Source organism: Mesorhizobium montanum (assembly GCF_033977145.1).
Taxonomy (GTDB): domain Bacteria; phylum Pseudomonadota; class Alphaproteobacteria; order Rhizobiales; family Rhizobiaceae; genus Mesorhizobium; species Mesorhizobium montanum.
This window is the reverse complement of sequence record NZ_JAVIJF010000026.1, coordinates 1-98,621: the sequence shown is the minus strand read 5'-3', so window position 1 is coordinate 98,621 and position 98,621 is coordinate 1. Positions and strand designations below refer to the sequence as shown.

Below are 98,621 nucleotides of genomic sequence, written 5' to 3'. Positions count from 1 at the left end.
AACGCGATATGCAGCGCTTCTTCGCCGTCACCGCGCCTTCCGTCCATCAGATGGTGATCACCCTCGAGCGCGCTGGATGGATCCGCAGGCAGCCCGGCGTCGCGCGCAGCATTGAACTGCTCCTCGATCCCGACAGCCTGCCCAAGCTACAACCCATCGAAACCGTCAAATCCTCTGTGCACAGGTACTAGGTTTCCGAGCGACGGTCATCCGCTCTCCGGCAGACGCTTGCCGGATTCTAATCAACGCAAGGTTGATATGACGGAGTAGTATGGGATCGCTGCCCGCGAAGTCCCTAGCCAGGCTGTCCAATTGCCGATCCTGAATCCTGCCACTGATTTGGCTCTGGTGGTTCTTTGCAAGCCATGCGCTGAACTTACGCAGCGCCGCTAAGTCGGTCTTCACCGCGCTTACGTTGCCGGCTGTGGCCTTTGTATGGTAGTCGGCGAAGACTTGGTCATCCTGCGTGTTTGGTCGAGCGCCCCGAGCAACGGTCACCCGCTTTCCGGCAGATGCTTGCCGGAGTCTAGTCAACGCAAAGTTGATTTGACGCAGTAGTATGGGATCGTTGCCCGCGTAGTCCCTAGCCAGGCTGTCCAATTGCTGATCCTGAATCCTGCCGCGGATTTGGCTCTGGTGGTTCTTTGCGAGCCATGCGCTGAACTTACGCAGCGTCGCCAAGTCGGTCTTCACCGTGGTTTCGCTCACTTTGTCGGCTGTGGCTTTTGTGTGGTAGTCAGCGAAGACCTCGCCATCCTCAGTGCTAGGTCGATTCCGGCCAACTATCACCTGCCCTTCGGCCTGGGCCTGTCGGAGCCTACCCAATGCTGAGTTGATTTGACCAAGTAATTTGGTATCGCCGGCCGCGCAGAGCTTCGCTAGGCTGTCCAGTTGCCGATCGTGAATCCGGCCGGCGATTTGGCTCTGGTGGTCCTTGGCAAGGCGCACACTAAACTTCCGCAACGCCGCTATGTCTTTCGAAATCCTGTTCTGGCTGATTCGATTTCCCTTGGCCGTAGCCAGCCTGCGGTACGTGTTAAAAAGCAGCTCGTCTGGGTGGCGGCGTTCTCGCTTACGCAGCAGTGCAGTTCGCTGCAGGAGGACAGCTTGGTAGCGCGCCTCGGTCGGCTCTGTGGGAGGTGCGCTGATTGGACCGCCCGGTTGATTGGCCGGAGGCTGCCCTAAACCTGCCCCGGCGCGAGGTAGGGGGGTGTGGGGAGCGCTTCTCAAAGGGACGCCTGGGAGGTTGACCGGCGGTGGCAGGGAAGCCAAATCTTGCAGGCAAGCGCCTCCAATCGCTGGGTCGCTTGCAGATACCGACATAGCATGGCCGCCGAACTGCGGAAGCTCCTCCTGATCGACGTTTGGGGTAGGCGAGTTGGTCACGCCATCAATTCCCTGCCAAAACTTCGCCGAAGCGAAACTTTCAGCCGGTAAGCGGGCACCGCGATCGGCGGCTGCAAGAATCTCGTCGTGGTAGACACCTGGCGCAGGCGAGTGGGGCGGTGGACCCGGGGTTGGATTGACCGGCCAAGGCACGCTTCCTTGTAGCTCGTTCAGTCGCTGCTCAAAACTCCTCTGCTCGACCTGGTGCTGTTGCAACCCTGCTTCATCTCTTCGGGCGGGATCTGAGGCGGGGGACGCACCGATATTGTCGAAGAGATCCATCCTACTTCCTTGCAAGTTCCGAGCACTTTAAGCGGTTCTATCTCTACGGTGCTTGGCTTTCGACAATCTGACGGAGGCAGCAATGCAGTGGAAGCCATCGTCATTCGGGCGCACGAGTTTTGAGATGGACCGTGGTGGGATTTTTCATGAAACGAGAGGAGTCAATTTCTCATTTCGCCCGACACCTCTGGTTCGATCGGAGACATTTGCGCATGTTGGTTTTGGAGACAATTGCAAGATGCGCCGGCTGTCGCTGGCCCACGGAGGTCGATCGGTCGATCATGGCGATCTGCCGACGGCAGCTACGCCAGGAACCAGCGCTGTGCAATTTGTACCGCAACTGTCTCGGCCTCTGCCCAGAGTACCGCGTTCCGTAACGGCTCGCCATCTCCGCATAGGTTCTGTTGAGACCGGGGTCGCAGCGATCGGAGTTGGTTACGGCGGCCTTGAGATTGTCGCGCTTTTATGTCCCGAACGGTTATGTGCCCTGAGAGGCATAATATAACCAGGGACCAGGAACTTCGGCACGCCACCCAGAAGAGGTTCGTGTGCACGCCGATCCGGTCGGGCAGGCTCTCGCTCGGGCAACGGTTCGGAAGACAGTGTAGTTTGAGGCGTCCATCGCTGCCACGAGCAGCGAGAGGCGGTGGCGCGGTGGAGCTTGAGGTGACCGAGCATGCGCTCGATCCGGTTACACTGTTTGGCCGGATCGATTTTTCCGCAGGTAGACAGGTGATCAGAAAGCAGCGAATGGCGCCTATCAACACACACGCAAGGCAAGTGGCACATGACTTGTGACGGCGGACCGAGCGCGCTGAGTAGTAACGGTAGTCCCGATGGTAGCGAACATTGCGATAATTCTCCAAAACATGCGAGGTCGGCCGGACACATAGACGGTTCTGGATTGCCCATGGTCCATAGCGGCACAGTAGCCTGCGCAATAACAGAAACCGATTTTGTATACTCGTCTAGACTAACCCAGCGGCATGGAGTGCTCTAGCAACTGGCTCAAAATACTGCATAGGAACAGGTTTTCCTAACTTGGTTGTTTGGATGAGCTGACGCGCTAGGCCATCATCGTCGACAATACTTAGACGTAGCGCCTGCGCCGCTCCGAAGATAGGTGAAACGGCCTCGCCCTCGCCGCGGCAAACCAAGACCGGCACCCCAGTCTCGCCCCTCACGTAACGCAGACCGACCAATATCGCCCGCCCTCTCAAGATCAATGTGGCGTGATGCACGCCAAGCGGAGGTTCGCTAGCCATCTCTTGACGTAGGCGACGTTGTTCATGCTTCAACTCTGGCGTACCTTCTTGTTCCTTCCTTTCGCGCTTGACCTCGGTCTCAGTCATTCGCATGTCGCGCAAAAACAACCAGCGTTGGAGCAGGAGATCGATCAAGCCGCCGACCAGAAGTGCACCGGCACCAATCCCGACCAGCAGTTTCACCTCCGTAAAGACGAAGCCGAGGCACGAAATGCCGCAGACCGGCAGATAGACCATCGTTTTCCACATGCCCAGAATAGAAAAAAGAAAGATAGCGCCGAGGACTAATAGCTTCACCAGCGCCTTGCCAAGGTCGGTTAAGGAGCGCACCGTCACAATGCGCTTCAGTCCCTGAAAAGGATTGATTTTTTCAAACTTGGGCGCCATCGGCTCGAACGAGAAGAGTAGTCCACCGTTAGAGATGAATGCGGCCGAGACCGCCGCGGCGGCTACAGTTCCAAGCAGCGGGCCGACTGTCGTCACGGTGAGTTCGGTCAAGAGAATTAGCGCTTGCCCGACAGCGATATTGAAAGGCAGATCCTGCAGCTTGTCGGTCAATAATACCGCTTCGATGCATTTGTCTTCGATCGCGCTAGCTCTTAACCACAGATAGCCGAGACCGGCGCAGGTGCCGACGGCGCGGACGAAATCGGTGTTGCGCGCAATCTGCCCCTTCTTGCGTGCTTCGCTTAGCTTCTTGTGAGTGCCCGGGTGTTTCTTCTCTTCGCTCGCGCTCATTTCAGCATCTTTTCGAACGCCTCGAGCCCGCCTTTGGCCTGTGCGATATCTGACGCCATGGCGTCGATGAGATACGCAGTGTACGTGACCATAATGATCGGAAAGCCGATATTTTTGATTGTCGGGGAAAGACGGTTCGACTTGAGTTGCGGGGCAAAGCGGGTAAGGATCATTATCGAAATGTCAACTAGCAACAGAAAGGCCACGACAGGCCCGGAGACTAGTAAACTCGTCACCATAATCCGGTCGAGGAGGGCGATTAATTCCATTGCCCCTTGTGAGGTCAGCGTGGGGTAAAATTGATATACGGGCCAGATTGAGTAGCTGCCATAAAGGCCGCCGATCATGATCTCCAGACCTTCCGATGCGACGAAGATCGTGATCGCTGTGATTCCGAGAAAAAGTCCCATCGCGGATGCCTGAGTGTTCGTCGTGGGGTCTACCGGACCGACTTGGCTGGTGATGCCGCGCTGGGTGTCGACAAGCTCACCGGCCGCCTGGAGGCTCCATATCGGGATTCCGAGCGGAATCCCAAGTAGCAGCCCGACAAAAATCTCCTTCAAACCGAGCAGTGTCACTTGGATGAAACGGGTATCAGTATCGAGCAGCTGTAACCCGTCTCTGATGGGTGCCAAGCACGGTAGCCCGAACGCGACAGCAAGGCATGTTCTGATCAGCCCGCCAATTTGAGACCGCGTAAATACTGGCAGGACCAGCATAATGCCGACAGCGCGAGCCGCAGCAAGACCGGCGGCGATGATGAGTTCGATGGCCGCATGGATGAGCATTTGGGCGTCGGTGGGTGACCAACCAGACATCATGAAGGCTAGTAACTCGGTATAATCGCGGGAAACTGGGAGAACACGTAATCGGCTTGCTCGATGAGCGGAGCGCTTAGCACAGGAGCAAACAGAACAATGATCGCAACAACGACCAATAGTTTCACTGTCAGGTGCAAGGTTTCGTCCTGAATCTGTGTTGCCGCCTGGATAATGCCGATGCCCAGGCCGACAACCACAGCGGCAATGAGTGGCGGCAGAACCCAAATCATGAAAACGATTAAGGTTTGGCTCATTTGGGCTACAATGCTGGCCTCATCCATGCTCAACCTCCCGGTGTTGTATAACTCAACACAAGCCCGTGCATTAGTCGGGACCAACCATCAATAGTAACAAATAGAAATAGTTTGAAAGGGACAGCTATCATTGTGGGTGATACCATTGACATGCCCATCGCCATCAAAATCGTGGTTACGATGAGATCGATGCAGATAAACGGAAGATAAAGAAGAAAGCCAATTTCGAAGGCACGCTTGAGTTCTGAAATTAGAAAGGATGGTACGAGAATGGCGAAATCATCAGGTGTCGTCCTGGCGCGCATTTCCTCTGGCCAGACTTGTTTGGTCGACGATAGGAAAAATCGACGCTGCTCTTCGCTTGTGAACTTCTTGAGATAGCCACGCAAAGGCTCTCGTCCCTCTTCAGCAGCGGTAACCCAGTCGTCGAAGGTCTGATAGTGGAGTTTCGGGTCCGTGACGCGCGCATAGGTCTGCTCGATAACAGGCGCGCTAACGAAAACGGTGAGAATTAATGCCGTCGCGTAAAGAACTATATTGGGGGGTATCGTCTGCGTCCCGAGCGCGTTGCGGACGAGGAAGAGAACCACAGATATCTTTATAAAGGCCGTGGTTGTGACGACTGTGAGCAGCAGCAGACCCAGCCCAGCCGTAACCGCAAGAAGCGCCAGAATCCCGGGTTGGATCTCACTCATTGCATGCCAACCCGCCACGTAGCCTGATGCCAAGCTCGTCGCCGATGCGCACGATGTCGCCACGGCCGATACGCCGGCCGTTGGCAACTATATCGATCGGACCGTCGACCGGCCGACCAAGTTCGAAGATATGCCCTTCGCCGGCACTCCTCAGTTCCCCTAGCGGCATCAGCCAGCGGCCGCATTCAAAAACCAGAGTGATTTCGATATCGTCGAGCTCGGCATCCGATGGCCCTTGCTGCAATTCCGGTTCTGTCATGATGTGCGCACTCTCCAAGGGGCATGGTTGCGGGCGGAAAGGCCCCCGCTGGATCAGGCGGTCGTCCGCAACATCTGCCACGGCCCAGAGCCGGCCCGCAGAGAGGATGATCTGATCGCGGTGGAACGGTAATACGTCTGGTATCAAAGCATCACCGGCAGATGTTTTGCGAATAAGCGCCGCCGGAACGCAAAGCGAGCCGATCTTTCCTGCAACCAGGACCGGGAGCTCTGCGGGTAATTCGCACGGTTGTCGCGGCAACTGTCGAAGCAGATCTCCCAGGGCGTGGAACGCGAACGGCACCGGGCCATCGAGAGGCGAGAATAGGCACAGACGAGCTTTGCCGTTGATCGGGCCGCAGGCGACGTCATATTCGAGATAGGGAGGTGGCATGGTGGTTTCGCGCAGCTGAGCCAGTTGCACGTCCTGCCGTGTCTGAGCCTCGAGTCGAGCGAGAAGCGGCTCAAGTGCGAGTTCGAGAACCATTGAACCGGTTGGCTCGGAAGGCAAGCCAATGCCGCTCTGCACGGTCGAGATGAGCCTCTCTATCAGTGCACGGGAGATCGACAAGACGATCGTCTCATCTCCGAGCCGCCAAATGCACTCGAGCATCGGAATGGGAAGCGATTCCGGCTGCCAGACAAGCCGTCCTATTCGCACCGATAGCGGCTCGTCGCCAAGTCGGCACTGAAAAGGCGTGCGGGGGTGTGCGCACTCGTTGAGCCACGAGACGACGTCGTGGGACAGACTTAGCTTTGGCTTCAGTGAATCGTGTGTGCTCAAAGTGTTTTCGGCTCTACAAGACGGCACCATTGCGACACGACAAGAATGCTAGCGGTCATCAGATTGACTTGCCCGCCACATCGGTGAGCGAGACACTCGCGTACCGAAGCAGGATCTCATCCTCGGCCTCCGTCTCGGCTGCGGTCTGAGAGTGGATATCGACGCCGCGCCGGACGTCGTCCTCAATTTGTTGCCACTTGTGCCTTGCCGCCGAACAGCTGATCCAGTGCGACCTTGCCTCAGACGCCGCTGTCTCGGTCTGTTCCTGAGCGATGCAGGCGTTATCAAGCGTCTTGCGCCTCGAGGCGACCTCAGCCTCAAGGCGCTCTATGTGGAGATGGCCTTGGTCGAGCGTCTGGATGGACAAGGCATCAAGCGATGCAAACCGTTGGTAAAGCTCCATTTCCGCCCTTGCGCAGTGTTGTTGTGCGATTGCAAGCTCGCGGGAAGCATGCTGTGCGGCCTCGGCCGCTAGGTGGGCCTTAGCTTCCTTTTTGGACAGCTCACGAAGGGCGCTACGCTCTCGCATATCCTTCAAAAGCCGCAAGCTCGTAGCGTGGAGACAATTCATGCGGTCAGCTGCAACATCCATGCGAAGGTTTCCTCAAAGTCGCTCGCCTCGTCTTCTCCCTGACGCAAAAATTCCTGCAGGTCGCCGATCGAGTCGATAGCCCTGTCAGTAAGCGGATCGTTGCCTTGCTTGTATTCGCCGACCTTGACCAAAAACTCGGACTCGGCATAGCGCGAGAGGAGATCACGGAACGTCGATGCCGCCTTGCGATGTGCCATAGACACGACCGCATCCATTACGCGGCTGCGACTTTGCAGCACATCGATCGCGGGGAAATGGGATCGCGCAGCGATCGTGCGTGAGAGGACGACATGGCCATCGAGAATGCCGCGCGATTCTTCTGCGATGGGATCCCCCACGCCGTCACCTTCGACAAGCACTGTATAGAAGGCCGTAATTGAGCCACGCTCGCCCATGCCCGCGCGCTCCAGCAGGCCTGGCAGCATGGCAAACACGGAAGGCGGAAAGCCTCGCCGGGTCGGCGGCTCGCCCGCAGCAAGTCCGATTTCGCGCATGGCCCGGCAAAAGCGCGTCAAGGAATCCATCATCAGAACGACGCGTTGGCCTTGTTCGCGAAAATGTTCGGCAAGTGCGCTTGCCATGTGAGCACATTGCGCCCGCTCCATTGCCGAGCGGTCGGATGTTTCGACCACAACGATCGTACGACGAAGAGCCGCTTCCCCAAGGTGTCGCTCAACGAATTCGCGCACTTCCCGCCCGCGCTCGCCAATGAGGGCAACTATGTTAACGTCGGCGGCCGCGCCCTTTATGATCTGCGATAGTAATGTTGACTTGCCGCAACCAGGCTCTCCATAGATCCCGATCCGCTGGCCTTCGCCGCATGTCAGGAGACCATCCAAGGCGCGGATGCCAAGTGGGAATGGTCGCTCGATCATGCGCCTTGTCATGGGGTTGGGCGCCTTGCCCCGAAGCGGGCGCGTTTGGCCGGCTTTGAGAGCGCCTTTGCCGTCGAGGGGACGGCCAAAGCTGTCGATCACGCGGCCAAGCAAATCGGGGCCGACTGGCACTTCATGCATTCGACCGCTAGCAACCACTTCTGCGCGACTGGACAGGCCCACCATGTCACCGATCGGGGTGAGCAGCACGCCATTTTGAAGGAAACCGATCACCTCGGCTTCGAGAGAGCGTCCGGTGCGCGGATCCTGCAACAGACAAAGTTCCCCAATTCGAGCATCCGGCAACACGGCATGGAGCACCGTACCGACGGCCCTAGTTAGGCGTCCGCGCACGACACGCGTGTCGATATGCTTTGCGGTCGATCTCAGAGACGAGAGCGCCGCATCCATTGTCCTGTCTACAGCCGGACTGCCGCGTTGTGGTAGCAGTTCGGTCATAGCTCGCCTTGTTCAGCATGCAATCCAAAGCCGAGGCGCAGCGCCCGCAATTGCGCATCAAGTCCAAGATCGACATTGCCATAGTCGCTCCACAGCACGCATTGCTGTGGCGACAGCGCCGGATCCGGATCAACTCGAACTTTCGGCCGGCCTTCCCGTCCATCGTACGCAGCGAACTCGCCTGCGACGGCATCGGCTTGCGTGGGACACACCTTAAGGCGGACTTCCGCGCCGCCTTTCCGTTCGATCGCGTGGCGAACGGCGCTCACCAACAGCTCACCGGGGTCAAAAGCGCCCAGCAGGTCGCTTACGATCTGCATGACGAGTTGTGGCAATTGCTGCTCCAGGGCTGCCCTTTGGCGTGCCGCTTCAGAGACGGACTGCGCAATCAGCCGTGCCATTTCCTCAGCGCCACGATTCATCCCCTCACTACGTCCGCGCTCCCGTTCCCGCTGATAAGCTATGCGGGCCCAGCGGCGAACCCGCAGCAGATACCGTTCCGCCGCCGCGCGCGCCTCAAAGGCATTGTGCCAGATTTCGAGCTCACTGGCCGGGACCAGCGGCCCGACGGGGCGCATCCGCGGAGCGACCGGCGCTACGATATCGTCGAGCGTCATATCGCCGGGACCTCCGTCCTCAGATACGACAGCACAAGCGAAAACAATTGGTCTGCGGCATCGCGGTGTTCGGTCGCAGGATTCTCGGCCGCGGTCCCGACGGGCAAGCGTAGGAACACCCGGTGGCGGTCGAGCAAAGAATGCTCATCGAGCCAAACCCCAAGACAGGCTAATCCATCGTGTTCAATCCGTTGGGCGAGTTTTTCCGGATCCGCGATCAAGCTGGTTGAGATCGCCTGCGCCTGGTGTCGGATGCCAAACGTATGCGCTTCAGCGCCGATACGTTCGATCAGAACGGCAAGTTCAGACTTGGAAACCAGCTTCAGCAGCGAACGGGCATGCCAGATACTACCGGCAAACATAGCAGCTTGGCGCGGATCATGCCCATGCAGAAGGTCCGGCCCCCAGCCGCTTCCATTCAGGTCCATTCCATCGTCGAGGAGTAATTTTGCCAGTCTTGGCTGCAGTCTTTGGTTGTTCTGCAACCGCACCAACGTCGCAGCCGACAAAGCCGGGTCAAGGCGTGCAGCAAGGCGGGTCGGATGAGTTGAAGCGGCAAGCTCGCCCAGGACCGTAAAAGGCAATTTGAAGGAGTCATCGTGTTTGAAGGTTTGCATCCGTATTTGCACTGGGAATACCTCCTATGTGGCATCGCCGATGGTGTTTTTACGAGCGGCCCCGATTGCTGAAACACCCGAGCGCCCCTCGATCCTGGCTCGTTGCGATGGCTGCCTCCGCCCATAGACAAGAGAACTGGCCAAGTAGGACAGCACCGCGAATACTGCCACGGCGAGACCCACAATGACCGCCAGAAGTGGCACCGGAATTGATTTAGCTGCCTGGGTCAAGGCAGGCCGTTGCTCAACTGCCGGCCGTTCCGCCGGCACGAATACGACCTCTACCTTGTCGTAGGATAAGCCTTGGATGCTGTTTGCAACGAGCATCTTTATCTGCGGCAGCAGAGCCGAGACATTTATGTTGGCATCGTGGCGGACGAATACCGAGGCCGAGGATGGTGTGGCGCGCTCCCGCAACAGGTCGTTGTCAGGCAAAACAACATGGACACGTGCTGAGAAAACGCCATCGATTTCGCTAATGGTATGCGACAATTCTTCGTTTAACGCATAGACGTAACGGGCGCGCTCCTCGGTCGGCGAGGCAATCAGGCCCGATCCTTGGAATATTTCGCCGAGATTCTTGAAAACCTGACGCGGCAGCCCCTTCGCATTCAACAGGTTGATTGAGAAGGCAACCTGCTCATTTTCGACCTGGATCGTGCTGGTCCCATCCTTGGCGGCGACGCGGACCGCATCCACGCCGTTGTCAAGCAAAAGCGCGAGCATCTCATTGGCATCGCGTTCCTGCAATTTTGTGTAGAGATCGTCCTTGCAACCGCTCAGAACCAAGAGCAGCGGCAAAACATAATGACACGATCGCCGACCAGCCGGGCGGCGATCAATGCCTTCGCCGTGCGGTGACGCGATCATGCGCCTCGTTCATCCTTGTTTTATTAGCGTATTCACGGATGACGTAGCGCCGCTGATACTCTTGGTGACAAGGGAAACCTCAGTGACGGCGCTGTATACTTCCCGCAGACCGGCAATCATCGCTTCGAAATTCTCCCTTCCTGGCGGAGCGCCTGACATGCGCATTCCCGACCCTGCTTGGGAAGGAGACTGCTCCACCGGCCCGAGTAGGACGTCCTTCACAAGGGGTACCTCTTGGTCGGGCGTGGCAGGTGCCACGGCGTTGTCCCTATACAGCGATGAAAGGGTCTGGAGCACGCGGTCGCCCAATGGGCTCGTCTCGCTTGTCGCGCGCGGAACCTCCAAGACTGGAGCAACAGGCCCCGCCCCCGCCGTCGCCGACGGGCCATCGTTTTTAATCGAGGCGACCGCCTCTACAAGTGCGCACTCAAACTGGGCCTGCTCGCCGCATGCTGACGTTGGCCCTACCCTAGACAGGTTGTCCGCAAAATTGGCAGAGATGGACGTAACACCAATTGTCATGCAAAGACTCAGTTGTTCTGTTTGAAGTGTGATGAGTTGATCGCTCATCACCCGCTATCGAGCTTCTCTCCTAGGGAGGCGAACTGACGACAAGCTGACGAACTGGCCACGAAGCGTCATTTAAAGGCCACGTTCGGCGTCCAGGTCAGCACGAATTTCAGCCTTCGATTGGGGACAAGATGCCGGGAAAGTTGATCCAGTCTACCATTCTCCACATTGGGATGAGAGTTCTCTTTCTCGGTGTTCTTCTCTCTACCGGCATTCATGCGACGCTGGCGGCCCCGCTGTCGCTGCCGTCAACGCCTTATAGGTATACAGTTCTGGATCAGGACCTGTCTGCCGCTTTGCGAGAATTCGGCAACAACCTCAATGTCGACGTCGACGTCAGCTCCGAGGTAAAGGGGCGCATCCGCGGGCGTATGCCGAGTATGTCGCCGCGCGCGTTTCTGGACCGCTTGACCGACCTCTACGATCTCCAATGGTATTATGATGGGCTTGTGCTCCACGTAACTGCTGCGAAAGAAGCGCAGACTCGTATGCTGGTTTTGACTTCGGTCCGCTTCGAGGTGTTCAAGGCGGCCCTTGATGAGCTTGGAATTTCCGACGAGCGCTACGTTGTGAGACCGGCACCGGGAAAGGGCCTGGTCATGGTTTCCGGCCCACCCCGCTTCATTGTGCTTGTGGAGCAGACATACAACGGTCTCGTAGCCGAGGCACAGGCGGGACCTCACGACAGCGGGACGCCTCCAAAGAAGACGGAACTGATGTTGTTTCGTGGCTCCTCGACCGTGGTCGTTCGCGATGGGCGACCGGAAGGCCCGTTCTCTTCCGAAGTGCCGCATCAGGACAGCGTCGTCCGTGAGCCTGCACAGAGCCAGAGATGACAATTGAGGATACACCGCAGCTTCCCGCACGAAGCAACACGGCCGCCATACCCTAGCAATCGCGCTTCCTTCCGCACTCGTCAGCTGTTCGACAGCTGAACCTTGTAACCGGTGTTGTCGCTGACGAGGAACTAAGAATCGGCAGCATTGATAGCCGCGCGTTAGTCATGCGGCCGTCGTTCGTCGGGAACGACAGTGGCACCAGGTGACGCAATTGTGGCGGCTTTTAATCTCAACTGTGAGGATGCACGATGTCGCTTAACCTTTTGACAGCAAATAGCTCCACCCCCGCCCCCTCCCCCCAGGCCTGGTCGGGCCCGGAACCTTCTCCACAAATTGTCGCCCAGACCGGGCAAGGCGCGTTTCTGCCCTTCCAGGCGATGCTGTCCAGTTGCTCGCCGCAGGAAAACGCTCCCGATTCCTTCGCGCAACTGGGCCTGCCGCCAGCGAATTTGAAGTCGGCCATGGACGAACTCCAGCAGCACCCGCTTGACGAACTGTCGCCAGATGTGAAGTCATCGCTGCAAGCCTTGCGACAGCACCCGCTCGAGCTCATGCCACCCGCTCTGAGGGAGGCATTGAAATCAATGGATCAAGCCCTCCCTGCAGTCGCTTCGCCTCCCATCGCGCCACCTCCCATCGCGCCGGCGCCGATAGCGGGCACGCGGATCACGTGGTGTGGCGGCAAGCTGACTGAGCCAGAGCTGCAGATTGTAGCGGTGCTGAACCGCCATAAGGACAAATGCCCGCTCAGTTGGGATTCGCTGAGCGAGCTAGCCAATGATCCGTCCACGCCGCCGGATCTTAAGGCTGCAATCGAAAGCTTGCAGCAGGACCCGGAGCTCTTTTATGCCATCGGCTCGCAGGGTGATGGCCGCTGCGGCGGCAAGATCAAGGCAAAGGATTTGTCCGGGTTCTCAGACCTTCACCCACAAGTCGCCGCCTTCCAGGACCAGCAGGCACGAAGCTACGAGCAGAACTACATCCCATCCGACGGATCTGGAAATGGTCAGCCGACGGTCATGACCTTGAACGATGCAGTGCGCGAGCTTTACCGGTACTCCGACAACCTACCCGAGAACCTGAGCTTGGCTGATTTCCGGCAGATCGTTGACGGCACAGCAAAAACCGGCAAATGCCCGCCCCAAGTCACTGCGGCCGCCCAATACTTCCTCACCCACCCGGATTCCTGGAAGCAGTTATACGGTGGCTCGATCGATAAGGTCCACAAATACGACTTCCTGCAAGTCGCTTCATCGTCGATGAGCCTCACGCAACCCGAGCTGAACACGCTCGATATGATTAACCGCAATCAGCAAGCCTTTTTTGGTAGCGGTGTCCTGACCCGGGACAAACTGGCGAAGATGGCGGACGACAAGAGTCTCAGTCCAAAGGTACAACAAGCGGCGTCGCAGCTACTGTCAGATCCCTTATTGTTCGGTTTGCTGAACAATTCAATTACGGGCTATAAGACGCATCATCGGTTCTTCGATTTTGGCGGCGGACATACTGTCGATTCTGGCAACATCAGCAACCGGGACTTCGCCAAATTTTATAACGATATGACCGTTGCGAACCGCACGGTTCAGCAGGCGAAGGCCCATGTTCCCAAGACCGCGGCAGATCAGGACGCGGTCGCGGATATGAAGATGGGTGTGGCGGACCAGCCCGACACCAAGTCTGCCAAGAAGAATGGCGGGGCTTTTATGCACACCATCGACGGCGTGCTCAAGGTGGGTTCCAAAGTTTTTGATTGGGCCGCGACGGCTGTAGGCCTCCTCAGCTTCGTTCCGGGCCTGGGCCAAATCGCCGATGCCGTTTCAATGGCGCTCGAGGGGGCGTCGCAAGCAGGGAAACTCATTCATACCGCTATTAGTGGAGGCAACATTAAGAAGGCATTGGCCGAGGCAGGGCTGGATCTCGCTGCTCAGGCTGTAGGCCTTGTCGCTGGCCCCGAGGTCAAACTCGCGATTCGCAACGGGCTCGCGAAGGCGGCGCTGGAAGAGGCCTTTACGGCCGGCGTCAACCTACCGGTCGAAGCCGCCAAATCCTACGCGGAGAATTATCTAGCCGATCTGAAGGCAAGCCTTGAGGCTGGCCCCATGCAAGCGGCAGGCGTTCCCGACTTTGTAGGTATGGCGACGCTGGCTCAACGCGTGGCCTGACAAAGCAATCCGCGTCTCCTTCGGCGCGGATTGGCCTATCCTGCCAATCAGCGGCTGTACAAACTTTGTCGCTTGATTGGTGGGCTAGGTGGCGACAGGGTTAACCCTTGGACGTGACAGATCGTGCATTGCATCGTCGGCGCGCCATCCAAAAACGATTTTCGTGAATCCTTCGGACAACAGTTCCGCGGGTCGATCGCCGACGCAGAGCGTAGCTCTACTCGATCCGGTGCCTGAGAGTGGCCTGGCAGGAAGGCGAAGTCTGTCCGACTGCGATAGCGCCCCCCAATGAATGCGCGGCTGTCTTTAGACTGATCTTCCCACGACCATTGCCATTTGCAGGCGTGGGTTGACGAGGAGGAGTTGTCGAACAACGCGCGAACTCCTCGAGCGTCAGAGCCGGAGCACCATAGTTATCCCGATCACCTTCTGCACGTGGTACAGGCGGATCGAAAATGTGACACAGGACAGGAGGTATTTCACGGCGGCGGCGTGAGAAGTCGATCAGTAATTCCAACGAATGCTTCATCCCAGGGCAACCCAGGCAACATTCTGACAACGCTCTGAAGGGCTTTTGGGGAGAGGTTCCTCAAGTCCGATCGCCTAAATTTAATCGCCGCCCGGCATAGCCCGTTGCGTAATGCCTCCATCGATACCGTTGGCACCCAGCGACCATTCCTGCCCTTGCGCAACCGCCGTCATGCGTTGCCTGGCGGCGTATGTGCCATGGCCCCAATTGCTGTTACTTTCCCTGTTCTGCGCTGCTGGTCTTGCCCGTCTCGAAGGTCCTGTATTTGGCAACCGGGATAGCCGCGCGATCACCGAGACTTGGCCTGACAGCGTTGTTGTCGATCAAGTCGCGCGGATCGTTGACCATGACCGCCAAATTGCGGCGAGTCGAACAGCCAAGCGTCCGGTCGAAGGAACTGTCATTGGCTAAAGGGCCGGAAAATGGCGGACAGTCAGGAGGGAGGCTGTCGTAGACAATCGCCTCTATTCGCGCTGCAGAACGGTGGTGCTGTTCAAAGAGGCGGATGTTGTAGCCGTCAACTCCCATCTCCATCACCTGACTGGCGATCTGTGCGCCGAGCCAGGGCGGGCCGCTGATAAAAAGATGGACGGCATCGCTCCGGCCACGGCTGGCACTCGCAATGAAATTACGCAAACGCTGCCGTTCGACAGCGCGAAGGCTATGCAAGAACAAGACCTTGTTCTCCTGCCGGACAATGATTTCGGTCGATGACTCAACCGGCGAGGAGCTTGTGCAGCCACTCACGCTTGCGCTCAGAGCGACCAGGAGGCTTGTGATCCGCATCATCATGGGCGTTACTATTCGATGATGAAGCCGTCCAAGGCGCCTGAGCCGCCGGTAGCGTGGTCTTGCGGCGGATTTTCCGATGAATTCATCGGAGTGGCCTCCACGTCGGAAGCTGAGCCGAGGCGATCGGTGGGTGCGCTCATCTGCTTGGGATTTGATCCAGGCCTCACGATGTAAGGTGTGACTATGATAACCAGTTCCGTCTCCTCCTTTTGAAATGATGACGAACGGAACAGCGCGCCGAGGATCGGCAAGTCGCCCAGCCAAGGGAAGGCGCGAATATCAGTATTGACGCTACGCCTGATCAGCCCACCGATTGCAAAGCTTTGACCGCTGCCGAGCTCAACGGCGGTCTCGGCACGCCGGGTGGAGATGGCAGGCACGGAAATACCGTTGATTTGGACGGCACCTTGTGTCGACAGCTCACTGGCTTCCGACTTCACGCGAATATTGATCTGCTCGTTATTGAGAACGGTTGGCACGAACTCCAAGCCGACGCCGAAGTGACGGAATTCAACCGAGACTTGCCCACTCCCCTGCACGACCGGAATGGGAAATTCACCGCCGGCCAGGAAGTTGGCGGATTCACCGGACATCGCGGTGAGATTCGGCTCAGCTAAGACAGAAGCGACATGCTCCTTTGCAAGCGCGTCGAGAACCGCGCCAAGGCTGACATTGCCATCATTGTACGCGACGCCGGCCGTACCGCCGCCGCTCGCCGCACCAGAACCGGCACCTTTGCCGCTGGCCAAACCCACTGTCAGATTGCCGATTTTGCCGAAAGCGGACAGGTTGATACCGAGTTCCTTCATGGCGCTACGGGAGACTTCAGCTACGCGCACACTCAGATTGACCTGCAACGACCCAGCGACTTGAATCTCATTGACGACCTGCGCACCGTCACCGAGAAATTGCTCAGTGACTTTCGTTGCGGTGTCGACGACTTGGGCATTGGGCGCTGTCCCGCTAAGGATCGCGCCGCGCGGCGTATAGCTGACGTGGATTGGATAGTCGCCGACCCGAGTCCTCAACATGGCGCGCAGATCCTCGATGGGTTCAGTGACAACAATATGCAATTGCGCGAGAGCCTCCCCGTTGGCGTCCAAAGCGAATAGGCTGGTCCGCCCGGATTTCTTGCCAAAGACGAAGACAGTCTTATTCGAGGGTGCCTGAAAATCTGCGATCGTCGGATCGGCAATAAAGATGCTGGCGGCTGGTGCGGACAAATGAATTGTCTTGCCAAGCGAAGAGGAAAGATTCAGCGTGCCGTTGATGCTATTGGCAGTGGCACGCGGTGCGCCTTCGTACCGCTTGTTTTGGGCCGTAGCAGAAAATGGGAAAAACAGAATGAGCGCGCAAAGTAGATAGGCCGAGCAAGGAGAAGCCATAGTTCTCAAACCGCCAATTACGGTCGACCGACGATTGGTGGCAGGATGGCCAATAGGAACGACTTTCAAGGCAATCTTCGCTTTCAAATGCGACCAGCTTAGGCAGATGGTGCGTCAGTCAATTCAAGGATGTAGCCAATGCCACGCGCTGTGTTGATTCGCAGCGTTGCCCCTGACTGACTCAGATTTTTGCGCAAGCGATAGATGCCGACTTCGAGCGCGTTGGCCGAAACTTCATCGTCGAACGCATAGAGGCTATCTTCTAGCTGCGCGCGTGGAACAGTGCGGCCTGCGCGGTTGAGTAGATGCTCGAGAATACACAGTTCGCGGCGTGCTATCTTTACTGCCTGGCCCTCAACGAAAACTTGTCGGCCGATCGGATCGAATTGCAGGTTGCCAAATGCAAGGGTGGGGTCGGTAATTTGTGTTGAACGCCGCAGAATGGCTCGCATTCTGGCGATGAGCTCTTCGGTGCAGAAGGGCTTACGCAGGAAATCGTCCGCACCACCGTTGAAAATCGCGATACGTTTTTCGAGATCGTCGACACTGCTCATGATGAGGGCAGGAACCGAATGCCCGTTGCTCCTTAACTGTGCCAGCCAGGGCAAGCTATCACCGTCCGGCATGACCAACTCCAACAGGAGAATGTGATAGCTCGCGCAACAAAATGCAGTGGATGCCTCGTCCAGGGTACGAGCCACATCAACGGCGAAACCGCAATCCTCGAGCGCCCCCTGTATTGTGCGTGTAAGGTGGGCATGATGATCAATGAGCAGCGTTCGCATTTCATCACCAATCAAGCACGTCAAAACATGGGTCCCGAATAGTGCGCGGTTTGTCGTGGCCATCGGGTAGAGGGTAGTCAACGCCCTCTTGTCCGAAGATCTGGTCTCTCCTTGCGCCGTAAATGACCTCACCGGACGGGATGGACTCGTGGCCGCCGCGACCGTCGATCCAGTCAACGCCCTGAGGCTGCTCGATCAGATCGTCGCTCTCACTGCTGAAGAAGGTATCGGGTCCGGTCATGCCGCGAAGAGCGTTTGCCATCGGACATACTCCTGATGATGGCCCCCATGGCACTTTTAACCTTTACTTTGGATTCTTGAAAATCGATTGCTTGGATATTGTTCATCCACGTTTCGGATGGATCACATTTCGCCCTTCCACTTTGCACTTTGTGTGATCTCATGAATTCCATGTAGCTATAACTTCGAATTTTGAGGCTAACCAGGGCAGACGCGACCTGTGAAGCACTGGATCAAAATAAGCCTGCCGCCAGTCCCCTTTCAATCGGCGAGTCCCTGCCGGGTTCGCGGATTGACACGCATTTGTAACCGGCCATATTGACGGCCCAATTCTCGATCGGGGGTTCGGGTCCTGAAGGCCGAAGAATCTGCGACCGAGCAGTAGCTTCATGAGGTGGTCCTGGCCACGAGCCGGTTGAGTTTCTCAGCGCAAGAGTCACCCGAACGCGAACTCGGCCTACCTGAACGCGCTGCGCGCCTTCGAGGCCAGACAGAGACTATATTGTCGTGTTCGAGGTGTGGCGCCAAAGGTGGACGCTTCGGATTGGCAGCGCCGACGCAGTCGGTGATCGGCGACCGCTGATATGGCTGCAAGGGGCCAAAATTCCCGGCGGGTTTCGGCTGGGATTCGCGATAGACGGAACCAGCGCCCGCGACCAGGAGGGATTAGTTGAAGGCGGGGGATGGTGGTGACGATCTCCTCCAGAACCTTCGCCTTAATCTCGTCGGGTGTGAGGTCGGGGCCGCACGGAATCAGATCGTGCCTCTTGAGCCACCAGATCGGTAGCTGCTCGGCGTCGCAGTAAGCCAGGTTCGCCTTGATCTGCGATCCCAACCGTGTCGTCTGCGGTGTGATCGCTCACCGGATGTTGGTGAACGCTGCCGCTCCCCAGTTTGCCGATGCGGTGCTCGTCATAACTGCCGCCATCGACGTCGAGCGTCGCACCGTTGACCGAGGCCTGCGATGGGCTCATCACGAGGCGACAAGTTCGAAAACCTCGGCCGGCAAGGCCATCTCGCCGATCGGAATGTCCGCCACCGCGGTTTGCTTGCCGTGCGCCGCGACAAAATCGTCAGCCATGTCGGTTCGCACCCAGCCGGCGCGATTGCAACGGCCGTTACGCCATCAGTGCCGAAGGAGCAGCAATGGACTTCGTCAGATTGAAGGGCGCTGCCTTGCTCGCGCCGTAGGGCATTGGCATCCCCGAGACGGACGGCGCGGCTCGCCATATTGACGGTGCGTCGCCCGCCGTTGTCTTGAAGTGCTGGATTGCTTCCTTCCGAGATCGGCGGCGGCAAAAAAGCTGAAACTCCTTGTGCCAAGCCGACTGTCAGCGGCGCCAATGCGCCGGCCGCGCTTCGGCGCTTGGCTTGTGCGACCTTCGTAAGACCTTATGTCCTTTCTGGTTGCCGGCTGTGAGGTGGTTCGCCCTACACTGGCAGTGTTGAAACGAGGGTTGCTCGTCGAGCCTATCCTCATGCCAGGAGGACGAACCGTGGAAGAATATAGCGAAGTTTTCGTAGGATTGGATGTTGCGAAGGATCGGCATGCTGTTGCTCTCGCCGAGAGCGGCCGTACGGGCGAGGTTCGATATGTCGGAGAGATATCGTCCGATAGTGCGTCAGTACGCCGTCTCGTCCGCAAGCTCGGACGTCCAGGTGTACGATTGAGATTTTGCTATGAGGCTGGACCCACCGGATACGGTCTGAAGCGGGAGATCGAAGCGCTTGGCCACGAGTGCGCCGTGATCGCTCCATCTCTGATCCCGCGCAAGCCTGGCGATCGGGTCAAGACGAACCGCCGCGATGCCGAGAAACTTGCCCGGCTGTTCCGTGCCGGTGAACTGACGGAGATCTGGACACCGGACGCTGCTCATGAGGCTATGCGGGACCTGATCCGCGCCCGCGAGGCTGCGGTGAAGGATCGAACCCGCAAGCGGCAGGAGATTCGATCCTTCCTGTTGCGACACGGCAAGATTTACCCGGGCTTGAAGACCTGGGGGACGAGGTATCTCAGGTGGCTGCATGGACAGAGCTTCTCATACCGCAGTCAGGAAGCTGTCCTGCAGGAGTTGATCCTCGCAGAGTCGCAGTGCCGGGAAAGAGTAGCGCGCCTGGAAAAAGCAATCGAGGACGGCCTGCTCGACTGGCCACTCGCGCCGGTAGTCGAACGCTTGCAGGCTTTGCGTGGGGTCAAGCTCATTTGTGCGGCTACCTTCATGGTCGAAATCGGCGATGTACGCCGCTTTGCCAACCCGCGACAACTGATGGCTTATCTCGGACTTGTCCCCTCGGAGCGCTCGACCGGGGACGCCGTGCGACGGGGCGGTATCACCAAGACTGGGAATGCCCGAGTGCGCCGCGTCTTGGCCGAGAGCGCCTGGACCTACCGCTATCCGGCCAAACTGGGGAAAACAAAATACTTCGAAAGCCGCCACCTGCCTGAAGTCGTGCGAGACATAGCGTGGAACGCACAGGCACGCTTGACCAAGCGCTACAGGGCCCTGGTCGCGCGTGGCAAGCGCAGCACCGTGGCTGTGACCGCAATAGCTCGGGAGCTCGCTGCTTTCATGTGGGCCATCGCCCGGGCGGATGAGCAGCAGGCAGGAACCTGATCCTCGGTCGCGACGAGAATAATCATCGCGCCTATCGGCGGGGACGTGGCATTGAATGGGGAATTCCCGGCAACGCTTTGTGGCCGGCAATGCCGACGCCCGTTGTAAGAGAGGACCAGCCCCGGACGAATACATGGACATGCGGTAGCCAACCCGCGCATCAGAGCTTGTTCACCCGCGTCCCAGGCCACGTCTCCACCGATAGGCGCTCCGTCAATGAGAAACCCGACCGAAGAAATCGGTGTCGGGTGGATTATTGCGCAGATCGCACTTGCAAAAGGACATCAGAGCGATGGGACGGGCTCCTTCCGCGGCAAATTTTCGACGATTACCGCGCCGATATCGCCGGATTCCGCCATAACGAGAACAGTCTGGGTCGCCAATCAGCTTGCCCATCCTTGTCTCACTTACGTCAACTGATCGACCTGGGGTCCCCAAGTGTCGGAGAGCACAAAGCCAACAGGGAATGGTTCGTCGTCCGCAATCCGCAACTCCGAACGGCCGAAGACATAACCACGACCTGTGACGCGCGGCAGCACGGCCTTGCGGCCGCCGATTTCCGCTTCGCCTATCGCCTCGGCCGTGAACTCGCCGCCGATGATGGACCGTGAGATGCGGGCATCGCCGACTTTCACCAGGCCGCGTGCAAAAAGCGCCGCGAGGTTGGCGGAACTTCCGGTGCCGCATGGCGAGCGGTCCACCCGGCCCGGCGGCAGCGTCGTGCAGGTACGCACCGCGCCATCGGGCTCGTGATCGCGGAACATGACGTAGGCAATCTCGTCGACACCCGAGAGCGTGGGATGGCTCACCGTCACCTGCTCCGCGAGCAGGCGCTTGAGCTCGATACCGGCTTCGGCGAGCCCGCGCGCGTTGGATGGCTTGATGGCAAGCCCGATCTGGCCCACGTCAACCAGAGCATAGTAGACGCCGCCGAACGCGACATCGACCTTGACCTTGCCCCATTGCGGCGTGTCGATTGCTTGGTCAAGCAGCTCCGCGAAGCTCGGAACGTTGTCGAGGCTGACGGACAGACAGCGTCCGTTATCGCAGCGCGCCCGCGCCACGATGAGGCCAGCAGGCGTGTCCAGCCGCACGACCGTCTCGGGCTCGTGCATGGCGACGCATCCGCTTTCGAGAATCGCCGTGACGACGCAAATGCAGTTGCTGCCAGACATGGGATGAGCCTTGTCTGCCTGCAACACGATGAAGCCGGCATCCGCATCGGCTCGAGTCGGCGCGACCAGTAGGTTCACCGACATGGCCACATTCGCGCGCGGTTCTCTGGTGACGATGCGACGCAGGCTGTCATCCACGGCGTTGATGTGGTTCATCTTGTCGAGCATGGTACTGCCCGGGATTTCTGGCGCGCCGCCGGTCAGCACATGACCAAGCTCGCCCTGGCAATGGACGAGCAAAAGTTCGAGGGATTTTTCGAAGCGCATGTGCCGGCTCCTACCAGGCCCAGGGGTCAGTGACGTATTTCGTGATGAGCTGAGTGCTGCCGCCCTTCACGGGCTGAACCCATTTGCATCGATATAGAGTTGGCTTCGCATGGTCCGTCCCTTCCTGTCGAGCATCGCGGCGCTTTCTAGAAGCGGTCGACGCGATAGGGATTCATATCGATGGGCGGCTTGGCGCCTGTCACGAGATCGGCCATCAGCCGGCCGGTGGTCGCCGCATACGTCAGTCCCAAATGCCCGTGCCCGGTTGCATAGAAAACATTGTGATGCTTCGCGGAAGGTCCCATGACTGGTACCGTGTCGGGCAAAGCAGGGCGGTGCCCCATCCATTCGCTGGCCTCGTCGACCGTCAGGTCCGGCAAGGCTTCCTTCGCCCGCTTCACCAGCACCTTGGCACGGCGATAGTCTGGCGGAGCTTCGAGGCCCGCCATTTCCACCGTGCCGCCGACGCGTATGCCACCGGCCGTAGGCGTCACCATGAAGGCTCGGGCTGGCCAGATGATCGAGTGGCGCATCGAAATGCCAGGGGCCATGATCTGCGTGGAATAGCCGCGCTCGGTCTCGAGGGGAATCGGTTCGCCCAGCTTGGTGGAGAAGCCGGCAGTATAGGCCCCGGCGGCAAGCACGACGCGATCGGCCTCGAGGCGTCGTCCGTCCTTGAGCCGCAGCGCGGAAATCCCTGTCTCACTTTGCTCGAAGGCCACCACATCGCCTCGCACGATCGTGCCGCCGAGCGCCTGGAACGCCTCGAGCAGCGCTACGACGAGCTTGTACGGATCCGATATCGAACGGTTGTCGGGGAAAAGGACTGCCTTGCCGATCTTGCTCGCAAGTGCCGGTTCCAGTTCGCGGATTGCATAGCCATGGAGCACCTGGTGGCGCAAACCGAAGCGCTCGAGGATCTTAATATGCTCGCGGTCGGCGCGAAATTCCGCCTCGTCGGCATAAAGGCTAAGGCAACCCTCGGCACTCAGCATGTGCTGCAGCCCGGTCTCGCTCAGAAGCGCTGCCAGGTCTTCGTGTACGCGCCCGCAGAGCGCGGCACCGGCGGCTTCCAGTTCGCGCAGCTTCGACGGCCAGCTGGCTGCGAGAAAGCGCAGGAACCACGGTACCAGCCTCGGCATGTAGGCGGGGCGGATTCGCATCGGGCCTTCCCGATCGAGCAGCCATTTCGGCATTTGCGCCCAGACGCTGGGTCGCGATGCCGGCATGAACTCGGTCACCGCGATGCTCGCCATGTTGCCGAAGGATGCACCCCTGCCCGGCTGATTTCGATCAATCAGAACGACGGTCTCGCCGCGTCGCTGCAACGTGTAGGCTATCGTGGTGCCGATTATGCCGGCGCCAACGACCACGGTCTTTGAGTTCGGTTGTTGCGATCGAGCCATGCTAGATCAACCCAGGACGGGAGCCATGGCCTTCGCGAAGGCCACCTTTTCTTCCTCGTTCAATGGCAGCAGCGGTCCGCGACCATTACCGACCGGGGTTCCGGCCAACTCACAACCATACTTCACCTTTTGCACGAACTTGCCGCTCTCCAGGCTCGACATGGCTCCGTAGATCACCTGCATCTTGTCGCGAGCACCGATCCAGTCACCGGACTCGATCGTCTTCACGAGGTCCACACAGGCCTTGGCCATGCAATTCGCGGGGCCGCAAATCCAGGAGGTTGCGCCCCAGAGATAGAAGTCCAGCGTCTGGTCGTCCGAACCGTTGGTGACCTGGTAGCGGTCGCCAAAGCGCGAGCGGATGTCGATGGCGCGCAGCAAGTTGCCGCTGGACTCCTTGATGCCGATGATGCGCGGCTCGTCGACGAATGCGTCCAGCACCTCAAGCCCTACTTCGACGCCCACCTTGGGCGGATAATTGTAGACTACGATTTCAACGTCTACGGCATCCAGCACCGCGCGATAGTGCGAGATGAGCTCGTTCGGCGCCGGCGTTGCATAGTATGGCGCCGAAAGCAGCACGGTGCCGTAGCCAAGCGCGCGCGCGCGTATGGTGTGCTCGATTACTTCCCAGGTTGACCCAGCATTCGTTCCGGCAATCAGAAGTTCGTCCTTGTTGGCGAACTCGGCCACGAACTTCAGGACTGAAGCACGCTCGTCCGCCGTCATTGCGTTGTATTCGCCTGTCGATCCACAGGGCACCCAACCCGATACTCCGTCGGCGCGCAGCTTGGTCAGAAGCTTCTCGAACGCCTTGAAATCGATCTTTCCTGCGGCATCAAATGGCGTCACCAGGGCCGGCATCACACCTTTTAGCTTCATAATCTTCTCCTTTGTCTTTGTGGATCGCGCGGTTCAGACCGCTAGTTTCTGGAGGATGCGCCTCTCGATCACAGTCACCGCCCTGGTCAGTGGGAACGCGATGACGAAGTAGATCAGAGCGACGACCGTCAGGACCTCGACCGGACGCGCCGTGTTGTTGGAAATGTTCGAGCCGATGAACATCAGGTCGGCCATGCCAACCGCCGACACGAGTGCGCTTTCCTTGAAGAGGCTCACGCAATTCGACAGCAAGGTGGGGATGGCGCGCAGCAAGGCCTGGGGAAGCACGACACTCGTGATCTGCGTCCACCGTGGCAAGCCGAGTGCCACGCAAGCATCGTACTGCTCCCGTCCGATCGATTTAAGGGACGCCCGGAATGTCTCGCTGGTGATTGCCCCCATATAGAGCGTGAGAGCGATGACCCCGGACGCGAAATTCGAGAGTTCGATGCCGAGCAGCAACGGCAGGCAGAAGAAAATCCAGAAAAGCTGAATCAGGACCGGAGTGCCTCGGAAGAACTCGACATAGACACTCGACAAATTGCGAAGCACAAGATTTGTGGATGTCCTCGCCAGCCCGACCGCAAATCCGATTGAGCAGCCCAGGACGACGCAGATCAAAGTGAGTTCCAGCGTGGTGGAGAGGCCTTGCAGGAGGGCATCGCGGAACCGAAGGACGACAGTGAAATCGAGAGAGTCCATGGCCATCTCCTATCCGGCAACCGCCAAGCGGCGACGCTCGAGATAGTCGACGAGCTGGGTCACCGGGAACGAGACGGCGAAATAAATCAGCGCCGCCACTGAGAAGGTCTCGATTGGACGATATGTTTGGGTCGCGAGAGATTTTGCCTGATACATCAGGTCCTGGACGGCCACGATCGCCACTAGCGCGCTCTGCTGGAAGATCACTATGCCGTTGGTCAGCAAAACGGGGATCGAGGCACGAAAGGCAGTCGGCAGGACGATGTAGAGGATGCGCTGAACAGGGTTCAGCCCAAGCGCGATGCCAGCGTCGAGCTGTTCGCGCGGAACGGCCTGGATGGAAGCACGGTAGGCTTCCGCGTTGAACGCGGCGAGGTTGAACCCCAAAGCCAATATGCCCATGGTGATGGAGCCCAGAAACACGTTGAACAGCATTGGCACGCAGTAAAAGAACCAGATGATCTGGACGAGCGCAGGCGTGCAGCGGAAAAACTCCACGAAAAGGGTCACGGGCAGCCGCATCAAACGCCAGGGGCTCATCAAGAGCAACGCGAGCACAAAGCCTAGGGTGAGGCCGATCGCATTCGCGGCTACCGTAAGCTGGAGAGTCACCGCGAGACCGTCGAAAAGTGGACCAAGATTGCGCGTGACGGACTGGAAATCGAAACTGTAATTCATCGCGCTGCCTCACTGCCGAATGTGGAAGACGCGGTCGATGAAGTCCCGGGTTCTCTCCTCTTTGGGCGAGCCGAGCACCTGCTCGGGCGGACCGTCCTCGACGATTACGCCACCCGCACAGAACAACACCCGCGAGGCGATGTTTTTGGCAAACCACATGTCGTGCGTGACAATCATCATCGGCATGTCTTGCTTGGCGAGCTGAAGAATGACCTGCTCGACCTCGCCGACGAGTTCCGGATCAAGGGCCGAAGTCACCTCGTCGAAAAGCATCAGCTTGGGATCAAGCATGAGCGCGCGAGCAATGGCGACACGCTGCTTCTGGCCCCCCGACAGCTGGGAGGGATAGGCGGCCAGTTTTTCGCCAAGACCGAACCGGGAAAGCAGAGCGGCCGCTCTTTCGGATGCCTTGGCCTTCTTCTCGCCGCGGACCTTGCACGGGGCAAGGATCAGGTTCTGCATCACGTTCAGATGAGGGAACAGCGTGTAGTGCTGGAAGACCATTCCGATCGAGCGTCGCACCGCGATATCGATAACGGTGCGCGCCGGGGTCGCACCCGCCCGAATGTATGGCTTGCCGGCTAGAGTGACCGATCCGCCGTTGATGGTTTCCAAGCCCATCATGACCCTGAGCAGCGTGCTTTTGCCGCCGCCGCTGGGACCGATCACGACCAGCCTCTCGCCCGGTTTCATGGTTAGATCGATGCCCTTGAGAACTTTGAGGGCTCCATAGCTCTTTTGGAGCCCGCTCGCGCTGACAAGTGGAGCTGCCGGCTGATCGCGCATGGCGGACACCCTCATTCGTTTCGAGTTTCGTGAATAGCAATGAGGGCCGGACAATCCGTCGCAGCCCTCTTCGCGAAGCCTATTTCGCGCCCCTGAGCACTTCGTCGTTTGCTTTCTTGATCAGTTCGTCCACCTGGCCCGTCGCGACCCTCTCTTCGAGGAAGATGTTGACAACGTCCACATCGGAGAACGACAGGCTGTGCGGGAGGCCGAAGGCAACGCCTTGCTTCGCCAGCGCCGGCGTCGGATTCAGTGCGACAGCCCAATCCGGATTGGCCTGCGTGAACAGCGCGTTCGTATCTGAAGCGTCCACGAGGATGTCCGCACGGTGCGATTTCAACGCCAGGCGGGTCTCATCGTTTCCTGGAAGCCGTAGCACTTGAGCCTGCTTGATCGCCGCAGAGATAGCCTTGTCCTGCGCAGTACCGGACATGACTGCCAGCGTGATGCCGGGCTTGTCTATATCGGCGACCGACTTGGCGTCCGCAGCGATCTTGGAGTTGCTCTTATTGTAGACCAACGAGATCTGGTACTCCATCGCGGGAATGGAGAAGTTCACGGCCATGGCACGCGGCGGCGTGCGATTGAGCGCCAACGAGAGGTCCCACTTCCCCGCCTGAAGTCCGGCGACGATGTTGTCCCAGGTTGTGTCGACGAACTGGGGCTTGACCTTAAGGACGTCGGCGAACTCGCGGCAGAGTTCGGCAAAGAACCCCGAATACTCGCCAGTTGCCGGATCGCGCATGACGTAAGGAGGCGCCACGGCAGCTCCGCATCGCAGCACGCCCGCCTTTTGAACGCCCTCCCAATATCCCTCGGCTGATTGAGCACGGACCGTGGTCGAGATCGTCACGGCGATCGCAACCGCCGACAGCACCTTCAGGCTGGCGGCAAGAAATCTAGGCAGCATTGAATTCTCCTCTCTTCGAGCGCCCTCAGGCGCGTTCTCCGCGCAAGTCGGCTTCGGCCGATCATTTTTATGTCGGCAGCGTGCCGACAAGATTTATATTGTCGGCACCATGCCGACATGTCAACGGAAAAGTACAACGTGTCGACATGACCCCAGATTTGGGGCAATATGAATCGCGGCGCATGTCCGAGCCGGCGCACAAGGCGCGTGCTCTAATGCATAAGGAGGGCGAGATGGACGCGGGAACGGAGCCAAAACGGACTAAGGGGACGGGTTGGAAGAGCGTCTACGACACGCTTCGCGGGGAAATCCTATCGCTGGAGCTTCAACCGGGTACGCTGCTGGACGAGACGACGCTGTCGGAGCGGTTCGACATGTCCCGCTCACCCGTGCGCGAAGCGCTCATCCGGCTCGCGGGCGAAGAGCTTGTCGTGACGCTGCCAAACAGAAGCACCATTGTCGCCCCTATCGAGATCGCAAGCTTCCCGAAATACGTTGAGGCGCTCGACGTCGCGCAGCGGATGAACACTCGTCTCGCCGCTGAGCTTCGCACTGAAGGTGACCTCAAGAACATCGCTCGCCGCGAGCGCGAGTTCGAGGCAGCAGTCAAATCCGGCAATCATCTGGCCATGTCCGAAACCAACAAACAGTTTCACATGGCTATCGCGCATGCCGGCCGGAACCCCTACTTAGCCTCGTTCTACGAACGATTGCTCGATCAAGGTAGGCGTATGCTCCATTTGCATTTTGAGTTCCTGGAGCGAACCCACGATGGATATCTGCTTACCGATGAGCACCATCTCATGTTCACCGCGATCAAAGCGAAGGACGTGGAACAGGCAGACATTTTGGCGCACGCCCACACGCGCCAGTTCCAGGCCAACTTCATCAACTTCATGCTCGAGAACTATACGACCGATGTCACTCTTGGGCCTCCCTAATGGCGGCCAAATAGGGATGATTGCCCACAGCGTCGGTTTCATGGGAACGGGCCGCGGTGGGAAGATCATGCCGAAGGCATAGGCGGCCGCCTATGCCGCGCACCAGCGCCCGGTGCGGCGCGAGCCGCGAGCCCAGCGAAGCTGGTCGGTCACTCACAGGATGCCTGCGTCCAAGTGAACGGCCGGAATGAGGCGCGAAGCAGCCATTCATGGTTTAGCTGAGCGACTCTTGACAGTCTCGGATACGCTGCCTTGAGGGATCGGGGGTAGCGAACCCTCTGGCTCGATCACGCGCGCCATCTAAGAGACAGTGGCAAGGGACTGACAGGTCCTATTCGGGAACCGAACCTATCCACAGAAATATTTTGTTGGTATTTTTGTTGGAAGTAGCTGCGATTGAGCTTCCCCTAAGCATCTGAAAGCAAAATAGGATTTTCTTTACTTGGATTCCGCCTCTGGGCACCATCCCCTCTTCTCCCGACATACAGTTTCGCCGAAGCTCCTACGCTTCTGTTCGTGCAAATCAGTGAAATTGTTGATTCTTTCGGCGCGCAAGGCGCATTTGGGCGCGTTTCAAGGACTTTCAGCGTATTTGGTCCAACAGGTCGGCGGGTTGGTATTTTCAGTTGGTATCGGACATCCTGTTGGTGTCGAAGCAGCCAAAAGGAGGCCCAGAAATGGCCCTTCCCGATGTGAATGTCGAAACGCCCGAACCGCTTCTAAGCTCTTGAAATTGTCAGACGGTGCAACCGACCGGAACCCGCCTATGGCGCCTCGCCTATCGGTTCGACGGCAAGCAGAAGCTTTTGGCGCTGGGCAGCTATCCTCTCATTTCGCTTGGCGAGGCCCGCCAGGCGCGTGTGTTTCGATCGCGTGCGGCGCCTTGCCAAGTTCGCTAAGGCCATGCCCCCGCTTGTCGCAAGATACGAAGCCGTTGTCGGCTGCGAGCAGGTGTTCGACTTCGTTCCAGATGCGCAAATCCGTGGCCAGCGAATTCATGAAGACGATCGTCGGCCGGCCGGCTAGCGGCCGGCGTCGGTGGTGGAGCGTCGCTCCGTTGATGCGAGCAAATTCCATGCGGATCAGACCTTCGGCATTCCACCAGGCCGCATCATGCGCTTTTGCGCTGCGATGCGGAACGGCGCATTCGGCCCGCCATAACCTGCATAGGCGCCGCGCCGCTCGACGATTTCGAAAATGAATCCTTCGCCAAAGGTCGGCGCGTAGAGCTGGAAGAACTCGCCCTTCTCATCGCGGTCGTAGAGGATATTCGACGCGCGCAGCCGGTCGGCAAGATCGGGGTCGAGGCCGAAGCGCGCCTCGACGTCGTCATAGTAGTTCATCGAGATTTGCAGCGGCTCGAAGCCATTGGCCCCGAGCCTTTCGGCGGTTAGGAAAATGTCGTCTGTCGCCATTGCGAGATGCTGGATGCCCGAGCCAAAGGTCTCGGCGATGAAGTGGCCGGCAAGCGTGCGGCGGCTCTCGGCGCCGTTGAGGGTAAGGCGGAGGCGCTTGTCGAGACCCTCGATCACCTGGCTACGAACGAGGCCGGCCGGATCGACGATGTCGACCATCGGCGTCTTCGTAGTCCTGAAGAGCGAGACGTAGAAAAGCAGCCAGCTCGGCATCTCTTCGTGAAACATGGTCTGGCCGACATGATCGATGCGGGTGAGGCCGACGCCGCTGCCTATGTTCGCAGCAGCGACAGGCTTGAACTCGATGTCCCAGACCTTGGCCAGATCTGTCTTGCCATCGAGGAAATAGATCAGCCCGCCGCCGACGCCGCGGATCGCCGGGATGGACAGCTCGCCGGGGCCGACCCGCTGTTGGAAGATTTCGGCGCCCAGCGTCTCGGCGCGAGCGACGGTCGCCGCCGCATCCTCGACCTTCAATCCGATCGCATAAGCGGACGTCCCGTGAACGACGAAGGAGGAGTGCGCAAAACCCTGCCGCTCGGTGTTGACGACGATGTTGATCTCTCCCTGCCGGTAGAGGGTGACATCCTTGGAGATATGACGCCCGGCCTCGGAGAATTCCAGCGTGGCGAGCAGGCTACCGAGCGATACCGCTCCTTCCGGATTCGCGGCGAATTCCACAAACTCGACTCCTTCGACGCCGATGCGGTCTGGCATCGCCGGCGCCGAAACCTCGAGCGCCGGCTCCTCCCGCCGCACCTGGTCCATCAGCCAGACGAGCGAGCGCTTGCCGTCGACGGAGATGGCCTTGGCCGAGCCGCCGCGGAACTGGTCGTTGAAAATTTCGAGCGATATGTAGCCGTCGTAGCCAGTTGCCGCGACGGCCTGCATGAACGCGCGCACCGGCAAGTCACCCTCGCCCGGCATGTTGCGGAAATGCCGGCTCCAGTAGAGCAGGTCCATGCCGATCAGCGGCGCGTCGGCGAGTTGGACGATGAAGATCCTGTCCGAGGGGATCGAGCGGATCGAGGACAGGTCTATCTTGCGGGCAAGCGTGTGGAAGGAATCCAGGATCAGCCCGATGTTGGGATGCGCCGCGCGGCGCACGACCTCCCAGGCGTCGCGATGGTCATTGACATGCCGGCCCCAGGCGAGTGCCTCGTAGCCTACGCGCAAGCTCCGCTTTGCAGCGCGCTCGCCGAGCTCATGAAAGTCCGCGGCGGCGCGGTCGATGCCGCCGAGCGACACCGGGGAGACCGACGAGCAGACGAGCATCAGGTCGGTGCCGAGGTCCTGCATCACGTCGAACTTGCGCTCGGCACGGTCGAGGGCGCGGCTGCGCTGCGGCTCGGGCAGGCCCTCGAAATCACGAAACGGCTGGAACAGGGTAATCTCCAGTCCGTGGTCGCGTACCATGCGGCCGACCTCGGCGGGCGTGCCGTCGAAGGCCAGGAAATCGTTCTCGAATATCTCCACGCCATCGAATCCGGCAGCGGCGATCGCAGCGAGTTTTTCCCGCAGGTCGCCGCTGATGGAAACGGTGGCGATGGAGGTTTTCATTGCTTCTGCCTAGATGTCACAGAAGCGCGATTGCGCGGGTGGGACCGCCGGTCGCGCCCTTCACCTTGGGGATGCCAAGGAACAGACGCGCTCCGGACTCGGGAATTGCATCGAGGTTCGCCAGGCACTCGATGCCCCAGCGGCCGCTGCCCAGCCATTCGTAGTGGACCGGAAACGCCCCGCTCGAGTTGAGCCCGGTGTCGAGCGAAAGCGTGTCGACGCCGATGCCCTTCACGTTGCGCTCGCCGATCAGGAACTGCGCAGCCTCCACGTGAAAGCCAGGCGTATGGTTTCTCTTCTCCTTGTCGTTGCCGGTGAACTTCGGGTCGCCAACCAGCTTGTGCCATCCGGAATTCATCACCACGCAGCAGCCGTCCGGCAGCCTGCCGTTCTTCGCCTCCCAGGCCTTGATGTCGTCCGGCGTCAGGCTTGTGTCCGCATTGTCAGCGGCGTGCGCGGCGATGTTGATGATGGCGACGGGAACGATCAGGTCCGAGATCGGGATCAGATCGGCCGTCAGGCCATCGGCCGAAAAGTGGATCGGTGCATCCATGTGCGTGCCGCTGTGCTCGACGATCGTCCACCGATTCAGGTTCACCTTGTCCTTGGCGAAGGTGACGAGGTGTTCGACCGTGAACCACTTCTCGCCGCTGAAGGTCGGAAAGCCCTCATAGAGCGCATGTGAGAGGTCGATCGTCTCGGTGAAATTGACCGGTGCCGCCTGGGCCGGAGGCACAGGTGCAAGTGCAGCCGTCGCCGCGGCGCCGATTCCAAGCGTAAATCCGGCTTTCAGCAAACCCCTGCGGGTCGCCTTCTCACAGATCGAATGCAAGCATCCTGGTGGGCACATTTTGTTTTTCCTCCCTTTTGGTTTGGCGTTCCGCAGGCACTGTACTAACCAGTTCGTTCGTTCTCCTGATGCATAGGTCCGCCCGACAGCACCTGTCGGTCCGGCTTACTGCCCGATCAGTTCAATCAGCGATTTCACCGCGGTCGGATATCCGCGCGGGCCGAGACCGGCGATGACGGCCGTCGCGACGGTCGAAACCAATGAATGGTGGTAGATCGCCTCGCGGCGGTGGATGTTCGAGATGTGCAGCTCGACGATCGGTCCGGGAAACATCTTCAGCGCGTCGAGGACCGGGATAGACCTGAAGCTGAGGCCGGCGGGGTTGATGAGGATGCCCGCTCCGTCGTCGATCGCTCCGTGGATCCAATCGACGATTTCATGCTCCGCATTGGACTGATGGAAGCGGATCGGCCACGCCCCTGCGGCTTCCCGGCACATCGCCTCGATCTCGTCCAGCGTCGTCGTGCCATAGATTTCCGGCTCGCGCTTTCCGAGGCGGTTGAGGTTCGGACCGTTGATCACGTAGATGGGTTTCATCGATCTCCTCCTGTCGATCAGCCCTGATAGCCGAGCAGGCGCGGCAGCCAGAGCACGAGCCCCGGAAAGAAGGTGATCAGCACCAGCGAACCGATCATCGCCCATAGGAACGGCAGCACATTGCGCACAAGGTCCCTGAACGGCACCTCGGCGATCCTGCTCATGATGAAGAGCAGCAGGCCGTATGGCGGCGTCACGAGACCGAGCATGATGTTGACCACGACCACCACGCCGAAATGCACCAGATCGATGCCCAGGGCTCTCGCGGTCGGGATGAGCACCGGCACGATCACCAGCAGGATGGTCGTTCCCTCCAGCACGCAGCCCAGCAGCAATAGCAGGATGTTGACGAGGATCAGGAAGCCGGTAGGCGACAGCTGCCACGTCTGCAGCAGCGCGCTCACCGACTGCGGGATGTTTTCGACGGTGACCACATAGTTGAACACCAGCGCGCCGCCGATCAGCATGCCGATCGAGGCGCTGGTGCGGGCGCTGACCAGCACCGAGCGGTAGAAATCGGCGAAGCTGACGCTGCGGTAGAGAACGACCGAAACCAGCAGCGCGTAGGCGCCGGCGACGGCAGCCGCCTCGGTCGGCGTCGTTGCGCCGCTATAGATGCCGCCCAGCAGCACCACGGGCATCATCAGCGAGGGCAGCGCCTGCCAGGTGATGCGCGGCAGTTTGCGCAGCGGCGTCGGCGGCTCGACAGGAAAGCCGCGGACGCGGGCATGATAGGCGACGATGATCATCTGGCAGCCCGCCATCAGCAGGCCCGGCACGACGCCGCCGAGGAAGAGATAGCCGATCGATGCGTCTGAGACGAGCGCGTAGACAACCATCGGGATTGAAGGGGGGATAATCGGGCCGATCACCGCAGTCGCGGCCGAGAGCGCGGCGGCGTAGCTCGGCGGATATTTTCCGTCCTTGGTCATCATCTTCTGCATGAGTTTGCCGGGGCCGGCGGCGTCGGCGATGGCCGAGCCCGACATGCCGGCAAAGATGATCGCCTGGGCGATGTTGACAAAGGCGAGGCCGCCGCGGAAGCGGCCGACGAAGGCGTTGCAGAAGCGCAGCAGGCGCTCCGTCATGAAGCCGATATTCATCAGCTCGGCGGCCAACACGAACAGGGGGACGGCTAGGATGATGTAGTTGGCGTACATGCCGTTCAGGAGCTGCTCGGCGACGGTGCCCATGTCGAGCCCGGCGAGCAGCAGGTAAAGGATCGAGCCGGCGAGCATGGCGTGACCGATCGGCAGGCCAAGAAAGGCGAGTGCGGTGATCGCGATGACCGACAGAGAGAAGGGGCTGGCGAGGTTCACGTGCCGGATCCCATCTCTGTCGGATCGGGCCTCTTCGGAGCCGGGCCGAAGGCGGTCCGCCAGGAAAGCCAAAGATAGCGAACCAGCGTGGCAACGACGAAGACCAAATAGATGGAGAAGACCCAATCGAAGCGGAACTTCAAGTAGGCGGTGTGCTCCACCTTCATGAAGGTCACGTAATCGAAGACCGCTGGGAGAGAAATCGTGTAGAGCACGATAAGCGCTGCGGCCGCGGCCAGGAACATGACACGGCGGACCCTTGGCCCGGCCGATGCATAGAAGAGATCGAAGCGTATCTCCTCCTCTTCGCGGATCACGAAGGCGGCCCCCCAAAGCACCAGCCAGATCCAGAGTATCACGCTGACCTCATTGGTCCAGCCAATCGGCAGGTTGAGCAGATAGCGGAAGGCGATCTGCAGGATGAATACGGCAAACATCAGCGCCATCATGGCCGCGAGCACGGCCTCCGCAACGCGATAAAGTCTGCCGGCGATCAAGCGCGAGTTGGCGTTCAAGACAGGTGTCCCTCACGATATTAGACGTGGCAGCAACCGGCTTCGGCGGGTTCTTGACCGCTGGAGCCGAGGCGGCTCAGAGGGCGTTGATCTTTTCCAGCATGCCCACTGACCAGTCTTTCGCCAAATCGGAAGCCAGATACTGCTCCTGGACATGTTTGCGGAAGGCCGCAACGTCGGGTTCATAAAGCTTTAATCCCTTGCCTTTGAAGAACTCGACCAGCTCTTTTTCCCGTGCCAGGTGCTTGTCGGTCGAGAATTCGATGGCCGTATCGGCCGCCGCCTGGAACCTTGCCTGCTTCTCGGCGCCCATTTCGTCCCAAATCTTCTTCGACACCGCGAGAAGATCGAAGCCGACGAGGTGCGAGGTGAGCACGATCTGCGACATCACCTCGTAAAACTTCATGTTCTCGACATTCGGCAGCGGATTGTCCTGACCATCGATCGCACCCGTCTGCAGGCCGGTGTAGACCTCCGCATAGGCCATCGGGGTCGGGTTGGCGCCGAGCGCCGAGCCGAGGAACTGCCATGCATCGCCGCCCGGCATCCTGAGCTTGATGCCGGCAAGATCGGCGGGTGTCCTGATCTCCTTGGCAGGCTTGAGGCCCAGCTGGCGCACGCCGAAATAGGTGGGGCCGAGCACCTTTATGCCGAGCTGGTCCTCGGTCATCTTCTTCAGTTCCGCGCCCGGTTCGCTCGCGAAGAATTTCCGCATATGGGCGGCGTCGCGGAAGAGATAGCCCGCAGTGACGATCGACCATGCCGGGATTTGCTTGGAGACGTCCTGCGGCGCGATGTTGCCCATTTCCAGGTTGCCGCGCTGGATAGCGACGAGCTCGGTTCCCTGCTTGAAGAGATTGCCGCCGTAGTAGCCTTCGAAGGTGAAGTCGTCCTTGATGGCGTCGGCGAATTTTTTCATCATCTCGGCGCGGATATCCTGCTCCGAAAACACGGCGGAGAAGCGCAGCTTGGGCTTCTCTTGCGCAAAGGCCGGAAACGCCATGGCGGCCGTAGCGAGACCGGTGCCGACCAGAAATTCGCGGCGGGTTGTTTTCAACATCATGTCTTCCTCCCTGTTTTATTCTCTTGCACTTGATGAGGGCTTCGCCCGTTTCCGGCGGGCGCGTCGCCGAAGGCGGCGAAAGCCGCCCTCATCCGATCAACATCCGGCGCAATGCCGGTGAAAAGCTCGAAGGCTCGCGCCGCCTGATGGACGGCCATGCCCTCGCCGTCGAGCGTACGACAGCCACGCTGTCTCGCAGCCGCGAGCAGTTCGGTCTCCAGCGGGAAATAAACAATGTCGGCGACCCAGCATTCGGGCCTGAGCAGCGCCGGATCGAGCGGGATGCCCGGCAGCTTGGCCATGCCGACCGGCGTCGCGTTGACGATACCGTCGGCCTGCATCATCGCCGCCGCGACATCCGAGACAACGCTTGCCCGGTCGGAACCGAACCGCGATGAGAGCCGCCGGGCGAGCGTGGCCGCCCTGACTTGGGCGATGTCGCCAACGTGCAGATGGCTGACGCCGAGCTCGAGCAGAGCATGAGCCACTGCCGCGCCCGCCCCTCCGGCTCCGAGCAGCAGCACGCTATCGCGCGGCGCTCCCGCCATGCCGCGCCGGAAACTCTCCATGAAACCCCACAAGTCGGTGTTGTGGCCGATCCGGCGGCCGCCGCGCAGCACCACCGTGTTGACCGAGCCGACTGCCTCCGCCGCCTCAGACAATTCGTCGAGCAGCGGAATGATCTCCTGCTTGTAGGGGAAGGTGACGTTCAGCCCGTCGAAGCCGAAATGCCCGGCGAAAGCGAGAATGTCGTCCAGCCGCGGCGGGCCCTTACCCATGCGGTCGGCATCAAGTAGACGGTAGATGTAGGCGATGCCGCGCGCGCTGCCCTCGGCCTGATGCATCGCCGGCGTGCGCGACAGCTGGATGCCGCGGCCGACCAGGCCGACCAGCACGCGCCGCTGATCGGGAGCCGTTTTCCCTTCATCCGCCGTCGCGCGAGCAGCAAACGATGTCAATCATACCTCCCGGATAACCGGACTTGCCAAGTGATCGGCAAGCTCCTCCCGATATCCGTCTGCACTTTGTACCATTTGGTTAATTTCGTCAATCACGTTGTACGATCCGGTTAATTTGCTAAAGACTCGTTCCGATGTAACCGTTCGGACCGAGAGGCAATCGATCATGGACGACAAACCGGCGAATGGACGAAGCGGCGGCTGGAAGCAGGATCCCGCGGGCGTCCGCAACAACATCCTTGCGGTGGCGATGGCGGAGTTTGCCGCCAACGGTCTCTCCGGGGCACGCATCGACGATATCTCAGCCAAGACGAGTACCTCGAAGCGCATGATCTACTATTATTTCGGCGACAAGGAGGGGCTGTACGGCCGGGTCCTGGAAGAAGCCTATCGAGAGGTGCGGGCGGGCGAACAGCAACTGGAGCTCGACCACCTGCCGCCGGTCGAGGCTTTGAAATTGCTCGCCGAATTCACCTTCGACCACCACAGCCGCCACCCGGACTTCATCCGGATCGTCATGATCGAGAACATCCATCACGGGGCTTATCTGGAACGATCCGAACTGATCCGTCTGCTGAATGCCGGCGCCATACAAAAGCTGGAGGCAATCTGCCGACGCGGCCGCGAGGCGGGTCTGTTTCGCGACGACGTGACGCCGCTTCAGTTACACTGGCACATCAGCGCAATGAGCTTTTTCAATGTCTCCAACCGCGCCACCTTCTCGCGCATCTTCGGCACGAACCTTTTCGCTGCTGACGGGCAGGAGGCACTCAAGAAACAGATGGTGGAAATGGTGGTCGGCCTCGCGCTGAAGCCGGAACGGCGCTTAGGTCGCTAATCGTTTCTGGATCGTAGACATATCAATGGCTGGCAGCCTCATCGACTCTCCAGACTGGCGGTAGATATTTCGCCGGTCTGCTATGCGGGGGCAACGAACAATTGTTAGAAGGTCGCTCAGTCCCCGCGGACATCACGCAATAAGGCAGCACTTCGGAACGACACCGGATCGTCTGAGCTCCTAGAAGGAATGGGGTCAAAAGGGTTACAGCCTGGTGATCCCGGGTTGTCCAGCAATGATGCTGCGCTCTTCGCCGATCCAAATTGGCGACGGCGCTGAGTCAATGAACCGTCGCTCATCTTCGGGCAGTTTGCGGCTGGCAGCGCGCGCATCAGGATTGTGCCCCAACGTCTCGAGGGCTTCCCGGCTCTCGTACCAGATGTCCGCAACGCCGTCATAAGGCTCGGGCGAGCCGCGAAAGGCACGCAGTTTCTCCAGGAACGGCCCGTAGCCGGTGTGGACCTGAACATATCGTGAGATGCGCAACACTCGCTGGTGAGCCCGCACTAGAGACCATGCACCCCAAACCAATGGTGCCGAAATTCCTCATGCGACAGCGAAAATTCGAAACCTCAGATTCTTTGTCGCGGTGGCTGCTTGGGCGGCATTTATTTCTCGGCGTAAGTCGGCTTGCCGTCGGTGCCCTTCTTCCATTCGTAGATGATGTAGTCGGGACGCGTGATGTCACCTTTCTGGTCATAGCCGATGTCGCCGATCGCCGTCTTCCACGGGCCGCTTGCCTTGACGGTCGCGGCGACCTTCTGCGCATCGTCGGCCGAGTCGGTCTTGTCGATAGCGGCAGCGACGATCTGGACCGCCGCGTAGGAATAGAGCGTGTAGGCTTCCGGCTCGAAACCCGAGGCGCGGAACTTTTCGACGATATCCTTGGCGGCGGGGTTCTTCCGCGGGTCCGGCGAGAAGGTATTCAAGGTGCCGATAACCGAATCGCCTGCGATCGAGGCCAGCTCGTTCGAGACCATTCCGTCGCCCGAGAACAGCGTCGCCTTCAGACCCTGATCCGCCGACTGGCGCATGATCAGGCCCGCCTCGGTGTGGAGACCGCCGAAATAGATCAGCGCGACGCCGGCCGCCTTCATCTTGGCGATGAGCGCTGAGAAGTCCTTGTCGCCGACATTGATGCCTTCATACATCACTTCAGTGATGCCGTTGGCGTTCAGGTCCTTCCTGGCGACATCGACGAGGCCCTGACCGTAGGGTGTCTTGTCATGGACGATGGCGATCCTGGCGTCCTTGAAATTCGCGGCGATATAGTCGCCGGCCACCTTGCCCTGCTGGTCGTCGCGACCGCAGGTACGGAACGTGTTCCAGAGGCCCCGCTCGGTGTATTGCGGATTGGTCGATGCCGGCGAGACCTCGAGCACGCCGTTTTCAGCATAGACCTCCGAGGCCGGGATCGACACGCCCGAATTGAAGTGGCCGATCACATATTTCACACCGTCCGCAACGAACTTGTTGGCGACCGAAATACCTTGCTTGGGATCGGAGACATCGTCGCCGATCTCGATCTTGATCTTCTGGCCGAGCACGCCGCCAGCCGCGTTGATGTCGGCGGCCGCCTGTTCCGCTCCCTTCTGAAACTGCGCGCCAAAGGCGGCGTTCGGACCGGTTATCGGCCCGGCCACACCGATGAGGATGTCCGCCCACGCGTTGCCCGCGAGGGCGACAAGCGCGGCGGCTGCGACCGCCGACAAGAGATATTTCTTCATATTAGGCTCCCATTTTCGTGGTTGGCACTGGTTGAAGCTTCGATGCGATGCGCGAGCCCGGCGCGGCTGCGCTTTCAGGGCATATTGGCTGCAAGCCAAGTGGCATACGATGACCGTAGGACCCAGATTTGGTGATCGATTTTGCAATGTTTTGGAATGCGCCGATTGCCTTGCTAGTTCGCCGACGCGTTGTCCCGTGCATCGATGTCGGACGACGCCTCGCGGCGGAACAAGGCCGGGCTCTTGCCGGTCCATTTGTGGAATGCGCGATGGAACGCGCTCGGCTCGGAAAAGCCTATGTCGGCGGCAAGGTCGGCGACGCTGCGGCTGCCGTTGAGCAGCGCCTCCATCGCGAGTGCCCTGCGCATCTCGTCCTTGATCGAGCGATAGCTCTGGCCTTCAGACTGAAGCCTGCGACGCAAGGTCGGCGCCTGCATGCGCATGCCGGCCGCAAGCCTCTCGAAGCTCGGCCATGCCGCGGGCGCGGTGGTGTGCAGGCGTCCGCGTATGGCCGCCGAGAGCCCGTCGTCATGGCGGTAGCGCACGAGAATATTGGCTGGAGCCCCGCGCAGGAATTCCCGCAACGCGCAGGCGTCGCGGATGACCGGCAGCTTCAGGAAGTCGGCATCGAAGACAAGGCGGCTTTCGGGCTGATCGAACCGTACCGGCGCGCCGAAAAACAGCCGGTAGTCGCTACCCGCCGACGGGATGCCGCACTTGAAATCCACCCAGCGGATGGGAAGGCGCCGGCCCACCAGCCAGCAATTCACGCCATGGACGATGATCCAGAAGGTGCGGTAGGCGAAAGCGGACCTTAGCGGGCCGGAATCGCTCAACCTGATTTCGGCGAGCCCGTCCCTGGCGATCAGTTCGCCATGCGGATCGTCGAGCACCGCGCGCAGGAAGCGCAAGCCCCTGCGCAGGGCATGCTCCAGCGTCTCGGTGGAAAGCAGCGCCTGGCAGAGCAGCGCGAAGCTGCCGGCCCGCATCGGCCGGGCGCCTTCGCCGAAGAACTCGTCGTCCATGGTCTGCGCAACGGCATGCCAGAGCGCGCCATATTGTTCGGTCGAGATCGGCTCGGAAATCACCGGCGGCAGCCCGACGCGAGCCAACAGGGGCCCCACCTCGACATTATGGCGGCGAAGGCATTCGAGCGTGTCGTCCATGAAACAGGGAGCGATCATCCGGCGCTGCATCGCGTGGGCTCCGTCCTCCTTTTGCCTGCGTTCAACCTTGTTAGCGCTCGCCCCGATCGAATGTGGCGGCGCCGACACCCTGCTGCCGCAGGGCGGTCCTGGCGATCTTCTCCGTCGGCGTTCGCGGCAGCGGCGTGTCGGTGATTTCGATGTAGCGCGGCACCATGTGGCGCGGCGCCGATGCCCTGAAATGCGCAAGCAGCTCGGCCGCCTCCAGCGTCGAACCCGGCCGCCGCTGGGCCACGACCATGATGTCTTCCTCGGTGAATTCGGAGGGAATCCCGAACGCGGCGCTTTCGACGATGTCGGGGTGCTTCTCGGCGACGGTCTCGACCTCGTAGGCGGAGATGTTCTCGCCCCGGCGCCGGATTGCCTCGTTCAGACGGTGCTTGAAATAGAGCCAGCCGTCCTCATCGAGGCAGCCGGCGTCGCCGGAGTGATACCAGAGGTTTCTGAGCGTCCGCACCGTCTTGGCGTCTGCCCGGTAATAGCCGGAAAACATGCTCCAGTTCCTGCGCGGGCGCGACACGATCTCGCCGATGGACCCGTGCGGCAGGGGCCGATCCCTCTCATCCACGATCGCGACTTCCCAATCCGGATGTGGCCGGCCGCAGGAGCCCGCTCTCGTATCTCCCACGGTGTCGAGGGTGACGAAACCCGTCTCCGTCTGACCGTAGCCCGTGACGAGCCGCATGCCGAAGCGCCGCTCGAATGCTTCCTTGTCCGGCACCATGGGGATGCACTGGCATATACGCACCGGATTGGCGCCGTCGGCATCGGACAGCGGCTGACGCGAAAGGATGACCGCCATGGCGCCGAGCAGGTTCGTCGCCGTGGCGCGGCTTTCGCGCACCTGATCCCAGAACCGCGACGCGCTGAAGCCGTCGACCAGCGTCGCGCGGGTTCCGTAGATCAGCGGCAAGTAGACGCCGAACATCTGCGCGTCGGTGTGGAACAGCGGCAACGCCGAGAAATAGCTGTCGCCGGTGGTGTAGCCGAGATTGAGGGCCATCGCCGCCGCCCAGGAATAGCAGTGATGATGGGACATCAATGCGCCCTTGGCCGGACCGGTGGTGCCCGAGGTGTAGAGGATCGCCATCGGGTCGCAATAATGGATGCCGGCGAGGTCGAAATCCGGCTGCCCAGCCATGCATTCCTCGAAGCCGACGATCCGGCCGATCCTGATGCCGGCCGCCCGAGCTTCGCCCGGATCGACGCCGACCAGGATGAGGGTGCGCAGATCCGGCAGGCGGTCCTGAACCCTGGCGATCTCGTCAAGCGCATTGGCGTCCGCGACGAGGACCTCGGCGCCGCAATTGTTCAGGTTGTGACAAAGCAGGTCGCCCTTGAGGCCCGGATTGGCAGGCACCTCGATCGCGCCGAGGCTCGATACGGCGAACCACATGGCGACCAGTTCGAAACAATTGGGCAGAAGCATCGCCACGCGGTCGGACTTGCCGATGCTCAAGCCACGCAGGCCCCGCGCCAGCCGCCCTGAAACGATCTGCATCTCCTCGAAGCTGGCGGAACGTCCGCAGATATCGATGAACGGGCTGCCGCCCAGGCGCTCGGCCTGCTGCAGCAGGATTTTCGGCAGCACCCGGTTCTCCAGATCGCCGTCATGCTGGCCAGGGATGTAGATGGACGGGGCGACTTCAAGCATGGTCATGGATCAAAAAATCTTTGCCCGTGCCTGCGCATCGGGAGACAGGAAACCGCTCACCGTGGCCCTGGTCTCGAGCGCCATTGCATCGGCGAGCGAAGAGTGGAAGCCGTTGTTGATGGCGTGCTTGATGTCGGCCACCGCGCTTTGCGGACGCTCCGCTATCGCCAAAGCGAGTTTTCTCGCCTCGTCCAGCAGTTGCGCCTCGGGAAAAAGCTTCCACGCGATGCCGACCTCGAGCGCCTTCCTGGCGTCATGCTTTTCGCCCAGGATCATCAGCTCCTTGGCGACCTGCGGACCGGCCTGCTTGGTCAACAGCGCGGTGACGCCGCCGGTGACGAACAGCCCGTAGGTGACTTCGGGGAAGAACCAGCGCGCGTTGTCGGCGAACAGGGTGAAGTCGCAGTTCACCGCCCATTCCAGCGCGCCGCCCACGCACCAGCCATGCACCGCGGCGATCACGATCTTGCGTGACTGCATGATCTGCAGGGTGATGTTCTGGATGGCGTCCACCCAGGCCTGGGTCGCCGCCTCGGACGAGGTCTGGGAGTCGAGGTCCTTGAGGTCGTCGCCAGAGCAGAAGGCGCGTCCTTCGCCGTGCAGGATGACGACGCGGATCGACGGGTCCGCTTCGGCTCGCGCCAGCGCCTCGGACAGATCGTCGACGAGCTGCCTGTTCATGGCGTTGAGCCGTTCGGGGCGGTTGAGCTTGACCCAGGCGATAGCGCCGTCGTGCCTGGAAATGACTGCGCCTGCCTTGGTGTCCCCCGTCTTGGTGTCGCCCATCTTGGCGTCCCCTGTCATGGCGGCCTCCTCAAACGATCATCGGTTCGGCATAGGGGCCCCAGACCTCGCGCAGCGCGGCGCAGATCTCGCCAAGCGTCGCCTTCGCCTTCACGGCTTCGATGGTCTTGGGCAAAAGATTGGTCTCGTCGGATCCTGCCTGTTCGGCGAGTTCCTTGAGCAGTTCCCGGACCCGGGCGTGGTCACGGCTTGCGCGCGCCGCGCTGAGGCGGTCGATCTGCAGCTGCGTGCACTGCTCGTCATAGGGATGGATGTGCACCTCGGCCGAGCGGCTGGTCTCATCGGCATAGCGGTTGACGCCGACCGATATCTTTTCCCCGGCATCGATCTTGCGGAATGTCGCATAGGCGGAGTCCGCGAGCTTCTGCTGGAACCAGCCTTCCTCGACCAGTTTCACGGCGCCGCCGCGCTCGTCGACTTCGTCCAGCAGCTTCCAGATCTCGGTCTCCATGTCGCGGGTGAGCCGCTCAATGAAATAGGAGCCGCCGAGCGGGTCGATCACGGAGGTCACGTTGATCTCGTCGCGGATAATCTGCTGGGTGCGGATGGCCAGCTTCATGGCCTCTTCGGTCGGGATGGCGAAGGCCTCGTCGAGGCCGTTGGTGTGCATGCTCTGGCAACCGCCAAGAACGGCGCCGAGCGCCTGGATGGCCGTGCGCATGAGGTTGTTGTGATGCTCGACCTTGGTCAGGCTCATCGCCGCGGTCTGCACATGCACCCGCAGCCGCATGGACTCCGGCTTTCGGGCCTTGAAGCGCTGCGCCATGATCTTGGCGTAGACCCGCCTTGCCGCCCTGAACTTGCAGATCTGCTCGAAGAAATCCTGATGGCTGATGAAGAAGAACGACAGCCGGGGCGCGAAGTCGTCTATGTCCATGCCGGCGCCGGTAACCTCCTCGCAATAGGCGATGGCGAAGGCCATGATGAAGGCGATCTCCTGGAGGGCGTTGCCGCCGACATCCGAGAGATGATAGCCGCTGAGGCTGATCGGATTGATCTTCGGCGTCGCTTTGGCGCTGTACATGATGAGGTCGCGCAGCAGCCTTACCGCGGGGCGCACCGGATAGATCCACTCCTTCTGCGCGACATACTCCTTCAGTGGATCGGCCTGCAGCGTTCCCGCCAGCTTGTGAAGGTCGTAGCCGCGCCTCTCCGCGACGGCGACATACATGGCATAAACCACCCAGGCCGACGGGTTGATGGTGAGCGAGACCGAGATCTTTTCCAGATCGATGCCGTCGAACAACCGGTCGACGTCGTCGACCGTGTCGATGGCGACGCCGACGCGCCCGACTTCGCCGAACGCCCTCGGATCATCCGAGTCCAGGCCGAGCAGCGTCGGCAGGTCGAAATCGGTGGAGAGCCCGGTCTGGCCGGTCTGGATCATGTATTTGTAGCGCTGGTTCGTGGCCTCGGGGTTGCCGAAGCCGGCGACCTGCCTGATGGTCCAGGGCCGGCCGCGATACATCGTCGGATAGGCGCCGCGCGTAAAAGGATAAGCGCCGGGAAAACCCAGCTCGTCGGCCGGAATGTCGGCGACGTCGGCGGCCGTGTAGACGCGCTTCAGCGGAATGCCGCATTCCGTCTCGTAGGCCGGCTTTTCCTCCGGCCTGCTGCTGAGCGCAGCGGCGAGTTCCTTTTCCTCCCACGAAGCCTGTTTTTCGCGAATGTCCTCGATCGCGGTTTCGCAAAACAGGTTCACGTCGCCCGCCCCTCGTTCGCCCAGCCGAGCAGAAGGCAAGCCGCGCCGGCGGGGTCCATGTCCCTGTTCACGACGGCCTGGATGTGCTCGCCGATCCCGTCGGCCCGTTCATCGAATTTGTTCTGGAAAAGATGTCTGGCCGCGCCGAGGATCCGCGTCCGGCAAATGCCCCGCTGCCGCTCGGCCAGTTCGCCGCTTTCGCGCAGATGCGACCAATGCCTGGAAATGGCATCCTTCAGCTCGCCGATCCGCTCGCCCGAGACCGCGCTGACCGGAAGCACCGGCGGCGTCCATTTCGACCCCGTCCTTTCCGAGCCGAGGGTCATCATGCCACGCAGGGCCGAAACGGTCGCCGCCGCCTCCGCCTTGTCGGATTTGCTGACCGCATGGATATCCGCGATCTCCAGGATGCCGGCCTTGATCGCCTGTATGTCGTCGCCGAGCCCGGGCGCCGACAGAACGACGATGCTGTGCGCGGCCGTCACCACTTCCACCTCGTCCTGGCCGACGCCGACGGTCTCGATGATGATGGGCGAATAGCCGGCGGCATCGAGGACGTCGACCGCCTGCAGCGTCGAACGGGCAAGGCCGCCGAGATGGCCGCGCGTCGCCATGCTGCGGACGAAGGCCTGGGAGGATGAGGCCGCCTCGCTCATGCGCACCCTGTCACCGAGGATCGCGCCGCCGGAGAATGGGCTGCTCGGATCAACGGCGACAACGCCGACCTTATGCCCCTCCGATGCAAATGCCATGATGAGGGAAGACACCAGGGTGGACTTGCCCGCGCCCGGAACGCCGGTGATGCCGACGACATGTGCCTTGCCGGTGTGCTTGTAGATCTCGGCCAAGGCAGGCGCGGCTTCCGGGTAACCGGCCTCGGCGCGCGTGATCATACGGGCTATGGCCGCAACGTTGCCCGCGAGGATTTCGGGCACCAGTTCGGCCGAGGGCCTGTATGGCGCGCGCCGCACCGGCCTCGATGGCATGAAAACGATCATACGCGACCGCGAGCGGCGATCAGGTTCCTGATCGTGGTCACGATCAGTTCGGCCCGCGCCTCCTGCGGCACGATCGCGTCGACGCCGCTGTCCCACAGAGCGGCATAGTCCTGCTCGGGAATGACCCCGCCGGCGACGACGACGATGTGATCGGCCTTCGCTTCGCGCAGGCAGCGCCCCAGCTCCCGAAACAGCGGAACATGGGAACCGGAAAGCAGGCTGACGCCGATGACGTCCACGTCCTCCTGGACCGCCGCCGCCACGACTTCGTTCGGCGACTTGTAGAGCCCGGTGTAGACGACTTCCATGCCGGCATCGCGCAGGATCCGCGCAACCACCTTGGCGCCACGATCATGCCCGTCCAACCCCAGCTTGGCGACAAGCACGCGGATGGTGCCGGTCGTCGCGTCCTGGTCCGGCACGTCGCCCGAGTTCTGGCTGGTCATGCTCGCTTGGTTCATCGGCTCCTGCCCGTCATTCGGCAGCCATGCCGACGCGGCCGGCGCCGGTGGACAACACCGCTTCGATAGCGTCGGAGATGGTGCGCAATCCGAGGTCGAGCTCTTGCTCGGAAATCGTCAGCGGCGGCGCGATGCGGAACACGCCGCCCATGCCGGGAAGCTTGACGATGTTCATGCTCAGCCCGCGCCTGAACGCCTCGGCTGCGATTTTTGCGCCGAGCTCGTGATCGGGCTCACGACCCAGGCCGCTCTTGACGATCTCGACCCCCAGCATCAGGCCGCGGCCGCGCACGTCGCCGATGCATTCATAGCGCTGCTTCAGGCCGGACAGGCCGTCGAAAAGCTTGTCCCCGAGATGGCGCGCGCGCTCGACGAGGTGCTCTTCTTCCACGACATCGAGCACGGTCAGGCCAACGGCAGCCGGCAGCGGATCTGAGACATGGGTGGTGTAGAACAGGAAGCCTCGCTCATGCGCGGTTTCCTCGATCTCGGCCGTCGTCATGACGGCGGCCAGCGGAAGGCCGGCGCCGATGGTCTTCGACAAAGTAAGGATGTCCGGCGTGATGCCGTCGCGCTGGAAGGCGAACATGTCGCCGGTGCGGCCGACGCCGGTCTGCGCCTCGTCCAGGATGAGCAGCATGCTGCGTTCGCGGCATTTCTGCTTCAGCGCCGCGAGGTAGCCCGGCGGCAGTTCCAGCATGCCGCCGCTCGACAGGATCGGCTCGGCGATGAAGGCCGCCAGGCTGCCGGTCGACTGGCTGTCGACCAGGGCGAAGGCGTCATCGAGCTCGGCTGCCCAGTCAAGCGAGCCGTCGGCTTTCTTGAAGCGCGGACGAAAACTGTTCGGCGTCGGGATCGCGATCGAGCCGACCGCGGCGGGCCCGTAGCCCTTGCGGCCGGCGCTATAGGTGGCGGCAGCGGCAACTCCGGTCATGCCGTGCCAGCTTTTGGAGAAGGCGACGATCTCGTGCTTGCCGGTCACCAGCTTCGCCATCCGGATCGCCGCCTCGTTCGACTCGGCACCTGTCGAAAGCAGGAGCGCCCTGTCGAGGCCGGGCGCGAGCGCGGCGAGGCGCTCGGCAAGCTCGACGACCGGACGGGAGAGCATGCCGCTGAAGAGATGCGCGACCGTTTCGACCTGGCGCCGCACCGTCGCGACGATCCTTGGATGCCCGTGCCCGAGCAGTGCGCTCATCTGGCCGGAGGTGAAGTCGAGTATGCGCCGGGAATCGGCGTCGTAGACGAACGACCCTTCGGCTCGCTCGATGATGGCGGGCTCGAACGCGCCGCCATAGCGGATGAGGTGCTTTCGCGCCGCCGACCAGAAGGCATTATCCAGGTTTCTTGACATCTCGCAGCCTCGCCAAAAACGCAGGTTTCAAGATTAGCGGCTGGCGTTTCAGCAGTAAAATTGATAGATATCGGGTTCCGATATCAATGGAATTGATATGGCTGCACCGCTCGATCTCAGATTGCTGGCGACCTTCGTCCGCGCGGCGCATTCGGGAACGCTCAGCGCGACGGCCGTGCAGGTCGGGCGCACGCAATCGGCGGTGACGATGCAGATACAGCGGCTCGAAGAAGCGCTCGGCGGCCAGAGCCTGTTCCACCGAAGCGGCAGCGGCGTCCGCCTCACCGGCAGCGGCGAGCGCTTCCTTGCCTACGCCGAGCGCATCCTCAAAATCCATGATGAAGCGGTTTCTGCTTTCTCCGGCAAAGGCCTGCGGGGTTCGATCATCTTCGGCAGCCCCGAAGATTACCTCAGCGCCTTCTTTCCAACGCTGCTGAGAAGCTTCGGCAGCCTCTATCCGGACATCGAGATCAAGGTCGTTTCGGCGCCGACGGTCGAACTGCACAATCTGCTGCATGCGCGCCAGGTCGATCTGGCGCTCGTCTCCATTCCGGACGCGAGCGCCTCCAGGGAGGTTGTGCGCACGGAAGCGATGGTCTGGGTCGGCAGCAAGCCGACATTTGAGCTGCATGAGTTCGGCGAGACCGTGCCGCTGGCCCTGCCGGCATCGAATGCCATGGACCACAAGGCGGCCTGCGATGCCATGTCCCGCGCCGGACTGCGCTACAAGATATCCTATGCCAGCAACAGCCTCACCGGCCTGATAGCGGTGGCGCGCTCCGGCCTTGCGATAAGCGTGATGACGCAGAGGGCCGTCCCGTCGGATCTGTTCATCCTCAACGCGCCGCTTCCGAGATTATCCCGGCTCGGCGTTCTGATCGCCTTCGCCGAGACGACGAGATCGCCGGCCGTAGAGGCGTTTGCCAGTCACATCCGGAGCGTCTTGCCGTCGCTGTAAAAAATCCACCCGCCAGAGGTCCGACCATCGATTAAAGCGTCGCGATGAAACGTATTCAGGCGACGCGCTTTAAGTCTTTGTTTTGATGCATGTCGTTATCCCAAAACCGCTGCGCACTTTTGGGCGACATGCATCATGCCCTCCACAGAGACAACCAATCCCCGCTAGATGTTGGGGCGCATCGGACGAGTTATCGGGAGCAAAAATGATCTTACTGACGAGAGCTGTGGTTCAGCCCTGGAATTGCGACATGATGGGCCACATGACGACGCGGTTCTACGTCGCGTTTTTCGACGACGCCATCAACATCCTGCTGGGACAGGCGACCGGCTGGGCGCCGACGACGCCCGAATGGGCCGACAGGGGGTGGGCGGACGTCCGGCACGAGATCGACTTCGTGGGCGAGGTGGCGTCCGGGGTCATCTTGGGAATCTACGGCGCGGTCCGCAATGTCGGCCGCACGTCCATCCAGACGGACTACGAGATGCGCCGGCTCCACGGCGGCGAGCTCGCGGCCAAATTGGCCGCCAAGACGGTCTTCTTCAACCTTGCGGAACGAAAATCCACCCCGCTGACGGAGCCTATGCTCGAGCGCCTGAAATCTTCCATGAACGCCACTGCTGCGCCGAGCCACGGCGGCCCTGCCTGAAGCCGGGTCGAGTGCCCTCGTCAGACAGCGAGCCTGCCAAGCCGAGACTAATCGATACCGCCGCTCCACATCGCGTCCGGCACGACCACCAGCTTGCCAACGAAGTCCTTGGCCATGAAGTCGGTCTGGGCGCGGTGGAAATCCGACAGTTTGTAGACGCCACCGACCACCGGCCGGATCTTCTTCTCCTCGATGTAGCGCACGATGCGGCGGAAGTCCGCGCGCGTGCCCTGGCTCGAGCCATGCAGTTGGAGCTGCTTCAGATACATGGTGCGCAGATCGAGCTGAACGACCGGCCCGGCGATGGCTCCCGCCGTGGTGTAGCGGCCCTCGGGCCGCAGGATGCGTAAGAGGTCGTTGAAGATAACGCCGCCCACCAGATCGGCGACCACATCGATGGGCTGGCCGCCCGTCGCCTCGTTCACGGCGTTGAGCAGGTCGGCGACGCCGCGCGTGATTACCTGCTCGGCGCCGATATCGAGCACGGCCTGCTCCTTGCCCTTGCCGACGACGGCATAGGGAATGGCGCCGCGCGCCCGTGCCAACTGGACGATGCCCGAGCCGACGCCGCCGGACGCACCGGTGACCAGCACCCGCTCGCCGGACTTTAGCGCCGCACGTTCCAGCATCTGTTCGCCGGTGAGGTAGGCGCAGCAGAAGGTGGCGAGCTCGACATCGCTCAAGTCGGTATCGACGACATGCGCGTTCTCGGCAGGCAGCGCTTGGTATTCGGCATAGCCGCCGTCGCGGCCGTGGCCCATATAGTCGATGTCGGCCAGCGAATCGTCGTCGCGGTTGTAGATCGAGAAGTCGACCATGACGCGTTCGCCGATGCGATCCGTAGACACGCCATCACCAACGGCGACGATGGTGCCCACCGTGTCGGTGCCCTGGATACGCGGGAAAACAAGCGTGTTACCTTGTCGGCGCCAGCTCGAGACCGCGGCCGCGTCTTCCTCCGTGCCATAGGCGCCCTGGCGTACCCAGACATCGGTGTTGTTCATGCCGCAGGCGCTGACCTTGACCAGCACCTCGCCGGCGGCCGGCGCGGGTACTTTCACATCGGTGCGGTAGACGAGCTTATCCAGGCCGCCATGGCCGGTAAGCTGCATGGCGGCCATCGTTGCGGGGACGGTTCTGGTCATTGCATTCATGTCGCTCAGTTACTTTGCTTTCACGCAATTCCGGACGGAAAACCGTTTCACACTTTTCCTGGAATTGCTTCAGAGGCTTGCAAACACGCCGTTCACCGCGTCGGCGGTCTTGGCGACGATCGTGTCGGCCTCCTCGCGCGTCAGGCAGAGCGGCGGCGCGAAGCCGAGGATATCGCCCTGCGGCATGGCGCGGCCGATGACGCCGCTTGCCGCGAGCGCCGTGGCGATCTGCGGCCCGACCTTGAGCGAAGGATCAAAGAAGACGCGGTCGTCCTTGTCGGCAACGAACTCAACCGCCGCCAGCATGCCGTCGCCGCGCACCTCGCCGACATTTCTGTGGCCGCCGACGGCCTTGGCGAGCTCGGCGCGGAAATAGGCGCCCGTCTCGCCGGCATTCCTGACAAGGTCCATCTCGTCGATCAGCTCGAGATTGGCGACGCCCGCGGCAACGCAGATCGGATGCGCCGAATAGGTCCAGCCATGGCCGAGCGAACCGAGCTTGTCGGAGCCTTGCACCAGCACCTGCCACATCTTGTCGGCGACAATGACGCCCGACAGCGGCGCATAGGCCGAGGTCAGGCCCTTGGCGATCGTGATCAGGTCCGGCTTGATGCCGTAATGGTCGGAACCGAACATCGTGCCGAGACGGCCGAAGCCGGTCACCACCTCGTCGGCCACGAGCAGCACGTCGTATTTGTTCAGCACGGCCTGGATCTTTTCCCAATAGAAGGCCGGTGGCGGCACGATGCCGCCGGTGCCGAGGATCGGCTCGCCGATGAAGGCCGCGACCGTCTCCGGGCCTTCGGCAAGGATCATCTCCTCGAGCTTGTCGGCGCAATGTTGCGAGAACTGCTCCTCGCTCATCGAGCGGTCGGCGCGGCGGAAGTAATAGGGCGCCTCGGTATGCAGGATCGGCGCGCGCGGCAGGTCGAAGGCGTTGTGGAACAGGTCGAGCCCGGTCAGCGATCCGGTCATGACGCCCGAGCCGTGATAGCCGCGCCAGCGCGAGATGATCTTCTTCTTCTCGGGCCGGCCGAGAACGTTGTTGTAATACCAGATCAGCTTGATGTTGGTCTCGTTGGCATCGGAGCCGGAGAGGCCGAAATAGACCCTCGACATGCCCCTCGGAGCGCGGTCGATGATCATCTTGGCGAGTGTGATCGACGCTTCCGTGCCATGGCCGACATAGGCATGGTAGTAGGCGAGGTTCTTCGCTTGGGCGCCGATGGCATCGGCGATCTTCTGGCGGCCATAGCCGACATTGACGCAATAGAGGCCGGCGAAGGCGTCGATGCTCTTCCTGCCGGTGTTGTCCCAGACGGTGACGCCTTCACCGCCGGCCATGATGCGCGTCGGGGACTCGCCACGCGCGTGAGTGCCCATATGCGTCGAGGGATGGAACAAGTGGTCGCGATCCCAGGCGGCGAGTTCGTTGGATTGTTCGAGCATCTTTTTTCTCCTGAAAATTCCGGGATGGCCTAAGCCACATCCAGGCAAAGGTATTTGAGATCGGTGAAGGCCTCCAGCCCGTGGCGCGAGCCTTCGCGGCCGATGCCGGATTGCTTGACGCCGCCGAAGGGGATCGGCGCGCCGGTGATCTTGACCCGGTTGATCGCGACCATGCCGTACTCCAGGGCCCGACCCATGCGCGCCTGGCGGGCGCCGTTCTCAGTGACGACATAGGCGACGAGGCCATATTCGGTGGCGTTGGCGCGGGCGACCACCTCGGCCTCATCGTCGAACGGCGTCACGGCGGCGACCGGGCCAAACGTTTCTTCGCGCATGATCAGTGCTTCGTCCGGCACATCGACGAGCAGCGTCGGCTGGTAGAACAGCGGGCCGGCAACGTCGCGCTTGCCGCCGGTCAGGCAGCGCGCGCCGCGGGTAAGCGCATCGGCTACCTGCTCCTCCACCTTCTTGACGGCGCGTTGATGCATCAGCGGCCCGATATCGGCGTCGCCGGAAAGCCCGTTGCCGGTGCGGAGCTGCTCGATGCGGAGCGCGAACGCGGCGCAGAACCGCTCGTAGACCGGCCGCTGCACATAGATGCGGTTAGCGGCGAGGCAGTCCTGGCCGGAGGTGGCGAATTTGGCGTCGAGCGCGATCGTGACAGCCTTTTCGATGTCGGCGTCGTCGAACACGATCAGCGGGGCATGGCCGCCGAGTTCCATGACCAGCCGTTTCATCGTCGCAGCGCTCTGCGCGGCGATCAGCCGACCGACTTCGGTCGAGCCGGTGAAGCTCATGGCGCGGACGCGCGCATCGGCGCACATCGCACCGACAATGGTGCGCGCGTCGCCGGTGACGACGTTGAAGACGCCTGCCGGCAGGCCGGCGCGCTCGCCGAGCTCAGCCAGAGCCAGTGCCGACAGCGGCGTTTCCGAGGACGGATGCGCCACCACCGTGCAGCCGGCGGCAAGCGCAGCCGCCGCCTTGCGGGTGAGCATGGCGGACGGAAAATTCCAGGGCGTGACGACACCGACCACGCCGAGCGGCTCGCGGCGCACCGTCATCTGAGCATTCGGCAGATGGCTGGTGACGCTTTCGGCGTTGAGGCGTTTTGCTTCCTCGGCATACCACTCGACGAAGGAGGCGGCGTAGTCGATCTCGCCGAGCGATTCCTTGAGCGGCTTGCCCTGTTCCAGCGTCATCAGCAGCGCCAGATCGTCCTTGGCGGCGATGATCAGCTCAAACCATTTTCGCAGGACCTTTGACCGCTCCTGCGGCAACAGCACCCACCAGCCGGGAAACGCGCGGGACGCAGCGTTGATCGCCTTCGTCGTCTGCACGGCATCGAGCGCGGCCACGAAGGCCACGGTGGCTCCGGTCGCCGGATCGGTCACCTCAAAACTTTCCGCCGCTTCGCTCGCTGTCCAGTGGCCGTCGACATAAGCGAGCGCGCGCAACAGCCGACGGTCGGTGAGGCGGTCGAGCGCTTCATGGTGGTTGGTGCGGGCAAAATGCGCGGACATGAGTCGGGTCTCCCGGTGCCGAGGCGATGAGGAGAGACTAGTCACGCAGCCGAGACAGAGAGACTGTTTCGGGCCGCTGACAGAGAGAGAGTGTCTGTATTGGCGCGTGGAAGTAGACGATCTCTCTAGCTCGACAGCTGGTGGATAACGCCGAACCGCGAAAATTAGCTGAGCTTCCTCAAAGTCGTCATTATAGGGCGAAGCAAGGAGCGAAGCGACGCGGCGTAGACCCTAGAATCCATGCCGTTACATCTGAGCGATGCTAACGGCGCAGAATTCTGCTCCGCTGCACTTTCGATTAAGGTCACGGCATGGATCCTCGGGTCTGCGCGCGTCGCTACGCTCCTTGCTTCGCCCGTGGATGACGATGGCGTTCATTGCTCCGGCAACAGATCGGCCACCGGCAGCACGGTCTCGTCCTTGACCGTCTTGGTGACGATGTAGGTGAAGTAGCGGTCGATGCCGATCTCGCGTTCGAGCAGGGCGTCCACCAGCCGCTGATAGGCGTCGATGTCGCGCGCCATGACTTTCAGCACGTAGTCGACGCCGCCGCCCACCGACCAGCAGGCGACGATCTCGGAAACATCGCGAACGACCCGCTCGAAACGGTCGAAGTCCGCCTGGCGGTGGTTGGCCAGGGTCACCTCCATCAGCACCGTTGCCACAGGCGCGATAACGCGCATGGCGATCGCGGCGTGGTAGCCGGACACGATGCCGGCCTTTTCCAGCTTGCGCAGCCGCATCCAGCACGGCGTCGGCGACAGGCCGACCTTCTCGGCCAGCGCCAGCTTGGTGATGCGCCCGTCGCGCTGGATTGCGTCGAGAATCCTGAGGTCGATCGGGTCGAGTTTCGCTGCGGCCATGCGGGATCCGCCTTTCGTTGCGGACACCATGACGATGCATTATTTCGATTGTCAATTGCACTGATTTCGATCTCTAATAAGTCATGACATTGTGGCAGCCAGATCCTGTTCTCATCCGCCGGCCGGCCTACCTCTCGCTGGCCGACCAGTTTGCGCGCGCCATCCATGACGGAAGGCTGGCCAATGGCGTAAGGCTGCCGACGCATCGACGGCTGGCGGACGATCTGAAGCTTTCGGTGCAGACAGTCAGCCGCGCCTATGAGGAGTTGATCCGCCGCGGCCTGATCTCCGGCGAGGTCGGGCGCGGCAGCTTCGTGCAGACGCAGCGCCGCGAGCCGGAGCCGCCCTATTTGCCGGAGCGGCTGGGCGAAGTCATCGATCTTTCGATCCTGAAGCCGGTCTGCGAGCCAATGCATCTGGAGAAATTGAAGCAGGCGCTGGGCTGGCTGGCCGAGAACCTGCCGTCAAGCTCGGCGCTGTCGTTTCGGCCGAACATGGTTTTCCCGCGCCACCGCGCTGTGGCGGTCGAATGGCTGAAGCTCTGCGGCCTCGAAGCCTCGCCGCAGAATATCAGCCTGACCAACGGCGCCACCGCCGGCATGACGGTGGCGCTGATGAGCGTGGCACCGCCCGGTTCGACGGTCGCCACCGAGGCGATCGGCCACCACACGCTGATCCCGCTCGCCCGCTATCTCGGCTTCAACCTCGAAGGCCTGCCGATCGACGGCAACGGGCTGATCCCCGAGGCACTCGACGAGGCCTGCCGGCTTTCCAACATTCGGGCCGTCTTCGTCCAGCCGTCGGTGATCAACCCGACGGCGACCTTGATGGACGCCACAAGGCGCGAGCAGATTGCGGCGGTTGCCCGCAAGCACGACATAGCGATCATCGAAAATGATGTGCTCGGGCCGCTGGTCGAGGGCCGGCCGCCGGCGGTCGCAGCCTTCGCGCCCGAGCGAACCCTCTATGTCACTTCGTTCACAAAGATCGTCGTGCCGGGCCTGCGCATCGGCTATCTTGCGGTGCCGGACCGCTATGTGGCCGCCGTCGCCAATCGCCACCTCGTCTCGAACTGGATGGCGACGCCGATGGTGGCGGAGATCGCCACCCGCTGGGTGACCGACGGCACGGCGATCGAACTGGTCAACTGGCAGCGCGGAGCGTTGAAGCGGCGCCAGGAGATTGCCGCCGAAATGCTGGCTGGCGTCGACTACCGCGCCCACCGCGACGGGCTGCATCTGTGGCTCGAGCTGCCGGGCGACCGCTCGGAGGAGAGTTTTGTCGCACAGGCGCGCCTGCGCGGGGTGGCGATCGCGCCGGGTACCTCGTTCCGCATCGCCGACACGCCCTGGCATCCAGCCGTGCGTATCTCGCTCGGATCAACCACCGAGGGGGAACTGCGCGCCGGCTTGAGCGTTGTCGCCAAACTGCTGCTCGGCGATCCGGAACATCTCCTGCTCGCCATCTGATGCCGTAAATTGCCCTGGAATTGTGCCGCGCTTGAAATATTGTCATGATATTATTTTCCTAATTGACATGATTTGGCGCGTTTCGCATCGTTAAGGGCATAGGCTTCTCCAGAAGGGGAAATGGATTGCCCGCACCCATCATCAAGGTTGATGCGATTTCGAAGAGCTTCGGCACTTTCAAGGTGCTGGACGGCCTGTCGATGCAGGTCATGCCGGGCGAGAAGCTGGCGCTGATCGGCCCGTCCGGCTCCGGCAAGACGACGATCCTGCGCATCCTCATGACGCTGGAGAAGATCGACGGCGGCCACATCCAGGTCGATGGCGAACAACTCTACCACGTGGAGCGCAACGGCCAACTGCTGCCGGCCAATGAGCGGCACCTGGCCAAGATGCGACAGAAGATCGGCATGGTCTTCCAGCTCTTCAATCTGTTTCCGCACAAATGCGTCATGGACAACGTGACGCTGGCGCCGATGCTGACCAAGGGTGTCGCCCGCGCCGCCGCCGAAAAGCGGGCGATGGAACTGCTCGAAATGGTGGGCCTGGCCGACAAGGCGAAGGCGATGCCGGCGCAGCTTTCCGGCGGCCAGAAGCAGCGCGTGGCGATCGCCCGGGCTCTCGCCCTGTCGCCCAAGATCATGCTGTTCGACGAGGTCACCTCGGCGCTCGATCCCGAGCTGGTCGAGGAAGTGCTCAACGTCATGCGCAAGCTTGCCGCCGAAACCGACATGACGATGCTGCTCGTCACCCATGAAATGGGCTTCGCCCACGACTTCGCCGACCGCGTGCTGTTCTTCGATCGCGGCAGGATCGTCGAGGAAGGCAAACCCGATGAGATTTTCCGCCATCCCAAACAGGAAAGAACGCAGAGCTTCCTGAAGAAGATCATCGCGGCCGGACATCGCGTCTGACCGCAATGCAAACGGGCGGCCAAGGCCGTCCCGAACCAGGCAAACCAAGAAGAGAAACAAGGAGTTGGGAACAATGAAGAAACTTGGCATTCTGGCTGGCGTCGCCGGCCTCGCAGTGAGCACGATGCTGCTCGCCTCCGGTGCGCGTTCGGCCGACGATGCAAAGCTGGAGCAGCTCAAGCAACAGGGCTTTGCCCGCGTCGCCATCGCCAACGAGCCGCCCTATACGGCGGTGGCCGCCGACGGCAAGGTTTCGGGCGCCGCACCCGACGTGGCGCGCGAGATCTTCAAGCGCCTCGGCGTCAACGACATCGTCGCCTCCATCTCCGAATACGGCGCCATGATCCCCGGCCTGCAGGCCGGCCGCTTCGATGTCGTCACCGCCGGCCTGTTCATGAAACCGGAGCGTTGCGCGGCGGTTGCCTATTCAGAGCCGGTACTGTGCGATGCGGAAGCGATGCTGGTGAAGAAGGGCAATCCGAAAGGCTTCAAGAGCTATGAGGACATCGCCAAGGACACCTCCGCCACCGTCGGCGCGCCGGGTGGCGGCACCGAGGAGAAGCTGGCGCTCAATGCCGGTGTGCCGCGTGAACGCGTCATCGTCGTGCCGGATGGCCAGAGCGGCCTGAAGATGGTGCAGGACGGCCGCATCGATGCGTACTCGCTGCCTGTCCTGTCGATCAATGATCTCGTCAAGAAGGCTAACGATCCGAACCTCGCGGTGATCGCACCGGTGGTCGGCGCGCCGGTCTATTGCGATGGTGCTGCCTTCAAGAAGGGCGACGAGGCGCTGCGCGATGCCTATGACGTCGAGCTCGCCAAGCTGAAGAAGTCCGGCGAATTCGCCAAGATCATCGAGCCCTACGGCTTCTCCGCCGCGGCCGCGATGTCGACGACGCGCGAGAAGCTCTGCGCGGCGAAGTAGAACGTCCTTAGCCTTCTCCCCGCTTGCGGGGAGAAGGTGGCCCGAAGGGTCGGATGAGGGGCGGCGCCAGCATTTCAAGGTTAGCACTGCCCCTCATCCGCCTGCCGGCATCTTCTCCCCGTTCAACGGGGAGAAGGGCTGTCGCGGCTGCCCTGCATAACCGCAAACGACGGGAAATTTTGAAACGCAAATGACCCAGTGGTCCGGCTATCTCGGCCTGATATTGCAGGGAGCGCTTGTCACCATCGAGCTGACGCTGATGGGATCGGTGCTCGCTGTGATCATGGCCTTCCTTGCCGGCATGGGGCGGCTGTCGCGCTACTTCATCGTGCGGGCGCTCGCCACGACCTACATCGAGTTCTTCCGCGGCACGTCGATCTTCGTGCAGCTGTTCTGGGCTTATTTCGTGCTGCCTTTTGCCGGCCTGTCATTGACGCCGCTGCAAGCCGGTGTGCTGGCGTTGGGCCTGAATGTCGGCGCCTATGCCGCGGAAGTGGTGCGCGGCGCCATCCTGTCGGTCGGCCGCGAGCAATATGAGGCCTGCACGGCGCTGAACCTCGGCCGCTGGCAAGGCATGCGCCACGTGATCCTGCCGCAGGCGCTGCTCGTCATGCTGCCGACCTTCGGCAACAACGCTATCGAACTGCTCAAGGCGACATCGGTCGTGTCGCTGATCTCGCTCGCCGACCTCACCTTCCAGGCGCAGGTGGTGCGCTCGCAAACCGGCAGCACGCTGATGCCCTTCCTCTCCGTGCTCGTCATCTATTTCGCGCTTGCGCTGATCATCTCCTGGGGCGTGCGAACGCTGGAGCGCCGCATGGCGCGCGGCCTCGACGGAGTGCGTGTCTGATGGACTGGGCCAAATAATGGACTGGGATTGGAACTTCGTCCGGGAGATCATGCCAACCCTGATCCAGGGCGTGAAAATCACCATCCTGGCAACGGTGCTCGGCTCGATCCTGGCGGCGATTGTGGGCCTCGCCATCGCATTGGCGCGGCGCTCGGAGAACAGGCTCGTATCGCGCAGCGTCGGCTGGTTCGCCGAGTTCATCCGCGGCACACCGCTTCTGGTGCAGCTCTATTTCATCTTCTACGTGCTGCCCGATATCGGCATCCTGCTGCCGCCGCTGGTGGCGGGCGTCATCGGGCTTGGCCTGCACTACGGCACCTATACGGCCGAAGTCTACCGCGCCGGCATCGACAATGTGCCGCGCGGCCAGTGGGAGGCCGCCAAGGCCTGCAATCTGAGCGGCCACCATACCTGGACGCATATCATCCTGCCGCAGGCGATCCCGCCGATGATCCCGGCTTTGGCCAACTACTTCATCGCCATGTTCAAAGAGACGCCGCTGCTCTCGGCGATCACCGTGCTGGAACTGATGAACCAGGCCAAGAGCGTCGCCAACACCTACTACCGCTACATCGAACCGATGACGCTGGTCGGCGCCTTCTTCCTCGTCATCAGCCTCTGCTCCGTCGTACTGTTGCGCTGGCTGGAGCACCGCTACGGCAGGATCGAAAGATGAAAGTCATGAAACCGTTGCCCGAGATCCGCCTCGAAACCCGGCGTCCTGCACTCGACCAACGTCCGCTGGAAAAGCGCGTCGGGCTGATAACGCTTGCGACCGACCACACCAGCGAGGTGGACTTCCGCCGCATGGTGGCGAGCGAGCGCATCGGTGTCTATGTCGCGCGCATCCCCTACGCCAATCCGACGACGCCGGAGAATCTGCGCAAGATGCAGCCGTCGCTTTCGGCGGGTGCGGCACTCATCCTGCCCGACGAGCCGCTCGATGCCGTCTGTTATTCCTGCACCTCCGCTTCGGTGGTGATCGGCGACGCCGAGATCGAGCAGGCGATCCAGGCGGCCAAGCCCGGCGTCCCCGTGGTCACGCCGCCGATGGCCGGCGTGCGCGGCCTGAACGCCTTCGGCGTGCAGCGCATCAGCATTCTGACCCCGTATACCATCGAGACCAGCCGGCCGATGGCCACCTATTTCGCGGCGCACGGCTTCGACATCGAGAGCTTCACCTGCCTCGGCTTCGAAGACGACCGCGAGATGGCGCGCATCACGCCGGCTTCCCTGGTCGAGCTGGCGCGCAAGGTCACGCATCCCCAGGCCGATGCGCTGTTCGTCTCGTGCACCGCGTTGCGCGCCGCGCTCGCGGTTCCCGGCATGGAAGAGGCGATCGGACGCCCTGTCGTCACCAGCAACCAGGCGAGCGCCTGGAACTGCCTGCGGCTCTGCGGCGACGACGCATCGCGCCCAGAGTTCGGCCGGCTGATGACGAAGCCGCTGCCCCGGTGATCGAAATGCCCGTGATCGAAATGACTGTCGAGCTTCAGCATATTCGCGCCGCGCGCGAACGCATTACCGGCAAGGTCGAGCGGACGCCCGCCGTGGTGTCGCAAAGCCTCTCGGATCGCGCGGGCCATCCCGTCCACCTCAAGCTGGAGCATCACCAGACCACCGGCGCGTTCAAGCTACGCGGCGCGTCCAACGCCATCGCCGCATTGAGCCCGCAGGAGAAATCGCGCGGCGTCGTTGCCGCCTCGACCGGCAATCACGGCCGTGCGCTGTCGCATGCGGCGAAGCTCGAAGGCATGCGCGCGGTGATCTGCATGTCGAGGCTGGTGCCGCAAAACAAGCTCGACGCCATCCGCCGCCTCGGCGCGGATGTCCGGATTGTCGGCAACAGCCAGGACGACGCCCAGCAGGAAGTGGACAGGCTGGTGGCGGAGGAAGGGTTGATCATGCTGCCGCCCTTCGACCATCCCGACATCGTCGCCGGGCAAGGCACGCTCGGGCTGGAGATCATGGAGCAGGTTCCAGATGCCGCGGCCGTGCTGGTGCCGCTCTCCGGCGGCGGGCTGGCGTCCGGTGTGGCGGCGGCGGTCAAAGGCTTGAGCCCGAGCACCAAAGTCATCGGGATCTCGATGGCGCGTGGCGCGGCGATGAAAGCCAGCCTCGATGCCGGCCGGCCCGTGCCGGTCGAGGAATTGCCGACGCTGGCGGACTCGCTCGGCGGCGGCATCGGCCTCGACAACCGGCTGACCTTTGCCATGTGCCGGGACCTGCTCGACGACGTCATCCTGCTTGACGAGGACGAGATCGCCGCCGGAATCCGCCATGCTTACGAACAGGAGCGCGAGATCATCGAAGGCGCCGGCGCCGTCGGCATCGGTGCGCTGCTTGCCGGCAAGGCCAGCGTAAGCGGCCCGACTGTTTTGGTCCTCTCCGGCCGCAACATCGATATGGGCCTGCACCGCCGCATCGTCTGCGGCGAGGCTATCACGGAGCGCGTTGCATGAGCCGCATGACCATCCTCACCGAAGCGGAACTGCGCAAGATCGTGACGCTCGATCTGGACGCCGTTGCCTGCGTCGAGAACGCCTTTCGTGCCTTGGCCACGCTGCCGGTGGCGATGCCGCCGATCTTGAGGCTCGACATTCACGAGCATCGCGGCGAGGTCGACGTGAAATCCGCCTATGTTCCCGGCATCGACGGTTTCGCCGTCAAGATTAGTTCCGGCTTCTTCGACAATCCGGCGCTCGGCCTGCCGAGCGGCGGCGGCATGATGGTGCTGCTTTCGGCGAAGACCGGCGTGGTCGAAGCACTGCTGCTCGACAATGGCTATCTGACCGACGTCCGCACCGCCGCCGCCGGCGCGGTCGCGGCCAAGCATTTGTCGCGCGAAGATTCCGCGATAGCGGCGATCTTCGGCGCCGGCGTGCAGGCCGGGCTGCAGCTCGAAGCCCTGCGTCTCGTCAGGCCGATCGAGGAAGCGCGGATCTGGGCGCGCGACGCCGCCAAGGCCGAGGCAACGGCCGCACGCTTGCGTGACAAGCTGGGCATCATGGTGCGGGCCGAAACGGATGCGGCAAACGCTGCCGCCGGCGCCGATATCATCGTCACCACCACGCCTTCGACCGAGCCGCTGATCAAGCCCGGTTTCGTTTCGGCCGGACAGCACATCACCGCCATGGGTTCGGATGCCGAGCACAAGAACGAGATCGCGCCGGCGATCCTTCGCATGGCCGACCTTTATGTCGCCGACAGCGCGAAGCAGACACGGCGCCTCGGCGAGCTCCATCACGCCATCGAGGCAGCAATTTTTGCCGCCGACGCCGAGGTCACGGAACTCGGTGAGATCATTGCCGGCAGCAAGCCCGGCCGGCGCTCGGCAAGCGACATCACCCTTGCCGACCTCACCGGCACAGGCGTGCAGGACACCGCAATCGCCACTTTAGCCCGCGACCGTGCGCGGGCGGCGAATGCCGGAACCATTTTCGAAAGCTGATGCCTGGCCAAGCGTGATCCGGAAAACCGGGAACCGGTTTCCAAAAAAAGATCACGCTCAAACAAGACATAGACGACGAGCCGGATTCAACGAAGTTGAAACAGGCTCCAGGCCCAACAAACGAGGACTAAGAACAATGCAGCCAAACCTCAAATTCTCGCGGAGCGAATTTGCCGATCGCCTCGCCAAGACGCGGAAAGCCATGGAGGCCAAGGGGGTCGATCTGTTGATCGTCAGCGATCCCTCGAACATGGCGTGGCTGACGGGCTATGACGGCTGGTCCTTCTATGTGCATCAGGCGGTCATCGTGCCGCCCTCGGGCGAGCCGGTCTGGTACGGCCGCGGCCAGGACGCCAACGGCGCCAAGCGCACCGCCTATCTCGCGCATGACAACATCGTCGGCTACGCCGATCACTATGTGCAGTCGACCGAGCGGCATCCGATGGACTATCTCGCCGGCGTGCTTGCCGCCCGCGGCTGGGATAAACTGACCGTCGGCGTCGAGATGGACAATTACTGGTTCTCGGCCGCGGCCTTCGCATCGCTGCAGAAGCACCTGCCCAATGCTCGGTTCGTCGACGCCACGGCCCTGGTCAACTGGCAGCGCGCCGTGAAGAGTGCGACCGAGATCGACTACATGCGCAAGGCCGCCCGCATCGTCGAGGCTATGCACAAGCGCATCGTCGACAAAATAGAGGTCGGCATGCGCAAATGCGATCTGGTCGCCGAGATCTACGATGCCGGCACGCGCGGCGTTGACGGCATCGGCGGCGATTATCCGGCGATCGTGCCGCTGCTGCCGTCGGGAGCGGATGCCTCGGCGCCGCATCTGACCTGGGACGACAAGCCGATGAAGGTGAATGAAGGCACGTTCTTCGAGATCGCCGGCTGCTACAACCGTTACCACTGTCCGCTGTCGCGCACGGTCTTCCTCGGCAAGCCGACACAGGCCTTTCTCGATGCCGAGAAGGCGACGCTGGAAGGCATGGAGGCCGGGCTTGCCGCCGCCAAGCCAGGCAATGCCTGCGAGGACATCGCCAACGCCTTCTTCGCCGTCTTGAAGAAGTACGGCATCGTCAAGGACAACCGCACCGGCTATCCGATCGGTATTTCCTATCCGCCGGACTGGGGCGAGCGCACCATGAGCCTGCGTCCCGGCGACCGCACCGAGCTCAAGCCCGGCATGACCTTCCATTTCATGACCGGGCTGTGGCTGGAGACGATGGGGCTGGAGATTACCGAGTCCATTCTCATCACCGACACTGGCGTCGAGTGCCTGGCCAATGTGCCGCGCAAGTTGTTCGTGAAGGATTGAGGCCGATGTCAACTCTGCGTCCATCGCCGATTACGCCGACCGTCGACTTCGAACGCGACGGCGTCCAGCACGGCTTCCTGCGCCTGCCCTACAGCCGCGACGATTCCGCCTGGGGCTCGGTGATGATCCCGGTTTGCGTCGTGCGCAACGGCAAGGGCTCGACGGCGCTGCTCACCGGCGGCAATCACGGCGATGAATATGAGGGCCCGCTGGCGCTCTACGAGATCGCCCGCACGCTCGATCCTAAGCAAGTCTCCGGCACGGTCATCATCGTGCCGGCGATGAACTATCCCGCCTTCCGCGCCGGCACCCGCACCTCGCCGATCGACAAGGGCAACATGAACCGGTCCTTCCCCGGCCGGCCGGACGGCACGGTGACGGAAAAGATCGCCGACTATTTCCAGCGCGAATTGCTGCCTCGCGCCGACATCGTCTTCGACTTCCATTCCGGGGGCAAGACGCTGGATTTCGTGCCGTTCTGCGCCGCGCATACGCTGCCCGACAAGGTGCAGGAGAAAAAGGCCTTTGCCGCGGTCGAGGCCTTCTCGGCGCCGTTCTCCATGCGCATGACCGAGATCGACGCGGTCGGCATGTATGATACGGCCGCCGAGGAGATGGGCAAGGTCTTCGTCACCACCGAGCTTGGCGGCGGCGGGACCTCTCGCGCCGAGACCGTGCGCATCGCCCGACGCGGCATCCTCAACGTGCTTCGCCATGCCGGTATCGTCGATGGTGCGGTCGAGAAGAGCAGAACCCAATGGTTGGACATGCCGTCCGCCGATTGCTTCGCCTTCGCCGAGGATGACGGCATGATCGAGACCATGGTCGATCTGGGCGAACCGGTGGAGGACGGCCAGGTGGTGGCGCGCATCCATCCGGTCGGGCGTACCGGTCAGGCGCCGCAGGAAATCAGGGCCAGGATGTCGGGGCTGCTCGCCGCGCGTCACTTCCCGGGTCTGGTCAAGGCCGGCGACTGCGTGTCGGTGCTGGCCGTGGCGGTTGGGTGATTACCCAGGCGTACCCGCCTATTGCACCACGCGCTTCTCGAGCTTGCGGGCGAGGGTGCGCCGGTGCAGGCCGAGCCGGCGCGCGGTTTCGGAGATGTTGAAGCCGGTCTCGACCAGCGTTTCGTGGATGCGCTCCCATTCGAGGTTCTTGATCGAGGTGGGGCGGCTGGTGAGCGGCACCGAAACGTCGCCCTCGGCGCGACCGAAGGCGGCTTCGATGTCGTCGGTGTTGGCGGGCTTGGCCAGATAGTGGCAGGCGCCGAGCTTGATCGCCTCGACCGCCGTGGCGATGCTGGCAAATCCCGTCAATACGACGATGCGCATCGACGGATTGCGGGCGCCCAGAAGCTTGACGCATTCGAGCCCCGATCCCGCTCCGAGCTTGAGATCGACGACGGCGTAGGCCGGCACGGCCGTTTCCAAGGCGATCAGCAGCGCGTCGCGGTCGTGGCAGATCACGACGTCGTAGTCGCGCTTTTCAAACGAGCGTTTGAGCGTTCGCGCGAAAGTCGCGTCGTCCTCGACGACGAACAAGGATCGATCAGGCTTCACGGTCGCCTCCATCGGTCAGCGCCGCCAGCGGCAGCGAAAGGGTAACGCAGGCGCCCTCGGCCATGTTGCGCGCCGAAACGTCGCCTCCGAGCTTACGCACCACATTGAACACCAGGAAGAGGCCCAGGCCGCCGCCTGGTCGCCCCTTGCTCGACATATAGGGCTGGCCGAGCGCGGCCAGAATATCCTTGTCGAAACCCGGTCCGCGATCCTTGACGGAGAACACCAGCTTCTCGTCCTGCCGCTCGGCAGTGATGCTGACCCAATCGTGCGATGCTTCCTGTGCATTGTCGAGCACGTTGAAGATCACTTGCTTCAGCGCGGTGTCGGACACGATCTGCTCGTCCGGTTCGAAACCGTTGCTGTAGTTCAGTTTGAAAGGCTGGCGGCTGCCACGCCACTCCTGAACGAGATCGTCGAGGAAGTGGCGGATCGTGGTGCGAATCGTGCCCTCGCCCCGCGCCTGGCCGGAGGACATCAGGATGCCCGTCACGATGCTTTTGCAGCGTTCGATCTGCGCCTGCATTTCGGCCACGTCCTCGGAAAGCTCACGGTTGCGCTTAACGCCGCGCATCTGGCGCCAGTCGGACAGAATGACCGATATGGTCGCGAGCGGCGTGCCAAGTTCATGCGCAGCACCTGAGGCCAGCAGGCCCATGCGCACGATGTGGTCCTCCTCGGCCGAACGCTGGCGCAGGCCGGCGAGATAGGCATCGCGTTCCCGCAGATTGCGGTTGATGCGCGTCATGAAGATCACGATCAGGCCGGCCGCCAGCACGAAGCAGATGAACATGCCGCGTAGATGGAGCGCCAGAAGGTCGCTGCCGCCGTGATGCGGAATGGCGATCGGCTGGAAAACGAAGATGAGGAAGACGAAGCAGGCCGAGGCGGCCACGACCAGGATCCAGGTCGACCACGGCGCCAGCAGCGCGGCCCCGAGCGTGATCTGCAGCAGATAGAGCGAAACGAAAGGGTTCGAGGCGCCGCCGCTCAGGTAGAGTTGCGTCGTCAGCGCCGCCATGTCGAAGATCAGCGCGACGAAAAGCTGCGCGTTGCTGATCCGGCGACTGCCGCGCAATGCTAGCAGACTGAAGATGTTCAGCCCGACGAGGAACAACACCACGCCGGCCATCTCGGCCAGCGGCAGTGGGATGGCGAACCAGTATTGCGTCACCAGGATGGTCAGCACCTGTCCGGCCACCGCCAGCCAGCGCAGCTGGATGAGCAGAAGCAGGTTCTTCCTGTTCGTCAAGTCGGAATTCGAGGCGCCGCCGCCCTGGCCGGCAAGGGAAGGCGCCGGGATCGACTTGTCGTGATGAAGCCGCGCCATCGAGATGTTCATCTTGCGGCGCCCCGCAGACGACGGCTGGCGAAGACCGGTCTGGCGAGGGCGACCGCCAGCATCACTGCCAGGGCGAACCATGTCAAAGCATAGACGAGATGGCTGTTGCGGAAGCTGACGACGGTCAGCCCGCCGCGCGGCCAGACAGCCGCGCCGGACGCCTCGGCATCGATGAAATACGGCGCGGCATCCGTCAGGCCGCGCGCCCTGGCGATGGCATCGACATCACGCGAATACCAGCGATTGGCCGCCGGATCGTTGCTGTGCAGGAAACCGCCGCCGGGTTCGCTGATGCGCAACAGCCCGTCAACCACCGCCGTCGGCGTGAAACCGCCGCTCTCCCGCTCGAACAAGGCCTTGCGCTCCTGCGGGATGAAGCCACGGTTGACGAGGACCGTGAAACCGCGGTCGCTGCGCATCGGCGTCAGCACCCAATAGCCGCCGCCAAGCTCGGTCACCGCCCGCACCAGCGTGTTCGCGCCGCCGAGAAAGCGCCCGGCCAGACGCACATGGCGATATTCATAGTCAGCCGCGCTGAAGCCGCTCCAGCTTTGGGAGCCGGGCGCATCGACGACGGGGGCATGGATGCGCTGGTCGACGCGGGCAATCAGGTCGAGCTTCCAGACCCGTCTTTCCAGCTGCCAAATGCCGAGCCCGAGAAACACCAGAACGCCGAGAAATCCCAACAGCGCAAGCAACAATCGCGACGCGGAGCACTTCGACGGCGCGGCGTGAGAGCCGATACCTGCCCGGCCGATCATGCCCTTGGCCTCGAATTTGGCCCTCCCCACGCCCGACACATGGCTCATGGCATCTCCCGCATCTCGTGGAGCCCCGGCATCATATTGGCGTTGAGATGGTACATCACCCAGAGCGAGCCGCTCAGCACGATAACGACGAGGATCACCGTGAAGATGAGCGCCAGCATCGACCATCCGCCCTCGGAGGCGGGGTTCATGTGCAGGAAGAAGACCATATGCACCACGATCTGCACCGCCGCGAAGGCCATGACGATGACGGCCGTGGCCTGCTTGTTGTCGATGGCGCCGCTCATCACCATCCAGAACGGGATGGCGGTCAGGATCGCCGACAGGACGAAGCCGATCAGATAGCCCTTCAGCGACCCGTGCGCGGCGCCGCCCTGCGCGTAGTCGGCGTGATCATGAGCGCTCATCGCAGCATCCCCATCAGATAGACGAAGGTGAAGACGCCGATCCAGACGACGTCGAGGAAGTGCCAGAACATCGAGAGGCACATCAGCCGGCGGCGGTTGGCCTCGATCAGGCCGTATCTCGCGACCTGCACCATCAGCGTCACCATCCAGACGATACCGAAGGTGACGTGCAGGCCGTGCGTGCCGACCAGCGTGAAGAAGGACGACAGGAAGGCGCTGCGCTGCGGCGTCGCGCCCTCATGGATCATGTGCGCGAATTCGTAGAGCTCTATGGACAGGAACGCCAGGCCGAACAGCATGGTCACGACAAGCCAGCCTTGCGTTGCCGCGACGCGGCCCTTGTGCATGGTCAGCATGGCAAAGCCATAGGTGATCGAGGACAAGAGCAGCATGGTGGTGTTGACGGCCACCAGGCCGAGGTCGAACAGGTCCTTCGGCGCCGGACCCGCCGCGTAGTTGCCGCCGAGCACGCCATAGGCGGCGAACAGCATGGCGAAGATCAGGGAGTCGCTCATCAGATAGAGCCAGAAGCCGAGCATGGTGCTGCCGCCTTCGGCGTGCGCATGCTCCTCTGCCAGGTGGAAGACGGGTTCGGCGCCGGCCGTGGTTGCCGTCGATGTCATGCTCAAACCTTAGCCCTGGGCGGCGAGGAGCGTCGTCCTCGCCTCTTCCGTTTGCGCGACCTCGGCCGCCTGGATGTCGAAGTCGCGGTGGTAGTTGAAAGTGTGGCCGATCGCAGTTGCGATGAGGCAGACGAAGCTCAGCGCCGCCAGCCACCACATGTACCAGATCAGGCCGAAGCCGAGCGCGACGCTGAAGGCGGCGAGGATGGCCCCGGTGCCGGTGTTGCTCGGCATGTGTATCGGCTTGAAGCCGGAGAGCGGGCGCCGGTAGCCGGCTTTCTTCATATCCCACCAGGCGTCGTTGTCGCGGATGACCGGCGTGAAGGCGAAGTTGTAGGCCGGCGGCGGCGAGGAGGTCGACCATTCGAGCGTGCGGCCGCCCCAGGGATCGCCGGTGAGGTCGACAAGCTCCGCGCGCTTGCGGATGGAGACGAAGATCTGGACCAGGAAGGCGGCGATGCCGCAGGCGATCAGCACCGCGCCGAAGGCGGCGATCACGAACCAGATCTGCAGCGACGGATCGTCGAAGACCCGCATGCGGCGCGTCACGCCCATCAGGCCGAGGATGTAGAGCGGCATGAAGGCGAACCAGAAGCCGAGCACCCAGCACCAGAACGAGACCTTGCCCCAGAACGGATCGAGCTTGAAGCCGAAGGCCTTGGGCCACCAGTAGGCGATGCCGGCGAACAGGCCGAAGAGCACGCCGCCGATGATGACGTTGTGGAAATGCGCGATCAGGAACAGGCTGTTGTGCAGCACGAAGTCGGCCGGCGGCACGGCAAGCAGCACGCCGGTCATGCCGCCAACGACGAAGGTGAGCATGAAGGCCAGCGTCCACATCATCGGCAGTTCGAAGCGGATGCGGCCGCGATACATGGTGAAAAGCCAGTTGAACATCTTCGCCCCGGTCGGGATCGAGATGATCATCGTGGTGATGCCGAAAAAGGAATTGACGCTGGCGCCGGAGCCCATGGTGAAGAAGTGGTGCAGCCAGACCAGGTAGGACAGGATGGTGATGACAATCGTGGCGTAGACCATCGAGGTGTAGCCGAACAGACGCTTGCCGGAGAAGGTCGAGGTGACCTCGGAGAAGACGCCGAACAGCGGCAGGATGAGGATGTAGACTTCCGGGTGACCCCATATCCAGATGAGGTTCACATACATCATCGGGTTGCCGCCGAAGTCGTTGGTGAAGAAGTTGGTGCCGACATAGCGGTCGAGCGCCAAAAGCGTCAGCACCGCCGTCAGCACCGGGAAGGACGCTACGATCAGGACATTGGTGCAGAGCGATGTCCAGGTGAAGACGGGCATGCGCATCATCGTCATGCCCGGGGCGCGCATCTTGATGATGGTGCAGATCAGGTTGATGCCGGACAGTGTCGTGCCGACGCCGGCGACCTGCAGCGCCCAGATGTAATAATCGACGCCGACGTCCGGACTGTAGTTGATGCCGGAAAGCGGCGGATAGGCCAGCCAGCCGGTGCGGGCGAACTCGCCGACGAACAGCGAGGCCATGACCAGGATGGCGCCACCGACCGTCATCCAGAAGCTGAAATTGTTGAGGAAGGGGAATGAAACGTCGCGCGCGCCAATCTGCAGCGGCACGACGAAATTCATCAGCCCGGTGACGAAAGGCATCGCCACGAAGAAGATCATGATCACGCCATGGGCGGTGAATATCTGGTCGTAGTGATGGGCGTTGAGATAGCCCTCGGAACCGTTGAAGGCGATGGCCTGCTGCAGGCGCATCATGATGGCGTCGGAGAAGCCGCGCAGCAGCATGACGAGGCCGAGCGTCATGTACATGATGCCGATCTTCTTGTGGTCGACGCTGGTGAACCACTCGCGCCACAGGTATCCCCAGAGCCGGAAATAGGTGATGGCGCCGAGAACCGCGAGGCCGCCGAGCGCCACCACGACGAAGGTGGCGACGACGATCGGCTCGTGCAGCGGCAGCGACTCCAGGGTGAGGCGGCCGAAGATGAATTTGGTCAGCGTCTCAGGCATTCGCCATTCCTCACAATTTGAAGCGCAGCAGGCCGAGCGACGGTGTCTCGGCGTCGGCGCGGCGACTGCCCGCCCCGGGACCGAGCAGCCCTGCCCCGCGCAGCGGGGAAAGATCGCGCACCGGCCAATAGTTCACGTCGGCATCGCTGGCCGCACGCCAGGCGGCGGCAGCCTCTTCCGCCGTGCAGATGCTGGCGACATAGGACGGATCGTTGCCGAATACCGCTCCGCGCCGGGCAAGCTTGTCATATTGCAGCGGCAGCGTGTTGCGCACCCCGGCGAGCCCCAGACCGCCCCGTGCGTCGATCGACATCATCTCGTTCATGCACATCTTGCCTCGCTCGACGCACAAATTGAGGATGGCGCCATAGAGGTCGGGATCGACGGAGGCATAGTGGCGCACCGGCTCGTTCTCGCTCGGACGTTCGAGCTCGAGATAGTTCTCGCGGCTAAGCGTGGCCTGCGCGCTTCTGGTCTGCGCCACCCACTCACCGAAGGCCTGGTCGGAAAGGCCGTGGAAAGCAAAGTGCATGCCGGAGAAGCCGGCGCCGCTGTAATTGGCCGAGAAGCCGGTATAGGTGCCCGGACGGTTGATGACGGCGTGCAGCTTCGTCTCCATGCCGGGCATGGCGTAGATCTGCCCGGCCAGGGCGGGAATGTAGAAGGAGTTCATCACCGTGGACGAGGTGATGCGGAAGTCGATCGGCTGGTTGACCGGCGCCGCCAACTCATTGACGGAGGCAATGCCGTAATCCGGATAGATGAAGAGCCATTTCCAATCGAGCGCGACGACCTCGACCTTGAGCGGCTTGTGGTTCTGCGTAACGGGCTGTCCGGGCTCGATCCGGTCGATGCGCCGGTAAGGGTCAAGCAGATGCGTGCCGAGCCAGGTGAGCGCGCCGAGGCAGATGATGACGAGAAGGGGCGCTGCCCAGATCACCAGCTCGAGCTTGGTCGAATGGTCCCAGTCGGGCGTGTAGGTCGCCGTGGTGCTGGATTGCCGGTAGCGCCAGGCAAACAATACGGTCAGCGCCATGACGGGCACGATGATGAGCAGCATCAGCAGGGTCGAAATGACGAGCAGATCGCGCTGCTGCGCCGCGACGTCACCCGCGGGCGCCAGTACCACAAGGTCGCAGCCGCTCAGCAGCACGGCCAGGGGAAAAAGAAGCAAGGCTCCGGATCGTTTCATCAAACGTTGCCCTCGATGGCGCCGCAACAGGCTTTTGCAAGTTACAACGCGATATGGACCAACGGCTACTGCCGCCGGCACGGCGACGACATTGGACAATTTGTCCAATGCCCAGTTACCATGGCTTTCGCGAAACTGTGCACGCATAATGGGACGACAATCACGTTCCGAACCGAGCTCGGTGGCGACGGATAAGATGGCTGAAACTTCGACTGCCGAAACTGACAGCAGGCTGATCGGCTCGCATCACGGCCAGGTCAGCGCCGGCGATATCGCGGTCGGCGTGATCATCGGCAGGACATCGGAATTCTTCGATTTCTTCGTCTATGCGATCGCTTCCGTGATCGTGTTTCCCAAGCTTGTGTTTCCAACGCACGATCCGCTGATCGGAACGCTTTATTCCTTCGCCATCTTCGCGCTGGCCTTCATCGCGCGCCCGTTCGGCACCGTGCTGTTCATGGCGGTCGACCGCGCCTATGGCCGCGGCGCCAAGCTTACGATCGCGCTGTTCCTGCTCGGCACCTCGACCGTCGCCATGGCGTTCCTGCCCTCCTATGGCGATGTCGGCGCGGTCGCCGCCTGGCTGCTGGCGCTTACCCGCTTCCTGCAGGGCCTGGCGCTCGGCGGCACATGGGACGGGCTGCCGTCGTTGCTGGCGCTGAACGCGCCGGACAACAGGCGCGGCATCTATGCGATGATCCCGCAGCTCGGCGCGCCGATCGGGCTGATCGTGGCTAGCTCGCTGTTTGCCTTCTTCGTCGCCAATCTCTCGGCCGACGATTTCTTTTCCTGGGGCTGGCGCTATCCCTTCTTCGTCGCCTTCGCCATCAATGTCGTGGCGCTGTTTGCCAGGCTGCGCATCGTCGTCACGCCCGAATTCTCGAAACTCTACGAGAGCGGCGACCTGCAGCCGACGCGCATCAGGGACATGGTGAGGACGGAAGGCCGCAACGTCGTCGTCGGCGCCTTCGCGCCGCTGGCGAGTTTCGCCTTGTTCCACATGGTGACGGTGTTTCCGCTGTCCTGGGTGTTCCTGTTCACCAATGAGGGCCCGGAGCGTTTCCTGGTCATCGAGGCTGTGAGCGCGCTGTTCGGCATCGCGGCGATCGTCGCATCGGGTCCGCTGGCCGACCGTGTCGGACGCCGCGCCCTGCTCGGCGGCGGCGCCGTCGCCATCGCCGCTTTCAGCGGCTTTGCCCCACAGCTTCTCAACGGCGGCACCGTCGGCGAGACGGTGTTCATGGTGCTGGGCTTCATCCTGCTCGGCCTCAGCTTCGGGCAATCCTCGGGCGTCGTCGCGTCGAGCTTCTCGCGCCAGCACCGCTATACCGGCTCGGCGGTGACGTCGGACCTGGCCTGGATGTTCGGCGCCGGCTTCGCGCCGCTTGCCGCGCTGCTTCTGGCCGGCAATTTCGGCCTCATCGCCGCCGGCGCCTATCTGCTTTCAGGCGCCGCCTGCACGCTGATCGCGCTGTGGATCGACAGGCAGTCCACCACGAGCGACCGCTAGAGCGTTTCACCGTTTCACGGAAACGGCGAACTGCTCTATCTCTTTGTTTTGACGCAATTCCGGACGAAAAACCGCCCACACTTTTCCTGGAATTGCTCTAGATACATTGTCGCGGCAGCTGGCGTCCAATCAGACCTGGTAGAAATCCCGATACCATTCCACGAAGCGCGGGACGCCGATCTCGACCGGGATCCTGGGCTTGAAGCCGGTCACCTCTTCGAGCGAGGTGACGTCGGCGAAGGTTGCCAGCACGTCGCCGGGCTGGAGCGGCATCAGGTTGCGAATTGCCTTGCGCCCGAGCGCGTCTTCCAGAACATCGATCAGCCGGCTCAGCTGTACGGGTGAACCGTCACCGATATTGTGGATCCTGTAAGGCGCGTTGCTTGTCGCCGGATCAGGCGCGGCGGTTGTCCAATCGGGATTGGGCGTCGCGGGATGTTGCATGACGCGGACCACCCCCTCGACGACGTCATCGATATACGTGAAATCACGCTGCATGTTGCCATGGTTGAAAACATCGATCGGCCGGCCGGCGAGGATGGCCTTGGTGAAGATGAACAAAGCCATGTCGGGCCGTCCCCACGGACCGTAGACGGTGAAGAAACGCAAGCCCGTCGTCGGCAGCCCGAACAGATGGCTGTAGGTGTGAGCCATCAACTCGTTTGCCTTCTTGCTGGCGGCATAGAGGCTGAGGGGATGGTCGGCGGAATCATGCACCGAGAACGGCATGCGCAGGCTGCCGCCATAGATCGAGCTCGACGATGCATAGACGAGATGGCCGACCGAGGCCTGCCGGCATCCTTCCAGGATGTTGAGGAAGCCGCTGAGATTGCTTTCCGCATAGGCGTGCGGATTTATCAGCGAATAGCGGACGCCCGCCTGCGCGGCGAGATTGACGACGATCTCCGGCGCGGCCGACGCAAAGAGCGCCGAGATGCGGTCGCGGTCGTTGAGATCGACATGCTCGAAACGAAAGTTCTGGAATTCTTTCAGCCGCTCGAGCCGCGCCTGCTTCAAGGCGATGTCGTAGTACTCGTTCATGGAATCGAGGCCGACGACCTGCCGGCCTTCGGCAAGCAGCCGGTGGCAGAGGTGAAAACCTATGAAACCGGCGGCGCCGGTGACCAGAATCGGCCTGCTCGACGTCAATGCATGCCCCTAAATTTGTAGCCGGACCATTCACCGACCGATTGCTCGCCGACAGCCCGCAGACCAGCGCAGCCCAAGCCTATCATGGCTACAGGTTCTGGCACGTCTCGATTCCTCAGGCCGATCGAAACTTGTGCCTTTTATGGCAGGCCTTCGACGAATTCAACGATGCGCTTTCTTCCACTGTCGCGACGCAGCCCCGGTCATCGCGACAGCGGCGGGGCCAGCGGCTGCAGCGTCTTCAACATGGCGACCAACTGGCTCTGCTGGTGAGTGCCGGTTTTCTGGAAGACGCGCTCGAGATAGGTGCGGGCGGATTTGACGGTGATGCCACTCCGGGCCGCCGTTTCCGCCAAAGTGAGGCCTGCGGCAAGATCGGCTGCCAGCCGCGCCTCCGCCGGCGTCAGATCGAACAAGGCGTTGAGCAAGCTTGCCGAAGGCACAAGCGCGCTCGACTTGATGGGCGTGGCCATCACGAGGATGTCGGCGTTGCCGAAGATGTCATGAGCGGAGCGCCGAAGCGGCAAGAGGTGGACGACGAAAGGCGCCTCGCCGCCAATCCCCGGGATGGGGATGGATCCGACCGCATTGTCGGTGCGGCTCATGCCGGTCACGGCCAGTTGGAACAGCCGGTTGGCGTCGCGATCGGCTATCGCCAGTCCGCCATAGGCCACGGGCAGGAACGCCGCGTCGAGCCGATCCAGATGCGGGTTGGTCGCCATGACACGCCCGTTCGCCGACAGCACCGCGGCCGGCAACCCAAGCAGGTCGAGCGCTGAGGTGGCGGCTGCCGCCCGTTCCATCCGCAGCCGGCCAGCGACAAGGCTGGCGCGGGCAAGATGAGGCCGCAGTGCATCGAGCCTGTCGACCTCGCCCTGCGCGAAGCCGCCGTCCCTGATCCATTTCTGGAAGACGAAGGTCGCCAGCTCTCCGGTCGGCATCGGAATCGCCGTGCACAGATGCGCGCCTATGCCGAATTGCCTCAGCATGATGCGGGCCCGATCTTGCTCGATCTCCTCAGGGCTCAAAAAGTCGTCGACGCGAACGAAGCTCGCCGGCTGCAGGCCGCACATCTTTTGCACGCTGTCGCAGAACTTCCAGAAATCGCCCTTGATGAACTCGTCGAACAGCGGCCGCAGATTGTCGAGCGTCGTTCCGCGCGGCGGACCGTGGTCGCTAAAGAAGAAGACCTGGGCGCTGGCCGAGTTCGACAGGCCGCTCGCGTTCTGGAGCACGGAATTCCACCGCTCCGGAACAAAGGCCGCCTCATATATGGTTTCAATCAGGTCGATCATGGCCGCCCTTGGGAACGATGCGGGCCGGGCAAGCCCGGAAGGCCACCAGTATCTGACAGCGGAAGTTCGATCTCAAGCCAATGCTTATATACGAGCCTGGCGTGGGGCCGAACCCGTCAATGCGGAATGAGATTGCGCGCATAGGCCAGACTGGGGATTTTATTTTCTTGGTGATCCCCCTTCATTGGGGCAAACTGCTACCGGGCTGTCAGGAGGAGAAATGAGAGCACGCGCGGCGACGGTCGGAGACCTGGAAGATGTTTTCCACGGCCTGTCCAAGCGAATGTCGGACGAATATGTGGCGGCCGGCAAGGACAGCAAAAGCGCCTATGACAATCTGATGATGAATTTGAAGGAAGGCCGGGCGCATGCGCTCGTGCAGGGCGACAGGACCATGGCGATCATCGCCTGGCATGAGGACGCGGACGCCGCCGATACGTTGTTTGCCGCGCAGGAGGATTTCTTCAACGCCGCGACGGTCCGCTTCTGCAGGCGGCACATCCGCCATGTCCAGGCGCTTGCCGGCAATCTTCCCATTCATTCGCGCAGCTGGCTGGAGAGGCCCGACGTCGCAAGATGGTTCCGCGTGATCGGCTATATCGATCGAGGGCGGGAGAACGGCGCCACCTTGTTCGAGCTGCCGCCGGCCGCCAGCGGCTGACGAAAGCGAGGCCGCCCGTGCCGCGTCCGTGCACAACGGGGTGGCTTGCGCGAAAATCCGATTGGAAAGATTGTAGGCGCAGGCAGCCGGGCAACCCGGCACGCCGGATCGGTATGGCTGCTGGAAATCGAGATGCTGCGCGTCCGCCTGGCCCTTGTCGCCATCGCTGCCCTGACGAGGCCGTCAGCGGCGGATATAGGCGTGTCCCATCTTTTCGACCGCTCCGATCTGGCGACGGCCTATTCGGGCCAATCCGATCTTGTCACCGCGTATACGACCGGCATGGCGCGCTACCGGCTTCTGTACTCGAGCCAGACGGCCGAAGCCGGTTTGGCCGCTCCCCTCGAACCCCTCCTGCTGCGGCCGGAATTCCAGCAACGGACGTGGCGCGCCGCGGACGGCAGCCTGCTGCAGGGCTTTGCCGGCAAGGGTGGCTTCCGGCTGACCGCCGGGAACTGCGTGTCCCGCATGTGCGTGGCCAGCGAATGCAGCGAAGCCGGCTGGCCGCTCTATGCCTGCAGCGATGGGCGCAAGCGCAAAATGTCGGTCAAGAGCTTCGTGACGGCAACATTCGACGGCGTCTCCTACCGGCGATTGAGCGCACCGAAGGAGTGACATTGGACGACCCGAGCCGCGGCGGATAAGAGGTCGCTGACAAACCAGCTTGTGCCGATATGTCGGTACAAGCGGTGCGGCATCCGTTCGAGAGCAATATCTTGGCACGCCAACCCGACAGACGATCTGCAGCCAGCAAGGTCAGCTTCGCGCGAGCGCTCTCCAAGCTCGGCTTCTGCTCGCGCACGCAGGCCGAGCTTCTGGTCGCCGAGGGGCGCGTTCAGGTAAACGGCAAGACGGTATGCGATGCCTTGCTGCGCATCGATCCCGACCGCGACCGCATCACCGTCGACGGCGAGCGCGTCATTGCCGAGCGCAAAGTCTATCTGATGCTCAACAAGCCGCGTGGACTGGTCACCACCCGCGACGATCCGGAAGGCCGCGGCACCGTCTATGATTGCCTGGCAGGGCTCGACCTGCCTTTCGTCTCGCCGGTCGGCCGCCTCGACAAGGCGAGCGAAGGCCTGCTCCTGATGACCAACGACACGCGCTGGGCGAACGGGCTGCTCGACCCCGCCTCGCATGTCGCCAAGACCTATCACGTCCAGACCGCTTCGGCGACCGACGAGGCGCTACTCGAACGCTTTCGCCAAGGGACTGCCGTCGACGGCGAGTTGCTCACCGCAAGCTCGATTAAGCTGTTGCGCAGCGGCGGCCGCACCGCATGGCTGGAGATCGTGCTCGACGAGGGCCGCAACCGCCAGATCCGCAGGCTGCTCGGCGCTTTCGACATCGAGGTGCTGAGGCTGGTGCGGGTGGCAATCGGCGCCTTGCAGCTTGGCGAGCTTGCCAAGGGTCAGGCGCGGCATCTGACGGTGGAGGAACTGGCGATGGTCAGAGTCTAGCCGAAACGCCTCAGCTTCGTCATCCACGGGCGGAGCGGGAGCGAAGCGGACGCGCAGACCCGAGGATCCATTCCGTGACTTCGGGCAAGGGGTAAAGGCGGTGCAAGGGGTGATTCTGGACCGCCGCGACGCGTGTAGGTAACGGAATGGATTCTAGGGTCTGCGCCGCGTCGCTTCGCTCCTTGCTCCGCCCTAGAATGACGAGGCTGAGGGGTTTCGCCTCCCAGAGCCACCTGAGTTGCTATCATGCCGGACTTACTTCTGGTTCCACCGCCGGATGACCGGCTCGGTCAGGTCATGCTCGTAGCCGACGATGCTGAGACTGGCGGTATCGAGCACGAAATGCTCGCCGCCTTCCGTCGGCAGGCCGATCCAGCGCGCCGCGAACACGCGCAGGAAATGCGAACTGGAGAAGATAAGCACATTGCCGGCAACCGCGCGTAGGCCGGCGATGACGGCATCGGCCCGGACGCCGACATCGGCTGCCGTCTCACCGTCAGGGCAGCCGTCGCGAAACAATTGCCAGCCGGGGCGCTTGGACAATATCTCCTTGGTCGTCACGCCTTCATAGATGCCATAATCCCATTCCTGGAGCTCGGATTTCTTGACCGCGCGCTCGCCGAAACCGGCGAGCCGGCAGGTGTCGAAGGCGCGCTGCGATGGGCTCGACCAGACCGCCTGGAAAGTCAGCCCCCTGAACCGATCGGCGACGACGCGCGCGGCTTCTTCGCCTTTCGCGGTCAGCGGGATGTCGGTGCGGCCGGTGTGCCTGCCTGAGGCGCTCCACTCCGTCTCGCCATGGCGGACCAGGTAGATTTCGGGAAACGCGCTGCTCATCGACCGCCCTCACGGCTGAATGGTTGCACCGGTGGGAGCACCGGGCCGCGCCACCCTATGCGGCGTCCGGCAAAAAGGACAGGCCGCGGCGAAAGCCGCGACCTGCGCATCGAGGGAGGATGCTGATCAGTGTATCGCTTCAGGCGGGCTGCAAACCGCCGGACAGCGCGAGGTCCGCCTCTTCCGGCAACTGGCCGGCCATGGCGGCGGCGAATTGCTTCTGGTCGAGCTCGCCTTCCCAGCGCGCCACCACGATGGTGGCCACCGCGTTGCCGACGAAGTTGGTGAGCGCGCGGCATTCCGACATGAAGCGGTCGACGCCGAGGATCAGCGCCATGCCGGCGACCGGCACAGACGGCACCACGGACAGCGTGGCGGCCAGCGTGATGAAGCCGGCGCCGGTGATGCCGGCGGCACCTTTGGAGCTCAGCATGGCGACGAGCAGCAAAAGGATCTGGTCGCCGAAGGTGAGCGGCGTGTCGGTCGCCTGGGCGATGAACAGCGCCGCCAGCGTCATGTAGATGTTGGTGCCGTCGAGGTTGAAGGAATAGCCGGTCGGGATGACCAGGCCGACCACCGACCGGTTGCAGCCGGCGCGCTCCATCTTGGCCATCAGGCCGGGGAGTGCTGCTTCCGACGACGAGGTGCCGAGCACCAGAAGCAGCTCTTCCTTGATGTAACGGATCAGCGCCAGGATCGAGAAGCCGTTGTACCATGCGACCGCGCCTAGCACGACCAGCACGAAGAGCAGCGAGGTCAGGTAGAAAGTGCCGATCAGGAAGGCGAGGTTGGCGATCGCGCCGATACCGTATTTGCCGACGGTGAAGGCCATGGCGCCGAACGCGCCGATAGGGGCGGCCTTCATCAAAATGGCGACGAGGCGGAAGACCGGCGCGGTCAGCGCCTGCAGGAAATCGACGACCGGGCGGCCGCGTTCGCCGACCAGCGCCAGCGCGATACCGAACAGCACCGAGAAGAACAGGACCTGAAGAATGTCGCCCTGCGCGAAGGCGCCGGTGATGGTGTCGGGGATGATGTTCATCAGGAAGCCGACGATGGTCGTGTCATGCGCCTTCTCGGTGAAGGTCGCCACCTTCGAGGGATCGAGCGTCGCCGGATTGATGTGCATGCCGGCGCCGGGCTGGATGACGTTGGAGATGATCAGGCCGACGACGAGCGCCAGCGTCGAGAAGACGAGGAAGTAGACCATCGCCTTGCCGGCGACGCGGCCGACCTTGTGCAGGTCGGAGACGCCGGCGATGCCGGTCGCCACCGTCAGAAAGATCACCGGCGCGATCACCATCTTGACCAGCTTGATGAAGGCATCTCCAAGCGGTTTCAGCGAGGCGCCGACATCGGGATAGAAATGGCCAAGCAGGATGCCGGCGGCGATCGCCACCAGGACCTGCACATAGAGATGCCGGTAAAAGGGGACCTTACCGCGCGGTTGGGCGGCAGCCATTGCTGTCTGCATGATATCCTCCGTTCAGCCCCGATCGAAAGCTCGACCTCCCTGGGGCAGTTGACCTCCACAGCCTCGCGACTGCTGCGGATGCATTTGCAACGCACGTGCCAGATGACGCCTAGAGTCTCTCTTCATTGATTTTGCTGGATTTTTCGAACTCACACCGCGGAGCTTAAAGGGCATGGTGCGATTATCCGCATAGGTCGAATTGTGCTTTGTGCGAAATCATGCACAGATGCGGCATGCTGCAACGCCCTGCCGCTGCCCTCGCCTCGACGCCCGACCTGCTCGCCGGGCGTGCGCGTCGCGCGTGGCTGCTGTTCGCCGCGGTGGCGCTCGCGATCATTGCGGCCGCGCTCTACGGGGCCGGCCTCTATGGCCGTTCGACCGAGATCGAGGCTTTAGCCACGCAAGGACGCACCGACGCCAATCTCAAGGTGGCGCTGCTGCGCGCCGTGCTGGAAAATCCGCGCGCGCTGCCGCTGCTTCTGTCGGAAGATCAGCAGGTGCATGACGCGTTGACCGAGCGCAGCCCTGCCTCGATCGATGTGCTCAACCGCAAGCTCGAAGGGCTGGTCTCCGGCACCAAGGCCTCGGTGCTCTATGTCACCGGCACGGACGGCTTCGCGATCGCCTCCAGCAACTGGCGCGAGCCCGTAAGCTTCGTCGGCAACGACTACGGTTTTCGCGCCTATTTCTCCGGCGCCATGCAGTCCGGCACCGCCGAATATTTCGCGCTCGGCAATACCAGCAAGCGTCCAGGCCTCTACATTTCGCGCCGCGTCGGTAGCGCGGCGGCACCGCTCGGCGTCGTCGTGGTCAAGATGGAGTTCGACCAGCTCGAAGCGGACTGGCATGAGGCGAACCGGCCGGCCTATGTCAGCGATGAGCATGGCGTCGTGCTTGTAACCAGCGTGCCCTCCTGGCGCCTAATGACGACGGCGCAGTTGGCCGCTCCGGTTCTGACGGAGATCCGCGCAAGCCAGCAGTTCGGCGACGCGCCGCTGGTGCCCTTGCCGATCACCCGTCCGCAGGCATTGAGCGCCGACGTCGCGCTGGTCCATGCCATCACGCCGGGCGGCAGCGACGCGGAATACCTCCGCCTCTCGACGGCAGTGCCTTCTACGCCGTGGCGGCTCGACTATCTCGTTCCCGCGGAAGCGCCTATCGCCTCGACCCAGCGCGAAATGCGGCTGCTGGCGCTTGGCGTGGTGGTGCCGCTCCTCGCGTTTGCCGCCTATCTGCTCTGGCGCCGGCAATCCGGCCAGATGCGGATTGCCGCCGAACAGGCCGCGCGCGCCGAGCTCGAGCGCCGAGTCGTCGAGCGCACGCAGGATCTGAGCCTGGCGCGCGACCGGCTGCAGGCTGAGATCGCCGACCATCGCAGCACCGAGGCGAAGCTGCAGGTGATGCAGCAGGAGCTGGTGCAGGCCAACCGGCTTGCCACCCTTGGCCAGGTCGCCGCCGGTGTCGCACATGAGATCAATCAGCCGGTGGCGACGATCCGCGCCTATGCCGACAATGCGCGCGTCTTCCTAGAGCGCAAGCAGAGCGCGCCGGCGGAGGAGAATCTGGGCGCCATCGCCGCGCTGACCGAGCGCATCGGCTCGATCACCGAGGAGCTGAAAGCTTTTGCCCGCAAGGGCCGCACCGCCGCCGAGCCGGTCGAATTGCGCAGCGTCGTCGAGGGTGCCGTCGTGCTGCTCCGGAGCCGCTTCGCCGGCCGGCTCGATGCGCTGGCGATCGAGCTGCCGCCATCGGCGCTGAAGGTGATGGGCAACCGGCTGCGGCTGGAACAGGTGCTGATCAACCTCTTTCAGAACGCGCTGGAGGCGCTCGAGGGCCGCGACGACGCGCGGGTCGAAGTTTCCGCCGCCGAAACCGCCGAGGACGTGGCGCTAGCCGTTTCCGACAACGGCCCGGGCATCCCGCCCGCGATCCTGAAATCCCTGTTCAGCCCCTTCAATACCTCGAAGGAAAAGGGGCTCGGTCTCGGGCTCGTCATCTCCAAGGACATCGTCGCCGACTATGGCGGACGCATCGAAGTGGCGAGCAGCGACCAGGGCACGCGCTTCACCATCCATCTGTCGAAAGCTGGCGCAGCATGACGAAGGACGATCCCGCGCCGGTGATCCTGATCGATGACGACAGCGATCTGCTCAAGGCGACAAGGCAGACGCTGGAGCTTGCCGGCTTTGAGGTGTCGGCCTACGCGATGGCAAGGGAAGCGCTGGCGGCGCTCGACAGGAATTTCGCCGGCGTCGTAGTGTCGGACATCCGGATGCCGGAGATCGACGGGCTGCAGCTTTTCGACCGCGTGCTGCGCCTCGACCCGGACATTCCCGTCATCCTCGTCACCGGACATGGCGACATCAGCATGGCCGTCAAGGCGATCAAGGACGGCGCGTATGACTTCATCACCAAGCCTTTTGCCGCCGACCGGCTGGCGCAGAGCGTTACCCGTGCGGCCGAAAAACGCCAGCTGGTGATGGAGAACCGCGCCTTGCGCGAAGCGGCCGAGCAGGCGCAGGAAGGGCTGCCGCTGATCGGCCAGACGCCGGCCATGGAGCGGTTGCGCCGCACCCTTCGACAAATCGCCGACACCGATGTCGACGTGCTGGTGACCGGCGAGACAGGCTCGGGCAAGGAGGTGGTGGCGAGCCTGCTGCACCGCTGGAGCCGCCGCGCCAAGGGCAATTTCGTCGCGCTCAACTGCGGCACACTGCCGGAGACGGTCATCGAAAGCGAGCTGTTCGGCCATGAGGCCGGCGCCTTCACCGGCGCGCAGAAAAAGCGCGTCGGCCGCATCGAGCATTCGAGCGGCGGCACGCTGTTCCTCGACGAGATCGAAAGCATGCCGGCCTCGACGCAGGTGCAGATGCTGCGGGTGCTGGAAATGCGCGAGGTGACACCGCTCGGCACCAATGAAATCCGCCCGGTCGACCTGCGCGTCGTCGCTGCCGCCAAGGTCGATCTTGGCGACGCGAGCCAGCGCGGCAATTTCCGCGAAGACCTCTATTACCGGCTCAATGTGGTGACGCTTTCGATCCCGCCGCTGCGCGAAAGGCGGGACGACGTGCCGCTGTTGTTCGGCTATTTCGCCGAGCGCGCCGCATCCCGCTTCCGCCGCGCCGTGCCGGCAATTTCGGCCGCGGTCCAGCGCCATCTGAGGGAACATGACTGGCCGGGCAATGTGCGCGAACTCGCCCATTTCGCTGAACGCTTCGTGCTCGGGCTGGAGAACATTGCCGAACTGCCTTCCCCTGCGGCAATGGAGAGCGGCGCCACGACGCCTTTGCCGGAACGGCTCGATCGCTACGAGGCCGAGATCATCCGCGAGACACTTGGTCGCAACGACGGCGACGTCCGGCGCACGATCGAGGCGCTCGGCATTCCGCGCAAAACTTTTTACGACAAGCTGCAGCGGCATGGCATCGTGCGCAGCGATTTTTCCAGATAGATCAAGACCGTGGAACCTCTGGGCGACGCCAATCGTTTGGTGTTGCCGGGAAACCGTGGCACGCTGGCATCAGACGCTCGGCGAACGCATCGCCGTGACGGCGTTGCCGGGTTGCGCTCGGCAGGCGTTGATGGTTTGTTGCCGCTCAGCGGAGAACGAATGATGCGCGAATCCCTCGGTCAAGACGAATACGGCTCGACCAACCCTTACGATCCGGACGACCTGCCCAATCTCAATGCGATGGGGCCGGTGATGGGCGGCGGCAATGATTTCGAGAAATACGCGGTCGCCGTCATTATCGTGTTCGGCGCGCTGATCATCGGCGGCCTGATGGCCGCCTCCATGTCCTTCGGCCACCGCAACGGCTTCCTGTTCGCGCTCGGCGGGGCCACGTCGGCCTGGATTTCGGGCAATGCGCTGCTGCTGGACCGGCCGCGCATCTATGCGCTGTTCGTTGCCATCGCCGCCGTTATGCTGATCGCTTCGACGATCACGCTGGTCGTTTGACTTATCCGAGCATGCTCTAATACCCCAATGCCTCGCCGGCGGCCGCGCGGCTGTCGATTGCGCCGTTGTAGCGCGCGCCACCGCCCTTCTCGATTTCCGCCAGGCTTTTGCCGCCGACCAGAATGCCTGCAGCCTGACCCCAGGTCTCGCCACTCAAGTCCAGATGGTAACCCATGCCGGCGAGCAGCTTCTCCGTGTCCGGCGATAGCCCGAACGGCTCGATATAGACTGTGTCAGGCAACCATTGATGATGGATGCGCGGCGCGTCGATCGCTTGCTGGATGTTCATGCCGTGATCTATGACATTGACGATCGCCTCCAGCGTGATGGTGATGATGCGCGAGCCGCCCGGACTGCCGATGACCATGAACGGCTTGCCGTCCTTGGTCACGATCGTCGGGCTCATCGAGGATAAAGGCGTCTTCTTCGGCTGGATGGCGTTGGCCTCGCCCTGGACCAGCCCGTAAAGGTTCGGCACGCCGGGCTTCTGGGTGAAATCGTCCATCTCGTTGTTGAGCAGGATGCCGGTGCCGTCGGCGACGACGCCGGCGCCGAACGAGCCGTTCAGCGTATAGGTCACCGCGACCGCGTTGCCGTCATTGTCGATGATCGAATAGTGGGTGGTCTCCTTCGACTCGCCGAAACCCTTCGGCATCAGATCCTTCGACACGCCGGCGCGGAACGGATCGATCTTGTCGCGGATGTCCTTGGCATAAATCTTGTCGAGCAGTTTCGAAACCGGATTGTCGACGAAACCCGGATCGCCGAGCGCCGAGTTGCGGTCGACATAGGCATGGCGCATGGCTTCGACCATGACATGCACCGTCTCGGCCGATCCGGAGCCGAGATAGGACAGCGGGTAGCCTTCGAGCACGTTGAGGATTTCGCAGATGATGACGCCGCCCGAACTCGGCGGTGGCGAGGAGATGATCTCGTAGCCGCGGTAGTCGCAGGTCACCGGCTTCAGCTCGCGCACTGCATATTGCTCGAAATCGCCCTTGGCGAGGATGCCGCCCTTGGCGCTGCTTGCCTTGACGATGGCATCGGCGATGGCGCCCTTGTAGAAGGCGTCCGCCCCCTTTTCCGAGATCGCCGAGAGCGAGGCGGCGAGGTCCGGCTGAACGAGCTTCTCGCCGATGCCGTAAGGCTTTCCGTCTTTTTTCAGGAAGATGGCGGCCGCCGCCGGGTCCTTTGCCAGACGGTCGGCGCTGCCTGCGAAGGAAGCCGCGTCGCCCTGGTTGAGCACGAAGCCGTCCCTGGCGTAGGCAATCGCCGGAGCCATCAGATCCTGCCTGGACAGCGTGCCGTATTTCTCGCGCGCCATCTCGAAACCGGCGACGGAGCCCGGCACGCCGACCGCGAGATAGCCGTCGAGGCTGGCGCCCTTCACGGGGTTGCCGACCTTGTCGAGATACATGGTCTTGGTGGCGGCGAGAGGCGCGCGTTCGCGGAAATCGATGAAGGTCGTGCGACCGTCCTTCATGCGCACGGTCATGAAGCCGCCGCCGCCGATATTGCCGGCATTGGGATAGACGACGGCGAGCGCGTAGCCTACGGCAACCGCCGCATCGACCGCGTTGCCGCCCTTCTTCAGCACCTCGACGCCGACTTCGGTGGCGAGATGCTGGGCGGTCACCACCATGCCATGCTCGCCCTTGGCAGGGGTGGGCGAAGCAGCGAAGGCGACGGCCGATGGGGTGAAAGCAAAAGTGAGGGAAAGGCTGACGGCGATCAGCGTCCGGCGGGTGAGGTGCATGGCGGGGCTCCGGGGCGGGGATGCCTAGGAAAGACCTTCGGGGGGCGTTAGTCCAATGACAATTGAAGCAGCGTTGGAGAGGGCCCCCTCACCCGGATTGCCAAAACCGAATTGCAAAGGGCAATTCGGGGCAATCCGACCTCTCCCCGAGGGGAGAGGAGCTCGTCAGCGCCGACGCCAACCTCTCTTCTCCCCTCGGGGAGAAGGTGGCCGCGAAGCGGCCGGATGAGGGGGCTTGGCTCGACTCACACAATCCCGCCGCCACCACCTGCGACCGCCGGGCGCTCCGCCGCCACCTTGGCCCGATAGCCGGCTTCGCGGTAGGCGGCGACCGGATCGATGGCACCGCCGGTCCTTAGACGCGCCACGGCGAGGATCGGCTCGACATCGATGCGATAGGCGCTTTTGAGCGTCTGCGTTGCCATCAGCGCGTCGTTCTCGTCCTGAAAACCTTCCAGCGCCTTGCGGTCGACCAGTAGCGCCTGCGCATAGGCGCGCTGCACCTCGACCGCCGACAGCATCAGGCTTTCGATCGGATCCGTGACGTTGTGGCTCTGGTCGAGCATGTGGGCAGGATCGAAGCCGTCCGCGCCGGACAGCTCCGCATCGACCAGTTCGTTGAAGACGAGGAACAGCCGATAGGGGTCGATCGAGCCGACGTCGAGATCGTCGTCGCCATATTTGGAATCGTTGAAGTGGAAGCCGCCGAGCTTTTTGAACTGGATCAGCCGCGACACGATCATCTCGATGTTGACGTTGGGCGCATGGTGGCCGAGATCGACCAAGCAGAACGCCTTGTCGCCGAGTTCCTTGGCGATGATGTAGTTGGTGCCCCAGTCCTGCACGACCGTCGAATAGAAGGCCGGCTCGTACATCTTGTGCTCGGTGAACAGCCGCCAGTCGTCCGGCAGGCCGGCATAGATGTCGCGCATGGCGTCGAGATAGCGTTCGAAGGCTTTCGCGAAATTGACCTGGCCGGGGAAGTTCGAACCGTCGCCGATCCACACCGTCAACGCCTTTGAGCCGAGCGTCTTGCCGATCTCGATGCATTCGAGATTGTGCTCGACTGCCTGCCGGCGCGTGCCGGCATCGGCATGCGACAGCGAGCCGAACTTGTAGGAACGTTCCTGGTCCCTGGCGTCGGAGAAGGTGTTGGAGTTCATGGCGTCGAATCCAAGGCCGAAGCGTGAGGCCGCCTGCTTCAGCCGGTTCGGATCGGCCTTGTCCCACGGAATGTGCAGCGAGACGGTCGGCGTCGCCTGCGTCAACTGGCTGATGACGGCGCAGTCTTCGATCTTGTCGAAGATGTCGCGCGGCTCGCCGGCGCCGGGAAAACGGGCAAAGCGCGTGCCGCCGGTGCCGACGCCCCAGGACGGGATCGCCACGCCGAATTTCTCGACCTTGTCGCGGATGGCGTCGATGGCGATGCCGCGGCGGTCGAGCCGCGCGCCGAGCGAGGTATAATCGCGCTCGAGGTCGGCCTTGCGCGCGGCGTTGTGTTTGGCAACAAGGTCAGCGGAGATAATAGTCTCGGACACTGCATTTCCTCCCAGTACTCGTTCGGCTGGCGCCGCCCCTCATCCGCCCTTCGGGCACCTTCTCCCCGTAGAACGGGGAGAAGGAAGGCTTATCGCGTGAAGCTCTGCGCGTTGCCGGCGTCGACGTTGACGATGTTGCCGGTCGACTTGGCCGACATGTCGGAGGCGAAGAAGTAGATCGCTTCGGCGATGTCTTCCGGAAAGACCGAGCGCTTCAGCATCGAGCGCGAGCGATAATGCTCCTCGAGATCGTCGATCGACATCTTGTAGGCGGCGGCGCGCTGCTCCTTCCACTCGCCCGTCCAGATCTTGGAGCCACGCAGCACGGCGTCCGGATTGACGACGTTGACCCTGATCTGCGCTTCCGCACCCTCCAGCGCGAGGCAGCGGGCAAGATGGATCTCGGCTGCCTTGGCCGTGCAATATGCGGCGGCATTCGGCGAAGCGGCGAGCCCGTTCTTGGAAGCGACGAAGACCACGTTGCCGCCGATCTTCTGCGCACGGAACAGCCGGAAGGCCTCGCGCGAGACCAGGAAATAGCCGGTGGACAGGATGTCCATGTTCTTGTTCCAGAGCGCCAGCGTCGTCTCCTCGATCGGCGCCGAGGACGCCAGGCCGGCATTGGAAACCAGGATGTCGATGCCGCCGAATTCGACCGACGTTTCGGCAAAGCCCGCGATAACTTGGTCCTCCGAGGTAACGTTGATGATTACCGGTCGGACGAAATCCTTGCCATAGGCTTTCGATAGCTCCTCGTTGGCGCTGGCAAGCGTCGCCTCATCGATATCGGCCAGTACCACGCAGGCGCCTTCGCGCAGCAGCCGGCTGGCGGTGGCGCGGCCGATGCCGCCGGCGCCGCCGGTGACCAGCGCGATCTGCCCGGCCAGCGCCTTCGGCTTCGGCAGCCGTTGAAGCTTCGCCTCCTCGAGCTGCCAGTATTCGATGTCGAAGGCTTCCTGAGCGGGCAGGCCGACATAGGAAGAGACCGTCGAGGCGCCACGCATGACATTGATTGCATTGACGTAGAATTCGCCGGAGATGCGTGCGGTGGCCTTGTCGCCGGCGAAGGTGAACATGCCGACGCCAGGCATCAGATAGACGACGGCATTGGGGTCGCGGATGGCGGGCGAGTCCGCATGCTTGCAGCTGTCATAGTAAGCCTGGTAGCCGACACGATAGGCGGCAATGTCGTCGGCGAGGCGCGCGATGACGGCGTCGACGTCCGGATCTGCCGGATCGAACTCGATCACCAGCGGCCGGATCTTGGTGCGCAGGAAGTGGTCGGGACAGGACGTGCCGAGTGCTGCCAGCGGGCGCAGATCCTTCGAATTGACGAATTCGAGCACCGCCGGCTGGTCGTCGAAATGGCCGAGCTTGCGGCTCTTTTCGGAAATCAGGCCGCGGATCCTCGGCATCAGCTTGGCGGCGATGGCGCGGCGCGCCGGCGCGTCGAGCGACTTCACCACTTTGCCACCGAAGATCGCCACGCCTTCGGACCGGCGCTCGAACCATTCGATCGCCTGGTTGATCACCGAGATCGTCGTTTCGTAGCACTCCTTCGGCGTGTCGCCCCAGGTGAACAGGCCATGGCTTTCGAGCACGACACCCTTGGCTTCGGGGTTTTCGAGACAGAATTTCTCCAACCACAGGCCCAGCTCGAAGCCCGGCCGCTTCCATGGCAGCCAGCCTATGGCTTCGCCGAAGATCTCTTTCGTGATCGCCTTGGAATCCCTGGCCGCGGCGATCGCGATGATGGCGTCGGGATGCATGTGGTCGACACAAGCCTTCGGCACGAAGGCGTGCAATGGCGTGTCGATCGAGGCCGCGCGCGGATTGAGGTTGAAGGTGCAGTGGGGCAGATAGCCCACCATCTCGTCCTCATGCGCAAGCCCGCGATAGAGGCCCTTCAGGGCGTGCAGCTTGTCCATGTAGAGGGTGGCGAAACCGTCGAGCTTGATCGAGGCGCTGTCGCCGCCCGAGCCCTTCACCCACAACACCTCGACGTCCTCGCCGGTCAGCGGGTCCTTCTGCCAGACCTTGGACGAGGTGTTGCCGCCGCCATAGTTGGTGACCCGCTTGTCGGACCCCAGCGTGTTCGAGCGATAGACCAGGAGCTCTGGACCGCTCATCCCTTCGGCTTTCGCATCGTCCCACAGATTGGCGAGGCGCGAGCCGGAGCGCTTGTCGAGCATAGGTATCCTCCCTTGGAGCGCGAACGCCGCACCCCTCATTTCTCGCCCGGGAATGTCTACGCAAGCGCTTCGCTTGTCAATCAGAAACGATCAACATCGATCATATTGCACTGCACAATGAAAATATATGATCGGAAATGATTGACACTGCGCGTTTTCTAAGGCCTGATGCTCAGGCAGGGAGGAACCATGCACGAAAAAGAACGCCACAGGATCATTCTGTCCGCCGTCCAGGAAAAGCCTGTGGTGACGGTGCAGGAAATGGTCGAACTGACGGACTCCTCCGAGGCGACGATCCGGCGCGACATCGCGGCACTGCATGTCCAGAAGCGTCTGCGGCGCGTGCGCGGCGGCGCCGAGGCGATCTCGCCGCCGCAGTTCATCGGCCTTGCCGGCCGGCCCTTCTCGGTCAACGAAACGCTGAACGCCGCGCAGAAGCGGTCGATCGCGCGGGAAGCGGTGAACCTATGCACGGACGGCGAGCCGATCATCATCAATGGCGGCACCACCACCTTCCAGATGGTGCATTTCCTGACCGGCCGCCGCATGCCGATCTTCACCAATTCCTTCCCGATCGCCGAGCATCTGCTCAAGCACTCGAAGAACACGGTGATGCTGTCGGGCGGCACGATCTACCGCGAGCAAAACATCATCCTGTCGCCCTTCGACAATGACGTGACGCGCAATTTCTATGCGCGGCGCATGTTCATGGGCGCGCAGGGCCTGGGGCCGCTCGGACTGATGGAAGGCGATCCGCTGCTGATCCAGGCCGAGCAAAAGCTGATCGACCAGGCCGACGAGCTGGTGGTGCTGGTCGATTCCTCGAAATTCCGCATGCGCTCGAGTCTCATCCTATGCGGGCTGTCGCGCATCGCAACCGTGATCACCGACGACGGCATCGAGGACCGCGAGGCCAAGATGCTCGAAACAGCGGGCGTGGCGCTGATCGTCGCCCGCAAACAGTCAAGCGACAAGGAAGAATCTTCACTGCAGGCCTGAGGGAAACTCACGCCCGCAGCGGCGATGGAAATGCAACGCTCAAGGGAGGATATTCGATGAGCTTTTTGAAGAAACTGCTGGTTACGGCGGCCTTTTCCGCCGCCATGTTCGTGAATGCCGCCTATGCCGAAAACGTCAAGATCGCGCTGGTGGTGAAGTCGCTCGGCAACGGCTTCTTCGACGCCGCCAACAAGGGCGCTCAGGAAGCCGCCAAGGAACTGGGCGACGTCGACGTCATCTATACCGGCCCGACCAAGGCGACGGCGGAAGCTCAGATCGAGGTGATCAACTCGCTGATCGCGCAGAAGGTCAATGCCATCGCCGTTTCGGCCAATGACGCCGACGCGCTGGTGCCAGTGCTGAAGAAGGCGATGGAGCGCGGCATCACCGTCATCTCGTGGGATTCCGGCGTCGCCAAGGAGGGCCGCCAGCTCCATCTCAACCCGTCCGACACCGGCCTGATCGGCGAAACGATCATCAAGCTTGCCGCCGACTATCTGCCGGAAGGCGGCGACGTCGCGATCCTCTCGGCATCCTCGACCGCGACCAACCAGAACGCCTGGATCGAAGCGGCCAAGAAGGTGCTGCCGGAGAAGTTCCCGAAGATCAAGCTGGTCGCCACCGTCTATGGCGATGACGACTCGGCCAAGAGCACCGACGAAGCCAAGGGCCTGTTGAAGTCCTATCCGAACCTCAAGGCGATCATCGCGCCGACCACGGTTGGTGTTGTCGCCGCCGCGCAGGTCGTCACCGACGAGAACCTGATCGGCAAGGTCAACGTCACCGGTCTGGCGCTGCCGTCGGAATTCAAGAAGTTCATCGACAACGGCGCCAGCCAAGCGGTCGCGCTGTGGAACCCGATCGACCTCGGCTACTCGGCGATCTACCTCGCCCATGACCTGGCGGTGAAGAAGGAAGAAGCCAAGCCCGGCGCCACGCTGTCGATCGGCCGCGTCGGCAAGGTGACGCTCGACGACACCAACTCGGCCGCGATGGCTCCGCCCTTCCAGTTCGACAAGACCAACATCGAGAAGTTCTCCAAGATCTATTGATCTGAGACGCCAGTACCCTCCCCCTTGTGGGGAGGGTCGGCGAGACGGTCTTGCGAAGCAATACCGGCTAGACGGGGTGGGGGTGGCGACATCTCCACACACCAGGACCTCAACTTAATATGCTAGACAACCCCCACCCCGCTCACGTTGTTCGCGACCCTCCCCACAAGGGGGAGGGTAATGCGGCTCCCCGCCTGACGCTCTCGGGCATCTCCAAGAGTTTCCCGGGCGTCCGCGCCCTGCACAATGTCAGCCTGTCGCTCTATCCGGGACAGGTGACGGCGCTGATCGGCGAGAACGGCGCCGGCAAGTCGACGCTGGTCAAGATCATGACCGGTATCTACCAGCCCGATACCGGCGAGATAGGCATCGATGGCCAGGTGACGACACTGCCCAGCGCGCATGCCGCCTTCGGCCACGGCATCACCGCCATCCATCAGGAAACGGTGCTGTTCGACGACCTGTCGGTCGCCGAAAACATCTTTCTCGGCCACGCGCCGCGCACCCGCTTCGGCACCATCGACTGGCGCACCATGCGCAAAAATGCGCGTGAGGTGCTGGAAACGATGCGCGCCAGCCATATCGACGCCGATGCGCGGCTGAAGGATCTCGGCATCGCCAACAAGCACCTCGTCGCCGTTGCTCGCGCGATGTCGATCGATGCGCGCATCGTCATCATGGACGAGCCGACCGCCGCGCTTTCGATGAAGGAGATCGAGGAGCTTTTCCTCTTGATCGAATTCCTGAAGAGCGAAGGCAAGGCGGTGCTCTTCATCAGCCACAAGTTCGATGAGATCTACCGCATCGCCGACCGCTACACCGTCTTCCGCGACGGCGAGATGGTCGGCGAAGGCCTGCTGAAGGACACCGGCCAGAACGAGATCGTGCGCATGATGGTCGGCCGCAACGTCGACCACATCTTCCCGCAGCGCGAACCGAAGATCGGCGCGCCGGTGCTGTCGGTCTCCGGCCTGTCGCATCCGACCGAATTCGACGATATCGGCTTCGAGCTGCGCAAGGGCGAGATCCTCGGCTTCTATGGCCTTGTCGGCGCCGGGCGCAGCGAGGTGATGCAGGCGATTGCCGGCATCACGCGCACCAGCCGAGGCACCATTTCTCTGGACGGCCAGACGATCGCGCCGAAATCGGCTGCGGACTCCATCGAGGCCGGCATCGTCTATGTGCCGGAGGAGCGCGGCAAGCAGGGCGTGGTGATCGGCCTGCCGATTTTCCAGAACGTGTCGCTGCCGTCGCTGAAGCGTACCTCGAAATCCGGCGTGCTGAGGCTGGCGGAAGAGTTCTCGCTCGCCCGCTCCTACACCGAACGCCTCGACCTGCGCGCCTCCTCGCTCAGCCAGGACGTCGGCACGCTTTCCGGCGGCAACCAGCAAAAGGTGGTCATCGCCAAATGGCTGGCCACAGCGCCCAAGGTGATCATTCTCGACGAGCCGACCAAGGGCATCGACATCGGCTCCAAGGCCGCCGTGCACGGCTTCATGGCCGAGCTGGTCGCGCAGGGCCTTTCGGTGATCATGGTGTCGTCCGAATTGCCAGAGATCCTCGGCATGTCGGACCGCGTGGTGGTCATGCGTGAAGGCCGTATCGCGGCGACCTACGACGACAAAGGCCTGGATGCCGAGACGCTGGTTCGGACGGCAGCGGGGATCGCGGCATGAAGAACTTCCTCAAATACCGCGAGATCTGGCTGCTTGCCGGCATCGTCGTTCTGATCGGCCTGATCTCGACGCGCTTTCCCGGCTTCGCCGACCCTGCCAATCTGCGCCAGGTGTTCAACGACACGTCGATCCTGATGATCCTGGCGCTGGGTCAGATGGCGGTGATCCTGACGCGCTCGATCGATCTCTCGATGGCGTCGAACCTCTGCTTCACCGGCATGGTGGTGGCCATGCTCAACGCCGCGCATCCGGCAATCCCGATCCCTGTCCTCATCGTCATCGCGCTCGCTGTCGGTCTGGTGCTCGGCGCCATCAACGGCTTCCTGGTGTGGCGGCTGAACATTCCCTCGATCGTGGTGACGCTGGGCACGCTCACCATCTATCGCGGCGCGACTTTCGTCGTTTCCGGCGGCGCCTGGGTCAACGCCGATCAGATGAGCCCCGACTTCATCAATTTCCAGCGCGCGGCCTTCCTCGGCCTGCCGGTGCTGTCCTGGATCGCAATCATCGTGATCGCGCTGTTCTTCCTGGTGATGACGCGGACCGCGATCGGCCGCTCGATCCACGCCATCGGCGTCAATCCGACCGCTTCGGTCTATGCCGGCATCGATGTCGGCCGCACCAAATTCATCGTCTTTTGCATTTCCGGCATGATCGGCGGGCTCGCCGGCTATCTGTGGATATCGCGCTATGTGATCGCCTCGGTCGAAGTCGCCAACGGCTATGAGCTCAACATCATCGCCGCCTGCGTGATCGGCGGCATCTCGATCGCCGGCGGCATCGGCTCGGTCGGCGGCGCGGTGCTGGGCGCGCTGTTCCTCGGCATCATTTCCAACGCGCTGCCGGTCATCAACATCTCGCCCTTCTGGCAGATGGCGATCTCGGGCAGCGCCATCATCCTGGCCGTGGTGCTCAACGCGCGCGGCGAGCGCCGGCAGGGCCGCATCATCCTGAGAAAGGCGGAAGCGGCATGACCGATACCCCTGCCCCGCGCCACATCCCCGACCGGCTCGACAAGCCGCTCTCCTCGGCCATTTTCTCGTGGGAGGCGCTGCTCGTCATCATCGCGACCCTTATCTTCGCGGTGAACAGCTTTGCCTCACCCTATTTCCTTGATCCGTGGTCGCTGTCGGATCTGACCTTCAACTTCACCGAAAAGGGCCTGATCGCGCTTGCCATGGCGCTGCTGATCATCTCGGGCGAGATCGACCTGTCGGTCGCGGCGATCGTGGCGCTCGCCTCGACGATGATGGGCATGGCGGTGCAGGCCGGCGCCGGCACGCCGGTGCTGGTGGCGATCGGGATCGTCGTGGGGCTCGGCTGCGGCGCCTTCAACGGGCTGCTGGTCACCCGCCTCGGGCTGCCTTCCATCGTCGTCACCATCGGCACAATGAGCCTGTTTCGCGGCATCGCCTTCATCATCCTCGGCGACCAGGCCTACAAGGGCTATCCGCAGAGTTTTGCCTTCTTCGGCCAGGGCTATGTCTGGTGGGTTTTCTCGTTCGAGCTGGCGCTGTTTCTCGTCGCGGCCGTGGTCTACTGGTTCGTGCTGCATCGCACGAGCTTCGGCCGGCGGGTCTTCGCCATCGGCAGCAATCCCGTCGCCTGCCAGTTTTCCGGCGTGCGCGTCGACCGCATCAAGTTCATCCTGTTCTGCCTGACCGGACTGATGTCGGGCATCGCCTCAGTGCTGATCACCTCGCGGCTCGGCTCGACGCGGCCGTCGATCGCGCAGGGCTATGAGCTCGAAGCGATCACGATGGTGGTGCTGGGCGGCGTCTCGATCCTCGGCGGCGCCGGCAGCATTTTGGGCGTCGTGCTCGCCGCCTTCATCATGGGGCTGGTGACCTTCGGCCTCGGCCTGCTCAACGTGCCGGGCATCGTCATGTCGATCTTCATCGGCCTGCTGCTGATCATCGTCATTGCGCTGCCGATCGTTTGGCGGCGGCTGCGCGAAGGACGCTTCGCCTGATGGAAAAATATGCCTTCAAGATGAAGCTCAACCCCGGCATGAAGGCCGAATACAAGCGCCGTCATGACGAGATCTGGCCTGAGCTGGTTGCTCTGCTGAAGCAGGCTGGCGTCTCCGATTATTCGATCCACCTCGACGAGGAAACCAACATCCTGTTCGGCGTGCTTTGGCGGCAGGACGACCGCGGCATGGCCGACCTGCCCGATCATCCGGTGATGCAGCGCTGGTGGGCGCATATGGCCGACGTGATGGAGACGAAAGCCGACAACGAACCGCTGGCAGTGCCGCTCGAAACGATGTTCCATATGGCATGATTGTCGCCGTCATCGATATCGGCAAGACCAATGCCAAGGTAGCGCTGGTCGATCTTACGACGCTGAGTGAGATCGCGCTGCGCCGCATGGCGAACGCGCCGGTGCGGCACGCGCCCTACCCGCATCACGATGTCGAGGCGCTGTGGACGTTCATCCTGAACAGCCTCGCCTATCTCAACCGTGAACGGCGGATCGATGCGATTTCGATCACCACGCATGGCGCCACGGGTGCGCTGGTCGATCGATCGGGCGAACTGGCGCTGCCGGTGCTCGACTATGAGTTCGACGGCCCCGACCGGATGGCGGAGGAGTATGACGCCGTCCGCCCGCCCTTCGCCGAGACCGGCACGCCACGGCTGCCGGTCGGCCTCAATCTCGGTGCGCAGTTCTTCTGGCTGCAAAAGCGCTTTCCGGCGGAATTCGGCAGGGCTGCCGCGATACTGATGTATCCGCAATACTGGGCGCTGCGGCTGACCGGCATTGCCGCCAACGAGGCGACTTCGCTCGGCTGTCACACCGATTTGTGGAATCCCTGGACATCAGACTATTCGTCGCTGGTCGACAAGATGGGCTGGCGCCAGGTGATGGCGCCGGTGCGCCCGGCAAAAGAACGTCTTGGTCCAATCCTGCCGGTGCTGGCGCGACGGACAGGGCTCGACCCCGCAACTTCCGTCTTCTGCGGCCTGCACGATTCCAACGCGTCGCTGCTGCCGCATCTGTTGTCCGACAGGCCGCCCTTCTGCGTCGTCTCGACCGGCACGTGGGTAGTATCGATGGCGGTTGGCGGCAAGAAAGTGGAACTCGATCCGGCGCGCGACACATTGGTCAACGTCAACGCGCTCGGCGATCCCGTTCCCTCGGCGCGCTTCATGGGCGGCCGCGAGTTCTCGCTGCTGACCGACGGCCAGCCGCAGGAGTGGATGGATGACGATGTTGCCGCCGTGCTGGCGCGGCAGGTCTTGCTGCTGCCTTCCACACAGCTGGGTTCCGGACCCTTTCCGCGCCGCGACGCCCAGTGGGTCGATGCGGAGGACGTAAGCCCCGGCCAGCGCTTCGCCGCCATCTCATTCTATCTGGCGCTGATGACCGCGACCTGCCTGGAGCTTATCCGCGGCGACGGACCGACGACCGTCGAGGGACCTTTCGCGCGTAACCCGCTTTTCATCCGCATGCTGGCTGCAGCGACGGAGAGGCCGGCGCTCGCGTCGGAGACGTCGACCGGGACCAGCATCGGCGCCGCGCTGCTGGCGTCGAGTGGCACGCCCGCGATGAGCAAGGGCGAGCGGACCGACCCGCCGACCGATCCGGCCTGGCAAGCCTATATGCGAGCCTGGCAGAAGATCGTTACGGCGTAAGCCAACCGCTCAGCGTCTTGTCCCGTAAAGCAATCCCCGCGGATCGATCTCCGGCTTGCGGCCGGCGACCAGGTCGGCCAGGAATTGTCCCGAGCCGCAGGCCATGGTCCAGCCGACATGGCCGTGGCCGGTGTCGAGATAGAGGTTGCGGTATTTCGCCTGGCCAATGACCGGCACGGAGTTCGGCATCATTGGCCGTAGACCGGCCCAAAACACCGCCTTCTTCTCGTCGAAAGCGCCCGGGAAAAGGTCCTTGCCGGTTTCCAGGATGGTTCTGAAATCACCGGGCTTGAAGCTGCGGTCGAAGCCGGTGAACTCGGCCGTCGAGGACATGCGCAGGCGATTGCCCAGCCTGGAATATCCGATCAGCCGATCCTCGTCGGCGCCACCCATGGTCGGCCCCTTGCTTTCGTCCTCCAGCGGAATCGTCGCGGTGTAGCCCTTCACCGGATAGACCGGCAGATCGATGCCGTAGCGGCGGCAGAGCAGGCCGCTTTCCGGCCCCATGGAGACGACGACGGCGTCGCCGCTGACCGCGCCGGCCGAAGTCATGACGGCGCGCACACGATTGCCTTCGATATCGAGGCCCTCGACCGTCGTGCCGAACAGGAATTTCACGCCGAGCTTTTCGACGGCATAGGCGGCGAGGCTGTCGGTGAACTGCTTGGAATCGCCGGTCTGATCGATCGGTGAATAGATGCCGCCGGCGATCTTTTCCTTCACGCCGGCAAGGCCCGGCTCCAGCTCGACCAGGCGGTCGCGGCCGACGATCTCGATCGGCAGGCCGTGGTCGGCCAGATAGCGATAATTGTCGGTGCCGGTGTCGAGGCTCCTCTGCGAGCGGAAGAAGTAGAGAATGCCCTTCTTGCGCTCGTCGTAACGGATGCCGGTCGCCTCCGACAACGCGTTGATGCAATCGCGCGAATGGAGCGCCAATCTCAGCTTGATGTCGGTGTTGGCGCGCAGCCGCGTCACCGTGCATTCGCGCAGGAAGCGCAGGCTCCAGGCATAGAAATAGGGATCGAGGCGCAGCCTGACCTTGATGCCGAGGTCGTGGTTCCAGAGCGCGCGCAGGAAGGTCTTCAGCGCGGCGGGCGAAGCCCAGGCGGTGGCGTCGCCCGGCGAAACGAGACCGGCATTCGACTGACTGGTGCCCCGCGCCGTCGCTTCGTGACGCTCGATCACGGCCACCTCGTGACCGTCTTTAGCCAGATAGTAGGCGGCCGCCGTGCCAACCACGCCGGCCCCAAGAACCAGAACCTTCATGCCGTCCTCAGATCGAACAGGCGCAGCGCTTAGACAACGCCCTCAGCGATCCCATAGCGCGTCTCGGTGCGCCGGACGAGCCCTTGGCCCAACAGGTCAGCTCCGAACCGAGTTCTTGCTGGTCAGCATGCGCTCCCATGCCAGCGCGTCATTGACGATCAGGTCGAGATCGTCGCGCTGCGGCGTCCAGCCGAGCTCCTTGCGCGCAAGCTCGGAATTGGCGACCACGGCGGCGGCGTCGCCCGGCCGGCGATCGCCCATGCGCACGTCGAAGTCATGGCCGAAGGCGCGGCGCACGCTGTCGATCACTTCGAGCACGGAATAGCCGTGGCTGTAGCCGCAATTGGCGACAAGGCTTTCCCCGCCCTCACGCAGCCGCTGCAGCGCCAGCCGGTGCGCTGCCGCGAGATCGCTGACATGGATGTAGTCGCGCATGCAGGTCCCGTCCGGTGTCGGATAGTCGGTGCCGAAGACCTGCATGAGGGGGCGCTTGCCGAGCGCGGTCTCACAGGCGACCTTGATGAGATGCGTGGCGCCGGGCGTCGACTGGCCGGTGCGGCCCTTGGGATCGGCGCCGGCGACGTTGAAATAGCGCAGCGCCGTATAGCGGATGTCGTGCGCCAGCGCCGCATCGCGCAGCATCCATTCGCTCATCAGCTTGGAAAGGCCGTAGGGCGATTCCGGCGCCAGGCGCGCATCCTCCCGAACCGGCTCCAGCCCGGCGCCCCCGTAGACGGCGGCGGTGGAGGAGAAGATGAAGTGCGGCACGCCCTCGCGCACGGCGGTCTCGATCAGCGTGCGGGTCTTGCAGGTGTTGTTTTCGTAATAGCCGAGCGGATCGGCGACCGATTCCGGCACCACGATCGAGCCGGCGAAATGGATGATGGCGTCGACCTTGTTTTCGCGGATGATCCGGCCGACCAGGTCGCGGTCGGCGACGTCGCCGACGACCAGCTTCCCCTCGGGCGCCACCGCCCATTCGAAGCCGGTGGAAAGCCGGTCGAGGACGACGACGCTTTCACCAGCGTCGAGAAGCTCCCAGACCATGTGGCTGCCGATATAGCCGGCACCGCCCGTCACCAAAACCGTCATCATCTACCTCGCTGATCAAGATTTATCGGAAACTGTCTCAACAGTCGCCACGCTGGAAACCCCGCCGCAAGCCTGTATTGTTTGATGCATGCCGTCCTCCCAAAACCGCTGCGCACTTTTGGGCGACATGCATTACCCTCCCTGAATGTTAAGTCCGTAACAGTTCCCCCCGCCCGAGGCATCGTACTGAAACAAAGCTGGTTCACATCCCGGGGAATAGGCCACGATCCGGCATCGTTAGGAACAGGGCAAGGGCGTGGCATTTTGACCGGTTGGGTCCGGTGGACGCGGCTTGGGGCAGTGACTATGATCCGGCCAAAAATTGGGAAGGCGACATGAACTATCAGCGGTTCTTCGAAGATGCGATCGACCAGCTCCACGCCGAGCGTCGCTACCGCGTTTTCGCCGACCTCGAGCGCATCGTGGGCAAGTTCCCGCGCGCCATCTGGCGTTCCAACGGCCGCGCTCAGGAAATCACCGTATGGTGCTCCAACGACTACCTCGGCATGGGCCAGA

94 protein-coding genes and 3 pseudogenes are annotated in these 98,621 nt (G+C 62.3%); 35 read left to right on the top strand and 62 right to left on the bottom strand.

Going from position 1 to position 98,621, the window contains the following annotated elements; genetic code table 11:
• The coding region (locus RFM68_RS28730; protein ID WP_320236374.1) for a LexA family transcriptional regulator at positions 1–191 on the top strand (191 nt) is incomplete at its 5' end.
• Here RFM68_RS28730 and RFM68_RS28725 read toward each other — a convergent pair.
• The 13 genes and pseudogenes from RFM68_RS28725 to RFM68_RS28665 form a co-directional block, all read right to left on the bottom strand.
• On the bottom strand, positions 166–1,668 hold the full coding sequence (locus RFM68_RS28725) for a hypothetical protein (protein WP_320236373.1): 1,503 nt from the start codon (positions 1,666–1,668) through the stop codon (positions 166–168). The two genes, RFM68_RS28730 and RFM68_RS28725, sit on opposite strands and share 26 nt — an antisense overlap.
• A 305-nt stretch (positions 1,669–1,973) precedes the next feature.
• Positions 1,974–2,311, bottom strand: a pseudogene (locus RFM68_RS28720) (hypothetical protein); the annotation flags it as partial.
• A gap of 325 nt (positions 2,312–2,636) precedes the next feature.
• Positions 2,637–3,671 (bottom strand): EscU/YscU/HrcU family type III secretion system export apparatus switch protein, encoded by a 1,035-nt coding sequence (locus tag RFM68_RS28715; RefSeq protein ID WP_320236372.1) that lies wholly within the window; start codon positions 3,669–3,671, stop codon positions 2,637–2,639.
• Positions 3,668–4,489 carry a type III secretion system export apparatus subunit SctT gene (sctT, locus tag RFM68_RS28710; RefSeq protein ID WP_320236380.1) on the bottom strand — a complete coding sequence of 274 codons (822 nt, stop codon included), beginning with the start codon at positions 4,487–4,489 and terminating at the stop codon, positions 3,668–3,670. Before sctT ends, RFM68_RS28715 begins: the two co-directional genes overlap by 4 nt.
• Positions 4,490–4,497: 8 nt before the next feature.
• Complete coding sequence (locus RFM68_RS28705) at positions 4,498–4,773, bottom strand: EscS/YscS/HrcS family type III secretion system export apparatus protein (protein ID WP_320216873.1); 276 nt, start codon at positions 4,771–4,773, stop codon at positions 4,498–4,500.
• A 2-nt stretch (positions 4,774–4,775) separates the two neighbouring features.
• Entirely contained in the window at positions 4,776–5,441 is a 666-nt protein-coding gene (sctR, locus tag RFM68_RS28700; protein WP_320223464.1) for a type III secretion system export apparatus subunit SctR, read from the bottom strand.
• A complete protein-coding gene (gene sctQ / locus RFM68_RS28695; RefSeq protein ID WP_320236371.1) occupies positions 5,434–6,483 on the bottom strand; it encodes a type III secretion system cytoplasmic ring protein SctQ in 1,050 nt (349 codons plus the stop codon). The genes sctR and sctQ overlap by 8 nt, the downstream gene beginning before the upstream one ends.
• A 58-nt stretch (positions 6,484–6,541) precedes the next feature.
• On the bottom strand, positions 6,542–7,075 hold the full coding sequence (locus RFM68_RS28690; RefSeq protein WP_320216876.1) for a hypothetical protein: 534 nt from the start codon (positions 7,073–7,075) through the stop codon (positions 6,542–6,544).
• The gene (gene sctN / locus RFM68_RS28685; protein WP_320223462.1) at positions 7,051–8,409 is read right to left on the bottom strand and encodes a type III secretion system ATPase SctN; all 1,359 of its coding nucleotides are present in this window, start codon (positions 8,407–8,409) and stop codon (positions 7,051–7,053) included. Before sctN ends, RFM68_RS28690 begins: the two co-directional genes overlap by 25 nt.
• Positions 8,406–9,026 (bottom strand): type III secretion system stator protein SctL, encoded by a 621-nt coding sequence (sctL, locus tag RFM68_RS28680; protein ID WP_320223461.1) that lies wholly within the window; start codon positions 9,024–9,026, stop codon positions 8,406–8,408. Before sctL ends, sctN begins: the two co-directional genes overlap by 4 nt.
• Complete coding sequence (locus RFM68_RS28675; protein WP_320236370.1) at positions 9,023–9,643, bottom strand: nodulation protein NolU; 621 nt, start codon at positions 9,641–9,643, stop codon at positions 9,023–9,025. The genes sctL and RFM68_RS28675 overlap by 4 nt, the downstream gene beginning before the upstream one ends.
• A gap of 24 nt (positions 9,644–9,667) precedes the next feature.
• Complete coding sequence (gene sctJ, locus RFM68_RS28670) at positions 9,668–10,513, bottom strand: type III secretion system inner membrane ring lipoprotein SctJ (RefSeq protein ID WP_320223459.1); 846 nt, start codon at positions 10,511–10,513, stop codon at positions 9,668–9,670.
• 9 nt (positions 10,514–10,522) lie between these two features.
• On the bottom strand, positions 10,523–11,035 hold the full coding sequence (locus RFM68_RS28665; RefSeq protein ID WP_320223468.1) for a nodulation protein NolB: 513 nt from the start codon (positions 11,033–11,035) through the stop codon (positions 10,523–10,525).
• A 179-nt stretch (positions 11,036–11,214) separates the two neighbouring features.
• Between RFM68_RS28665 and RFM68_RS28660 the strand changes: the two genes are divergently transcribed.
• Both RFM68_RS28660 and RFM68_RS28655 read left to right on the top strand, forming a co-directional pair.
• Complete coding sequence (locus tag RFM68_RS28660) at positions 11,215–11,919, top strand: nodulation protein NolW (RefSeq protein WP_320236369.1); 705 nt, start codon at positions 11,215–11,217, stop codon at positions 11,917–11,919.
• Positions 11,920–12,170: 251 nt separating this feature from the next.
• On the top strand, positions 12,171–14,084 hold the full coding sequence (locus RFM68_RS28655; RefSeq protein ID WP_320236368.1) for an HrpF/NolX family T3SS translocon protein: 1,914 nt from the start codon (positions 12,171–12,173) through the stop codon (positions 14,082–14,084).
• A 742-nt stretch (positions 14,085–14,826) separates the two neighbouring features.
• Here the strand turns inward: RFM68_RS28655 and RFM68_RS28650 are convergent.
• From RFM68_RS28650 to RFM68_RS33695, 5 genes and pseudogenes are all read right to left on the bottom strand, one after another.
• A complete protein-coding gene (locus RFM68_RS28650; protein ID WP_320236367.1) occupies positions 14,827–15,405 on the bottom strand; it encodes a CpaD family pilus assembly lipoprotein in 579 nt (192 codons plus the stop codon).
• A gap of 8 nt (positions 15,406–15,413) precedes the next feature.
• Complete coding sequence (locus RFM68_RS28645; protein ID WP_320236379.1) at positions 15,414–16,790, bottom strand: type II and III secretion system protein family protein; 1,377 nt, start codon at positions 16,788–16,790, stop codon at positions 15,414–15,416.
• A gap of 98 nt (positions 16,791–16,888) precedes the next feature.
• Positions 16,889–17,575: a winged helix-turn-helix domain-containing protein gene (locus RFM68_RS28640; protein WP_320216885.1), complete on the bottom strand. Its 687-nt coding sequence runs from the start codon at positions 17,573–17,575 to the stop codon at positions 16,889–16,891.
• A gap of 4 nt (positions 17,576–17,579) precedes the next feature.
• On the bottom strand, positions 17,580–17,837 hold the full coding sequence (locus RFM68_RS28635; RefSeq protein ID WP_320223454.1) for a hypothetical protein: 258 nt from the start codon (positions 17,835–17,837) through the stop codon (positions 17,580–17,582).
• An 892-nt stretch (positions 17,838–18,729) separates the two neighbouring features.
• Positions 18,730–19,146, bottom strand: a pseudogene (locus tag RFM68_RS33695) (SDR family NAD(P)-dependent oxidoreductase); the annotation flags it as partial.
• 147 nt (positions 19,147–19,293) lie between these two features.
• On the opposite strand from RFM68_RS33695, the gene RFM68_RS28630 reads away from it, so the two are divergent.
• Positions 19,294–20,430 (top strand): IS110 family RNA-guided transposase, encoded by a 1,137-nt coding sequence (locus RFM68_RS28630; protein WP_430694963.1) that lies wholly within the window; start codon positions 19,294–19,296, stop codon positions 20,428–20,430.
• 216 nt (positions 20,431–20,646) lie between these two features.
• Positions 20,647–20,850 (top strand): hypothetical protein, encoded by a 204-nt coding sequence (locus RFM68_RS28625; protein ID WP_320236365.1) that lies wholly within the window; start codon positions 20,647–20,649, stop codon positions 20,848–20,850.
• Here the strand turns inward: RFM68_RS28625 and RFM68_RS28620 are convergent.
• The 7 genes from RFM68_RS28620 to RFM68_RS28590 all read right to left on the bottom strand — a co-directional run bounded on the left by RFM68_RS28620 (position 20,838) and on the right by RFM68_RS28590 (position 27,236).
• Positions 20,838–21,872: a proline racemase family protein gene (locus tag RFM68_RS28620; RefSeq protein WP_320236364.1), complete on the bottom strand. Its 1,035-nt coding sequence runs from the start codon at positions 21,870–21,872 to the stop codon at positions 20,838–20,840. The genes RFM68_RS28625 and RFM68_RS28620 overlap by 13 nt on opposite strands.
• Positions 21,873–22,018: 146 nt before the next feature.
• Positions 22,019–23,278, bottom strand: a complete 1,260-nt coding sequence (locus RFM68_RS28615; protein WP_320236363.1) for an NAD(P)/FAD-dependent oxidoreductase — start codon at positions 23,276–23,278, stop codon at positions 22,019–22,021.
• Positions 23,279–23,284: 6 nt separating this feature from the next.
• Complete coding sequence (locus tag RFM68_RS28610) at positions 23,285–24,160, bottom strand: dihydrodipicolinate synthase family protein (RefSeq protein WP_320216889.1); 876 nt, start codon at positions 24,158–24,160, stop codon at positions 23,285–23,287.
• Positions 24,161–24,193: 33 nt separating this feature from the next.
• Complete coding sequence (locus RFM68_RS28605; RefSeq protein WP_320236362.1) at positions 24,194–24,862, bottom strand: amino acid ABC transporter permease; 669 nt, start codon at positions 24,860–24,862, stop codon at positions 24,194–24,196.
• 9 nt (positions 24,863–24,871) lie between these two features.
• A complete protein-coding gene (locus tag RFM68_RS28600; RefSeq protein ID WP_320236361.1) occupies positions 24,872–25,540 on the bottom strand; it encodes an amino acid ABC transporter permease in 669 nt (222 codons plus the stop codon).
• A 9-nt stretch (positions 25,541–25,549) separates the two neighbouring features.
• Entirely contained in the window at positions 25,550–26,326 is a 777-nt protein-coding gene (locus tag RFM68_RS28595; protein ID WP_320216892.1) for an amino acid ABC transporter ATP-binding protein, read from the bottom strand.
• Between the two features lie 79 nt (positions 26,327–26,405).
• Positions 26,406–27,236 carry a substrate-binding periplasmic protein gene (locus RFM68_RS28590; protein ID WP_320216893.1) on the bottom strand — a complete coding sequence of 277 codons (831 nt, stop codon included), beginning with the start codon at positions 27,234–27,236 and terminating at the stop codon, positions 26,406–26,408.
• 233 nt (positions 27,237–27,469) lie between these two features.
• Here RFM68_RS28590 and RFM68_RS28585 point away from each other — a divergent pair, with 233 nt between their 5' ends.
• Both RFM68_RS28585 and RFM68_RS28580 read left to right on the top strand, forming a co-directional pair.
• Positions 27,470–28,177 carry a GntR family transcriptional regulator gene (locus RFM68_RS28585; RefSeq protein WP_320216894.1) on the top strand — a complete coding sequence of 236 codons (708 nt, stop codon included), beginning with the start codon at positions 27,470–27,472 and terminating at the stop codon, positions 28,175–28,177.
• A gap of 743 nt (positions 28,178–28,920) precedes the next feature.
• The gene (locus tag RFM68_RS28580) at positions 28,921–29,076 is read left to right on the top strand and encodes an Arm DNA-binding domain-containing protein (protein WP_430694962.1); all 156 of its coding nucleotides are present in this window, start codon (positions 28,921–28,923) and stop codon (positions 29,074–29,076) included.
• On the opposite strand, the gene RFM68_RS28575 is transcribed toward RFM68_RS28580, so the two are convergent.
• The 8 genes from RFM68_RS28575 to RFM68_RS28540 all read right to left on the bottom strand — a co-directional run bounded on the left by RFM68_RS28575 (position 29,006) and on the right by RFM68_RS28540 (position 36,332).
• Complete coding sequence (locus RFM68_RS28575) at positions 29,006–29,176, bottom strand: hypothetical protein (protein ID WP_320236381.1); 171 nt, start codon at positions 29,174–29,176, stop codon at positions 29,006–29,008. The two genes, RFM68_RS28580 and RFM68_RS28575, sit on opposite strands and share 71 nt — an antisense overlap.
• 83 nt (positions 29,177–29,259) lie before the next feature.
• Complete coding sequence (locus RFM68_RS28570; RefSeq protein ID WP_320236360.1) at positions 29,260–31,152, bottom strand: bifunctional sugar phosphate isomerase/epimerase/4-hydroxyphenylpyruvate dioxygenase family protein; 1,893 nt, start codon at positions 31,150–31,152, stop codon at positions 29,260–29,262.
• Positions 31,153–31,168: 16 nt separating this feature from the next.
• A complete protein-coding gene (locus tag RFM68_RS28565) occupies positions 31,169–31,984 on the bottom strand; it encodes a cyclase family protein (protein ID WP_320236359.1) in 816 nt (271 codons plus the stop codon).
• A gap of 123 nt (positions 31,985–32,107) precedes the next feature.
• The gene (locus RFM68_RS28560; protein WP_320236358.1) at positions 32,108–32,539 is read right to left on the bottom strand and encodes a type II 3-dehydroquinate dehydratase; all 432 of its coding nucleotides are present in this window, start codon (positions 32,537–32,539) and stop codon (positions 32,108–32,110) included.
• Between the two features lie 17 nt (positions 32,540–32,556).
• Positions 32,557–33,858 (bottom strand): TRAP transporter large permease, encoded by a 1,302-nt coding sequence (locus tag RFM68_RS28555; protein ID WP_320236357.1) that lies wholly within the window; start codon positions 33,856–33,858, stop codon positions 32,557–32,559.
• Entirely contained in the window at positions 33,855–34,373 is a 519-nt protein-coding gene (locus RFM68_RS28550; protein WP_320236356.1) for a TRAP transporter small permease, read from the bottom strand. The genes RFM68_RS28555 and RFM68_RS28550 overlap by 4 nt, the downstream gene beginning before the upstream one ends.
• A gap of 76 nt (positions 34,374–34,449) precedes the next feature.
• Positions 34,450–35,436 (bottom strand): TRAP transporter substrate-binding protein DctP, encoded by a 987-nt coding sequence (gene dctP / locus RFM68_RS28545; RefSeq protein WP_320236355.1) that lies wholly within the window; start codon positions 35,434–35,436, stop codon positions 34,450–34,452.
• Positions 35,433–36,332: a shikimate dehydrogenase gene (locus RFM68_RS28540; protein ID WP_320236378.1), complete on the bottom strand. Its 900-nt coding sequence runs from the start codon at positions 36,330–36,332 to the stop codon at positions 35,433–35,435. Before RFM68_RS28540 ends, dctP begins: the two co-directional genes overlap by 4 nt.
• Before the next feature lie 229 nt (positions 36,333–36,561).
• Here RFM68_RS28540 and RFM68_RS28535 point away from each other — a divergent pair, with 229 nt between their 5' ends.
• Positions 36,562–37,233 (top strand): TetR/AcrR family transcriptional regulator, encoded by a 672-nt coding sequence (locus RFM68_RS28535; RefSeq protein WP_320236354.1) that lies wholly within the window; start codon positions 36,562–36,564, stop codon positions 37,231–37,233.
• A gap of 204 nt (positions 37,234–37,437) precedes the next feature.
• Here RFM68_RS28535 and RFM68_RS28530 read toward each other — a convergent pair whose 3' ends face one another.
• The 9 genes from RFM68_RS28530 to RFM68_RS28490 form a co-directional block, all read right to left on the bottom strand.
• Complete coding sequence (locus RFM68_RS28530; protein ID WP_320236353.1) at positions 37,438–37,722, bottom strand: EthD domain-containing protein; 285 nt, start codon at positions 37,720–37,722, stop codon at positions 37,438–37,440.
• A gap of 119 nt (positions 37,723–37,841) precedes the next feature.
• Entirely contained in the window at positions 37,842–38,960 is a 1,119-nt protein-coding gene (locus tag RFM68_RS28525; protein ID WP_320236352.1) for a branched-chain amino acid ABC transporter substrate-binding protein, read from the bottom strand.
• Between the two features lie 173 nt (positions 38,961–39,133).
• Positions 39,134–40,156 (bottom strand): AraC family transcriptional regulator, encoded by a 1,023-nt coding sequence (locus RFM68_RS28520; RefSeq protein ID WP_320236351.1) that lies wholly within the window; start codon positions 40,154–40,156, stop codon positions 39,134–39,136.
• 40 nt (positions 40,157–40,196) lie between these two features.
• Positions 40,197–41,825, bottom strand: coding sequence for an AMP-binding protein (locus tag RFM68_RS28515; RefSeq protein WP_320236350.1), 1,629 nt, complete (start codon positions 41,823–41,825; stop codon positions 40,197–40,199).
• A gap of 3 nt (positions 41,826–41,828) precedes the next feature.
• Positions 41,829–42,623, bottom strand: a complete 795-nt coding sequence (locus RFM68_RS28510) for an enoyl-CoA hydratase/isomerase family protein (RefSeq protein ID WP_320236349.1) — start codon at positions 42,621–42,623, stop codon at positions 41,829–41,831.
• Between the two features lie 10 nt (positions 42,624–42,633).
• Positions 42,634–44,325, bottom strand: coding sequence for a methylmalonyl-CoA mutase family protein (locus RFM68_RS28505; RefSeq protein ID WP_320236348.1), 1,692 nt, complete (start codon positions 44,323–44,325; stop codon positions 42,634–42,636).
• Complete coding sequence (meaB, locus tag RFM68_RS28500; RefSeq protein WP_320236347.1) at positions 44,322–45,311, bottom strand: methylmalonyl Co-A mutase-associated GTPase MeaB; 990 nt, start codon at positions 45,309–45,311, stop codon at positions 44,322–44,324. Before meaB ends, RFM68_RS28505 begins: the two co-directional genes overlap by 4 nt.
• Positions 45,312–45,319: 8 nt before the next feature.
• Positions 45,320–45,784, bottom strand: coding sequence for a cobalamin B12-binding domain-containing protein (locus tag RFM68_RS28495; RefSeq protein WP_430694961.1), 465 nt, complete (start codon positions 45,782–45,784; stop codon positions 45,320–45,322).
• Between the two features lie 13 nt (positions 45,785–45,797).
• Positions 45,798–47,135: an aspartate aminotransferase family protein gene (locus RFM68_RS28490; RefSeq protein ID WP_320236346.1), complete on the bottom strand. Its 1,338-nt coding sequence runs from the start codon at positions 47,133–47,135 to the stop codon at positions 45,798–45,800.
• Positions 47,136–47,232: 97 nt separating this feature from the next.
• Here RFM68_RS28490 and RFM68_RS28485 point away from each other — a divergent pair, with 97 nt between their 5' ends.
• On the top strand, positions 47,233–48,093 hold the full coding sequence (locus RFM68_RS28485; RefSeq protein ID WP_320236345.1) for a LysR family transcriptional regulator: 861 nt from the start codon (positions 47,233–47,235) through the stop codon (positions 48,091–48,093).
• 85 nt (positions 48,094–48,178) lie between these two features.
• Positions 48,179–48,742, top strand: coding sequence for an acyl-CoA thioesterase (locus RFM68_RS28480; protein WP_320236344.1), 564 nt, complete (start codon positions 48,179–48,181; stop codon positions 48,740–48,742).
• Positions 48,743–48,789: 47 nt separating this feature from the next.
• Here the strand turns inward: RFM68_RS28480 and RFM68_RS28475 are convergent, their stop codons facing one another.
• The 4 genes from RFM68_RS28475 to RFM68_RS28460 all read right to left on the bottom strand — a co-directional run bounded on the left by RFM68_RS28475 (position 48,790) and on the right by RFM68_RS28460 (position 53,731).
• Positions 48,790–49,896 carry an alcohol dehydrogenase family protein gene (locus RFM68_RS28475; RefSeq protein WP_320236343.1) on the bottom strand — a complete coding sequence of 369 codons (1,107 nt, stop codon included), beginning with the start codon at positions 49,894–49,896 and terminating at the stop codon, positions 48,790–48,792.
• Positions 49,897–49,965: 69 nt separating this feature from the next.
• On the bottom strand, positions 49,966–51,345 hold the full coding sequence (locus tag RFM68_RS28470) for an aspartate aminotransferase family protein (protein ID WP_320236342.1): 1,380 nt from the start codon (positions 51,343–51,345) through the stop codon (positions 49,966–49,968).
• Between the two features lie 29 nt (positions 51,346–51,374).
• Positions 51,375–52,868, bottom strand: coding sequence for an NAD-dependent succinate-semialdehyde dehydrogenase (locus RFM68_RS28465; RefSeq protein ID WP_320236341.1), 1,494 nt, complete (start codon positions 52,866–52,868; stop codon positions 51,375–51,377).
• A gap of 374 nt (positions 52,869–53,242) precedes the next feature.
• Entirely contained in the window at positions 53,243–53,731 is a 489-nt protein-coding gene (locus RFM68_RS28460; RefSeq protein ID WP_320236340.1) for an Lrp/AsnC family transcriptional regulator, read from the bottom strand.
• 83 nt (positions 53,732–53,814) lie between these two features.
• On the opposite strand from RFM68_RS28460, the gene ehuR reads away from it, so the two are divergent.
• The 10 genes from ehuR to doeB all read left to right on the top strand — a co-directional run bounded on the left by ehuR (position 53,815) and on the right by doeB (position 63,659).
• Positions 53,815–55,200, top strand: coding sequence for a MocR-like ectoine utilization transcription factor EhuR (gene ehuR, locus RFM68_RS28455; RefSeq protein ID WP_320236339.1), 1,386 nt, complete (start codon positions 53,815–53,817; stop codon positions 55,198–55,200).
• 125 nt (positions 55,201–55,325) lie between these two features.
• Positions 55,326–56,111 (top strand): ectoine/hydroxyectoine ABC transporter ATP-binding protein EhuA, encoded by a 786-nt coding sequence (gene ehuA, locus RFM68_RS28450; protein ID WP_320236338.1) that lies wholly within the window; start codon positions 55,326–55,328, stop codon positions 56,109–56,111.
• A 73-nt stretch (positions 56,112–56,184) separates the two neighbouring features.
• Positions 56,185–57,036: an ectoine/hydroxyectoine ABC transporter substrate-binding protein EhuB gene (ehuB, locus tag RFM68_RS28445; RefSeq protein ID WP_320236337.1), complete on the top strand. Its 852-nt coding sequence runs from the start codon at positions 56,185–56,187 to the stop codon at positions 57,034–57,036.
• Between the two features lie 190 nt (positions 57,037–57,226).
• On the top strand, positions 57,227–57,886 hold the full coding sequence (gene ehuC, locus RFM68_RS28440; RefSeq protein ID WP_320236336.1) for an ectoine/hydroxyectoine ABC transporter permease subunit EhuC: 660 nt from the start codon (positions 57,227–57,229) through the stop codon (positions 57,884–57,886).
• A 16-nt stretch (positions 57,887–57,902) separates the two neighbouring features.
• Complete coding sequence (gene ehuD / locus RFM68_RS28435) at positions 57,903–58,562, top strand: ectoine/hydroxyectoine ABC transporter permease subunit EhuD (protein WP_320236335.1); 660 nt, start codon at positions 57,903–57,905, stop codon at positions 58,560–58,562.
• Positions 58,563–58,567: 5 nt separating this feature from the next.
• The gene (gene eutA, locus RFM68_RS28430) at positions 58,568–59,344 is read left to right on the top strand and encodes an ectoine utilization protein EutA (protein ID WP_320236376.1); all 777 of its coding nucleotides are present in this window, start codon (positions 58,568–58,570) and stop codon (positions 59,342–59,344) included.
• Between the two features lie 5 nt (positions 59,345–59,349).
• Positions 59,350–60,348, top strand: a complete 999-nt coding sequence (gene eutB / locus RFM68_RS28425; protein ID WP_320236334.1) for a hydroxyectoine utilization dehydratase EutB — start codon at positions 59,350–59,352, stop codon at positions 60,346–60,348.
• Positions 60,345–61,337 carry a cyclodeaminase gene (locus tag RFM68_RS28420; RefSeq protein WP_320236333.1) on the top strand — a complete coding sequence of 331 codons (993 nt, stop codon included), beginning with the start codon at positions 60,345–60,347 and terminating at the stop codon, positions 61,335–61,337. Before eutB ends, RFM68_RS28420 begins: the two co-directional genes overlap by 4 nt.
• 136 nt (positions 61,338–61,473) lie before the next feature.
• Positions 61,474–62,652, top strand: a complete 1,179-nt coding sequence (doeA, locus tag RFM68_RS28415; protein WP_320236332.1) for an ectoine hydrolase DoeA — start codon at positions 61,474–61,476, stop codon at positions 62,650–62,652.
• Between the two features lie 5 nt (positions 62,653–62,657).
• Positions 62,658–63,659 (top strand): N(2)-acetyl-L-2,4-diaminobutanoate deacetylase DoeB, encoded by a 1,002-nt coding sequence (doeB, locus tag RFM68_RS28410; protein ID WP_320236331.1) that lies wholly within the window; start codon positions 62,658–62,660, stop codon positions 63,657–63,659.
• An 18-nt stretch (positions 63,660–63,677) separates the two neighbouring features.
• Here the strand turns inward: doeB and RFM68_RS28405 are convergent, their stop codons facing one another.
• Genes RFM68_RS28405 through cyoA form a run of 7 tightly spaced genes read right to left on the bottom strand, consistent with a single transcriptional unit; the run spans position 63,678 to position 70,549 of the window.
• Positions 63,678–64,211, bottom strand: a complete 534-nt coding sequence (locus tag RFM68_RS28405) for a response regulator transcription factor (protein WP_320236330.1) — start codon at positions 64,209–64,211, stop codon at positions 63,678–63,680.
• Complete coding sequence (locus RFM68_RS28400; RefSeq protein ID WP_320236329.1) at positions 64,201–65,553, bottom strand: ATP-binding protein; 1,353 nt, start codon at positions 65,551–65,553, stop codon at positions 64,201–64,203. The genes RFM68_RS28405 and RFM68_RS28400 overlap by 11 nt, the downstream gene beginning before the upstream one ends.
• The gene (locus RFM68_RS28395; RefSeq protein ID WP_320236328.1) at positions 65,550–66,362 is read right to left on the bottom strand and encodes an SURF1 family protein; all 813 of its coding nucleotides are present in this window, start codon (positions 66,360–66,362) and stop codon (positions 65,550–65,552) included. The genes RFM68_RS28400 and RFM68_RS28395 overlap by 4 nt, the downstream gene beginning before the upstream one ends.
• Positions 66,359–66,727, bottom strand: coding sequence for a cytochrome o ubiquinol oxidase subunit IV (gene cyoD / locus RFM68_RS28390; protein ID WP_320236327.1), 369 nt, complete (start codon positions 66,725–66,727; stop codon positions 66,359–66,361). The genes RFM68_RS28395 and cyoD overlap by 4 nt, the downstream gene beginning before the upstream one ends.
• The gene (cyoC, locus tag RFM68_RS28385; RefSeq protein ID WP_320236326.1) at positions 66,724–67,350 is read right to left on the bottom strand and encodes a cytochrome o ubiquinol oxidase subunit III; all 627 of its coding nucleotides are present in this window, start codon (positions 67,348–67,350) and stop codon (positions 66,724–66,726) included. The genes cyoD and cyoC overlap by 4 nt, the downstream gene beginning before the upstream one ends.
• A 9-nt stretch (positions 67,351–67,359) precedes the next feature.
• Positions 67,360–69,357: a cytochrome o ubiquinol oxidase subunit I gene (gene cyoB, locus RFM68_RS28380; RefSeq protein WP_320236325.1), complete on the bottom strand. Its 1,998-nt coding sequence runs from the start codon at positions 69,355–69,357 to the stop codon at positions 67,360–67,362.
• A 10-nt stretch (positions 69,358–69,367) separates the two neighbouring features.
• Positions 69,368–70,549: a ubiquinol oxidase subunit II gene (cyoA, locus tag RFM68_RS28375; protein ID WP_320236324.1), complete on the bottom strand. Its 1,182-nt coding sequence runs from the start codon at positions 70,547–70,549 to the stop codon at positions 69,368–69,370.
• A gap of 196 nt (positions 70,550–70,745) precedes the next feature.
• On the opposite strand from cyoA, the gene RFM68_RS28370 reads away from it, so the two are divergent.
• Positions 70,746–72,059, top strand: a complete 1,314-nt coding sequence (locus tag RFM68_RS28370) for an MFS transporter (protein ID WP_320236323.1) — start codon at positions 70,746–70,748, stop codon at positions 72,057–72,059.
• Between the two features lie 129 nt (positions 72,060–72,188).
• Here RFM68_RS28370 and RFM68_RS28365 read toward each other — a convergent pair whose 3' ends face one another.
• Both RFM68_RS28365 and RFM68_RS28360 read right to left on the bottom strand, forming a co-directional pair.
• On the bottom strand, positions 72,189–73,208 hold the full coding sequence (locus tag RFM68_RS28365; protein ID WP_320236322.1) for an NAD-dependent epimerase: 1,020 nt from the start codon (positions 73,206–73,208) through the stop codon (positions 72,189–72,191).
• A 203-nt stretch (positions 73,209–73,411) separates the two neighbouring features.
• Positions 73,412–74,503 (bottom strand): helix-turn-helix transcriptional regulator, encoded by a 1,092-nt coding sequence (locus RFM68_RS28360; RefSeq protein ID WP_320236321.1) that lies wholly within the window; start codon positions 74,501–74,503, stop codon positions 73,412–73,414.
• A gap of 220 nt (positions 74,504–74,723) precedes the next feature.
• Here RFM68_RS28360 and RFM68_RS28355 point away from each other — a divergent pair, with 220 nt between their 5' ends.
• The 3 genes from RFM68_RS28355 to RFM68_RS28345 all read left to right on the top strand — a co-directional run bounded on the left by RFM68_RS28355 (position 74,724) and on the right by RFM68_RS28345 (position 76,624).
• The gene (locus RFM68_RS28355) at positions 74,724–75,164 is read left to right on the top strand and encodes a hypothetical protein (protein ID WP_320236320.1); all 441 of its coding nucleotides are present in this window, start codon (positions 74,724–74,726) and stop codon (positions 75,162–75,164) included.
• Positions 75,165–75,296: 132 nt separating this feature from the next.
• Positions 75,297–75,779, top strand: a complete 483-nt coding sequence (locus tag RFM68_RS28350) for a hypothetical protein (RefSeq protein WP_320236319.1) — start codon at positions 75,297–75,299, stop codon at positions 75,777–75,779.
• A 59-nt stretch (positions 75,780–75,838) separates the two neighbouring features.
• Complete coding sequence (locus tag RFM68_RS28345; RefSeq protein ID WP_430694959.1) at positions 75,839–76,624, top strand: pseudouridine synthase; 786 nt, start codon at positions 75,839–75,841, stop codon at positions 76,622–76,624.
• 255 nt (positions 76,625–76,879) lie between these two features.
• On the opposite strand, the gene RFM68_RS28340 is transcribed toward RFM68_RS28345, so the two are convergent.
• Together RFM68_RS28340 and RFM68_RS28335 are read right to left on the bottom strand one after the other, a co-directional pair.
• The gene (locus tag RFM68_RS28340; protein WP_320236317.1) at positions 76,880–77,461 is read right to left on the bottom strand and encodes a histidine phosphatase family protein; all 582 of its coding nucleotides are present in this window, start codon (positions 77,459–77,461) and stop codon (positions 76,880–76,882) included.
• A gap of 139 nt (positions 77,462–77,600) precedes the next feature.
• The gene (locus tag RFM68_RS28335; RefSeq protein ID WP_320236316.1) at positions 77,601–78,935 is read right to left on the bottom strand and encodes a dicarboxylate/amino acid:cation symporter; all 1,335 of its coding nucleotides are present in this window, start codon (positions 78,933–78,935) and stop codon (positions 77,601–77,603) included.
• Positions 78,936–79,168: 233 nt separating this feature from the next.
• Between RFM68_RS28335 and RFM68_RS28330 the strand changes: the two genes are divergently transcribed.
• From RFM68_RS28330 to RFM68_RS28320, 3 genes are all read left to right on the top strand, one after another.
• On the top strand, positions 79,169–81,034 hold the full coding sequence (locus RFM68_RS28330; RefSeq protein ID WP_320236315.1) for a sensor histidine kinase: 1,866 nt from the start codon (positions 79,169–79,171) through the stop codon (positions 81,032–81,034).
• Positions 81,031–82,386 (top strand): sigma-54-dependent transcriptional regulator, encoded by a 1,356-nt coding sequence (locus RFM68_RS28325; protein WP_320236314.1) that lies wholly within the window; start codon positions 81,031–81,033, stop codon positions 82,384–82,386. Before RFM68_RS28330 ends, RFM68_RS28325 begins: the two co-directional genes overlap by 4 nt.
• A 159-nt stretch (positions 82,387–82,545) precedes the next feature.
• Entirely contained in the window at positions 82,546–82,893 is a 348-nt protein-coding gene (locus tag RFM68_RS28320) for a hypothetical protein (RefSeq protein WP_320236313.1), read from the top strand.
• 16 nt (positions 82,894–82,909) lie between these two features.
• On the opposite strand, the gene ggt is transcribed toward RFM68_RS28320, so the two are convergent.
• The 3 genes from ggt to RFM68_RS28305 all read right to left on the bottom strand — a co-directional run bounded on the left by ggt (position 82,910) and on the right by RFM68_RS28305 (position 88,379).
• Positions 82,910–84,649, bottom strand: coding sequence for a gamma-glutamyltransferase (gene ggt, locus RFM68_RS28315; RefSeq protein ID WP_320236312.1), 1,740 nt, complete (start codon positions 84,647–84,649; stop codon positions 82,910–82,912).
• 245 nt (positions 84,650–84,894) lie between these two features.
• Positions 84,895–86,187: an L-rhamnose catabolism isomerase gene (gene rhaI / locus RFM68_RS28310; RefSeq protein WP_320236311.1), complete on the bottom strand. Its 1,293-nt coding sequence runs from the start codon at positions 86,185–86,187 to the stop codon at positions 84,895–84,897.
• 89 nt (positions 86,188–86,276) lie between these two features.
• Positions 86,277–88,379, bottom strand: a complete 2,103-nt coding sequence (locus RFM68_RS28305; protein WP_320236310.1) for a bifunctional rhamnulose-1-phosphate aldolase/short-chain dehydrogenase — start codon at positions 88,377–88,379, stop codon at positions 86,277–86,279.
• 189 nt (positions 88,380–88,568) lie between these two features.
• Between RFM68_RS28305 and RFM68_RS28300 the strand changes: the two genes are divergently transcribed.
• From RFM68_RS28300 to RFM68_RS28270, 7 genes are all read left to right on the top strand, one after another.
• Complete coding sequence (locus RFM68_RS28300) at positions 88,569–89,378, top strand: DeoR/GlpR family DNA-binding transcription regulator (protein WP_320236309.1); 810 nt, start codon at positions 88,569–88,571, stop codon at positions 89,376–89,378.
• A 56-nt stretch (positions 89,379–89,434) separates the two neighbouring features.
• Positions 89,435–90,430 carry a rhamnose ABC transporter substrate-binding protein gene (gene rhaS / locus RFM68_RS28295; RefSeq protein WP_320236308.1) on the top strand — a complete coding sequence of 332 codons (996 nt, stop codon included), beginning with the start codon at positions 89,435–89,437 and terminating at the stop codon, positions 90,428–90,430.
• A gap of 119 nt (positions 90,431–90,549) precedes the next feature.
• The gene (locus RFM68_RS28290; RefSeq protein ID WP_320236307.1) at positions 90,550–92,106 is read left to right on the top strand and encodes a sugar ABC transporter ATP-binding protein; all 1,557 of its coding nucleotides are present in this window, start codon (positions 90,550–90,552) and stop codon (positions 92,104–92,106) included.
• Positions 92,103–93,080, top strand: a complete 978-nt coding sequence (locus RFM68_RS28285) for an ABC transporter permease (protein WP_320236306.1) — start codon at positions 92,103–92,105, stop codon at positions 93,078–93,080. The genes RFM68_RS28290 and RFM68_RS28285 overlap by 4 nt, the downstream gene beginning before the upstream one ends.
• Complete coding sequence (locus RFM68_RS28280) at positions 93,077–94,078, top strand: ABC transporter permease (protein WP_320236305.1); 1,002 nt, start codon at positions 93,077–93,079, stop codon at positions 94,076–94,078. Before RFM68_RS28285 ends, RFM68_RS28280 begins: the two co-directional genes overlap by 4 nt.
• The gene (rhaM, locus tag RFM68_RS28275; RefSeq protein ID WP_320236304.1) at positions 94,078–94,392 is read left to right on the top strand and encodes an L-rhamnose mutarotase; all 315 of its coding nucleotides are present in this window, start codon (positions 94,078–94,080) and stop codon (positions 94,390–94,392) included. The genes RFM68_RS28280 and rhaM overlap by 1 nt, the downstream gene beginning before the upstream one ends.
• Complete coding sequence (locus RFM68_RS28270; protein ID WP_320236303.1) at positions 94,389–95,747, top strand: FGGY-family carbohydrate kinase; 1,359 nt, start codon at positions 94,389–94,391, stop codon at positions 95,745–95,747. The genes rhaM and RFM68_RS28270 overlap by 4 nt, the downstream gene beginning before the upstream one ends.
• Before the next feature lie 9 nt (positions 95,748–95,756).
• Here the strand turns inward: RFM68_RS28270 and RFM68_RS28265 are convergent, their stop codons facing one another.
• Together RFM68_RS28265 and galE are read right to left on the bottom strand one after the other, a co-directional pair.
• Positions 95,757–97,013, bottom strand: a complete 1,257-nt coding sequence (locus RFM68_RS28265; RefSeq protein ID WP_320236302.1) for a D-amino acid dehydrogenase — start codon at positions 97,011–97,013, stop codon at positions 95,757–95,759.
• A 96-nt stretch (positions 97,014–97,109) separates the two neighbouring features.
• Complete coding sequence (gene galE / locus RFM68_RS28260) at positions 97,110–98,105, bottom strand: UDP-glucose 4-epimerase GalE (protein ID WP_320236375.1); 996 nt, start codon at positions 98,103–98,105, stop codon at positions 97,110–97,112.
• 335 nt (positions 98,106–98,440) lie between these two features.
• Here galE and RFM68_RS28255 point away from each other — a divergent pair.
• Positions 98,441–98,621, top strand: a pseudogene (locus RFM68_RS28255) (5-aminolevulinate synthase); the annotation flags it as partial.

Excerpts from the sequence above, each read along its gene's own strand:
- RFM68_RS28725 (WP_320236373.1), bottom strand. The coding sequence starts at position 1,668 with ATGGATCTCTTCGACAATATCGGTGCGTCCCCCGCCTCAGATCCCGCC.
- RFM68_RS28715 (WP_320236372.1), bottom strand. The coding sequence starts at position 3,671 with ATGAGCGCGAGCGAAGAGAAGAAACACCCGGGCACTCACAAGAAGCTA.
- sctT (WP_320236380.1), bottom strand. The coding sequence starts at position 4,489 with ATGTCTGGTTGGTCACCCACCGACGCCCAAATGCTCATCCATGCGGCC.
- RFM68_RS28705 (WP_320216873.1), bottom strand. The coding sequence starts at position 4,773 with ATGGATGAGGCCAGCATTGTAGCCCAAATGAGCCAAACCTTAATCGTT.
- sctR (WP_320223464.1), bottom strand. The coding sequence starts at position 5,441 with ATGAGTGAGATCCAACCCGGGATTCTGGCGCTTCTTGCGGTTACGGCT.
- RFM68_RS28690 (WP_320216876.1), bottom strand. The coding sequence starts at position 7,075 with ATGGATGTTGCAGCTGACCGCATGAATTGTCTCCACGCTACGAGCTTG.
- sctN (WP_320223462.1), bottom strand. The coding sequence starts at position 8,409 with ATGACCGAACTGCTACCACAACGCGGCAGTCCGGCTGTAGACAGGACA.
- sctL (WP_320223461.1), bottom strand. The coding sequence starts at position 9,026 with ATGACGCTCGACGATATCGTAGCGCCGGTCGCTCCGCGGATGCGCCCC.
- RFM68_RS28675 (WP_320236370.1), bottom strand. The coding sequence starts at position 9,643 with ATGCAAACCTTCAAACACGATGACTCCTTCAAATTGCCTTTTACGGTC.
- sctJ (WP_320223459.1), bottom strand. The coding sequence starts at position 10,513 with ATGATCGCGTCACCGCACGGCGAAGGCATTGATCGCCGCCCGGCTGGT.
- RFM68_RS28665 (WP_320223468.1), bottom strand. The coding sequence starts at position 11,035 with ATGACAATTGGTGTTACGTCCATCTCTGCCAATTTTGCGGACAACCTG.
- RFM68_RS28660 (WP_320236369.1), top strand. The coding sequence starts at position 11,215 with ATGCCGGGAAAGTTGATCCAGTCTACCATTCTCCACATTGGGATGAGA.
- RFM68_RS28655 (WP_320236368.1), top strand. The coding sequence starts at position 12,171 with ATGTCGCTTAACCTTTTGACAGCAAATAGCTCCACCCCCGCCCCCTCC.
- RFM68_RS28650 (WP_320236367.1), bottom strand. The coding sequence starts at position 15,405 with ATGATGATGCGGATCACAAGCCTCCTGGTCGCTCTGAGCGCAAGCGTG.
- RFM68_RS28645 (WP_320236379.1), bottom strand. The coding sequence starts at position 16,790 with ATGGCTTCTCCTTGCTCGGCCTATCTACTTTGCGCGCTCATTCTGTTT.
- RFM68_RS28640 (WP_320216885.1), bottom strand. The coding sequence starts at position 17,575 with ATGCGAACGCTGCTCATTGATCATCATGCCCACCTTACACGCACAATA.
- RFM68_RS28635 (WP_320223454.1), bottom strand. The coding sequence starts at position 17,837 with ATGGCAAACGCTCTTCGCGGCATGACCGGACCCGATACCTTCTTCAGC.
- RFM68_RS28630 (WP_430694963.1), top strand. The coding sequence starts at position 19,294 with ATGCCAGGAGGACGAACCGTGGAAGAATATAGCGAAGTTTTCGTAGGA.
- RFM68_RS28625 (WP_320236365.1), top strand. The coding sequence starts at position 20,647 with ATGAGAAACCCGACCGAAGAAATCGGTGTCGGGTGGATTATTGCGCAG.
- RFM68_RS28620 (WP_320236364.1), bottom strand. The coding sequence starts at position 21,872 with ATGCGCTTCGAAAAATCCCTCGAACTTTTGCTCGTCCATTGCCAGGGC.
- RFM68_RS28615 (WP_320236363.1), bottom strand. The coding sequence starts at position 23,278 with ATGGCTCGATCGCAACAACCGAACTCAAAGACCGTGGTCGTTGGCGCC.
- RFM68_RS28610 (WP_320216889.1), bottom strand. The coding sequence starts at position 24,160 with ATGAAGCTAAAAGGTGTGATGCCGGCCCTGGTGACGCCATTTGATGCC.
- RFM68_RS28605 (WP_320236362.1), bottom strand. The coding sequence starts at position 24,862 with ATGGACTCTCTCGATTTCACTGTCGTCCTTCGGTTCCGCGATGCCCTC.
- RFM68_RS28600 (WP_320236361.1), bottom strand. The coding sequence starts at position 25,540 with ATGAATTACAGTTTCGATTTCCAGTCCGTCACGCGCAATCTTGGTCCA.
- RFM68_RS28595 (WP_320216892.1), bottom strand. The coding sequence starts at position 26,326 with ATGCGCGATCAGCCGGCAGCTCCACTTGTCAGCGCGAGCGGGCTCCAA.
- RFM68_RS28590 (WP_320216893.1), bottom strand. The coding sequence starts at position 27,236 with ATGCTGCCTAGATTTCTTGCCGCCAGCCTGAAGGTGCTGTCGGCGGTT.
- RFM68_RS28585 (WP_320216894.1), top strand. The coding sequence starts at position 27,470 with ATGGACGCGGGAACGGAGCCAAAACGGACTAAGGGGACGGGTTGGAAG.
- RFM68_RS28575 (WP_320236381.1), bottom strand. The coding sequence starts at position 29,176 with ATGAATTCGCTGGCCACGGATTTGCGCATCTGGAACGAAGTCGAACAC.
- RFM68_RS28570 (WP_320236360.1), bottom strand. The coding sequence starts at position 31,152 with ATGAAAACCTCCATCGCCACCGTTTCCATCAGCGGCGACCTGCGGGAA.
- RFM68_RS28560 (WP_320236358.1), bottom strand. The coding sequence starts at position 32,539 with ATGAAACCCATCTACGTGATCAACGGTCCGAACCTCAACCGCCTCGGA.
- dctP (WP_320236355.1), bottom strand. The coding sequence starts at position 35,436 with ATGATGTTGAAAACAACCCGCCGCGAATTTCTGGTCGGCACCGGTCTC.
- RFM68_RS28535 (WP_320236354.1), top strand. The coding sequence starts at position 36,562 with ATGGACGACAAACCGGCGAATGGACGAAGCGGCGGCTGGAAGCAGGAT.
- RFM68_RS28525 (WP_320236352.1), bottom strand. The coding sequence starts at position 38,960 with ATGAAGAAATATCTCTTGTCGGCGGTCGCAGCCGCCGCGCTTGTCGCC.
- RFM68_RS28520 (WP_320236351.1), bottom strand. The coding sequence starts at position 40,156 with ATGCAGCGCCGGATGATCGCTCCCTGTTTCATGGACGACACGCTCGAA.
- RFM68_RS28515 (WP_320236350.1), bottom strand. The coding sequence starts at position 41,825 with ATGACCATGCTTGAAGTCGCCCCGTCCATCTACATCCCTGGCCAGCAT.
- RFM68_RS28510 (WP_320236349.1), bottom strand. The coding sequence starts at position 42,623 with ATGACAGGGGACGCCAAGATGGGCGACACCAAGACGGGGGACACCAAG.
- meaB (WP_320236347.1), bottom strand. The coding sequence starts at position 45,311 with ATGCCATCGAGGCCGGTGCGGCGCGCGCCATACAGGCCCTCGGCCGAA.
- RFM68_RS28495 (WP_430694961.1), bottom strand. The coding sequence starts at position 45,784 with ATGAACCAAGCGAGCATGACCAGCCAGAACTCGGGCGACGTGCCGGAC.
- RFM68_RS28490 (WP_320236346.1), bottom strand. The coding sequence starts at position 47,135 with ATGTCAAGAAACCTGGATAATGCCTTCTGGTCGGCGGCGCGAAAGCAC.
- RFM68_RS28485 (WP_320236345.1), top strand. The coding sequence starts at position 47,233 with ATGGCTGCACCGCTCGATCTCAGATTGCTGGCGACCTTCGTCCGCGCG.
- RFM68_RS28480 (WP_320236344.1), top strand. The coding sequence starts at position 48,179 with ATGCATGTCGTTATCCCAAAACCGCTGCGCACTTTTGGGCGACATGCA.
- RFM68_RS28475 (WP_320236343.1), bottom strand. The coding sequence starts at position 49,896 with ATGAATGCAATGACCAGAACCGTCCCCGCAACGATGGCCGCCATGCAG.
- RFM68_RS28470 (WP_320236342.1), bottom strand. The coding sequence starts at position 51,345 with ATGCTCGAACAATCCAACGAACTCGCCGCCTGGGATCGCGACCACTTG.
- RFM68_RS28465 (WP_320236341.1), bottom strand. The coding sequence starts at position 52,868 with ATGTCCGCGCATTTTGCCCGCACCAACCACCATGAAGCGCTCGACCGC.
- RFM68_RS28460 (WP_320236340.1), bottom strand. The coding sequence starts at position 53,731 with ATGGCCGCAGCGAAACTCGACCCGATCGACCTCAGGATTCTCGACGCA.
- ehuR (WP_320236339.1), top strand. The coding sequence starts at position 53,815 with ATGACATTGTGGCAGCCAGATCCTGTTCTCATCCGCCGGCCGGCCTAC.
- ehuB (WP_320236337.1), top strand. The coding sequence starts at position 56,185 with ATGAAGAAACTTGGCATTCTGGCTGGCGTCGCCGGCCTCGCAGTGAGC.
- ehuC (WP_320236336.1), top strand. The coding sequence starts at position 57,227 with ATGACCCAGTGGTCCGGCTATCTCGGCCTGATATTGCAGGGAGCGCTT.
- ehuD (WP_320236335.1), top strand. The coding sequence starts at position 57,903 with ATGGACTGGGATTGGAACTTCGTCCGGGAGATCATGCCAACCCTGATC.
- eutA (WP_320236376.1), top strand. The coding sequence starts at position 58,568 with ATGAAACCGTTGCCCGAGATCCGCCTCGAAACCCGGCGTCCTGCACTC.
- eutB (WP_320236334.1), top strand. The coding sequence starts at position 59,350 with ATGCCCGTGATCGAAATGACTGTCGAGCTTCAGCATATTCGCGCCGCG.
- RFM68_RS28420 (WP_320236333.1), top strand. The coding sequence starts at position 60,345 with ATGAGCCGCATGACCATCCTCACCGAAGCGGAACTGCGCAAGATCGTG.
- doeA (WP_320236332.1), top strand. The coding sequence starts at position 61,474 with ATGCAGCCAAACCTCAAATTCTCGCGGAGCGAATTTGCCGATCGCCTC.
- doeB (WP_320236331.1), top strand. The coding sequence starts at position 62,658 with ATGTCAACTCTGCGTCCATCGCCGATTACGCCGACCGTCGACTTCGAA.
- RFM68_RS28400 (WP_320236329.1), bottom strand. The coding sequence starts at position 65,553 with ATGAACATCTCGATGGCGCGGCTTCATCACGACAAGTCGATCCCGGCG.
- RFM68_RS28395 (WP_320236328.1), bottom strand. The coding sequence starts at position 66,362 with ATGAGCCATGTGTCGGGCGTGGGGAGGGCCAAATTCGAGGCCAAGGGC.
- cyoD (WP_320236327.1), bottom strand. The coding sequence starts at position 66,727 with ATGAGCGCTCATGATCACGCCGACTACGCGCAGGGCGGCGCCGCGCAC.
- cyoC (WP_320236326.1), bottom strand. The coding sequence starts at position 67,350 with ATGACATCGACGGCAACCACGGCCGGCGCCGAACCCGTCTTCCACCTG.
- cyoB (WP_320236325.1), bottom strand. The coding sequence starts at position 69,357 with ATGCCTGAGACGCTGACCAAATTCATCTTCGGCCGCCTCACCCTGGAG.
- cyoA (WP_320236324.1), bottom strand. The coding sequence starts at position 70,549 with ATGAAACGATCCGGAGCCTTGCTTCTTTTTCCCCTGGCCGTGCTGCTG.
- RFM68_RS28370 (WP_320236323.1), top strand. The coding sequence starts at position 70,746 with ATGGCTGAAACTTCGACTGCCGAAACTGACAGCAGGCTGATCGGCTCG.
- RFM68_RS28360 (WP_320236321.1), bottom strand. The coding sequence starts at position 74,503 with ATGATCGACCTGATTGAAACCATATATGAGGCGGCCTTTGTTCCGGAG.
- RFM68_RS28355 (WP_320236320.1), top strand. The coding sequence starts at position 74,724 with ATGAGAGCACGCGCGGCGACGGTCGGAGACCTGGAAGATGTTTTCCAC.
- RFM68_RS28350 (WP_320236319.1), top strand. The coding sequence starts at position 75,297 with ATGCTGCGCGTCCGCCTGGCCCTTGTCGCCATCGCTGCCCTGACGAGG.
- RFM68_RS28345 (WP_430694959.1), top strand. The coding sequence starts at position 75,839 with ATGTCGGTACAAGCGGTGCGGCATCCGTTCGAGAGCAATATCTTGGCA.
- RFM68_RS28340 (WP_320236317.1), bottom strand. The coding sequence starts at position 77,461 with ATGAGCAGCGCGTTTCCCGAAATCTACCTGGTCCGCCATGGCGAGACG.
- RFM68_RS28335 (WP_320236316.1), bottom strand. The coding sequence starts at position 78,935 with ATGCAGACAGCAATGGCTGCCGCCCAACCGCGCGGTAAGGTCCCCTTT.
- RFM68_RS28330 (WP_320236315.1), top strand. The coding sequence starts at position 79,169 with ATGCTGCAACGCCCTGCCGCTGCCCTCGCCTCGACGCCCGACCTGCTC.
- RFM68_RS28325 (WP_320236314.1), top strand. The coding sequence starts at position 81,031 with ATGACGAAGGACGATCCCGCGCCGGTGATCCTGATCGATGACGACAGC.
- RFM68_RS28320 (WP_320236313.1), top strand. The coding sequence starts at position 82,546 with ATGATGCGCGAATCCCTCGGTCAAGACGAATACGGCTCGACCAACCCT.
- ggt (WP_320236312.1), bottom strand. The coding sequence starts at position 84,649 with ATGCACCTCACCCGCCGGACGCTGATCGCCGTCAGCCTTTCCCTCACT.
- RFM68_RS28305 (WP_320236310.1), bottom strand. The coding sequence starts at position 88,379 with ATGCTCGACAAGCGCTCCGGCTCGCGCCTCGCCAATCTGTGGGACGAT.
- RFM68_RS28300 (WP_320236309.1), top strand. The coding sequence starts at position 88,569 with ATGCACGAAAAAGAACGCCACAGGATCATTCTGTCCGCCGTCCAGGAA.
- rhaS (WP_320236308.1), top strand. The coding sequence starts at position 89,435 with ATGAGCTTTTTGAAGAAACTGCTGGTTACGGCGGCCTTTTCCGCCGCC.
- RFM68_RS28290 (WP_320236307.1), top strand. The coding sequence starts at position 90,550 with ATGCTAGACAACCCCCACCCCGCTCACGTTGTTCGCGACCCTCCCCAC.
- RFM68_RS28285 (WP_320236306.1), top strand. The coding sequence starts at position 92,103 with ATGAAGAACTTCCTCAAATACCGCGAGATCTGGCTGCTTGCCGGCATC.
- RFM68_RS28280 (WP_320236305.1), top strand. The coding sequence starts at position 93,077 with ATGACCGATACCCCTGCCCCGCGCCACATCCCCGACCGGCTCGACAAG.
- rhaM (WP_320236304.1), top strand. The coding sequence starts at position 94,078 with ATGGAAAAATATGCCTTCAAGATGAAGCTCAACCCCGGCATGAAGGCC.
- RFM68_RS28270 (WP_320236303.1), top strand. The coding sequence starts at position 94,389 with ATGATTGTCGCCGTCATCGATATCGGCAAGACCAATGCCAAGGTAGCG.
- RFM68_RS28265 (WP_320236302.1), bottom strand. The coding sequence starts at position 97,013 with ATGAAGGTTCTGGTTCTTGGGGCCGGCGTGGTTGGCACGGCGGCCGCC.
- galE (WP_320236375.1), bottom strand. The coding sequence starts at position 98,105 with ATGACGGTTTTGGTGACGGGCGGTGCCGGCTATATCGGCAGCCACATG.